At 59.4% G+C, this 111782-nt stretch carries 111 protein-coding genes and 1 pseudogene (1 of these 112 running past the window's edge); 62 read left to right on the plus strand and 50 right to left on the minus strand.

What is annotated here, in order from left to right; translation table 11 throughout:
- The first annotated feature begins 252 nt into the window (after positions 1-252).
- Positions 253-612: a DUF6124 family protein gene (locus L6D81_RS04860; RefSeq protein ID WP_236178113.1), complete on the plus strand. Its 360-nt coding sequence runs from the start codon at positions 253-255 to the stop codon at positions 610-612.
- Between the two features lie 73 nt (positions 613-685).
- Here the strand turns inward: L6D81_RS04860 and L6D81_RS04865 are convergent, their stop codons facing one another.
- Positions 686-1402, minus strand: coding sequence for an SIMPL domain-containing protein (locus L6D81_RS04865; protein WP_236178114.1), 717 nt, complete (start codon positions 1400-1402; stop codon positions 686-688).
- A gap of 271 nt (positions 1403-1673) precedes the next feature.
- On the opposite strand from L6D81_RS04865, the gene L6D81_RS04870 reads away from it, so the two are divergent.
- The 4 genes from L6D81_RS04870 to L6D81_RS04885 all read left to right on the plus strand — a co-directional run bounded on the left by L6D81_RS04870 (position 1674) and on the right by L6D81_RS04885 (position 6193).
- Positions 1674-2936, plus strand: coding sequence for an ATP-binding protein (locus L6D81_RS04870; protein WP_007953651.1), 1263 nt, complete (start codon positions 1674-1676; stop codon positions 2934-2936).
- The gene (locus L6D81_RS04875; protein WP_003221630.1) at positions 2929-3489 is read left to right on the plus strand and encodes a response regulator transcription factor; all 561 of its coding nucleotides are present in this window, start codon (positions 2929-2931) and stop codon (positions 3487-3489) included. Before L6D81_RS04870 ends, L6D81_RS04875 begins: the two co-directional genes overlap by 8 nt.
- A 96-nt stretch (positions 3490-3585) precedes the next feature.
- Positions 3586-5313 (plus strand): ABC transporter ATP-binding protein/permease, encoded by a 1728-nt coding sequence (locus L6D81_RS04880; protein WP_236178115.1) that lies wholly within the window; start codon positions 3586-3588, stop codon positions 5311-5313.
- 130 nt (positions 5314-5443) lie between these two features.
- The gene (locus tag L6D81_RS04885) at positions 5444-6193 is read left to right on the plus strand and encodes a FadR/GntR family transcriptional regulator (RefSeq protein WP_236178116.1); all 750 of its coding nucleotides are present in this window, start codon (positions 5444-5446) and stop codon (positions 6191-6193) included.
- 3 nt (positions 6194-6196) lie between these two features.
- Here L6D81_RS04885 and L6D81_RS04890 read toward each other — a convergent pair whose 3' ends face one another.
- The 5 genes from L6D81_RS04890 to L6D81_RS04910 form a co-directional block, all read right to left on the minus strand.
- Entirely contained in the window at positions 6197-6418 is a 222-nt protein-coding gene (locus tag L6D81_RS04890) for a hypothetical protein (protein ID WP_236178117.1), read from the minus strand.
- 90 nt (positions 6419-6508) lie between these two features.
- Complete coding sequence (locus tag L6D81_RS04895) at positions 6509-6862, minus strand: hypothetical protein (RefSeq protein ID WP_236178118.1); 354 nt, start codon at positions 6860-6862, stop codon at positions 6509-6511.
- Between the two features lie 195 nt (positions 6863-7057).
- Positions 7058-7432 carry a hypothetical protein gene (locus L6D81_RS04900; protein WP_236178119.1) on the minus strand — a complete coding sequence of 125 codons (375 nt, stop codon included), beginning with the start codon at positions 7430-7432 and terminating at the stop codon, positions 7058-7060.
- 102 nt (positions 7433-7534) lie between these two features.
- Positions 7535-7726 carry a hypothetical protein gene (locus tag L6D81_RS04905; protein ID WP_236178120.1) on the minus strand — a complete coding sequence of 64 codons (192 nt, stop codon included), beginning with the start codon at positions 7724-7726 and terminating at the stop codon, positions 7535-7537.
- Positions 7727-7737: 11 nt separating this feature from the next.
- The gene (locus L6D81_RS04910; protein ID WP_236178121.1) at positions 7738-9036 is read right to left on the minus strand and encodes a phospholipase; all 1299 of its coding nucleotides are present in this window, start codon (positions 9034-9036) and stop codon (positions 7738-7740) included.
- Between the two features lie 234 nt (positions 9037-9270).
- Between L6D81_RS04910 and kdgD the strand changes: the two genes are divergently transcribed.
- The 5 genes from kdgD to L6D81_RS04935 all read left to right on the plus strand — a co-directional run bounded on the left by kdgD (position 9271) and on the right by L6D81_RS04935 (position 15841).
- On the plus strand, positions 9271-10182 hold the full coding sequence (gene kdgD / locus L6D81_RS04915) for a 5-dehydro-4-deoxyglucarate dehydratase (RefSeq protein ID WP_011332448.1): 912 nt from the start codon (positions 9271-9273) through the stop codon (positions 10180-10182).
- 61 nt (positions 10183-10243) lie between these two features.
- Positions 10244-11683 (plus strand): aldehyde dehydrogenase family protein, encoded by a 1440-nt coding sequence (locus tag L6D81_RS04920; protein ID WP_236178122.1) that lies wholly within the window; start codon positions 10244-10246, stop codon positions 11681-11683.
- 98 nt (positions 11684-11781) lie between these two features.
- Positions 11782-13146 carry an MFS transporter gene (locus L6D81_RS04925; RefSeq protein WP_236178123.1) on the plus strand — a complete coding sequence of 455 codons (1365 nt, stop codon included), beginning with the start codon at positions 11782-11784 and terminating at the stop codon, positions 13144-13146.
- 11 nt (positions 13147-13157) lie between these two features.
- Positions 13158-14711, plus strand: a complete 1554-nt coding sequence (gene garD / locus L6D81_RS04930; protein ID WP_236178124.1) for a galactarate dehydratase — start codon at positions 13158-13160, stop codon at positions 14709-14711.
- A 188-nt stretch (positions 14712-14899) separates the two neighbouring features.
- The gene (locus L6D81_RS04935) at positions 14900-15841 is read left to right on the plus strand and encodes an AEC family transporter (RefSeq protein WP_236178125.1); all 942 of its coding nucleotides are present in this window, start codon (positions 14900-14902) and stop codon (positions 15839-15841) included.
- A gap of 9 nt (positions 15842-15850) precedes the next feature.
- On the opposite strand, the gene L6D81_RS04940 is transcribed toward L6D81_RS04935, so the two are convergent.
- The 6 genes from L6D81_RS04940 to gatC form a co-directional block, all read right to left on the minus strand.
- Complete coding sequence (locus tag L6D81_RS04940; protein WP_150595055.1) at positions 15851-16231, minus strand: carboxymuconolactone decarboxylase family protein; 381 nt, start codon at positions 16229-16231, stop codon at positions 15851-15853.
- Positions 16228-17289: a calcium/sodium antiporter gene (locus L6D81_RS04945; RefSeq protein ID WP_236178126.1), complete on the minus strand. Its 1062-nt coding sequence runs from the start codon at positions 17287-17289 to the stop codon at positions 16228-16230. The genes L6D81_RS04940 and L6D81_RS04945 overlap by 4 nt, the downstream gene beginning before the upstream one ends.
- A gap of 46 nt (positions 17290-17335) precedes the next feature.
- A complete protein-coding gene (locus tag L6D81_RS04950; RefSeq protein ID WP_236178127.1) occupies positions 17336-17710 on the minus strand; it encodes a septal ring lytic transglycosylase RlpA family protein in 375 nt (124 codons plus the stop codon).
- Positions 17711-17855: 145 nt separating this feature from the next.
- Entirely contained in the window at positions 17856-19301 is a 1446-nt protein-coding gene (gatB, locus tag L6D81_RS04955) for an Asp-tRNA(Asn)/Glu-tRNA(Gln) amidotransferase subunit GatB (RefSeq protein WP_114881417.1), read from the minus strand.
- A 10-nt stretch (positions 19302-19311) separates the two neighbouring features.
- Entirely contained in the window at positions 19312-20763 is a 1452-nt protein-coding gene (gatA, locus tag L6D81_RS04960; protein ID WP_236178128.1) for an Asp-tRNA(Asn)/Glu-tRNA(Gln) amidotransferase subunit GatA, read from the minus strand.
- A 16-nt stretch (positions 20764-20779) separates the two neighbouring features.
- Positions 20780-21067, minus strand: coding sequence for an Asp-tRNA(Asn)/Glu-tRNA(Gln) amidotransferase subunit GatC (gatC, locus tag L6D81_RS04965; RefSeq protein WP_236178129.1), 288 nt, complete (start codon positions 21065-21067; stop codon positions 20780-20782).
- A gap of 211 nt (positions 21068-21278) precedes the next feature.
- On the opposite strand from gatC, the gene mreB reads away from it, so the two are divergent.
- From mreB to tldD, 8 genes are all read left to right on the plus strand, one after another.
- Positions 21279-22316, plus strand: a complete 1038-nt coding sequence (gene mreB, locus L6D81_RS04970) for a rod shape-determining protein MreB (protein WP_002555108.1) — start codon at positions 21279-21281, stop codon at positions 22314-22316.
- 140 nt (positions 22317-22456) lie between these two features.
- A complete protein-coding gene (gene mreC / locus L6D81_RS04975; RefSeq protein ID WP_276574196.1) occupies positions 22457-23581 on the plus strand; it encodes a rod shape-determining protein MreC in 1125 nt (374 codons plus the stop codon).
- Positions 23581-24072 carry a rod shape-determining protein MreD gene (mreD, locus tag L6D81_RS04980; protein WP_236178131.1) on the plus strand — a complete coding sequence of 164 codons (492 nt, stop codon included), beginning with the start codon at positions 23581-23583 and terminating at the stop codon, positions 24070-24072. Before mreC ends, mreD begins: the two co-directional genes overlap by 1 nt.
- Before the next feature lie 63 nt (positions 24073-24135).
- Complete coding sequence (locus tag L6D81_RS04985; RefSeq protein ID WP_236178132.1) at positions 24136-24732, plus strand: Maf family protein; 597 nt, start codon at positions 24136-24138, stop codon at positions 24730-24732.
- Between the two features lie 57 nt (positions 24733-24789).
- Positions 24790-26247, plus strand: coding sequence for a ribonuclease G (gene rng, locus L6D81_RS04990; RefSeq protein ID WP_065260839.1), 1458 nt, complete (start codon positions 24790-24792; stop codon positions 26245-26247).
- Between the two features lie 75 nt (positions 26248-26322).
- On the plus strand, positions 26323-30126 hold the full coding sequence (locus L6D81_RS04995; protein WP_236178133.1) for a YhdP family protein: 3804 nt from the start codon (positions 26323-26325) through the stop codon (positions 30124-30126).
- Positions 30127-30184: 58 nt separating this feature from the next.
- The gene (locus tag L6D81_RS05000; RefSeq protein WP_236178134.1) at positions 30185-31045 is read left to right on the plus strand and encodes a carbon-nitrogen hydrolase family protein; all 861 of its coding nucleotides are present in this window, start codon (positions 30185-30187) and stop codon (positions 31043-31045) included.
- A gap of 5 nt (positions 31046-31050) precedes the next feature.
- The gene (gene tldD, locus L6D81_RS05005; RefSeq protein WP_007953601.1) at positions 31051-32493 is read left to right on the plus strand and encodes a metalloprotease TldD; all 1443 of its coding nucleotides are present in this window, start codon (positions 31051-31053) and stop codon (positions 32491-32493) included.
- Positions 32494-32544: 51 nt separating this feature from the next.
- On the opposite strand, the gene yjgA is transcribed toward tldD, so the two are convergent.
- Positions 32545-33069, minus strand: a complete 525-nt coding sequence (yjgA, locus tag L6D81_RS05010; RefSeq protein ID WP_115076552.1) for a ribosome biogenesis factor YjgA — start codon at positions 33067-33069, stop codon at positions 32545-32547.
- 108 nt (positions 33070-33177) lie between these two features.
- Between yjgA and pmbA the strand changes: the two genes are divergently transcribed.
- The 6 genes from pmbA (at position 33178) to L6D81_RS05040 (ending at position 38454) form a co-directional block, all read left to right on the plus strand.
- On the plus strand, positions 33178-34524 hold the full coding sequence (pmbA, locus tag L6D81_RS05015; protein ID WP_373874288.1) for a metalloprotease PmbA: 1347 nt from the start codon (positions 33178-33180) through the stop codon (positions 34522-34524).
- Between the two features lie 160 nt (positions 34525-34684).
- Positions 34685-35092 carry a FagA protein gene (locus L6D81_RS05020; RefSeq protein WP_236178136.1) on the plus strand — a complete coding sequence of 136 codons (408 nt, stop codon included), beginning with the start codon at positions 34685-34687 and terminating at the stop codon, positions 35090-35092.
- Entirely contained in the window at positions 35073-36449 is a 1377-nt protein-coding gene (locus tag L6D81_RS05025; protein ID WP_236178137.1) for a class II fumarate hydratase, read from the plus strand. Before L6D81_RS05020 ends, L6D81_RS05025 begins: the two co-directional genes overlap by 20 nt.
- A 27-nt stretch (positions 36450-36476) precedes the next feature.
- Positions 36477-36917: a hypothetical protein gene (locus L6D81_RS05030; RefSeq protein WP_236178138.1), complete on the plus strand. Its 441-nt coding sequence runs from the start codon at positions 36477-36479 to the stop codon at positions 36915-36917.
- Position 36918: 1 nt separating this feature from the next.
- A complete protein-coding gene (locus L6D81_RS05035) occupies positions 36919-37530 on the plus strand; it encodes a superoxide dismutase (protein WP_236178419.1) in 612 nt (203 codons plus the stop codon).
- A gap of 30 nt (positions 37531-37560) precedes the next feature.
- A complete protein-coding gene (locus L6D81_RS05040; RefSeq protein ID WP_236178139.1) occupies positions 37561-38454 on the plus strand; it encodes a ZIP family metal transporter in 894 nt (297 codons plus the stop codon).
- Between the two features lie 38 nt (positions 38455-38492).
- On the opposite strand, the gene L6D81_RS05045 is transcribed toward L6D81_RS05040, so the two are convergent.
- The 10 genes from L6D81_RS05045 to L6D81_RS05090 form a co-directional block, all read right to left on the minus strand.
- Positions 38493-38768: an HPr family phosphocarrier protein gene (locus L6D81_RS05045; RefSeq protein WP_236178140.1), complete on the minus strand. Its 276-nt coding sequence runs from the start codon at positions 38766-38768 to the stop codon at positions 38493-38495.
- A 15-nt stretch (positions 38769-38783) separates the two neighbouring features.
- A complete protein-coding gene (gene rapZ / locus L6D81_RS05050; protein WP_236178141.1) occupies positions 38784-39641 on the minus strand; it encodes an RNase adapter RapZ in 858 nt (285 codons plus the stop codon).
- 2 nt (positions 39642-39643) lie between these two features.
- The gene (ptsN, locus tag L6D81_RS05055) at positions 39644-40108 is read right to left on the minus strand and encodes a PTS IIA-like nitrogen regulatory protein PtsN (RefSeq protein WP_236178142.1); all 465 of its coding nucleotides are present in this window, start codon (positions 40106-40108) and stop codon (positions 39644-39646) included.
- An 11-nt stretch (positions 40109-40119) separates the two neighbouring features.
- Positions 40120-40428, minus strand: a complete 309-nt coding sequence (gene hpf / locus L6D81_RS05060; RefSeq protein ID WP_011332471.1) for a ribosome hibernation-promoting factor, HPF/YfiA family — start codon at positions 40426-40428, stop codon at positions 40120-40122.
- A 73-nt stretch (positions 40429-40501) separates the two neighbouring features.
- Positions 40502-41995 (minus strand): RNA polymerase factor sigma-54, encoded by a 1494-nt coding sequence (locus tag L6D81_RS05065; RefSeq protein ID WP_011332472.1) that lies wholly within the window; start codon positions 41993-41995, stop codon positions 40502-40504.
- A gap of 186 nt (positions 41996-42181) precedes the next feature.
- Positions 42182-42907, minus strand: coding sequence for an LPS export ABC transporter ATP-binding protein (lptB, locus tag L6D81_RS05070; RefSeq protein WP_007953572.1), 726 nt, complete (start codon positions 42905-42907; stop codon positions 42182-42184).
- Entirely contained in the window at positions 42907-43452 is a 546-nt protein-coding gene (gene lptA / locus L6D81_RS05075) for a lipopolysaccharide transport periplasmic protein LptA (protein WP_115076561.1), read from the minus strand. Before lptA ends, lptB begins: the two co-directional genes overlap by 1 nt.
- Complete coding sequence (gene lptC / locus L6D81_RS05080) at positions 43439-44011, minus strand: LPS export ABC transporter periplasmic protein LptC (protein ID WP_236178143.1); 573 nt, start codon at positions 44009-44011, stop codon at positions 43439-43441. Before lptC ends, lptA begins: the two co-directional genes overlap by 14 nt.
- A gap of 8 nt (positions 44012-44019) precedes the next feature.
- On the minus strand, positions 44020-44544 hold the full coding sequence (locus L6D81_RS05085) for a KdsC family phosphatase (RefSeq protein WP_236178144.1): 525 nt from the start codon (positions 44542-44544) through the stop codon (positions 44020-44022).
- On the minus strand, positions 44545-45519 hold the full coding sequence (locus L6D81_RS05090; protein ID WP_236178145.1) for a KpsF/GutQ family sugar-phosphate isomerase: 975 nt from the start codon (positions 45517-45519) through the stop codon (positions 44545-44547).
- 275 nt (positions 45520-45794) lie between these two features.
- Between L6D81_RS05090 and L6D81_RS05095 the strand changes: the two genes are divergently transcribed.
- The 10 genes from L6D81_RS05095 (at position 45795) to hisC (ending at position 53746) form a co-directional block, all read left to right on the plus strand.
- On the plus strand, positions 45795-46607 hold the full coding sequence (locus L6D81_RS05095) for an ATP-binding cassette domain-containing protein (RefSeq protein WP_236178146.1): 813 nt from the start codon (positions 45795-45797) through the stop codon (positions 46605-46607).
- Positions 46607-47404 carry a lipid asymmetry maintenance ABC transporter permease subunit MlaE gene (gene mlaE, locus L6D81_RS05100; RefSeq protein ID WP_007953561.1) on the plus strand — a complete coding sequence of 266 codons (798 nt, stop codon included), beginning with the start codon at positions 46607-46609 and terminating at the stop codon, positions 47402-47404. Before L6D81_RS05095 ends, mlaE begins: the two co-directional genes overlap by 1 nt.
- Complete coding sequence (mlaD, locus tag L6D81_RS05105) at positions 47404-47871, plus strand: outer membrane lipid asymmetry maintenance protein MlaD (RefSeq protein WP_007953559.1); 468 nt, start codon at positions 47404-47406, stop codon at positions 47869-47871. The genes mlaE and mlaD overlap by 1 nt, the downstream gene beginning before the upstream one ends.
- A gap of 11 nt (positions 47872-47882) precedes the next feature.
- Entirely contained in the window at positions 47883-48533 is a 651-nt protein-coding gene (locus tag L6D81_RS05110) for an MlaC/ttg2D family ABC transporter substrate-binding protein (RefSeq protein WP_236178147.1), read from the plus strand.
- Complete coding sequence (locus L6D81_RS05115) at positions 48530-48835, plus strand: STAS domain-containing protein (protein ID WP_039769302.1); 306 nt, start codon at positions 48530-48532, stop codon at positions 48833-48835. Before L6D81_RS05110 ends, L6D81_RS05115 begins: the two co-directional genes overlap by 4 nt.
- A gap of 115 nt (positions 48836-48950) precedes the next feature.
- Positions 48951-49190, plus strand: coding sequence for a BolA family protein (locus L6D81_RS05120; RefSeq protein WP_039769303.1), 240 nt, complete (start codon positions 48951-48953; stop codon positions 49188-49190).
- 22 nt (positions 49191-49212) lie between these two features.
- A complete protein-coding gene (murA, locus tag L6D81_RS05125; protein WP_236178148.1) occupies positions 49213-50478 on the plus strand; it encodes a UDP-N-acetylglucosamine 1-carboxyvinyltransferase in 1266 nt (421 codons plus the stop codon).
- Positions 50479-50605: 127 nt separating this feature from the next.
- The gene (gene hisG, locus L6D81_RS05130; protein WP_007953554.1) at positions 50606-51241 is read left to right on the plus strand and encodes an ATP phosphoribosyltransferase; all 636 of its coding nucleotides are present in this window, start codon (positions 50606-50608) and stop codon (positions 51239-51241) included.
- 124 nt (positions 51242-51365) lie between these two features.
- Entirely contained in the window at positions 51366-52691 is a 1326-nt protein-coding gene (gene hisD, locus L6D81_RS05135; RefSeq protein ID WP_007953552.1) for a histidinol dehydrogenase, read from the plus strand.
- A 2-nt stretch (positions 52692-52693) separates the two neighbouring features.
- A complete protein-coding gene (gene hisC / locus L6D81_RS05140) occupies positions 52694-53746 on the plus strand; it encodes a histidinol-phosphate transaminase (protein ID WP_236178149.1) in 1053 nt (350 codons plus the stop codon).
- A 179-nt stretch (positions 53747-53925) separates the two neighbouring features.
- Here hisC and L6D81_RS05145 read toward each other — a convergent pair whose 3' ends face one another.
- Together L6D81_RS05145 and algW are read right to left on the minus strand one after the other, a co-directional pair.
- Complete coding sequence (locus L6D81_RS05145) at positions 53926-54336, minus strand: hypothetical protein (protein ID WP_236178150.1); 411 nt, start codon at positions 54334-54336, stop codon at positions 53926-53928.
- Between the two features lie 410 nt (positions 54337-54746).
- Positions 54747-55901: a Do family serine endopeptidase AlgW gene (gene algW / locus L6D81_RS05150; protein WP_236178151.1), complete on the minus strand. Its 1155-nt coding sequence runs from the start codon at positions 55899-55901 to the stop codon at positions 54747-54749.
- Positions 55902-56004: 103 nt separating this feature from the next.
- Here algW and L6D81_RS05155 point away from each other — a divergent pair, with 103 nt between their 5' ends.
- The 3 genes from L6D81_RS05155 (at position 56005) to cysN (ending at position 59724) form a co-directional block, all read left to right on the plus strand.
- Positions 56005-56763: a Nif3-like dinuclear metal center hexameric protein gene (locus L6D81_RS05155; RefSeq protein WP_011332485.1), complete on the plus strand. Its 759-nt coding sequence runs from the start codon at positions 56005-56007 to the stop codon at positions 56761-56763.
- A gap of 135 nt (positions 56764-56898) precedes the next feature.
- On the plus strand, positions 56899-57816 hold the full coding sequence (gene cysD / locus L6D81_RS05160) for a sulfate adenylyltransferase subunit CysD (protein ID WP_007953546.1): 918 nt from the start codon (positions 56899-56901) through the stop codon (positions 57814-57816).
- Positions 57817-57825: 9 nt separating this feature from the next.
- Entirely contained in the window at positions 57826-59724 is a 1899-nt protein-coding gene (gene cysN, locus L6D81_RS05165) for a sulfate adenylyltransferase subunit CysN (RefSeq protein ID WP_236178152.1), read from the plus strand.
- A 101-nt stretch (positions 59725-59825) separates the two neighbouring features.
- Here cysN and L6D81_RS05170 read toward each other — a convergent pair whose 3' ends face one another.
- From L6D81_RS05170 to L6D81_RS05180, 3 genes are read right to left on the minus strand one after another with little or no spacing between them, the layout of a single operon-like run.
- Positions 59826-60731, minus strand: coding sequence for an acyltransferase (locus L6D81_RS05170; protein ID WP_236178153.1), 906 nt, complete (start codon positions 60729-60731; stop codon positions 59826-59828).
- 4 nt (positions 60732-60735) lie between these two features.
- Positions 60736-62835, minus strand: a complete 2100-nt coding sequence (gene pta / locus L6D81_RS05175; RefSeq protein WP_236178154.1) for a phosphate acetyltransferase — start codon at positions 62833-62835, stop codon at positions 60736-60738.
- A gap of 60 nt (positions 62836-62895) precedes the next feature.
- Entirely contained in the window at positions 62896-63234 is a 339-nt protein-coding gene (locus L6D81_RS05180) for a DUF3565 domain-containing protein (RefSeq protein WP_236178155.1), read from the minus strand.
- Here L6D81_RS05180 and L6D81_RS05185 point away from each other — a divergent pair.
- From L6D81_RS05185 to L6D81_RS05195, 3 genes are all read left to right on the plus strand, one after another.
- Positions 63203-63688, plus strand: a complete 486-nt coding sequence (locus tag L6D81_RS05185; protein ID WP_007959084.1) for an FKBP-type peptidyl-prolyl cis-trans isomerase — start codon at positions 63203-63205, stop codon at positions 63686-63688. The two genes, L6D81_RS05180 and L6D81_RS05185, sit on opposite strands and share 32 nt — an antisense overlap.
- A 122-nt stretch (positions 63689-63810) precedes the next feature.
- A complete protein-coding gene (locus L6D81_RS05190; protein WP_007959082.1) occupies positions 63811-64293 on the plus strand; it encodes a glutathione peroxidase in 483 nt (160 codons plus the stop codon).
- A gap of 157 nt (positions 64294-64450) precedes the next feature.
- The gene (locus tag L6D81_RS05195; RefSeq protein WP_236178156.1) at positions 64451-65554 is read left to right on the plus strand and encodes an NADH:flavin oxidoreductase; all 1104 of its coding nucleotides are present in this window, start codon (positions 64451-64453) and stop codon (positions 65552-65554) included.
- Here L6D81_RS05195 and L6D81_RS05200 read toward each other — a convergent pair.
- The 6 genes from L6D81_RS05200 to L6D81_RS05225 form a co-directional block, all read right to left on the minus strand.
- Positions 65523-66743 carry a glycosyltransferase family 4 protein gene (locus L6D81_RS05200; RefSeq protein WP_236178157.1) on the minus strand — a complete coding sequence of 407 codons (1221 nt, stop codon included), beginning with the start codon at positions 66741-66743 and terminating at the stop codon, positions 65523-65525. The genes L6D81_RS05195 and L6D81_RS05200 overlap by 32 nt on opposite strands.
- Before the next feature lie 42 nt (positions 66744-66785).
- On the minus strand, positions 66786-67538 hold the full coding sequence (gene cysZ / locus L6D81_RS05205) for a sulfate transporter CysZ (RefSeq protein ID WP_011332493.1): 753 nt from the start codon (positions 67536-67538) through the stop codon (positions 66786-66788).
- Positions 67539-67969: 431 nt separating this feature from the next.
- Complete coding sequence (locus L6D81_RS05210; RefSeq protein ID WP_236178158.1) at positions 67970-69016, minus strand: fimbrial protein; 1047 nt, start codon at positions 69014-69016, stop codon at positions 67970-67972.
- Between the two features lie 101 nt (positions 69017-69117).
- Positions 69118-71568 carry a fimbria/pilus outer membrane usher protein gene (locus L6D81_RS05215; RefSeq protein ID WP_236178159.1) on the minus strand — a complete coding sequence of 817 codons (2451 nt, stop codon included), beginning with the start codon at positions 71566-71568 and terminating at the stop codon, positions 69118-69120.
- A gap of 165 nt (positions 71569-71733) precedes the next feature.
- Complete coding sequence (locus L6D81_RS05220; RefSeq protein WP_236178160.1) at positions 71734-72486, minus strand: fimbrial biogenesis chaperone; 753 nt, start codon at positions 72484-72486, stop codon at positions 71734-71736.
- Between the two features lie 67 nt (positions 72487-72553).
- Entirely contained in the window at positions 72554-73144 is a 591-nt protein-coding gene (locus L6D81_RS05225) for a fimbrial protein (RefSeq protein ID WP_236178161.1), read from the minus strand.
- 615 nt (positions 73145-73759) lie between these two features.
- On the opposite strand from L6D81_RS05225, the gene L6D81_RS05230 reads away from it, so the two are divergent.
- The 4 genes from L6D81_RS05230 (at position 73760) to trxB (ending at position 80466) form a co-directional block, all read left to right on the plus strand.
- Positions 73760-74473: a response regulator transcription factor gene (locus L6D81_RS05230; protein ID WP_236178162.1), complete on the plus strand. Its 714-nt coding sequence runs from the start codon at positions 73760-73762 to the stop codon at positions 74471-74473.
- Positions 74474-74477: 4 nt separating this feature from the next.
- Positions 74478-78107 carry a transporter substrate-binding domain-containing protein gene (locus tag L6D81_RS05235; protein ID WP_236178163.1) on the plus strand — a complete coding sequence of 1210 codons (3630 nt, stop codon included), beginning with the start codon at positions 74478-74480 and terminating at the stop codon, positions 78105-78107.
- 288 nt (positions 78108-78395) lie between these two features.
- Positions 78396-79244 carry an EAL domain-containing protein gene (locus L6D81_RS05240; RefSeq protein WP_236178164.1) on the plus strand — a complete coding sequence of 283 codons (849 nt, stop codon included), beginning with the start codon at positions 78396-78398 and terminating at the stop codon, positions 79242-79244.
- 259 nt (positions 79245-79503) lie between these two features.
- Complete coding sequence (gene trxB, locus L6D81_RS05245) at positions 79504-80466, plus strand: thioredoxin-disulfide reductase (protein ID WP_039769336.1); 963 nt, start codon at positions 79504-79506, stop codon at positions 80464-80466.
- A 63-nt stretch (positions 80467-80529) separates the two neighbouring features.
- On the opposite strand, the gene L6D81_RS05250 is transcribed toward trxB, so the two are convergent.
- From L6D81_RS05250 to L6D81_RS05275, 6 genes are all read right to left on the minus strand, one after another.
- Entirely contained in the window at positions 80530-80868 is a 339-nt protein-coding gene (locus L6D81_RS05250) for a HopJ type III effector protein (RefSeq protein WP_236178165.1), read from the minus strand.
- Positions 80861-81157 carry a DUF1244 domain-containing protein gene (locus L6D81_RS05255; RefSeq protein WP_236178166.1) on the minus strand — a complete coding sequence of 99 codons (297 nt, stop codon included), beginning with the start codon at positions 81155-81157 and terminating at the stop codon, positions 80861-80863. The genes L6D81_RS05250 and L6D81_RS05255 overlap by 8 nt, the downstream gene beginning before the upstream one ends.
- A gap of 68 nt (positions 81158-81225) precedes the next feature.
- A complete protein-coding gene (gene folX / locus L6D81_RS05260; RefSeq protein ID WP_236178167.1) occupies positions 81226-81597 on the minus strand; it encodes a dihydroneopterin triphosphate 2'-epimerase in 372 nt (123 codons plus the stop codon).
- Positions 81598-82158 (minus strand): GTP cyclohydrolase I FolE, encoded by a 561-nt coding sequence (gene folE / locus L6D81_RS05265; protein WP_236178168.1) that lies wholly within the window; start codon positions 82156-82158, stop codon positions 81598-81600.
- Between the two features lie 22 nt (positions 82159-82180).
- Complete coding sequence (gene folM / locus L6D81_RS05270; protein WP_236178169.1) at positions 82181-82891, minus strand: dihydromonapterin reductase; 711 nt, start codon at positions 82889-82891, stop codon at positions 82181-82183.
- Positions 82892-82947: 56 nt separating this feature from the next.
- The gene (locus L6D81_RS05275; RefSeq protein WP_236178170.1) at positions 82948-83517 is read right to left on the minus strand and encodes an antibiotic biosynthesis monooxygenase; all 570 of its coding nucleotides are present in this window, start codon (positions 83515-83517) and stop codon (positions 82948-82950) included.
- A gap of 210 nt (positions 83518-83727) precedes the next feature.
- On the opposite strand from L6D81_RS05275, the gene L6D81_RS05280 reads away from it, so the two are divergent.
- Positions 83728-84687, plus strand: coding sequence for a MerR family transcriptional regulator (locus tag L6D81_RS05280; RefSeq protein WP_236178171.1), 960 nt, complete (start codon positions 83728-83730; stop codon positions 84685-84687).
- Positions 84688-84690: 3 nt separating this feature from the next.
- Here the strand turns inward: L6D81_RS05280 and L6D81_RS05285 are convergent, their stop codons facing one another.
- Positions 84691-85296 (minus strand): hypothetical protein, encoded by a 606-nt coding sequence (locus tag L6D81_RS05285; protein ID WP_007957217.1) that lies wholly within the window; start codon positions 85294-85296, stop codon positions 84691-84693.
- A gap of 54 nt (positions 85297-85350) precedes the next feature.
- Positions 85351-85827 (minus strand): PAS domain-containing protein, encoded by a 477-nt coding sequence (locus L6D81_RS05290; protein ID WP_236178172.1) that lies wholly within the window; start codon positions 85825-85827, stop codon positions 85351-85353.
- A gap of 152 nt (positions 85828-85979) precedes the next feature.
- Between L6D81_RS05290 and L6D81_RS05295 the strand changes: the two genes are divergently transcribed.
- Positions 85980-86435, plus strand: a complete 456-nt coding sequence (locus tag L6D81_RS05295; RefSeq protein ID WP_236178173.1) for a flavodoxin — start codon at positions 85980-85982, stop codon at positions 86433-86435.
- Here the strand turns inward: L6D81_RS05295 and L6D81_RS05300 are convergent.
- On the minus strand, positions 86425-87312 hold the full coding sequence (locus L6D81_RS05300) for a LysR family transcriptional regulator (protein WP_236178174.1): 888 nt from the start codon (positions 87310-87312) through the stop codon (positions 86425-86427). The two genes, L6D81_RS05295 and L6D81_RS05300, sit on opposite strands and share 11 nt — an antisense overlap.
- A 95-nt stretch (positions 87313-87407) precedes the next feature.
- On the opposite strand from L6D81_RS05300, the gene L6D81_RS05305 reads away from it, so the two are divergent.
- The 8 genes from L6D81_RS05305 to L6D81_RS05340 all read left to right on the plus strand — a co-directional run bounded on the left by L6D81_RS05305 (position 87408) and on the right by L6D81_RS05340 (position 97767).
- Entirely contained in the window at positions 87408-87794 is a 387-nt protein-coding gene (locus L6D81_RS05305; RefSeq protein WP_236178175.1) for a CidA/LrgA family protein, read from the plus strand.
- On the plus strand, positions 87784-88470 hold the full coding sequence (locus L6D81_RS05310; protein WP_007957226.1) for an LrgB family protein: 687 nt from the start codon (positions 87784-87786) through the stop codon (positions 88468-88470). The genes L6D81_RS05305 and L6D81_RS05310 overlap by 11 nt, the downstream gene beginning before the upstream one ends.
- Before the next feature lie 132 nt (positions 88471-88602).
- Entirely contained in the window at positions 88603-89385 is a 783-nt protein-coding gene (locus L6D81_RS05315) for a class II aldolase/adducin family protein (RefSeq protein WP_236178176.1), read from the plus strand.
- Positions 89385-90287: an alpha/beta fold hydrolase gene (locus L6D81_RS05320; RefSeq protein WP_236178177.1), complete on the plus strand. Its 903-nt coding sequence runs from the start codon at positions 89385-89387 to the stop codon at positions 90285-90287. The genes L6D81_RS05315 and L6D81_RS05320 overlap by 1 nt, the downstream gene beginning before the upstream one ends.
- A gap of 152 nt (positions 90288-90439) precedes the next feature.
- Positions 90440-91351, plus strand: coding sequence for an SDR family oxidoreductase (locus tag L6D81_RS05325; protein WP_236178178.1), 912 nt, complete (start codon positions 90440-90442; stop codon positions 91349-91351).
- Between the two features lie 545 nt (positions 91352-91896).
- Positions 91897-93690 (plus strand): DUF1302 domain-containing protein, encoded by a 1794-nt coding sequence (locus L6D81_RS05330; RefSeq protein ID WP_236178179.1) that lies wholly within the window; start codon positions 91897-91899, stop codon positions 93688-93690.
- A 23-nt stretch (positions 93691-93713) separates the two neighbouring features.
- Complete coding sequence (locus L6D81_RS05335; RefSeq protein ID WP_236178180.1) at positions 93714-95081, plus strand: DUF1329 domain-containing protein; 1368 nt, start codon at positions 93714-93716, stop codon at positions 95079-95081.
- 139 nt (positions 95082-95220) lie between these two features.
- Entirely contained in the window at positions 95221-97767 is a 2547-nt protein-coding gene (locus L6D81_RS05340; RefSeq protein ID WP_236178181.1) for a LuxR C-terminal-related transcriptional regulator, read from the plus strand.
- Positions 97768-97771: 4 nt separating this feature from the next.
- Here the strand turns inward: L6D81_RS05340 and L6D81_RS05345 are convergent, their stop codons facing one another.
- Positions 97772-98554, minus strand: a complete 783-nt coding sequence (locus tag L6D81_RS05345; protein WP_236178182.1) for an IclR family transcriptional regulator — start codon at positions 98552-98554, stop codon at positions 97772-97774.
- A gap of 163 nt (positions 98555-98717) precedes the next feature.
- On the opposite strand from L6D81_RS05345, the gene hmgA reads away from it, so the two are divergent.
- The 4 genes from hmgA (at position 98718) to L6D81_RS05365 (ending at position 103451) form a co-directional block, all read left to right on the plus strand.
- Positions 98718-100013 carry a homogentisate 1,2-dioxygenase gene (gene hmgA, locus L6D81_RS05350; RefSeq protein WP_236178183.1) on the plus strand — a complete coding sequence of 432 codons (1296 nt, stop codon included), beginning with the start codon at positions 98718-98720 and terminating at the stop codon, positions 100011-100013.
- A gap of 3 nt (positions 100014-100016) precedes the next feature.
- Positions 100017-101321 carry a fumarylacetoacetase gene (gene fahA / locus L6D81_RS05355; RefSeq protein ID WP_236178184.1) on the plus strand — a complete coding sequence of 435 codons (1305 nt, stop codon included), beginning with the start codon at positions 100017-100019 and terminating at the stop codon, positions 101319-101321.
- A gap of 12 nt (positions 101322-101333) precedes the next feature.
- Entirely contained in the window at positions 101334-101972 is a 639-nt protein-coding gene (maiA, locus tag L6D81_RS05360; protein ID WP_236178185.1) for a maleylacetoacetate isomerase, read from the plus strand.
- A gap of 81 nt (positions 101973-102053) precedes the next feature.
- Positions 102054-103451, plus strand: a complete 1398-nt coding sequence (locus tag L6D81_RS05365; protein WP_236178186.1) for an MFS transporter — start codon at positions 102054-102056, stop codon at positions 103449-103451.
- Here the strand turns inward: L6D81_RS05365 and L6D81_RS05370 are convergent.
- Entirely contained in the window at positions 103375-104178 is an 804-nt protein-coding gene (locus L6D81_RS05370; RefSeq protein WP_039769388.1) for a SirB1 family protein, read from the minus strand. The two genes, L6D81_RS05365 and L6D81_RS05370, sit on opposite strands and share 77 nt — an antisense overlap.
- A gap of 184 nt (positions 104179-104362) precedes the next feature.
- On the opposite strand from L6D81_RS05370, the gene L6D81_RS05375 reads away from it, so the two are divergent.
- On the plus strand, positions 104363-105382 hold the full coding sequence (locus L6D81_RS05375; RefSeq protein ID WP_011332519.1) for a Glu/Leu/Phe/Val dehydrogenase family protein: 1020 nt from the start codon (positions 104363-104365) through the stop codon (positions 105380-105382).
- Positions 105383-105535: 153 nt separating this feature from the next.
- Here the strand turns inward: L6D81_RS05375 and L6D81_RS05380 are convergent.
- A pseudogene (locus tag L6D81_RS05380) lies at positions 105536-105793 on the minus strand (YebG family protein); the annotation flags it as partial.
- 293 nt (positions 105794-106086) lie between these two features.
- Between L6D81_RS05380 and L6D81_RS05385 the strand changes: the two are divergent.
- Positions 106087-106587: a phosphate-starvation-inducible protein PsiE gene (locus L6D81_RS05385; RefSeq protein ID WP_007957255.1), complete on the plus strand. Its 501-nt coding sequence runs from the start codon at positions 106087-106089 to the stop codon at positions 106585-106587.
- Here L6D81_RS05385 and L6D81_RS05390 read toward each other — a convergent pair.
- The 3 genes from L6D81_RS05390 to L6D81_RS05400 all read right to left on the minus strand — a co-directional run bounded on the left by L6D81_RS05390 (position 106584) and on the right by L6D81_RS05400 (position 109843).
- Complete coding sequence (locus L6D81_RS05390) at positions 106584-106901, minus strand: DUF3509 domain-containing protein (protein ID WP_236178187.1); 318 nt, start codon at positions 106899-106901, stop codon at positions 106584-106586. The genes L6D81_RS05385 and L6D81_RS05390 overlap by 4 nt on opposite strands.
- Before the next feature lie 200 nt (positions 106902-107101).
- A complete protein-coding gene (locus tag L6D81_RS05395; RefSeq protein WP_236178188.1) occupies positions 107102-108403 on the minus strand; it encodes an HAAAP family serine/threonine permease in 1302 nt (433 codons plus the stop codon).
- Between the two features lie 63 nt (positions 108404-108466).
- On the minus strand, positions 108467-109843 hold the full coding sequence (locus tag L6D81_RS05400) for an L-serine ammonia-lyase (RefSeq protein WP_236178189.1): 1377 nt from the start codon (positions 109841-109843) through the stop codon (positions 108467-108469).
- Positions 109844-109978: 135 nt separating this feature from the next.
- Here L6D81_RS05400 and L6D81_RS05405 point away from each other — a divergent pair, with 135 nt between their 5' ends.
- The gene (locus L6D81_RS05405; protein WP_011332523.1) at positions 109979-110926 is read left to right on the plus strand and encodes a LysR substrate-binding domain-containing protein; all 948 of its coding nucleotides are present in this window, start codon (positions 109979-109981) and stop codon (positions 110924-110926) included.
- Positions 110927-111126: 200 nt separating this feature from the next.
- Positions 111127-111531, plus strand: coding sequence for an HPF/RaiA family ribosome-associated protein (locus L6D81_RS05410; RefSeq protein WP_236178190.1), 405 nt, complete (start codon positions 111127-111129; stop codon positions 111529-111531).
- Positions 111532-111601: 70 nt separating this feature from the next.
- Here the strand turns inward: L6D81_RS05410 and fecA are convergent, their stop codons facing one another.
- On the minus strand, positions 111602-111782 hold the final stretch of the coding sequence (gene fecA, locus L6D81_RS05415; protein ID WP_236178191.1) for a TonB-dependent Fe(3+) dicitrate receptor FecA. It continues 2153 nt past the right edge of the window; only the last 181 of its 2334 coding nucleotides appear in the window; its start codon lies beyond the right edge, outside the window; it ends in the stop codon at positions 111602-111604.

Below are 111782 nucleotides of genomic sequence, written 5' to 3' on the forward strand. Positions count from 1 at the left end.
TGGAAAAGTGCGATGAATCAATTTGCGATTCTGTACGGAGATCGATTTATCAGGCCAACCTGGTAAAAGCACGGCCTGCCTGACGGCAGGCCGTTACCGGCCCGCACACAAAATATCTGACAGTCCCGTGTGCGGGCAGACTTCGGTCTGGCCGGAATCTCCTTGCCCGGTTTCTCACCCCGCACATAGCTGCCACCTCTTCGCCGCGTGAGAACGGCATTGGGTGGCTTCAAGTCAGCAAGGAGTTTATCAATGAACAAGGTTGTCCCCGACCCACCCCTCGAATCACCCACACCCCTCGAAGAAGCCATGCGCGCCGAAGACCTCGCCCGCAACCGCGAAGCCATCAAACGCGCCCTCGACTATTACCTGTGCCCCAACCCTTCCAAACCGCGCCCGAGCACGATGTATATGGTCACGCCCAACGTCGACACCGAAAGCCTGCTGGCCAACGCCTGCGAATCCCTGGCGTCGGCCAGTACCATCGCGAGCAATTTCGCCAACGAACTCAGCGGCCCGCAGCGCAGTACGGCGCTCGGTATCCAGCAGATCATCATGCTGGCCGAGCTTGCAGTGAACCGCGCGCTGGATCGGGTTGATCCGCAAACCTGATAACCCAAATCCCAGGCACAAAAAAACCGGCGATCATCACTGCTCGCCGGTTTTTCATTCAGCCGTCACTCAATCACTGCATCAACACTTCAATCGAGCCGTCAGCGGTCAGGCTGACCTGGCTGGTGCCGGCTTCGACTTCAGGCGTGACCGGTGCGGCGTCCATGCCGGCAGCTTTCATCATCATCGGGGCGCGCATGTAGGGTTGCGGGAAGCCGTTGCTGTTGAGGTTCAGGTTGACGATTTTGTAGCCCTTGCCGCCCAGGGCGTCGGTAGCCAGTTGGGCGCGGGCCTTGAAGGCGGTGACGGCTTCTTTGAGCAGTTGGTCTTCGCTGGCCTTGCGGGTCGGGTCGGCGATGGCGAAGTCCATGCCGCCCATTTTCAGGTCGGTCAGCAACTCGCCGGTGAGTTTGGACAGGGCGGCGAAGTCGGCGCTTTCCAGGCGCAGTTCGGCGCGTTCGCGCCAGCCGGTGATTTTCTGGCCTTTGGTGTCGTAGATCGGGTAGCTGTTGCGGCTGCCCTGGCGCAGGGTGATGTCTTTGACCTGCTTGGCCTGGGCGAGGGCCTTGTTCATGGTGGTGCTGACGTCGGCGGCGAGTTTGGCAGGGTCAGTGTTTTGTTCTTCGGTGTAGAGGGTCACGATCATCAGGTCGCGGGCCACTTCCTGGCTGACTTCGGCGCGCAGGGAAATCTGGTTGTAGTGCAACTCATCGGCGGCCAGGGCCGGAAGGCTGGCGATGCTGCCGACGGTCAGGGCGAGAAGGGCGGCGCTGCGGCGAAATGTGTGCATGAAAGCTCCTTGATGAGGGCGCAGGTGATGGTTCGGGGGCCTGCGTGAAACCATCAGACTCTAGCTTTTATGATCCGGTTCGCCCAGTTACAACTTCTATACAGATGACAAAGTCAGCGACGAGCTTCAAGTCGCAAGCTTTTGCTCGTAGCTTGAAGCTCGCAACTTGCAACTGCTTTTGGGTGTGGTCGTTTGCCGCACTTTCGCCTCTGGAGCCCGCGCCTTGGTTATACTCCGTGCGATCCGCCTGGAGCGCTCATCAGGAGAGCTCATGCTCGCCCCCGTACAATTGACTTCCGCGACTCGCCAGAACCTCTGGCGGCTGACTTTCATCCGCACCCTGGTGCTTGCCGCGCAGGCCGGCTCCGTGGGCCTGGCCTACTGGCTGGAATTGTTGCCGTTGCCGTGGGTGCAGCTGGTAATGACCCTCGGCTGTTCGATTCTGCTGTGTGTGTTCACCGCCGTGCGCCTGCGCACTTCGTGGCCGGTGACCGAGCTCGAATACGCGTTGCAACTGGCCTGCGATCTGGTTATCCACAGTGCCTTGCTGTATTTCTCCGGTGGCTCGACCAACCCGTTCGTTTCGTATTACCTGGTGCCGCTGACCATCGCTGCGGTGACGCTGCCATGGCGGTATTCGGTGGTGCTGTCGGGCATTGCGCTAGCCTTGTATACGCTGATGCTGACGCATTTCTACCCGCTGGAAACCCTGCCGGTCGCCCGGGAGAACCTGCAGATCTACGGCATGTGGCTGAGCTTCGCGCTGGCAGCGGCGGTGATTACCTTCTTCGCCGCGCGCATGGCTGAAGAGCTGCGTCGGCAGGAAGAGTTGCGCGCGATCCGCCGTGAAGAAGGCCTGCGCGATCAGCAATTGCTCGCCGTGGCGACTCAGGCCGCCGGTGCCGCCCATGAACTGGGCACGCCGCTGGCGACCATGAGCGTGTTGCTCAACGAAATGCAGCAGGATCATCACGACCCGATGCTTCAGGAAGACCTGAAGGTGCTGAAGGATCAGGTGAAACTCTGCAAGGAGACCCTGCAACAACTGGTGCGTGCCGCCGAAGCCAATCGCCGGATGGCGGTGGAAATGCAGGACGTCACCGAGTGGCTCGACGAAGCACTCAACCGCTGGCACCTGATGCGCCCCGAGGCCAGTTATCGCTTCCAGCGTCTGGGCCAGGGCCCGTTGCCGCGTGTGGCACCGCCGCCGGATCTGACCCAGGCACTGTTGAATCTGTTGAACAACGCCGCCGACGCCTGCCCGGAAAACCTTCAGGTGACCCTGGACTGGACCGCTGAAGACCTGACCATCAGCATCCGCGATCATGGCGCCGGTGTGCCGCTGGCCATCGCCGAGCAGATCGGCAAACCGTTTTTTACCACCAAGGGCAAAGGTTTCGGCCTGGGCCTGTTTTTGAGCAAGGCCAGCGTGACACGCGCCGGCGGCTCAGTGAAACTCTATAGTCATGAGGAAGGCGGCACGCTCACCGAGCTGCGCCTGCCCCACGGCGCCCGAGGAGAGCAACATGAGTGACGAAATCCAAGTCGAAGGCGAAGAACTGCCGCATTTGCTGCTGGTCGATGACGACGCGACCTTCACCCGGGTGATGGCCCGCGCCATGGCCCGTCGTGGTTTCCGCGTCAGCACCGCCGGCTCCGCCGAGGAAGGCCTGACCATTGCCCAGGCCGATCTGCCGGACTATGCCGCGCTGGACCTGAAAATGGACGGCGACTCCGGTCTGGTGCTGCTGCCGAAGCTGCTGGAACTGGACCCGGAAATGCGCGTGGTGATCCTCACCGGTTACTCGAGCATTGCCACCGCGGTCGAAGCGATCAAGCGCGGCGCCTGCAATTACCTGTGCAAACCGGCTGACGCCGATGACGTGCTGGCAGCGCTGCTGTCCGAGCACGCCGACCTCGACAGCCTGGTGCCGGAAAACCCGATGTCGGTGGATCGCCTGCAGTGGGAGCACATCCAGCGCGTGCTGACCGAACACGAAGGCAACATCTCCGCCACTGCCCGCGCCCTGGGCATGCACCGCCGCACCCTGCAGCGCAAACTGCAGAAACGCCCGGTTCGTCGCTGAACCTGCGCTGAACGACCATCGCCAGCCCTCGCGATAAAACGCGCCGATCATCTATGATCGGTGCGTGTCTGTTCTTTTCTTTATCGAGCCTTTTCCATGAATCAGAACGCTGAATATTCCGCGGTCAACGATACTGTGCGCGGGCAGTTTTTTCGCAAGGTGTGGGCCATGACCACGCCTTATTGGCGCAGCGAAGAGAAGGGCAAGGCCTGGACGTTGCTGATCGCCGTGATCGCGCTGACGCTGTTCAGCGTGGCGATCTCGGTGTGGATCAACAGTTGGTACAAGGATTTCTATAACGCCCTGCAGAAGAAGGACGAGGCGGCGTTCTGGCAGTTGATCCTGTATTTCTGCGGCATCGCGGCGGTGGCGATCCTCGGCGCGGTGTATCGCTTGTACCTGACGCAGATGCTGACCATCCGCTGGCGGGCATGGCTCACCGAGAACCATTTCAAGCGCTGGCTCGGGCACAAGAACTACTACCAGCTGGAGCAGGGCGGCTACACCGACAACCCTGACCAGCGGATTTCCGAAGACCTCAATACCTTCACCAGCAACACCTTGAGTCTGGCCCTGGGCTTGATCCGCACGGTGGTCAGCCTGGTATCGTTCTCGATCATTCTGTGGGGCGTGTCCGGCAGCATCGAAGTCTTCGGCATCGAGATTCCCGGCTACATGTTCTGGTGTGCGCTGCTGTATGCGGCGGTCGGCAGCTGGCTGACGCACCTGATCGGTCGACGCCTGATCGGCCTGAACAACCAGCAGCAACGCTTTGAAGCCGACCTGCGTTTCTCGATGGTGCGGGTGCGGGAGAACGCCGAGAGCATTGCGTTGTACAACGGCGAGCCGAACGAGAATCGTCGTCTGAGCAACCGCTTCGGGCTGGTCTGGCATAACTTCTGGGACATCATGCGCGTGTCCAAGCGCCTGACGTTCTTCACCTCGGGTTACGGCCAGATCGCAGTCATCTTCCCGTTCATCGTCGCGGCCCCGCGTTACCTGACCGGCAAGATCGAGCTGGGTGAGCTGATGCAGATTAACTCGGCATTCGGCAACGTGCAGGAGAACTTCAGCTGGTTCATCAACGCCTATGCGGAACTCGCGGCGTGGCGCGCCACCTGTGATCGTCTGCTGAGCTTCCGCCAGGCGATGACCGACAACGAAGAGCGTGCCCCCGCCATTGATGTGCAGAATCAGGGCGACGAACTGAAGGTTCATAACCTCGGCCTCGATCTGGCCGACGGTCGTCATCTGCTGACCAGCGCCGACATGACCGTGGAGCAGGGCGAACGGGTGATGCTCAGCGGTCGTTCCGGCAGTGGTAAATCCACGCTGCTGCGGGCGATGGGCCATTTGTGGCCGGCCGGGCACGGCAGCATTCGCTTGCCGGCTTCGCGTTATCTGTTCCTGCCGCAAAAGCCGTATCTGCCGATCGGCACCCTGCGGGACGCCTTGAGTTATCCACAACCGGGCGACACCTACGCGTCTGAGCGTTATGCACAAGTGCTGGAGACCTGCCGCTTGCCGCATCTGGTGGCTCGACTGGACGAGGCCAATCACTGGCAGCGCATGTTGTCGCCGGGTGAACAACAACGTCTGGCCTTCGCCCGCGCGCTGCTCTATGCACCGCAATGGCTGTACATGGACGAAGCGACGTCGGCGATGGATGAAGAAGACGAAGCCACGCTGTATCAGGCGCTGATCGACCAGTTGCCGGGCCTGAGCATCGTCAGCGTCGGCCATCGCAGCAGTCTCAAGCGCTTCCATCCACGGCATGTGCGCATCGACAGTGGTCACCTGGTTGAGCAGAACGTGACCGCCTGATATATCCACACTTCCCCTGTGGGCGCTGGCTTGCCAGCTCCCCAGGATGTGTGTGGAAACGGAAAGTGATCGTACAACCCGCTTGAGCTATGATGCCCACAAGCCGAATTTTCGAGACAAGATGCAGACCATGGAAAACCTGATCGACACCCCGCGACTCCCTCGCAAGCGCCGTAGCCTGGCTCAGGAACTGGTGACGGTGCTGACCGAGCAGATTCGCGCCGGCCTGCTCAAGCGCGGCGACAAGTTGCCGACCGAGTCGGCGATCATGGAAGCCCATGGCGTCAGCCGCACCGTGGTGCGCGAGGCGATTTCCCGGTTGCAGGCGGCGGGGCAGGTGGAAACTCGTCATGGCATCGGCACCTTCGTGCTCGATACGCCGAGCCCGAGCGGTTTCCGGATCGACCCGGCGACCGTGGTGACTCTGCGTGACGTGTTGGCGATTCTCGAATTGCGTATCAGCCTCGAAGTCGAATCGGCCGGCCTCGCCGCGCAGCGCCGCAGCACCGAACAACTGGCCGCCATGCGCGCTGCGCTCGATGCACTAAACGAAAGCGTGGCCCACGCCAGCGATGCCGTGGCGTCGGACTTTCAGTTCCACCTGCAAATCGCCCTGTCCACCGGCAACCGCTACTTCACCGACATCATGACTCACCTGGGCACCAGCATCATTCCGCGCACGCGGCTGAACTCGGCGCGCCTGGCCCATGACGATCAACAGCACTACATGAATCGCCTGAGCCGCGAGCACGAGGAAATCTACGACGCGATCGCCCGCCAGGATTCCGATGCCGCCCGTGCGGCCATGCGCCTGCATTTGACCAACAGCCGGGAAAGACTGCGCCAGGCACATGAAGAGGCGCAGGCGCAGGAAGGCTGAGGGTTACGGTTTCACTTCGGTAGTGAGGTAATCCACGCGTTCGATGGACTCATCGAAGTTGAGCAGGAATGTTTTCTCCTCGACTCTGAAGCGCTGTCCCGGGAGTCCTTCGTATTCAATGCAGTCCCCCCGATTGACGTGAAGGTCGAACGTCGTTGCATCCTTTATCTCTATCAGGCTCTTTTGGATTCCGGCAGGAAAGTGGAATCGGTGAACAATGTTCATATGACCCCTCATTGGTTCAGTGACTATTGAATGTTCCAGCAGCGACTGCGCCCGGGCCAGGAGGGACGCAGGCGCAGGGGTAATGGCTGCCTAGTGTTCGAGTTGAACTGTCAGCAACGGGGATGACTCAGCGCTACCGTTGTTTCTGGTGACGGTGTAATGCAGATCGGCCTGGGCACCGGGAACAAGTTTTTTCTCAAAGACATCTTTGGGGATGACGAAGATAACGGGGTCTTCCATCTCGACGGTGGTCAGTACATGGGAGTTTGCCCATTCGTTTCCGGTCGAGGTCTGCACGTGCATCGTAATCCTGTCGCCAACAGCGGCTTGAGGGAAAGGCGGCACGACACCGTGAGCGGCTTCTTTCAGTTCGCTAACCTTAAGTACTCCATTCTTGGCTTCGTTGAGCTTCGGCGCCGCCAAGGCTTTGGCTTGTGCAGTCATGATCAAACTCCTTTTCACATCCGTTTGAACCCTTTCAAGAGCGCAGCCATTTTGTTGCGCTGGCGGAGCCGATTCGTTAACTCCTCAGCGATTGAATCCGGGAATGGATGTGCACGGCACCTGTTAGAAATAACAGTCTCGATGAACGGTCGATATCATTTGGAATGGCGTGCCGGGTTACGCGCAATGGCAGGATCAGGACTCGATGTAGAGTTTCAACGGCTCCGAACACGGCTCCAGGCTGGATTCATCGGCAAATTTGTAGCGCAGCTCGACGGTGCTGTTCAGGTACTTTTCCAGCTCGAACTTCGGGATGCTCAGCTCGATTCCGGTCAGGCCGACCATGTCATCGAGTGCGTCATCCCAGACGCCGGTCGGCTCCGACAGGCCCTGCCATTCAGGATCTTCCGGATCATCGCCGAGGATCGGATATACATCCCAGTTCGGCGGGGTGTCCTGGCCATCGGGCACGCGAACGATCAGGTGGTCATCCAGCGTCGACAGCCGCAGGATGATCGAGTCGCTGGCGTGATCGGGGAATTGCGGAAGGTGTGCCGCGGCAAACGTCATGTTTCGCTCTCCTTGAAAGATCTGCCGCGATCCTTCGCGGCAGTCGTCGCACTCTACCCGGCGAATCGGTGAGGCGCGCCGGGGCAATCTTGTCCGGGCATTTCAGCGCTTGGGCAGAATCGAACGATCGACCCTGACCGCGAGTTTGCCGGGGGCGGGCCGGACGTCGAACGTTGCCTGACCCTGAGCATCCACCGACGCCCGGGCGATGGCCACGCCATCGCGCAGCAATTGCAGCGGCGCACCTTTCATTGATTGGCCCGAGGCCAGTTCCAGTTTCAATTTGATGGTCATCGAATCGCTCCTTAATTCGTGTTGCCGGTCGGGTGATAGTCCTTGAGCAGCAGGTAAGTGCTCCAGCCCCACCAGTCGTCGACGGTGGCGGTGTCGTTGAGGTTGTTGACGTCCTTGCGCCGCAGGACCTTATTGCCCTGAAGACGGAACAGTGGCGAGAAATTGTTGGCCGGATCCAGCACGGCGGTCAGGTCCGGCAGTCGTTGCAGGGCGTTGAAGGTGGTCGGCACGTTGCCGCTTGAATAAGCGGCATACACCTCGTCCGCCGAATCCTGTACGGCTTGATTCACCTGATGGCGGTTGTCGATATCCGCGGCATCGAAGTAGCGCTTGTCACCGAACGCCCGCCATTGCTCACCATATCCGTTGCGCACCTTGAGCCCGAACTTGCTGTCTTCGTCGTGCATGAAGCGGGTGATCAGCGAGCCCAGATCGCTTGGCGTCACCGCGGCGGCCATGGCCTTGCGTGGCACCCGCAAGTGTCCGGAGGAAAACAGGTCGGTGAGGTAGTGGTCGGCGAACGCATTCATCGCGTAGGCCCGTTCCAGTTGCCGTTCGTCCTGGCTGGCGTGGGCGGCAGCGGCGGTTTGCAGCGCAACGGTGTGCCCGGCGATGTAGGCCAGTCGGGCCCATTCGCCGAAATGGTCGGCGTTGTTCGCCGCCAGTTTCAGATAGCGGCCGAGCGGGAACAGTGCCGAGACGAAACTGCCGCCGCCGGTGATTTTGTTCCACTCTTCCGACAACGTATCTCCTAAAGCGTCGTAGGCCTCATGAGGTTGCTTGCCGTCCTTGATCGCCTGTTTAACCGCGTCGATCTCCTTTTGCATGATCGCGAGAATCTGTGTCGCTTCGGCCTTTGAAGCCGGGAGCGCGGCGAGGGTGTCGAAGGCTGCCGTGAAGCGCTGAAGGCGATCTGCCGCAGAAGCGCCTTCGTTGATCGGCCGATCAACGACGCCATAGAAATCACCGCCCAGTGCCAGTACCTGGCCGTAGGTCAGCGCCAACCCGTTCGGCAGATGCAGGGGCACGTTTTGCGCCAGTACCGGCTCGGCATTTTCAACGAAACGCAGCAAGGTGTTATCGCCGATAGCCGTGTGTTCCGCACCTTCGAAGCGCAACTGCGGTTTGCCCTTCAAGGCGTGAGCGGGCAGGGGGGCGACGGGGGCGACATCGCTGTGCGAGTCGGCGATATGCAACAGCATATGCGGATTCTCTGCACTGAAAGCGATGCCGCCGGGGGTGAAAAGATCATCGAAACGGGCGATGACCGGTGTGGTTTTTTCAACGCATGTGGTTTGAAGACCGGACATTTCTTTCTCCTTGATATGTCGTCGGCTGGTTTTATTCAGCTGTATGTATATACAGCTAAATCGAGCCTAGTCGAGAAATCTCCTACGTCAAAAAGAAATCCTGTCCGACAAAAAATCCCTCCCAGCGATGAAATGCAGTTGACGGTTATCTTTTAAGTTGTACGATGACCTACAACTTCAGCGAAGGCTGAACGGTCCACTCAAAAAAAACGTTGCTACCAGGGTGTTCGAATAATGAATCCACAAGAACTGAAGTCCATCCTCTCCGCCGGCCTGCTGTCGTTCCCGGTGACCGATTTCAATGCCCAGGGCGATTTCAATCGCGCGGGCTACATCAAACGCCTGGAATGGCTGGCCCCGTACGGTGCTTCAGCCCTGTTCGCCGCCGGTGGCACCGGTGAATTCTTCTCCCTGGCTGCCAGCGAATATTCGGAAATCATCAAGACTGCCGTCGACACCTGCGCCAGCAGCGTGCCGATCCTCGCCGGTGTCGGCGGCTCGACCCGCCAGGCCATCGAATACGCTCAGGAAGCCGAGCGTCTGGGCGCCAAAGGCCTGTTGCTGCTGCCGCACTACCTGACCGAAGCCAGCCAGGACGGCGTTGCCGCCCACGTTGAAGCGGTGTGCAAATCGGTCAACATCGGCGTGGTGGTCTACAACCGCAACGTCTGCCGCCTGACCGCGCCGCTGCTGGAACGTCTGGCCGAGCGCTGCCCGAACCTGATCGGTTACAAGGACGGTCTGGGCGATATCGAGCTGATGGTGTCGATCCGTCGTCGTCTCGGCGATCGCTTCAGCTACCTCGGTGGTCTGCCGACCGCCGAAGTCTATGCCGCTGCCTACAAGGCGCTGGGCGTGCCGGTCTACTCGTCGGCGGTGTTCAACTTCATTCCGAAAACCGCGATGGACTTCTACCACGCCATTGCCCGCGAAGATCACGCCACCGTCGGCAAGATCATCGACGACTTCTTCCTGCCGTACCTGGACATCCGCAACCGCAAGGCCGGTTACGCCGTGAGCATCGTCAAGGCAGGCGCCAAAATCGCCGGCTATGACGCAGGCCCGGTGCGTGCGCCGCTGACCGACCTGACTGGCGAAGAGTACGAAATGCTCGCTGCGCTGATCGACAAGCAAGGTGCGCAGTAACACACCTCTATAAACAAGGCCGCTGAGCAATCAGCGGCCTTTTGCGTCAGGAGAATGATTCGTGACCAAGCGCTATGACAACTACATCAACGGTGAATGGGTCGCCGGCAACGATTACTCGGCGAACATCAACCCGTCCGAACTGAGCGATACCATCGGCGATTACGCCAAGGCTGACCTGGCTCAAGTCCATGCCGCCATCGACGCCGCTCGCGCTGCATTCCCGGCGTGGTCGACTTCGGGCATTCAGGCCCGCCACGATTCGCTGGACAAAGTCGGCACTGAAATCCTCGCCCGCCGCGAAGAACTCGGCACCCTGCTGGCCCGGGAAGAGGGCAAGACCCTGCCGGAAGCCATCGGTGAAGTGACCCGCGCCGGCAACATTTTCAAGTTTTTTGCCGGTGAATGCCTGCGTCTGTCCGGCGACTACGTGCCGTCGGTGCGTCCGGGCGTGAACGTCGAAGTCACCCGCGAAGCCCTGGGTGTGGTCGGCCTGATTACCCCGTGGAACTTCCCGATTGCCATCCCGTCGTGGAAAATCGCCCCGGCACTGGCCTACGGCAACTGCGTAGTGTTGAAGCCAGCAGATCTGGTGCCGGGTTGCGCCTGGGCCCTGGCCGAAATCATCTCCCGCGCGGGCTTCCCGGCCGGCGTGTTCAACCTGGTGATGGGCAGCGGTCGCGTGGTCGGTGAAGCGCTGGTCAACAGCCCGAAAGTCGACGGCATCAGCTTCACCGGCTCCGTCGGCGTGGGTCGGCAGATCGCGGTCAACTGCGTGTCGCGCCAAGCCAAGGTCCAGCTGGAAATGGGCGGCAAGAACCCGCAGATCATTCTCGACGACGCCGACCTCAAGCAGGCGGTCGAGCTGTCGGTACAGAGTGCGTTCTACTCCACCGGCCAGCGTTGCACTGCCTCGAGCCGACTGATCGTCACTGCCGGGATTCACGACAAGTTCGTCGAAGCCATGGCCGAACGCATGAAGTCGATCAAGGTCGGCCACGCGCTGAAGGCCGGCACCGACATCGGTCCGGTGGTTTCGCAAGCGCAGCTTGAGCAGGACATGAAGTACATCGACATCGGTCAGTCCGAAGGTGCGCGTCTGGTCAGCGGCGGTGGTCTGGTGACGTGTGACACCGAGGGCTACTTCCTCGCGCCGACCCTGTTTGCCGACAGCGAAGCCTCGATGCGCATCAGCCGCGAAGAGATCTTCGGCCCGGTGGCCAACATTGTCCGCGTGGCCGATTACGACGCTGCGCTGGCCATGGCCAATGACACCGAATTCGGTCTGTCGGCGGGCATCGCCACCACATCGCTGAAGTACGCCAATCACTTCAAGCGTCATTCCCAGGCCGGGATGGTGATGGTCAACCTGCCGACCGCCGGTGTCGATTACCACGTTCCGTTCGGTGGCCGTAAGGGGTCATCCTATGGCTCACGTGAGCAAGGCCGCTATGCGCAAGAGTTCTACACGGTCGTGAAGACCAGCTACATCGGTTCGTAAGCCGCTGCACCCGCGCAGGGCTATTGCCAAGGCCTTGCGCGGCACAAGACCAAAGAATGTTTTACCCGCATAAAAATAATCAGTGGGAGTACATCTACATGCAATCGTCCAAGCCGACTCACGTCCGCTATTTGATCCTGCTCATGCTGTTTCTGGTGACCACGATCAACTATGCCGACCGTGCCACCATCGCGATCGCCGGTTCCAGTTTGCAAAAAGACCTCGGCATCGACGCGGTCACCCTCGGCTACATCTTCTCTGCTTTCGGTTGGGCCTACGTGGCCGGGCAAATTCCCGGCGGCTGGCTGCTCGATCGTTTCGGCTCGAAAAAAGTCTATGCCCTGAGCATCTTCACCTGGTCGCTGTTCACCGTGCTGCAAGGCTTCGTCGGTGAGTTCGGCATGTCCACGGCCATCGTCGCGCTGTTCATGCTGCGCTTTCTGGTGGGCCTGGCCGAGGCGCCATCGTTCCCCGGCAACGCGCGCATTGTGGCGGCCTGGTTCCCGACCGCCGAACGCGGCACCGCTTCGGCGATCTTCAACTCGGCGCAATACTTCGCCACCGTGTTGTTCGCGCCGCTGATGGGCTGGATCGTGTTCTCCTTTGGTTGGGAGCACGTGTTCATCGTCATGGGGATTCTGGGCATCGTGTTCTCGCTGGTCTGGCTGAAGGTTATCCACAGCCCGCGCCAACACCCGATGGCCAACGAAGCGGAAGTGAAGTTCATCGCCGACAATGGCGGCATGGTCGACATGGACCAGAAACAAGGCAAAAAGGCTGACGGTCCGAAATGGGATTACATCCGCCAGTTGCTGACCAATCGCATGATGCTCGGCGTTTACCTGGGCCAGTACTGCATCAACGGCATCACCTATTTCTTCCTGACCTGGTTCCCGGTGTACCTGGTGCAGGAACGCGGCATGACCATTCTCAAGGCCGGTTTCATTGCCTCGTTGCCGGCGATCTGCGGCTTTATCGGTGGCGTCCTCGGCGGGGTGATTTCCGATTACCTGCTGCGCAAGGGTCACTCGCTGACCTTCGCCCGCAAGGCGCCGATCATTGCCGGCCTGCTGGTTTCGAGCAGCATCGTGGCCTGCAACTATGTCGACGTTGAATGGATGGTGGTCGGCTTCATGGCTCTGGCGTTCTTTGGTAAAGGGGTGGGTGCGCTGGGCTGGGCAGTGGTGTCCGACACTTCGCCGAAACAGATCGCCGGTCTGAGCGGTGGCCTGTTCAACACCTTCGGCAACATCGCCTCGATCACCACCCCGATCGTCATCGGCTACATCATCAGTTCCACCGGCTCGTTCAAATGGGCGCTGGTGTTCGTCGGTGCCAACGCACTCGTGGCGGTGTTCAGCTATCTGGTGATCGTCGGCCCGATCAAACGTGTGGTCCTTAAAGAGCCGCCAACCCAAGGCGGTTCCGAAGCCACCGGCAAATTGTCTCAAGCGCATTCCTGAGGAGCGGCGTCATGCAGTTGATTGAACATTCCGACTCGCCGCGCTACATCCGCCTGCACGAGCGGGACAACGTAGTGGTCGTGGTCAACGACCAGGGCGTTCCGGCCGGCACCGCCTTTGCCGATGGCCTGGTGACGGTGGATTTTGTGCCGCAGAGTCACAAGGTCAGCCTCGTGGATATCCCCGAGGGCGGCACGGTGATTCGCTACGGCCAGATCATCGGTTATGCGTTGCAGCCGATTCCCCGGGGCAGTTGGGTCAAGGAAGATCAACTGCGCATGCCGACCGCGCCACCGCTGGACAGCCTGCCGCTGTCCACCGAAGTGCCGGACGCCCAGGCGCCGCTGGAAGGCTTCACGTTCGAGGGGTATCGCAACGCCGACGGCACCGTCGGCACGCGCAACATTCTCGGGATCACCACCACCGTGCAATGCGTCACCGGGGTGCTGGATCACGCGGTGAAGCGGATCAAGGACGAACTGTTGCCGAAGTATCCGCACGTCGATGACGTGGTGGCACTGACTCACAGTTACGGTTGCGGCGTGGCCATCACGGCCACCGACGCCTACATCCCGATCCGCACCGTGCGCAATCTGGCGCGCAACCCGAACCTCGGCGGCGAGGCGCTGGTCATCGGTCTGGGCTGCGAGAAATTGCAGGCGGGGCAGGTGATGCACGAGGACGATGCCTCGGTGGATCTGAGCGAGCCCTGGCTGTATCGCTTGCAGGACTCCAGTCACGGTTTCACCGAGATGATCGAGCAGATCATGGCACTGGCCGAAGTCCGCCTGAAGAAGCTTAACCAGCGCCGCCGGGAAACTGTGCCGGCGTCCGAGCTGATCCTGGGCATGCAGTGCGGCGGCAGTGATGCGTTTTCCGGCATTACCGCCAACCCCGCGCTGGGTTACGCCTCGGACTTGCTGCTGCGGGCGGGGGCGACGGTGATGTTTTCCGAAGTCACCGAAGTGCGTGATGCGATTTACCTGCTGACCTCCCGCGCCCAGACCAAAACCGTTGCCGAAGAACTGGTGCGCGAGATGGACTGGTACGACCGCTATCTGGCCAAGGGCGAAGCGGATCGCAGCGCCAACACCACGCCGGGCAACAAGAAGGGCGGGTTGTCGAACATTGTCGAGAAGTCGTTGGGCTCGATCGTCAAATCCGGCAGCAGTGCGATCAGTGGTGTGCTCGGCCCTGGGGAACGCTTCAAGCAGAAGGGTTTGATTTTCTGTGCGACGCCGGCCAGTGACTTTGTCTGCGGCACCTTGCAATTGGCGGCGGGGATGAACCTGCATGTGTTCACCACCGGGCGCGGCACGCCTTATGGTCTGGCCATGGCGCCGGTGGTGAAGGTTTCGACCCGTACCGAGTTGGCGCAACGCTGGCCGGATCTGATCGACATCGATGCCGGGCGGATCGCTACCGGGCGCGCGACTATCGAGGAGTTGGGCTGGGAGTTGTTTCACTACTACCTGGATGTGGCGAGCGGCAAGCAGCAGACGTGGGCGGAGAAGCACAAGCTGCATAACGACATTACGTTGTTCAATCCGGCGCCGATTACCTGAGTCTGTTGATCGTTCCCACGCGCTGCGTGGGAACGCCTCCTGTGACGCTCCGCGTCACGATTTTGGACGCGGAGCGTCCCCGGCTGCATTCCCACGCAGACGGTTCGACGCTTCGACGTGGGAACGATCAGGGTGAAAGTGGCTTATCATTAGGCCCCTAACGACGCTCACCTCCAAGGCTCCCCGGCATGCTGGCTATCTTCCTCGAAACCCTGAACATCACCGCGCCGGTATTTGCCATGCTGTTTCTGGGGGTGCTGCTCAAGCGCATCGACTGGATCAACGACAACTTCATCCACACGGCTTCGTCGCTGGTGTTCAACGTCACCATGCCGGCGCTGCTGTTTCTCGGCATTCTGCATGCCGACCTGCACGCCGCGCTGCAGCCGGCGCTGCTGATCTATTTCGCCCTCGCCACGCTGGTCAGTTTTGCCATGGCCTGGGGCTGGGCGATTTTCCGTTGTCCGCGTGAAGATCGCGGCATTTATACCCAGGGTGCGTTTCGCGGCAACAACGGGGTCATCGGCCTGGCACTGGCGGCGAGCATGTATGGCGACTACGGGATTTCCCTCGGGGCGATTCTCGCGGCGCTGGTGATCCTGTTCTACAACACCCTGTCGACCATCGTGCTGGCGGTGTACAGCCCGGTGATCAAGTCCGACCCGTGGAGCATCTGCAAAAGTGTGGTCAGCAATCCATTGATCATCAGCGTGATCGCGGCGGCGCCGTTCGCTTATTTCAAGATCGGTCTGCCGGGCTGGCTGGAAACCTCCGGTCAGTACCTGGCGCAGACCACGCTGCCGCTGGCCCTGATCTGCATCGGCGGCACGCTGTCGCTGGCGGCGCTGCGCAAGAGCGGCAACATGGCGCTCAGTTCGAGTCTGGTGAAGATGATCGGCCTGCCGGTGATCGCCACGCTGGGCGCATGGCTGTGGGGTTTTCGCGGGGCGGAGCTGGGGATTCTGTTTCTGTACTTCGGCAGCCCGACCGCCGCCGCCAGTTTTGTCATGGCCCGTGCGGCGCAGGGCAACCATGAACTGGCAGCGGCGATTATTGTGCTGACCACATTGATGGCGGCGATCACCACCAACATCGGGATTTTCTTTTTGCAGTGGGGCGGGTGGATCTGAGGCCGGCGGTTACTCGGGCTTCTGGTAACTGTCGATCACTTCCTGCGCCGCGCGGAACGCATCGATCGCCGCCGGTACGCCGGCGTACACCGCGCAATGCAGCAGCGCTTCGCGGATCTCTTCAACGGTGCAGCCGTTGTTCAACGCGCCGCGCACGTGGCCTTTCAACTCTTGCGGGCACTTCAATGCGGTCAGCGCGGCGAGGGTGATCAGGCTGCGGGTTTTCAGCGGCAGACCTTCGCGATTCCACACACCGCCCCAGGCATGTTCGTTGACGAAATCCTGCAACGGTTGGGTGAACTCGGTGGCGTTACCCAGTGCGCGGTCGACAAACACGTCGCCCATTACCTGACGGCGGACTTCAACCCCGGATTTCTTCGATTCGGTCATGGCACATCCCTCTTGTGGTGTTGGCGGCGCCAGGCGCGGACGGACGTGAAGAACAGAAACGTCAGCAGCGTCGGCAGCACATAGAACAGCATCAATCGCTCGAGTTTGCCGGCCAGTGGCATGCCGGTGGTGAACGACACCACGTGCAGCCCGTACGCCAGGTACAAGCCAAGCAGCAAAAAGCCTTCAGCCCGGGTCACGCGGTAGCCGGAATAGAACACCGGCAGGCACAGCAACGCGACGCCGAGCATCACCGGCAGGTCGAAATCCAGCGCGTTTGGCGACACCGACAACGGTGTCGGTGCGATCAGCGCGGTGAGGCCCAGCACCCCAAGCAGGTTGAACAGGTTGGCGCCGATCACGTTGCCCACGGCGATGTCCCGTTGACCGCGCAACGCAGCAATGAGCGAGGTGGCGAGTTCCGGCAGCGAAGTGCCGACCGCGACCACCGTCAGGCCGATGACCCGTTCGGAGAACCCCAGGTCAGTGGCGACGACCACGGCGGCGCCCAGCAGCAGGTGCCCGGCAAACACGAGCATGCCCAGGCCACCGACAATCATCAGCAGGCTGGTGAGCCACGGCGCCTGCGGATCGTCGGGTTGACGGGTATGCGGACGGGTCGAGTGCCGCGACTGACGCAGCAGCAGCCCGAGGTAAAGCGCCAGGGCGCCGAGCAGCAGAATACCGTCGAAGCGCCCGAGTTCTTCATTCCACGCCAGTACAAACACCAGCAGGCTGGCGCCGATCATCAACGGGATGTCGAGGCGCACCAATTGCCGCGACACCCGCAGCGGAATGATCAGCGCCGACAGGCCAAGGGTGACGAGAATGTTGAAAATGCTGCTGCCGATCACGCTGCTGACGGCGATGTCGGGCGTGTGCGCCTGCACGGCTTGCAGGCTGACGGCCATTTGCGGGGCACTGCTGCCGAGGGCGACGATGGTCAGGCCGATGATCAGCGGTCGTACATGCAGGCGCGCGGCCAGGCGCACGGCGGCGCGCACCATCAACTCGGCGCCGGCGATCAGCAGGAACAGCCCGCTGAGCAACTCGATCACGCTGATCAGGGGTAAGTCGGTCAGTCCGAAAATGGTGGACGCTCCATCAGTCGTCGAGGGCCTGGACGCGAACCCGGGCGGTTCCACTGCGCAGCATACCGAGCTGTTCGGCCGCTGCCCGTGAAACATCGATCAATCGGCCACGAGTGTGCGGGCCGCGGTCGTTGATGCGGACCACGACGGATTCATCGTTTTTCAGGTTGGTGACCTTCACCCGGGTGCCGAACGGCAACTGGCGGTGGGCGGCGGTCAGGGCATTCTGGTTGAACGCTTCGCCGCTGGCGGTGCGTTTACCGTGGTGTTTGGCTCCGTAATAGGAGGCGACGCCGGTCTGGTCGTAACCGTGCGGGTCGATGGTGTCGGTGCTGGCGCAACCGGCCAGCAAAGAGAGCAGGGCGCAGGCGCCGAGCAGACGTTTCATTCAAAAGCTCCCAAGTGATCGTTCCCACGCACCCGCGTGGAAATGTACCCCGTGACGCTCGGCGTCATACCGCAATGGACGCGGAGCGTCCGAGGCGGCATTCCCACGCAGAGCGTGGGAACGATCCTCAGGCGCGGGGCCATCGTCAGCCTTCGAGCTTGCTTTTCAGCAGTTCGTTCACTTGCTGCGGGTTGGCCTTGCCTTTGGAGGCTTTCATGGCCTGACCGACGAAGAAGCCGAACATCTTGCCGCGCTTGGCTTCGTCTGCCGCACGGTATTGCTCGACCTGCTCGGCGTTGGCCGCGAGCATTTCGTCCAGCACCGCCGAGATTGCGCCGGTGTCGGTCACCTGCTTCAGGCCGCGCTTTTCGATGATCTCGTCTGCGCTGCCTTCGCCGTTGGCCATCGCTTCGAACACCACCTTGGCGATCTTGCCGGAGATGGTGTTGTCCTTGATGCGCAACAGCATGCCGCCCAGTTGCTCGGCCGAAACCGGCGAGTCCTCGATGTCCAGGTTCTGCTTGTTGAGCAGGCTGCCCAACTCGACCATCACCCAGTTCGCCGCCAGTTTGGCGTCGCCGCCGATGCTGGCGACTTTCTCGAAGTAGTCCGCCTGCTCACGGCTGGTGGCCAGCACGTTGGCGTCGTAGGCCGACAGACCGAAGGCACTCTGGAAGCGCTCGCGTTTCTGCGGGGGCAGTTCCGGCAGGGTGGCGCGCACGTCGTTGAGGAACGAATCCTCGATGACCACCGGCAGCAGGTCCGGATCGGGGAAGTAACGGTAGTCGTTGGCTTCCTCCTTGCTGCGCATCGGACGGGTTTCGTCCTTGTTCGGATCGTACAGACGGGTCTGCTGGATCACTTTGCCGCCGTCTTCGATCAGGTCGATCTGACGCTGGATCTCGGAGTTGATCGCCTTCTCGATGAAGCGGAACGAGTTGACGTTCTTGATCTCGCAGCGGGTGCCGAACTCGACCTGACCTTTCGGACGGACCGACACGTTGCAGTCGCAACGCAGCGAGCCTTCGGCCATGTTGCCGTCGCAGATGCCCAGATAACGCACCAGCGCGTGGATCGCCTTGACGTAGGCCACGGCTTCCTTGGCGCTGCGCATGTCAGGTTCGGAAACGATTTCCAGCAGCGGCGTGCCGGCACGGTTCAGGTCGATGCCGGTGGCGCCGCTGAATTCTTCGTGCAGGCTCTTGCCGGCGTCTTCTTCCAGGTGCGCGCGGGTGATGCCGACGCGTTTGACCGTGCCGTCTTCCAGGGCGATGTCCAGGTGGCCCTTGCCGACGATCGGCAACTCCATCTGGCTGATCTGGTAGCCCTTCGGCAGGTCCGGGTAGAAGTAGTTCTTGCGGGCGAACACGTTGTGCTGACCGATCTCGGCGTCAATCGCCAGACCGAACATCACCGCCATGCGCACCGCTTCCTGGTTGAGCACCGGCAGCACGCCGGGCATGCCCAGATCGATCAGGCTGGCCTGGGTGTTCGGCTCGGAGCCGAACTGGGTGGAACTACCGGAAAAGATTTTCGACCGGGTGGTGAGCTGGGTGTGAATCTCCAGCCCGATCACGACTTCCCATTGCATGTGTGTCTCCTCAGAAGCCGGTTGGGGTGCGAGTGTGCCAGTCAGTGTTCAACTGATACTGATGCGCAACGTTGAGCAAACGGCCTTCCTGGAAATACGGAGCGAGCAGTTGCACGCCGACCGGCAGACCGTCGACGAAACCGGCCGGCATCGACAGGCCCGGCAGGCCCGCGAGGTTGGCGGTGATGGTGTAGACGTCTTCCAGGTAGGCAGCGACCGGGTCGCTGTTCTTGGCGCCGAGTTTCCAGGCCGGGTTTGGCGTGGTCGGGCCGAGGATGACGTCAACTTCATTAAATGCCGCCATGAAGTCGTTCTTCACCAGGCGACGGATCTTCTGCGCTTTCAGGTAGTAGGCGTCGTAGTAACCGGCGGACAGTGCGTAGGCACCGACCATGATCCGGCGCTGCACTTCGGCACCGAAGCCTTCGCCACGGGAGCGCTTGTACAGGTCTTCCAGGTTCTTCGGGTCTGCGCAACGGTGGCCGAAGCGCACGCCGTCGAAACGCGACAGGTTCGAGGAGGCTTCTGCCGGGGCGATCACGTAATAAGCAGGGATCGCGTGCTGCATGTTCGGCAGGCTGATTTCCTTGATCACGGCACCGAGCTTCTGCAGCTCTTTAATGCTGTTCTGGATCAGGTCGGCAATGCGCGGGTCGAGACCGGCACCGAAGTATTCCTTCGGCACACCGATGCGCAGGCCTTGCAGCGAGCCGTTCAGACCGGCGGCGTAGTCCGGCACTGGCTCATCGATGCTGGTGGAGTCGTTCGGATCGAAGCCGGCCATGCCTTGCAACAAAATCGCGCAGTCTTCGGCGGTGCGAGCCAGAGGGCCGCCCTGATCGAGGCTGGAGGCGTAAGCGATCATGCCCCAGCGCGACACGCGACCGTAGGTCGGCTTCAGGCCGGTGAGGTTAGTGAACGCAGCCGGCTGACGGATCGAACCGCCGGTGTCGGTGGCCGTAGCGGCTGGCAACAGACGAGCAGCAACAGCGGCAGCCGAACCACCGGACGAACCGCCGGGCACGTGTTCGAGGTTCCACGGGTTTTTCACCGCGCCGTACCAGCTCGATTCGTTGGCCGAACCCATGGCGAATTCGTCCATGTTGGTCTTGCCCAGGGTCACGGTGCCGGCGGCGGCCAGCTTCGACACCACAGTGGCGTCGTACGGGGCCTTGAAGTTGTCGAGCATCTTCGAGCCGCAGCTGGTGCGGATGCCCTGGGTGCAGAACAGGTCCTTGTGGGCGATCGGCGCACCCAGCAAGGCGCCGCTCTCACCCTTGGCCCGGCGCGCGTCGGCGGCTTTCGCCTGCTCGAGGGCCAGTTCTTCGGTGAGGCTGATGAAGCTGTTGAGCTGCGGATCGAGCTGGGTAATGCGCGCCAGCAGGACTTTGGTCAGCTCTTCGGAAGAAAACTTTTTATCGGCGAGACCGCGGGCGATCTCGGCCAGAGTCAATTGATGCATTGCAGGCTCTTTCCCTTTAGTCGATGACTTTCGGAACCAGGTACAGGCCGTTTTCGACCGCTGGTGCGATGGACTGATAAGCCTCGCGGTTATTGCTTTCGGTCACGACGTCGGCGCGCAGGCGCTGACTGGCTTCCAGCGGGTGGGCCAGCGGTTCGATACCGTCGGTATTGACCGCCTGCATTTCGTCGACCAGCCCGAGAATGCTGTTGAGGGCCGAAGTGATGTGTGGAAGATCGGCGTCATCAAGGCCAAGGCTGGCCAGATGAGCGATTTTTTCCACGTCGGAGCGTTCTAGCGCCATCGGGTTTCTCCAGTGGAAAACAGGACGGACGGCGTCCGTGTGTTAGATTGTCGGAACACTACCGCACTTCTACGGTCATAAGGCCGCGATTGTGGGGCTTGGTGCACAGAAAAGCGGCCAATTTAACATATTGGCGCCTTGCCCAAAATCCCTGTCGTTGTTAGAGTTTGCCGCACTTTTTTACCCACGCGTTGCCTAGGGTCCCTTTCCCATGTTCAAGAAACTGCGTGGCATGTTTTCCAGCGATCTTTCCATTGACCTGGGCACTGCCAACACCCTTATTTACGTGCGCGAGCGCGGTATCGTCCTGAATGAGCCATCGGTTGTGGCCATTCGGACACACGGTAACCAGAAAAGTGTCGTCGCTGTCGGCACCGAGGCCAAGCGCATGCTCGGCCGTACGCCGGGCAACATTGCTGCCATTCGTCCGATGAAGGATGGCGTGATCGCCGACTTCAGCGTCTGCGAAAAGATGCTGCAATACTTTATCAACAAGGTTCACGAAAACAGCTTTCTGCAGCCCAGCCCTCGTGTGCTGATCTGCGTTCCATGCAAGTCCACCCAGGTTGAGCGTCGCGCCATCCGTGAATCGGCCCTTGGCGCCGGTGCCCGTGAAGTGTTCCTGATCGAAGAGCCGATGGCGGCTGCGATCGGTGCCGGCCTGCCGGTTGAAGAAGCACGCGGCTCGATGGTCGTGGATATCGGTGGTGGTACTACCGAAATCGCGCTGATCTCCCTGAACGGTGTGGTCTATGCCGAATCCGTACGTGTTGGCGGCGACCGCTTCGACGAAGCGATCATCACCTACGTGCGTCGCAACTACGGCAGCCTGATCGGCGAATCCACCGCCGAGCGCATCAAGCAGGAAATCGGTACGGCCTACCCGGGCGGCGAAGTTCGCGAAGTCGACGTTCGTGGTCGCAACCTGGCCGAAGGTGTTCCTCGCGCATTCACCCTGAACTCCAACGAAGTGCTGGAAGCTCTGCAAGAGTCCCTGGCAACCATCGTTCAGGCCGTGAAAAGCGCGCTGGAGCAATCGCCGCCGGAACTGGCTTCCGACATCGCCGAGCGTGGCCTGGTGCTGACCGGTGGTGGCGCGCTGCTGCGTGACCTCGACAAGCTGCTGGCCCAGGAAACCGGTCTGCCGGTGATCGTTGCCGAAGATCCGCTGACCTGCGTAGCTCGCGGCGGTGGCCGTGCATTGGAAATGATGGACAAGCACACCATGGACCTGCTCTCCAGCGAATAATCGCCGGGTGCAATACGTGGGTGAGCGCACAGGCAGCACTTTGCAGTGCTGCCTGTTGGCGTTTATCTTCTGTCAGTCTTCATCCAGGCCGGTTTGATGCCGTATGAATAAACAGAACATTTGCCTGGGAGGAGCGGCTTATTAAACCGCTTTTCGCCAAGGGCCCCTCACTGGGCGTGCGCTTGCTGGTGCTGGCCGTGCTGTCGGTCGCGCTGATGGTCGTTGATGCGCGTTTCAGTCTGCTTAAACCCGTACGCAGCCAGGCCTCTCTGGTGCTGATGGATGCCTACTGGATTACTGACCTGCCCGGACGGCTGTGGGAAGGTATCGCCAGCCAGTTCGGCAGTCGTACCGAGCTCGTCGCTGAAAATGAAAAACTCAAGTCGGAGAACCTGCTGTTGCAGGGCCGCATGCAGAAGCTTGCCGCCCTCACCGAGCAGAATGTCCGGCTGCGCGAGTTGCTCAATTCCTCCGCGCTGGTCAACGAGAAGGTCGAAGTGGCCGAGCTGATCGGCATGGACCCCAACCCCTTCACCCATCGCATCATCATCAACAAAGGTGAGCGTGATGGCGTGGTGCTCGGTCAGCCGGTGCTCGATGCGCGCGGCTTGATGGGGCAGGTGGTCGAACTGATGCCGTACACCTCCCGCGTATTGTTGCTGACCGACTCGACCCACAGCATCCCCGTACAGGTGAACCGTAACGGTCTGCGGGCGATCGCCAGTGGGACTGGCAACCCGGAGCGCCTTGAGTTGCGCCATGTCGCCGACACTGCCGATATCAAGGAAGGGGACCTGCTGGTCAGCTCCGGTCTCGGACAACGCTTCCCGGCCGGTTACCCGGTGGCGACGGTCAAGGAAGTCATCCACGATTCCGGCCAGCCTTTTGCCATCGTTCGTGCGGTGCCGACCGCCGCATTGAATCGCAGCCGTTACCTGCTGCTGGTATTCAGTGACAACCGCACGGCCGAAGAACGCGCCAACGACGCCGCGCAGGCTCAGGAAAACCTCGATGCCTTTGGTGGCGGCCCGGTGATTCCGGCCACGGTGTCGAAAGTCGTCACCCCGCCTGCCGCAGCAGCAACCCCTGCCACTGCGACACCGTCGTCTGCGCCTGCTGCCAGCACCACGCCGGCCAAACCTGCTGCGAGCAAACCGCCTGCAGCCACACCAGCGGCCAGTAAACCACCGGTGAATCAGCCGGCGGCTCGACCTGCGGCCAAACCGCCTGTCACTGCGCCGGCTACCACCGGGAGGCAAGAATAATGGTCGGGGCTACCGCATCGCGTAACGGCTGGATTATCTGGCTGACGTTTATTGTCGGCATACTGCTCAGCGTATCGCCACTACCCATTTTCATGGAAATCCTGCGCCCGCTGTGGCTGGCCTTGCTCCTGACGTTCTGGGCTTTGTATTTGCCGCACACCGTCGGCATGGTCACGGCCTTCTGCCTGGGATTGGCCGAAGACGTGCTGCAAGGCGATCTGCTCGGTCAGAATGCCTTGATCCTGACCCTGATCACGTTCCTGGTGCTGTCGTTGCAGCAACGCCTGCGAATGTTCCCGATGTGGCAGCAGAGCCTGGTGATCCTGGTGATCTTCGGTCTCGCCCAGCTCGTACAACTCTGGCTCAGCGCTTTGACCGGCAACCGTCAGCCGACCCTTGCGCTGGTCCTGCCGGCACTGGTCAGTGCCTTGCTCTGGCCATGGGTCAGCTTCGCTTTGCGTGGATTGCGCCGGCGCTACAAAATCAACTGATTCGGTCAGGCATGGGCCCCCACCGGTGCCATGAGGCAGGGCACTCAACAGGGAGATGTTTGGATGAAGCCGCTTTACCTTGCCTCAGGATCGCCGCGTCGGCGTGAATTGCTCACGCAGATCGGCATCCCGTTTACCGCCATCAGTGCGGATATTGACGAAACCCCTCTAGCCAATGAATCCCCATCGGCCTATGTCGAGCGTCTGGCGCGCGGCAAGGCCGAAGCCGGGCGGCGTACCGTTGTCCGCGACGTACCGTTTTGCGTACTGGGCGCCGATACCGCCGTGGTGCTGGACGGCAAAATTCTTGGCAAACCGGTGGACGAAGCCGATGCATGCGCCATGCTGATGATGTTGTCCGGCAAGGAGCATGAGGTGCTGACGGCGATTGCGGTGCTTGACGGCGAGCGCTGCGAGTCCCGGGTGGTGCGCAGCCTGGTGCGTTTTCGGTCGATCAGTCGTGAAGAAGCCGCCGCCTACTGGGCCAGCGGCGAGCCTCGGGACAAGGCGGGTGGCTACGGCATTCAGGGGCTCGGCGCGGTGTTCGTCGCGAGTCTCAATGGCAGTTACTCGGCGGTCGTCGGCTTGCCGGTGTGCGAAAGCGCAGAACTGCTCGGCCATTTCGGCATACCCTGTTGGCAAACCCTGAACGCGCATTGAGCGTCGAACGGACAAGATACGGCCATTATCGTGAACATGCCTGAACGAGACCCTGCCATGAGTGAAGAGATTCTGATCAACATCACGCCGATGGAATCGCGCGTGGCGGTGGTCGAAAACGGTGTGCTGCAAGAAGTGCACGTCGAGCGTACGCAAAAACGCGGGATCGTCGGCAACATCTATAAAGGCAAGGTGGTGCGGGTTCTTCCCGGCATGCAGGCAGCATTCGTCGACATCGGCCTGGATCGTGCGGCCTTCATTCATGCCTCGGAAATTTCCCTGCGCGAAGGCCCGGCGGTGGAAAGCATCAGCGCTCTGGTGCACGAAGGCCAGAGCCTGGTGGTACAAGTCACCAAGGATCCGATCGGTTCCAAAGGTGCGCGGCTGACCACGCAGCTTTCGATCCCGTCGCGCTATCTGGTGTACATGCCGCGCACGGCCCACGTCGGCATTTCCCTGAAGATCGAAGACGAAGCCGAGCGTGAACGCCTCAAGCAGGTGGTCAGCGATTGCGTGGCCAAAGAAGGCATCAAGGAGGCCGGCGGCTTCATTCTGCGTACCGCCGCCGAAGGTGCAGGGGCCGATGAGATCCTGATGGACATCCGCTACCTGCGCCGTCTGTGGGATCAGATCAACGAACAGATCAAGACCATCGGCGCACCGAGCGTGATCTACGAAGACCTCGGCCTGGCGCTGCGCACCCTGCGCGATCTGGTCAGCCCGAAGATCGAGAAGATCCGCATCGACTCCCGGGAAACCTTCCAGAAAACCACGCAGTTCGTCGCCGAACTGATGCCGGAAATCGCCGATCGTCTGGAGCACTACCCGGGCGAACGACCAATCTTCGACCTGTACGGCGTCGAAGACGAAATCCAGAAAGCCCTGGAACGCAAGGTGCCGCTGAAGTCCGGCGGTTATCTGGTGGTCGACCCGGCGGAAGCCATGACCACCATCGATGTGAATACCGGGGCGTTCGTCGGTCACCGCAACCTTGAGGAAACCATCTTCAAGACCAACCTCGAAGCCGCGACCGCGATTGCCCGGCAGATGCGCCTGCGTAATCTGGGTGGGATCATCATCATCGATTTCATCGACATGGAAGACGAAGAACACCAGCGTCAGGTGCTGCGTACCCTGGAAAAACAACTCGAGCGCGATCACGCCAAGACCAACATCATCGGCATCACCGAGTTGGGCCTGGTGCAGATGACGCGCAAGCGCACCCGCGAAAGCCTCGAGCAAGTGTTGTGCGAACCGTGCAGCAGCTGTCAGGGCCGGGGCAAGCTGAAAACCCCGGAAACCATTTGCTACGAGATTTTCCGCGAGATCCTGCGTGAAGCCCGGGCCTATCAGGCCGAGGGTTACCGGGTGCTGGCGAACCAGAAAGTGGTGGATCGCCTGCTTGATGAAGAGTCCGGTAACGTTGCCGAACTTGAAGGTTTTATCGGGCGCACCATACGCTTTCAGGTGGAAACCATGTATTCCCAGGAACAATATGACGTGGTGCTGCTCTGAACCCCTGCATCACCCTTTTCCTGAAACGGCTGGCCTCAGCTTTTTGCAGTATTTTTGCCATGGGAGCCAACTGACATGGAACGTCTGACACGCATTTTGGCCGCACTGACCCGCTGGGGTCTGGGCCTGTGCGCGTTGGTTCTGGTATTGATGGCGTTGTACGTCAGTCTTGGCCGGGAACTCACGCCACTGGTGGCCGAATACCGCGCCGATATCGAAGACAAGGCCAGTGCCGCCCTGGGCATGCCGCTGCAGATTGGCGAGCTGGAAGGCAACTGGCGCGGATTTGCCCCGATCCTGCTGGCTCACGACGTGATGGTCGGCAGCGGCGCCAACGCCTTGCGCCTGGATCGGGTGCGTGCCGTGCCGGATCTGTGGGCCAGCCTGATGGCCCGCGAAGTGCGCATCGCTCATCTTGAACTCAACGGTCTGAAGATCAGCCTCAAGGAAGGCGAAGACGGAAAGTGGGCGCTGGAAGGCTTGCCGGTGCAGCAGGATCAGCCCATGGATCCCGAGCAACTGTTCAACCGCCTGCACATGATTCAGCAACTGTCCGTGCTCGACAGTCAGGTGACGTTGCAGCCGCGGGAGCAGGCGCCGCTGACCCTCACGTATGTCGGCCTCAATCTAAAGACCGGTACCAGCCGCCAACGCCTCGATGCGCGCCTGACCCTGCCCGACGGTCAGCCTGTGGCGCTGAGCCTGCGCACACGACTTCGTCCGAATCAGTGGCAGAACAGCGAGTTGGAAGGTTATGTCAGTCTGCCGCAGAGCGACTGGTCAAAATGGCTGCCCGAGCGCCTGACCCAACAATGGAATTTCTCCGAGATCAAGGCCGGTGGCGAGCTGTGGGTCAACTGGCGCGAGGGGGCTTTGCAGAGTGCTGCGATCCGTCTCAACGCGCCGCAACTGACTGGCGCCTACGCTGAACGCAAGCCCATTCAGATCAACAATCTGGCGCTCAACGGCTACTTCCAGCGCGGTCCCGAAGGGGCCACTGTCACGCTTGATTCGCTGGCGATGAATGTCGGCGAAACCCGTTGGGAATCACATGTCCAGATCAAACAGACTGCCGCTACCGACAAGGCCGAAGAACTCTGGCATCTGCAGGCCGACCGTCTCGACCTGACGCCGATCACGCCCCTGCTCAATGCCCTCGGCCCGTTGCCCCAAGGCTTCGCTACCGTGGTCGAGCGCCTGAAAGTGACCGGCGGCCTGCGTAACGTGCTGCTGGATTTCCGGCCGAACGCCACCGACGACAGCAAATTCAGCTTCGCCGCCAACCTCGATCAGGTCGGTTTCGACGCCTATCACGGTGCGCCGGCGGCACGGAATGTCAGCGGCAGCCTTACCGGCAATCTCGGCGGCGGCGAGCTGCGCATGGACAGCAAGGATTTCGTCCTGCACCTCGATCCGATTTTCGCCAAGCCATGGCAATACATTCAGGCCAACGCCCGGTTGACCTGGAAACTCGATAAAGAAGGTTTCACCCTGATCGCGCCGTACCTGAAGGTGCTCGGTGAGGAGGGCAAGATTGCCGGCGATTTCCTGATCCGCCTGCATTTCGATCACAGCCAGGAAGACTACATGGACCTGCGGGTCGGCCTGGTGGAGGGCGACGGTCGCTACACCGCCAAGTACCTGCCGCAAGTCCTGAGCCCGGCCCTCGACGAGTGGCTGCGCACGGCGATTCTCAAGGGTGCGGTGGATCAGGGATTCTTCCAGTATCAGGGTTCACTGAACAAGAACGCCGGGGAAGCGGATCGCAGTATCAGTCTGTTCTTCAAGGTGCACGACGCCGAGCTGGCGTTCCAGCCGGGCTGGCCGCACGTGAGCAAGGTCAACGGTGACGTGTTCATCGAAGACAGCGGCGTGCGGATTCTGGCCAGCAAGGGCCAGTTGCTTGGCACCCAGGTCAGCGACGTTTTCGTCAATATTCCCCACGTGCCGAGCGGCGAGCACAGCCATATGTTCCTCGATGGCACCTTCGCCGGCGGGCTGGGCGATGGTCTGAAGATTCTTCAGGAGGCACCCATCGGCACCGCCGACACCTTTGCCGGTTGGGAAGGCGAGGGCGATCTGCAAGGCAAGCTCAAACTCGATGTGCCGTTGGCCAAGGGCGATCAGCCGAAAATCCTCGTCGACTTCAAGACCGCCAATGCGCGATTGAAGCTGGCGGAACCGAAGCTGGAATTGAGCCAGCTCAAGGGCGATTTCCGCTTCGACAGCGCCAAGGGCCTGAGCGGGCAGAACATCAGTGCCAGGGCCTTCGACAAGCCGGTGACCGCGCAGATCTTCGCCGACGGCGGTCCGGGCCAACTCAGGACCCGGGTAGCAGCGTCAGGCCAGGTCGAGGTCAGGAAACTGACCGACTGGCTGGGCGTGACTCAACCGTTGCCGGTCTCCGGGACGATTCCTTATCAGCTGCAAGTGAATCTGGACGGTGCCGACAGCCAATTGATGGTCAGCTCCAGTCTGAAGGGGGTGGCGGTGGATCTCCCGGCGCCTTTCGGCATGGCCGCCGATGTCGGGCGTGACACGGTGTTCCGCATGACCCTGCAAGGGCAGGAGCGGCGTTACTGGGTCAATTACGATCAACTGGCCAATTTCACTTTCGCTGCGCCACCGAGCAGTTTCGCCGATGGTCGTGGCGAGTTGTTCCTCGGCGCTGGCGAAGCCGTGTTGCCGGGCAACAAAGGCCTGCGGGTGCGCGGCGTGTTGTCGGAGCTGGACGTCAAACCCTGGCAGGACCTGCTGGACAAATACGCCGGCCAGGATCCGGGCGGCGATGCCAAACAGTTGCTCAGCAGCGCGGATTTCAAGATCGGCAAACTCACGGCCTTCGGCACCACGCTGGATCAGGCGGCCGTGCAGGTGAATCGCAAGTCCGCTGCCTGGGCGTTGGCCCTCGACAGTCAGCAGGCCAAAGGCACAGCCGGCATCCCCGACGCCAAGGGCGCGCCAATCGCGGTGAATTTGCAATATGTGCGGTTGCCGGCGCCGGACCCGACGGTGCAGGCCGACGAGAATGCGCCGGATCCACTGGCCTCGGTCGATCCAGGCAAGATTCCGGCGCTGGATATCACCATCAATCAATTGTTCCAGGGCCAGGATCTGGTCGGTGGCTGGTCGCTCAAGATTCGGCCGACCGCCAAGGGCATCGCCCTGAAAAACCTCGATCTGGGCCTCAAGGGCATCCTCTTGCAGGGCAGCGGGGGATGGGAAGGTACGCCCGGTGCCACGACCAGTTGGTACAAGGGGCGGATCGGCGGCAAGAACCTCGCCGATGTCCTCAAGGGCTGGGGCTTTGCGCCGAGCGTGACCAGCGAAGAATTCCACATGGATGTCGACGGCCGCTGGCCTGGCTCGCCGGCGTGGCTGGCGACCAAGCGCTTCTCCGGCACACTCGATGCGTCCCTTAACAAAGGCCAGTTCGTCGAAGTCGAGGGTGGCGCCCAGGCGTTGCGAGTGTTCGGTCTGCTCAACTTCAACTCGATTGGCCGCCGACTGCGCCTCGACTTCTCCGACCTGTTCGGCAAGGGCTTGAGCTATGACCGGGTCAAGGGATTGCTGGTGGCGACCAATGGCGTTTACGTGACGAAAGAGCCGATCAGGTTGACCGGGCCCTCGAGCAACCTGGAACTGGACGGCACGCTGGATCTGGTGGGCGATCAGGTCGATGCCAAGTTGCTCGTGACTCTGCCGGTGACCAATAACCTGCCGATCGCCGCGCTGATTGTCGGCGCGCCGGCGGTCGGCGGCGCCTTGTTCCTGATCGACAAGCTGATCGGCGATCGCGTGGCACGCTTCGCCAGCGTCAAATACACCGTCAAGGGCCCGTGGAAAGAGCCGAAAATCACCTTTGACAAGCCTTTTTGAACAGCCAGCCCCTGAACCGATGGAGTAGCATGGCCGCATACCTCTTGCGGAGTGCGCCATGTCTTTAGCGGTGATTCAAATGGTCAGCCAGAGCGATGTGCTGGCCAATCTGCGCGATGCCCGACGGTTGCTCGAACAGGCGGCCAACGCGGGTGCGAAGCTGGCGGTGCTGCCGGAAAACTTCGCCGCCATGGGCCGTCGCGACATCGCCGATATCGGCCGCGCCGAAGCGCTTGGCGAAGGCCCGATCCTGCCGTGGTTGAAACAGACCGCCCGTGACCTCAGGTTATGGATTGTCGCCGGCACTTTGCCGTTGCCGCCGGTGGGGCAGCCCGAGGCCAAGTCCCATGCCTGCTCGCTGCTGGTGAACGATCAGGGTGAAATCGTTGCACGCTATGACAAGTTGCACCTGTTCGATGTCGATGTGGCGGACAATCGCGGCCGTTACCGAGAATCCGATGACTATGCTTATGGCAGTGGCGTGGTGGTTGCGGACACGCCGGTCGGGCGATTGGGTCTGACGGTGTGCTACGACCTGCGTTTCCCGGAGCTGTACAGCGAATTGCGTGCTGCCGGGGCTGAACTGATTACCGCACCGTCGGCCTTCACCGCCGTGACGGGGGCGGCGCACTGGGATGTATTGATCCGCGCTCGGGCCATTGAAACCCAGTGCTATGTACTGGCAGCCGCTCAGGGCGGGACACATCCGGGGCCGCGGGAAACCTTTGGCCATGGGGCGATTGTCGACCCTTGGGGGCGGATTCTGGCGCAGCAGGAACAGGGCGAAGCCGTGTTGCTGGCCGAGCGCGACAGCAACGAACAGGCGTCCATCCGGGCGCGAATGCCGGTGACGGGTCATCGGCGGTTTTTTTCGCAGGGCGCACAGCGACCTGCTTCAGAACACGAATTTAAGGCGTAAAACCTATGAGCGAGTTGTTGTCCTCAGTCAGTGATCACCTGTTGGCGCCTGGCGGCGTGACGATCGAGAGCCTGCAAGGCGTGCTCGGTGATCTGGCGGGTCCAGGCATCGATGCGGCCGACCTGTATTTCCAGGGGCAGATTTCCGAGTCCTGGTCGCTGGAAGACGGCATCGTCAAGGAAGGCAGTTTCAACCTCGACCAAGGTGTCGGCGTGCGGGCACAGTCCGGTGAGAAAACCGGTTTCGCCTACAGCAACGCGATCACCCTCGAAGCCCTCGGCGCGGCGGCTCGTGCGGCCCGTTCGATTTCCCGCGCCGGGCAGAACGGCACGGTACAGGCGTTCAGCACGCAGGACGTCGCCCAGCTGTATGCGCCGGACAATCCGCTGGAAGTCCTGAGCCGCGCTGAAAAAGTCGAACTGCTCAAGCGCATCGATGTGGCGACCCGCGCCCTCGACCCGCGTATCCAGCAGGTCAGCGTGAGCATGGCCGGGGTATGGGAGCGGATTCTGGTGGCCTCGACCGACGGCGGCCTGGCGGCCGACGTGCGTCCGCTGGTGCGTTTCAACGTCAGCGTGATCGTCGAGCAGAACGGCCGTCGCGAACGCGGTGGCCATGGCGGCGGCGGGCGTACCGACTACCGTTATTTCCTCGCCGAAGACCGCGCCATGGGCTATGCCCGTGAGGCGCTGCGTCAGGCGCTGGTGAACCTGGAAGCGATTCCGGCACCGGCCGGGACATTGCCGGTGGTTCTGGGTTCGGGCTGGTCCGGCGTGTTGCTGCATGAAGCGGTCGGTCACGGTCTGGAAGGCGATTTCAACCGCAAGGGCAGTTCGGCCTACAGCGGTCGCATGGGCGAAATGGTTGCCTCGAAACTCTGCACCATCGTCGATGACGGCACCCTGAGCGGTCGTCGCGGTTCCCTGAGCGTCGACGACGAAGGCACCCCGACCGAGTGCACCACGCTGATCGAAAACGGTGTGCTCAAAGGTTATATGCAGGACAAGCTCAATGCGCGGCTGATGGGCGTGGCCCGCACCGGTAACGGTCGCCGTGAGTCCTACGCGCACTTGCCGATGCCACGGATGACCAACACCTACATGCTCGGTGGCCAGAGCGATCCGGCGGAAATCATCGCGTCGGTGAAGAAGGGCATCTACTGCGCCAACCTTGGCGGCGGTCAGGTCGACATCACCAGCGGCAAGTTCGTGTTCTCCACCAGCGAGGCTTACCTGATCGAGGACGGCAAGATCACTGCACCGGTCAAAGGCGCAACGTTGATCGGCAACGGTCCGGAAGCGATGAGCCGGGTGTCGATGGTCGGTAACGATCTGGCGCTGGACAGCGGTGTGGGCACGTGTGGCAAGGACGGACAGTCGGTGCCGGTGGGTGTCGGTCAGCCGACCCTGAAAATCGATGCGATCACCGTGGGTGGCACGGGCGCATAAGAAGGGATGGAGCTTCGGGTGGCGCGCAGTGCGGCCACCCGGTGGCGAATATCAGCGCAGACCGCGTTGAGTCTCGTCCAGCTCACGGATGTATTTGAAGATCTTGCGGCTCGAGGCAGGAGGTTTGTTATGCGCAACCTCGTGCTGGGCCTGACGGATCAGGGAACGCAGTTGCTGGCGGTCGGCGTCCGGGTAATCGACGACGAATTTCTCCAGCACGGCATCGTCACCGGCGATCAGGCGGTCACGCCAGCGTTCGAGGTTGTGGAAACGCTCGTTGTACTGACGGGTAGAGGCATCGAGTTGATCGAGCAAGGTGAGAATCGCGTCAGTGTCCTGATCGCGCATCAGTTTGCCGATGAACTGCAAATGCCGTTTACGCGCGATGTTCGCGGTGTGCTTGGGCGCATCGGCCAGGGCCCGGCGCAAAGCGTCGGTCAACGGCAGTTTTGCCTGCAAGTCGGGCTTGAGCGTTGTAAGGCGCTCGCCAAGGTCAACCAGAGCATGCAGCTCGCGTTTGACCTGGGATTTGCTTTTTTCTCCCGTATCGAGGGAGTCGTCGTAAGAATCAACCATGGTGGCAGTCCGCAAAGAAACGCCGCCATGATAACCAGTCGGGGGCCGCTTGTCCGGCCCGGTCGCTCGAAGGCCCCAGCCGAAAGCAGAATTTGAGTGGAGATGAGCATGAGTGCAGTTGAAAGCGTCGGCCCACAGGCATTGCCGGCACTGCAGGAACAGGTCGAGCAGATCATCGCCGAAGCCAAGCGCCAGGGTGCCAGTGCCTGCGAAGTGGCGGTGTCGCTGGAGCAGGGCCTGTCGACGTCGGTGCGGCAGCGTGAAGTCGAAACGGTCGAATTCAACCGCGATCAGGGCTTTGGCATCACCTTGTATGTCGGCCAGCGCAAGGGCTCGGCCAGCACCTCCGCCACCGGTCCGGATGCCATTCGCGAGACTGTCGCTGCGGCGCTGGCGATTGCCAGGCACACTTCGGAGGACGAAGCCTCGGGGCTGGCCGATGCCGCGCTGATGGCCAGGGATCTACAGGATTTCGACCTGTTCCACGAATGGGGCATCACGCCGGAGCAGGCCATCGAGAAGGCGTTGCTCTGTGAAGCTGCCGCGTTCGACGCCGATGCGCGCATCAAGAATGCCGATGGCACCACGTTGAGCACTCATCAGGGCTGCCGCGTGTACGGAAACAGCCATGGTTTCATCGGCGGTTATGCTTCGACCCGACACAGCCTGAGCTGCGTGATGATCGCCGAGGCCGATGGCCAGATGCAGCGTGATTACTGGTACGACGTGAACCGCCAGGGCAGTTTGCTGGCGGATCCGGTAAGCATTGGCCAGCGTGCGGCACAGCGGGCGGCGAGCCGTCTGGGCGCGCGTCCGGTGCCGACCTGCGAAGTGCCTGTATTGTTTTCGGCGGAACTGGCGGGTGGGTTGTTCGGCAGCTTCCTGTCGGCGATTTCCGGCGGCAGTCTGTATCGCAAATCGTCGTTCCTCGAAGGCACTTTGGGGCAGAAGCTGTTCCCGGAATGGCTGACCATCGACGAGCGTCCACACCTGATGCGCGCCATGGGCAGTGCGTCGTATGACGGCGACGGTCTGGCGACCTATGCCAAACCGTTCGTCGAAAAGGGTGAGTTGGTTTCGTACATCCTCGGCACCTATTCCGGGCGCAAACTGGGCATGCCGAGTACCGCCAACGCAGGCGGCGTGCATAACCTGTTCGTCACTCATGGCGATGAAGATCAGGCTGCCTTGCTGCGACGAATGGGGCGCGGGTTGCTGGTCACCGAGCTGATGGGCCATGGTCTGAACATGGTGACCGGTGATTACTCGCGCGGTGCGGCGGGTTTCTGGGTCGAGAACGGGGAGATCCAGTTCGCGGTGCAGGAAGTGACCATCGCCGGCAACATGCGTGACATGTTCAAGCAGATTGTCGCGGTGGGTAACGATCTGGAGCTGCGCAGCAACATTCGCACCGGTTCGGTGTTGATCGAGAAGATGACTGTCGCGGGCAGCTAAGCCCAGGCCGGTACACAGAAGGCGCGTCACCCGATTGGGTGGCGCGCCTTTTTTATGCCTGAAAATCTTTTGGGCTGATCAGGGCAGCTGAAAAGCCGTGCTTGTTTTGGTTCTCATTATCATCTAATAATAAATCTCATTATCGGATGAGCCCAGGATCATGAGTTCTGCCTTGCACGAGCAGCCGTACCTTGAAAGCTGGCGCTGGATGAGTCGCCAGATCCGTTGCGCGATGGATCCTGACGAACCGCGACTGATCGAACACTACCTGGCCGAAGGTCGTTATCTGGCCTGCTGCACGGCGACCTCACCCTGGATGATCGCTGAAACCTCTTTCCGTCTGCTGCTCGACACGGCCACCGACATCGCGTTGCCGTGGCATTGGCGCAGCCTCTGTCTCGATCAAGCCTGGCGCCCGCTGCGTGAAATGGAGCGCCTGTCATTGTGCAAATGCCGGCTAAAGCGCTGGCAGAGCTACACCTGGCAGCTCGCCACCTGCGAATTGCAACCCTCGATTCCTCTCATAGAACTGGTGCAAGGATTTTCAGATGACCAAGACACGTATTGAGCGCGACAGCATGGGCGAACTGCAGGTGCCGGTGGACGCTCTCTACGGCGCGCAAACCCAGCGCGCAGTGGATAACTTCCCCATCAGCGGCAAGCCGATGCCGACCCAGTTCATCCGCGCCCTGATTCTGGCCAAAGCGGCCGCCGCGCGCGCCAACGTTGAACTCAACCAGATCAGCGCCGCCCAAGGCAAAGCCATCAGCGATGCCGCTCAAGGGTTGCTGGAAGGCGACTTCATGCGGCATTTCCCGGTGGACATCTTCCAGACCGGTTCCGGCACCAGCTCCAACATGAACGCCAACGAAGTGATCGCCACCCTGGCCAGCCGCTTGCTCGACGAACCGGTCAATGCCAATGATCACGTCAACTGCGGGCAGAGCAGCAACGACATCATTCCGACGACTATCCACGTCAGCGCCGCATTGGCCCTGCACGAACAACTGCTGCCGGCGCTGTTGCACCTGGTGCAGGTGATCGAGCGCAAGGCCGAGCAGGTCCATCACCACGTCAAGACCGGTCGCACGCACCTGATGGACGCCATGCCGGTGCGCATGAGCCAGGCGCTGAACGGTTGGGCGCAGCAGTTCAAGGCCAATATCGGTCACCTGCAGGATTTGCTGCCAAGCCTGCAATCCCTGGCCCAGGGTGGCACGGCAGTCGGTACCGGGATCAATGCGCATCCGGAATTTGCTGTGCGTTTCAGCCGCCAGCTCAGCCAGTTGACCAATGTCCAGTTCACGCCTGGCAAGAATCTGTTCGCCCTGATCGGCTCGCAGGACACCGCCGTGGCGGTGTCGGGCCAGCTCAAAGCCACTGCCGTGTCGCTGATGAAAATCGCCAACGATTTGCGCTGGATGAACTCCGGCCCGCTCGCCGGCCTCGGGGAAATTGAACTGGAAGGTCTGCAACCGGGCTCGTCGATCATGCCGGGGAAGGTCAATCCGGTGATTCCGGAAGCCACCGCCATGGTCGCTGCGCAAGTGATCGGCAATGACTCGGTGATCACCATCGCCGGGCAGTCAGGCAATTTCGAACTGAACGTGATGCTGCCGATCATTGCCCAGAACCTGTTGAGCAGCATCGAGTTGCTGGCCAACTCCAGCCGTTTGCTGGGTGACAAGGCCATCGCCACCTTCAAGGTCAACGACTCGCGCCTCAAGGAAGCGCTGTCGCGCAACCCGATTCTGGTGACCGCGCTCAACCCGATCATCGGTTACCAGAAAGCGGCCGAGATCGCCAAGCAGGCCTACAAACAGGGGCGCCCGGTGATCGACGTCGCGCTGGAACACACCGACCTGTCGCGCAGTCAGCTGGAAACGTTGCTCAATCCCGAAAAACTCACTGCCGGCGGCGTATAAGCACCGCAACCGCTTTGGAGGTTCACCATGGAGCACTGGAAACGCACGATCGAACGGGCCAATCGCTGCTTCATCCTGGGCGAGCTGATCGATGCCCGCGAGGCCTACCTGCAAGCCCTGGCTTTAGCGCAGGTGTTGTTCGAGCGCTGGGCCGATGCCGACGAAGCGGTGGCGGCTTGCGTCATCTCCCATCACAACCTGGCGGATCTGCATCTGCAGCTGAATCAGCCGGAGGAGAGCGCCGAGTACCTGTGCGCGATCCATCAACGGTTGTTGCAGACCATGCAGGACGAGCGCCTGCGCCCGGCCCTGCGTGAAGCGGCGCTGCGCCAGAGCAGCAAGACCTACGTCGAGCTGCTCAATTTCATCAGCGAGCACGGCGAATACCCGCGTACCCAGCGTTTGCTGCATCCGGACACCGGTAATGCTCGCCGCGCGCCTGCCCCACATCACCATGGAGTCCATTGAAATGGCTTTTACCCTGCCAGCCTTGCCTTACGCCTACGACGCACTGGAGCCGCACATCGATGCGCAAACCATGGAGATCCACTACACCAAGCATCACCAGACCTACATCAATAATCTGAACGCTGCGGTCGAGGGCACTGAGTTCGCGGAGTGGCCGGTGGAAAAACTGGTCGCCAGCGTCCGGCAACTGCCGGAAAAACTCCGGGCGGCGGTGATCAACCAGGGTGGTGGTCATGCCAACCATTCGTTGTTCTGGGAAGTCATGGTGCCTAACGGCGGTGGCAAGCCGGACGGTGCGCTGGCCAAGGCAATTGATGAGCAACTGGGTGGCCTCGACAGTTTCAAGGAGGCCTTCACCAAAGCTGCGCTGACCCGCTTCGGCAGTGGCTGGGCGTGGCTCAGCGTGACGCCGGACAAGAAACTGGTGGTAGAAAGCAGCGGCAATCAGGACAGCCCGCTGATGAACGGCAACACGCCGATTCTCGGTCTGGATGTGTGGGAGCACGCCTACTACTTGCGTTATCAGAACCGTCGGCCGGAATACATCAGCGCTTTCTACAACGTGATCAACTGGCCACAAGTCGCTGCGCGCTATCAGGCTGCGCTGGTTTAAGTCTTCTATAAAAACAATACAAGGCTGACTATGGGCACTGAGACACTGGCGATCGGAAGTGGGCGCATGTTTCGTTACGCAATCGGATCGCTGCTGCTGTTGGCGGGTATGACTTTGCTGGTCGCCCACGCACTGGAATGGCTGAACCTGGAGCCGAGGTTGTCGCGGGCATTGCAGGGCGGGGCGATTTGCGCCCTTGGCACCGCGCTCGGCGCGGTTCCGGTGCTGGTGATCCGCAACATGCCTCAGGCACTGGGGGATACGCTGTTGGGTTTTGGCGCCGGCGTGATGCTGGCAGCGACCGCCTTTTCGCTGATCGTGCCGGGAATCTCCGCCGCCGAAAGCCTGGGGCTGAGCCCATGGGGCGCCAGTGGCCTGATCTGTTTTGGCATCCTGCTGGGGGCATTCGGCCTGTATCTGGTTGATCGTCGAGTGTCGGGCGCCTCGCCGGAAATGCTCATCGGCACTGTCGAGCATCCGGTGATTCCGCCGCGGATCTGGCTGTTCGTGTTCGCCATCATTGCCCACAACATCCCGGAAGGCATGGCGGTCGGTGTCTCGGCTGGCGGTGGAATGCCTGACGCAGACAGTCTGGCGATGGGGATTGCCTTGCAGGATGTACCGGAAGGGCTGGTGATTGCGCTGGTACTGGCCGGTGCCGGGATGTCGCGGGACAAGGCGTTTTTGATTGGCGCAGCGTCAGGTCTGGTCGAACCGGTGTTCGCGCTGCTTTGCGCGTGGCTGGTCAGCCTTGCCGAATTGTTACTGCCCTTGGGGCTGGCGTTGGCGGCGGGCGCCATGCTGCTGGTGGTGACTCACGAGGTCATTCCGGAGTCGCGACGCAATGGTCACGAGAAGCTGGCAAGCCTGGGATTGTTGATTGGCTTCTGCCTGATGATGGTGATGGATACGGCATTGGGCTGAAACGCAGGAGGGAGCTTGCTCCCTCGCTTCAAGCGTTTTCAACCACCTTCATCGAAGTAGTTATTGATCAACGCAACCAGCGCATCCATGGCTTCCTGTTCCTGGTGGCCTTCGGTGCTCAGGTGGATTTTGGTGCCCTTACCCGCAGCAAGCATCATCATCGCCATGATGCTTTTACCGTCAACCGTGGTGTCCGGGGTGCGGCCGACTCTGATCGCGCAATCGGGAAACTGGCCCGCCACGCCGACGAATTTTGCCGATGCGCGGGCATGCAGGCCCAGCTTGTTGATGATTTCTATTTCCCGAGCAGGCATCGCGGTGTGAATCCTTTAGCTGAGGTCGCGGTGGCGAACCTGGACGTTCTTCAGGGTCTTCTGCAGCGCCTGGCCAAGACGTTCGGTCAGGTAAACGGAACGGTGATGCCCGCCGGTGCAGCCGATGGCAATGGTGACGTAAGCGCGGTTGCTCGCGGCAAAGCGCGGCAACCATTTGTGCAGGTACGTGTAAATATCCTGATACATCTCCTCGACCTCAGGCTGCGCCGCCAGATACTCGGCGACCGGCTGATCGAGACCGGATTGCGCGCGCAGTTCCGGTTTCCAGTATGGGTTCGGCAGGCAGCGTACATCGAACACCAGATCCGCATCCACCGGCATGCCGCGTTTGAAACCGAACGACTCGACCAGAAACGCGGTGCCAGGTTCCGGCTGATTCAGCAGGCGCAACTTGATCGTGTCGCGTAGCTGGTACAGGTTGAGATGGGTGGTATTGATCTTCAGGTCGGCGAGATCGGCAATGGGGCCGAGCAGGGTGCTTTCATCCTGAATGGCCTCTGCCAGAGAACGATTGGCGTTGCTCAGTGGGTGGCGGCGGCGAGTTTCAGAGAAACGCTTGAGCAGGGTTTCTTCGTCGGCATCCAGGTACAGGACATCGCATTGAATATGCTTGGCGCGTGCGTCTTCAAGCAATTCCGGAAAACGGGTCAGATGGCTCGGCAGATTGCGTGCATCGATCGATACTGCCACCAGTGGCTGCGCCAGCTCGGTATGAATCAGGGCCCGTTCGGCCAGTTCCGGCAGTAGACCGGCCGGCAGATTATCGATGCAGTAGTAGCCGTTGTCCTCAAGGACATCCAGGGCGGTACTTTTACCCGAGCCGGAACGGCCACTGACAATGATCAAGCGCATGGTTACGGCCTGTTCTGTTCTTCCAGTACAACCTGGTACAAGGCTTCGTTGCTTGGCGCGCTGCGCAGTCTTTCGCGCACGTCCTTGCGGTCGAGCATGCTGGCGATCTGGCGTAACAGCTCCAGGTGCGCATCGGTGGCGGCTTCCGGCACCAGCAGGACGAACAGCAGGTCCACGGGCGCGCCGTCGATGGCGTCGAAATCGATGGGGGCATCAAGGTGCATCAGCGCACTGATCGGCGCTTCACAGCCCTTGAGGCGGCAGTGGGGGATGGCGATGCCGTTGCCAAAACCGGTAGAACCCAGTTTTTCACGGGCAATCAATGCCTCGAAGACATCTTGCATCTCCAGATCCGGGACTTCCCGGGCGATCAGGTTGGCAATTTGTTCGAGGGCTTTCTTTTTACTGCCGCCCGGCACGTTCACCAGGGAACGGCCGGGGGTCAGGATACTTTCAAGTCGGATCATGGGGGTGGGGGTTATCGACCGGTAGCGCCCTGAAGTAGGCTCTGGGTCTTTTCCTTATGCTTTTTGAGTTGTTTATCGAGCTTGTCGGTCAGCGCGTCGATCGCAGCGTACATATCGGTATGTTCCGCGTTGGCGACGACCTCATTGCCGGGAATATGCAGCGTGGCTTCGATTTTCTGCTTCAGCTTTTCGACACACATCGTGACTTGCACGTTGGTGATCTTGTCGAAATGCCCTTCGAGCTTCTTGAGCTTGAGCTCGATGTACTCGCGCAGAGGCTGGGTCACTTCCAGTTGGTGTCCACTGATGTTGACTTGCATACAGCTTCTCCTTCGTTGCCAGTGCATAAAGCGGCAGGCCGAAGAGCCTGCCACTGGAACGCTGTAACGTGGCTTACATCAACCGCTTGCGTTCGCTCGAAGGCGCGATCCCGAGGGATTCGCGGTACTTGGCGACGGTGCGGCGAGCCACCTGAATGCCTTGTGCCTCCAGTAAACCAGCGATCTTGCTGTCACTCAACGGCTTTTTCTGATTTTCCGCGGCTACCAGTTTCTTGATGATCGCGCGGATCGCCGTGGACGAGCATTCGCCGCCTTCGGAGGTGCTCACATGGCTGGAGAAAAAGTATTTCAGTTCATATATGCCCCGAGGGGTATGCATGAATTTTTGCGTAGTCACGCGGGAAATCGTCGACTCGTGCATGCCCACCGCTTCTGCGATGTCATGCAGGACCAGGGGCTTCATCGCTTCGTCGCCGTACTCCAGAAAACCGCGCTGATGCTCGACGATTTGGGTGGCCACTTTCATCAGGGTTTCGTTGCGGCTTTGCAGGCTCTTGATGAACCAGCGGGCTTCCTGCAACTGATTGCGCATGAAGGTGTTATCGGCGCTGGTGTCGGCGCGGCGCACGAAACCGGCGTACTGGGCGTTGACCCGCAGGCGGGGCACCGACTCCTGGTTCAGCTCCACCAGCCAGCGTTCGTTGTCCTTGCGCACGATCACGTCAGGCACCACGTATTCGGCTTCGGTCGACTCGATCTGCGAACCGGGGCGCGGGTTGAGGCTCTGCACCAGTTCGATGACCTGGCGAAGTTCGTCTTCCTTGAGTTTCATGCGACGCATCAGCTGGCTGTAGTCGCGGCTGCCGAGCAGATCGATGTAATCGGTAACCAGGCGCTTGGCTTCGGCCAGCCAAGGGGTCTTGGCCGACAGTTGGCGCAATTGCAGCAGCAGGCATTCGCCCAGGTTGCGTGCGCCGATGCCAGCCGGTTCGAACTGCTGGATACGGTGCAGGACCGCTTCGATTTCGTCCAGTTCGATATCGAGCTCCGGATCGAAGGCGTCAAGGATCTCTTCGAGGGTCTCGTCGAGGTAGCCTTGATTGTTGATGCAATCGATCAGGGTCACGGCGATCAGGCGATCGGTGTCGGACATCGGTGCCAGGTTCAACTGCCACAGCAGATGGCTTTGCAGACTCTCACCGGCGGAAGTGCGGGTGGTGAAGTCCCACTCGTCATCGTCGCTGCTTGGCAGGCTGCTGGCGCTGGTCTGGTAGACGTCTTCCCAGGCGGTGTCGACTGGCAGTTCGTTGGGGATTCGCTCGTTCCATTCGCCGTCTTCGAGGTTATCGACTGTCGGCGCGGTCTCCTGGTAGGAGGGTTCCTGGATCTCGGTGTTGGGCTTCTGTTCGGCGTTGTCGGCCATGGGATCGGAGTTGTCGAAGTCGTCGCCGTCTTCCTGGCGTTCGAGCATCGGATTGGATTCCAGAGCCTCCTGGATTTCCTGTTGCAGATCCAGGGTCGACAATTGGAGCAGGCGGATGGCCTGTTGCAGCTGCGGTGTCATCGTCAGCTGCTGGCCCATTCTCAAGACTAGCGATGGTTTCATGGCAGGGGCTTAACACCTTATTCGCCGGCGCTATGCGCCATCCACTACAGGGCGCCGAGGCGCCAAACTTAAGCAAATTATATGCCTGAAACTGTCGTGTTTGCCTAGAGCGCTGTAACAATAAAAGCGTATAAAAAGGCGCTTCAACGTTACAGCACCCGGACGGCTGGTCGAATGCCGTCGTGCTTACAGGCGGAACTCGTGACCCAGATACACTTCCTTCACCAGATCGTTGGCGAGGATGGTCGCGGAGTCGCCTTCGGCGATCAACTGACCGTCGTTGACGATGTAGGCGGTTTCGCAGATATCCAGCGTCTCGCGGACGTTGTGGTCGGTGATCAGTACACCAATACCCTTGGCCTTGAGGTGGTGGATGATCTGCTTGATGTCGCCGACCGAGATCGGGTCGACACCGGCGAACGGTTCGTCGAGCAGGATGAATTTCGGTGCCGTGGCCAGTGCGCGGGCGATTTCCACTCGGCGGCGCTCACCACCGGAAAGGCTCATGCCGAGGTTGTCGCGGATGTGGCTGATGTGGAATTCCTGCAGCAGGCTTTCCAGCTCCTTGCGACGACCGGCCTTGTCGAGCTCCTGACGAGTCTCGAGAATGGCCATGATGTTGTCGGCTACCGACAGTTTGCGGAAGATCGACGCTTCTTGCGGTAGATAGCCGATACCGGCCTTGGCACGACCGTGCATTGGCTGGTGACTGACGTCCAGGTCGTCGATCAGTACGCGACCCTGATCGGCCTGAACCAGGCCGACGATCATGTAGAAACACGTGGTCTTGCCGGCGCCGTTCGGGCCGAGCAGGCCGACGATCTGACCGCTGTCGATCGACAGGCTGACGTCGCGCACGACCTGGCGGCTTTTATAGGCCTTGGCCAGGTGCTGAGCTTTCAGAGTTGCCATTACTGGGTTTTCTCGTCGGTTTTCTTCTTCGGCTGGATCACCATGTCGATGCGCGGACGCGCCTCGGTGACCTTGCTGCCGGTAGCGCGACCGGCGCTGGCCAGTTTTTTCACCGTGTCATAGACGATCTTCTCGCCCTGAGTGGTGTTGTTGTCCTTGTCGACGACTTTTGCCTTGTCGATCAGCACAACGCGGTTCTGCTGTGCGTGGTACTGAATGGTCACGCCCCAGCCCTGAACAGGCTTGGTGTCGCCGGCAGTCTGCAGCTGTTCGAAGTAGGCGAGGTTGCCCACCGAAGTCACAACGTCGATGTCGCCGTTGGGCGCACGGGTCATGGTCACGGTGTTGCCTTTGACGATCATCGAACCCTGGGTGATGATCACGTCGCCTTTATAGGTGGCAACGCCGTTCTTGTCGTCCAGCTGGGCATCGTCGGCCTGAATGCGGATTGGCTGCTCTTGATCGTTCGGCAGAGCCCAGGCGCTCACGCTTCCCAGTGCTGCGCCCAGACTGAGCAAAATAGGGAGGGTTTTAACGAGCCTCATACTGTCCTCTTACGTTCGATAGCAGGTGTATCCTGCTTTCCTTCAAATACGCTTTCATTCCTACGCCAGTCGATACACCGCCAGCGCCGTCGATTCTAACGGGTTGCTGGGTCTGCGCATATTGCTGCTGCGGGAACACCGTCATGCGAGTGGAGGTGATCAGGGTGTCGCGGTTCTTTTCGTCGGTGCGCTTGATGCGTACCGAGTCGATCAGTTCGACCTCGGTGCCGCCGGAGTTCACTTCGCCGCGTTCACTCGTCACGTGCCATGGGAAGTCGGTGCCACGAAACATGTTCAGGTCGGGTTTGGTGACCAGTGTAATGTCGGTCGCCTTGACGTGCTCAGCCTTGTCGGACGTCATTTCGTACTGCACTTTGCCGTCTTCGAGGTACTGGATCGTGTGGGTATTGGTCGCATACCAGTCGATCGGGCTTTCCTCTGCCGAAACCGGCGGTTTGTCGAGGAAGCGTTCCGGGCTGATGTTCCAGTAGCCGACCGCACCAAAAATCGCTGCGATGCAACCGAACAGCAGGATGTTGCGAAACTTTTTGCTAAACATGATTGGACTCACAGGTACGCGTTGTTGGCGGCGTCGAGACTGCCTTGAGCGCGCAGGATCAGTTCGCAGAATTCGCGGGCGGCACCTTCGCCGCCACGGGCGAGGGTGATGCCGTGAGCGTGTTCGCGCACGAAAGCTGCGGCATTGGCCACGGCCATGCCCAGCCCCACGCGACGGATCACGGGCAGGTCGGGCAGGTCGTCACCGAGATATGCCACTTGTTCATAGCTTAGGCCCAGTTGTTCCAGAAGACCGTCGAGAACCACCAGTTTGTCTTCGCGTCCCTGAAACAGATGAGGGATGCCCAGGTTCTTGGCTCGACGCTCGACCACCGGGGTCTTGCGACCGCTGATGATGGCAGTCTGTACGCCCGCGTTCATCAGCATCTTGATGCCCTGGCCATCGAGCGTATTGAAAGTCTTGAACTCGCTGCCGTCTTCAAGGAAGTACAGGCGCCCATCGGTGAGGACGCCATCGACGTCGAAGACCGCCAGTTTGATGGCTTTGCCGCGTTGCAGCAGATCGGTGCTCATTTACATCACTCCTGCGCGCAGCAGGTCGGAGAGGTTGAAGGCGCCGATCGGGCGATCCTCTTCATCCACGACAACCAGCGCGTTGATTCGGTGGTCTTCCATGATTTTCAGGGCTTCGGCGGCAAGCATCTCGGCGCGTGCGGTCTTGCCGTGCACCGTCATCACCTGGTCGATGGTGGCGCTGTGGATATCAATGCTGCGGTCCAGGGTGCGACGCAGGTCGCCGTCGGTGAAAATCCCGGCCAGTTTGCCATCGGCTTCCAGAATGACGGTCATGCCCAGGCCTTTGCGGGTCATTTCCATCAGCGCGTCCTTGAGCAGGGTGCCGCGCTTCACCTGCGGCAGTTCCTGTCCGGCGTGCATGACGTTTTCCACTTTCAGCAGCAGGCGTCGGCCCAGCGCGCCGCCCGGGTGGGAAAAGGCGAAATCTTCGGCAGTGAAGCCGCGCGCCTCCAGCAGTGCCACGGCCAGGGCGTCGCCCATGACCAGCGCGGCGGTGGTCGAGGAGGTCGGTGCCAGGTTCAGCGGGCAGGCTTCGTGCTCGACGTGAACGTTGAGATTGACCTCGGCGGCCTTGGCCAATGGCGATTGCGGGTTGCCGGTGACGCTGATCAGCTGGATGCCCAGGCGCTTGATCAGTGGCAGCAGGGTGACGATTTCGTTGGTGGAGCCGGAGTTCGACAGGGCCAGAATCACGTCGTCACGGGTAATCATGCCCATGTCGCCGTGGCTGGCCTCGGCCGGGTGCACGAAAAACGCCGGGGTGCCGGTGCTGGCCAGGGTCGCGGCAATCTTGTTGCCGATGTGCCCGGACTTGCCCATGCCGACTACGACAACACGGCCCTTGCTGGCCAGAATCATCTCGCAAGCGCGTACGAAATCGGCGTCGATATGGGGCAACAAGCCTTGTACGGCTTCCACTTCGAGGCGGATGGTGCGTTGTGCCGATTGAATCAGGTCGCTGGTTTGGCTCATGTCAGAAATCGTATAGCCCGATGAAAAGGCGGCGATTATAGCGGTTATGTTGAAAAGCCTCACGCAAGTTCGTCGTGCTTTGTCATTCCTCGTTACCAAAACTCTGTAAATAAGGCTTCGGCCCCTTCGGTACGCAGAATCCGGGCCGGCGCAGGCCTTGGGCGCTTGCCCTTTGCAGTGATATAGTTCGCCGCCAGTTCGGCCTGCCCGGGATGTAGGGGTTTTCTCAAGAAAGCCAGGCGTCCGAGTGAGAGGCTGCATCGCAAGGAGTTTAGATGAGTGCCGATAACGCCTACGCGGTCGAGCTGAAGGGAGTCTCCTTCAAGCGCGGTGCGCGGAGCATTTTCAATAACATCGATATCCGCATCCCGCGTGGCAAGGTCACCGGCATCATGGGGCCTTCCGGGTGTGGCAAGACCACACTGTTGCGCCTGATGGGGGCCCAGTTGCGGCCATCCAAAGGCGAAGTCTGGGTCAACGGCCAGAATCTGCCGAAGCTGTCGCGCAGCGATCTGTTCGATGCGCGCAAGCACATGGGCGTGCTGTTTCAGAGCGGTGCACTGTTCACCGATCTCGATGTATTCGAGAACGTCGCCTTCCCGCTGCGCGTTCATACCGACCTGCCGGACGAGATGATCCGCGACATCGTGCTGCTCAAGTTGCAGGCAGTAGGCCTGCGCGGTGCGATCGAGCTGATGCCTGACGAGCTGTCCGGCGGCATGAAACGTCGTGTCGCGCTGGCGCGGGCCATTGCTCTCGACCCGCAGATCCTTATGTACGACGAACCGTTCGTCGGCCAGGATCCGATCGCCATGGGCGTGCTGGTTCGCCTGATTCGTCTGCTCAACGATGCCCTGGGTATCACCAGCATCGTGGTGTCCCACGACCTCGCCGAAACGGCGAGTATCGCCGACTACATCTATGTGGTCGGTGATGGCCAGGTATTGGGGCAGGGCACGCCGGATGAACTGATGAACTCGGACGATCCGCGAATCCGCCAGTTCATGACCGGTGAACCCGATGGCCCGGTGCCGTATCACTTTCCAGCGCCGGATTTGCGCGCAGATCTTCTGGGGAAGCGCCGCTGATGCGCAGAATTACATTAATGGAGCGTGTGCGTCGTTTCGGCCTCGCCGGAATCGACAGCGTCGCAGTGTTCGGGCGTTCGACCCTGTTTCTGTTTCATGCCCTGCTCGGGCGTGGCGGCATCGGCGGCGGTTTTGGCCTGCTGGTCAAGCAGCTGCATTCCGTCGGCGTGATGTCGCTGGTGATCATCGTGGTGTCCGGGATTTTCATCGGCATGGTGCTGGCGCTGCAGGGCTTCAACATCCTGTCGAGTTACGGCTCGGAGCAGGCTGTCGGCCAGATGGTCGCGCTGACCCTGCTGCGTGAGCTGGGGCCGGTGGTGACCGCGCTGTTGTTTGCCGGTCGTGCCGGTTCGGCGCTGACGGCGGAAATCGGCAACATGAAATCCACCGAACAGCTGTCCAGCCTGGAGATGATCGGGGTCGACCCGCTCAAGTACATCATCGCACCACGCCTGTGGGCCGGTTTCATTTCCCTGCCGGTGCTGGCGATGATCTTCAGCGTGGTCGGCATCTGGGGCGGTTCGTGGGTCGCCGTCGACTGGCTGGGCGTCTACGAAGGTTCCTACTGGTCGAACATGCAGAACAGCGTGAGCTTCGGTGACGATGTGCTCAACGGCATCATCAAAAGTGCAGTATTCGCTTTTGTCGTCACCTGGATCGCCGTATTTCAAGGCTATGACTGCGAACCCACTTCCGAGGGAATCAGCCGTGCCACCACCAAGACCGTGGTTTACGCCTCGCTGGCAGTCCTCGGCCTGGACTTTATTCTGACCGCTTTGATGTTTGGAGATTTCTGATGCAAAACCGCACCCTGGAAATCGGTGTCGGCCTGTTCCTGCTGGCAGGGATCCTGGCTTTGTTGCTGCTTGCCCTGCGGGTCAGTGGCCTGTCTCCGACTTCGACCACTGATACCTACAAGCTTTATGCCTATTTCGACAATATTGCCGGTTTGACGGTCAGAGCCAAAGTGACGATGGCGGGTGTGACCATCGGTAAGGTCACGGCGATCGATCTGGATCGCGACAGTTTCACCGGCCGGGTGACCCTGCAAGTGGATAAAAGCGTCGACAATCTGCCGACCGACTCCACAGCATCTATCCTGACTGCGGGGTTGCTGGGCGAGAAATACATCGGTATCAGCGTGGGCGGGGAAGACACCCGGCTCAAGGATGGTGGAACCATCCACGACACGCAGTCGTCTCTGGTACTGGAAGACCTGATCGGTAAATTCCTGCTCAATACCGTTAGCAAAGACGCCAAATGAGGAGCTTTTGAATGATCTCTACCTTGCGACGTGGCCTGTTGGTGTTGCTTGCGGCGCTGCCGCTGGTGGCTAACGCCGTGGCGGCACAATCGGCGCACGATCTGGTTCAGGACACGACAAACCGGATGCTCGCCGATCTGTCGGCCAATAAAGAGAAGTACAAGCAGGATCCGCAGGATTTCTATACGGCGCTGAACACCATCGTCGGCCCAGTAGTCGATGCCGAAGGTATTTCCAAGAGCATCATGACGGTCAAATATTCGCGCAAGGCAACGCCGGCGCAGATGAAGACCTTCGAGGAAAACTTCAAGCGCGGCCTGTTCCAGTTCTATGGCAACGCGCTGCTTGAATACAATAACCAGGGCATCACCGTCGATGCACCCAAGGATGAGTCGGGCGACCGCACCAGTGTCGGCATGACCGTCAAGGGCAACAACGGCGCGATCTATCCGGTGTCGTACACCCTGGAGAAGATCAGCGGCGAGTGGAAACTGCGCAACGTGATCATCAACGGCATCAACATTGGCAAGCTGTTCCGTGACCAGTTCGCCGACGCGATGCAGCGCAATGGCAACGATCTGGACAAGACCATCAACGGCTGGGCCGGGGAAGTCGCCAAGGCCAAGCAGTCGGCCGACCAGAACGAGAAGCCTGCCCAATGACCGAATCGGCCATTCGTCTGGACGAAGCCAGTGAGCTGCAGCTCAGCGGTGTGCTGGATTACCGCACCGGCCCTGATCTGCGCGAGCAGGGCAGGGCGCTGATCAAGTCGTGCACTGCCCCGGCATTGGTGATCGATTGCTCGGCGGTGGAGAAGTCCAGCAGTGTCGGTCTGTCGCTGCTGCTGTGCTTCATTCGCGATGCCAAGGCCGCCGGCAAGGCGGTCAGCATTCGCGGGATGCCTGAAGACATGCGCGAAATTGCTCAGGTCAGCGAACTGACCGAGCTGTTGGCGCAACCCTGAACCCGCATCGATAGAGAAGCCCCCCGTCAGAGTCCTGCGCAGCGGGGTTCGCAGGCGCGGGGCTTTTTTGTATGATGTCCGACCCGTGCGCACAGGGCGCCGATTGAGGTTGAGCATGCAGGCCGTAGAAGTGAAGAGCTTCCTTGAAGGAAAGCTGCCAGGAACGCTGGTGGAAGTTGAAGGCGAAGGCTGCAACTTTCAGCTGAACGTGATTAGTGATGAACTGGCGGCGTTGAGCCCGGTCAAGCGTCAGCAAAGCATCTATGCCCATTTGAACCCTTGGATCGCCGATGGCAGCATCCATGCGGTCACTATGAAATTTTTCAGCAGCGCGGCCTGGGCCGAGCGCACCTGAGCCCTAGGGCGTCGAGATTCTTATGGATAAATTGATTATTACCGGTGGCGCTCGTCTTGATGGCGAGATCCGCATCTCCGGGGCGAAGAACTCCGCCCTGCCGATCCTGGCCGCCACTCTGCTGTGCGATGGCCCGGTTACCGTTGGCAACCTGCCGCACCTGCACGACATCACCACCATGATCGAGCTGTTCGGTCGCATGGGTATCGAGCCTGTGATCGACGAGAAGCTCAGCGTCGAAATCGACCCGCGCACGATCAAGACCCTGATCGCTCCGTACGAGCTGGTGAAAACCATGCGTGCTTCGATCCTGGTGCTGGGCCCGATGGTTGCGCGTTTCGGTGAGGCCGAAGTCGCACTGCCTGGCGGTTGCGCCATCGGTTCGCGTCCGGTCGACCTGCACATCCGTGGCCTTGAAGCCATGGGTGCGGTCATCGACGTCGAAGGCGGCTACATCAAGGCCAAGGCGCCTGAAGGTGGCCTGCGCGGTGCGCATTTCTTCTTCGATACCGTCAGCGTGACCGGTACCGAGAACATCATGATGGCCGCCGCTCTGGCCAAGGGCCGCAGCGTGTTGCAGAACGCCGCCCGTGAACCTGAAGTGGTCGACCTGGCGAACTTCCTCAACGCCATGGGCGCCAAGGTATCCGGTGCCGGCACCGACACCATTACCATCGACGGCGTCGAGCGTCTGGGTTCGACCTTCTACAAAGTCATGCCTGACCGTATCGAAACCGGCACCTACCTGGTGGCCGCTGCGGTCACCGGTGGCCGCGTGAAGGTCAAGGACACCGATCCGACCATCCTCGAAGCCGTTCTGGAAAAACTTCGCGAAGCCGGCGCAGAAATCACCTGCGGTGAAGACTGGATCGAGCTGAACATGCACGGCAAGCGCCCGAAAGCGGTCAACGTGCGCACTGCGCCGTACCCGGCGTTCCCGACCGACATGCAGGCGCAGTTCATCTCGCTGAACGCCATTGCCGAAGGCACCGGCGCCGTGATCGAGACGATCTTCGAAAACCGTTTCATGCACGTGTACGAACTGCACCGCATGGGCGCCAAGATCCAGGTCGAGGGCAACACGGCCATCGTGACCGGTACTGACATCCTCAAGGGCGCGCCAGTCATGGCTACCGACCTGCGGGCTTCGGCCAGCCTGGTGATCTCGGCCCTGATGGCTGAAGGCGATACCCTGATCGACCGCATCTACCACATTGACCGTGGTTACGAGTGCATCGAGGAAAAACTGCAGATGCTGGGCGCCAAGATCCGTCGCGTTCCGGGCTAATCGCTGCATCTGGACACAGGGACGTGTCCGTTGAATTCGTTTTGATCGGGGGTGGCAACGCCCTCGATGTATGTCCGGCGCCGATTGCGACCGGACATGAGTACCTTGATAAGGACTGACGTTTCCCATGTTGACCATCGCACTGTCCAAGGGCCGCATCCTTGACGACACCCTGCCGCTTCTCGCCGAAGCGGGCATCGTGCCGACCGAGAATCCGGACAAGAGCCGCAAGCTGATCATCCCCACGACCCAGGAAGACGTTCGCCTGTTGATCGTGCGGGCCACCGACGTGCCGACCTATGTCGAGCATGGCGCGGCCGACCTCGGCGTTGCCGGTAAAGACGTGCTGATGGAATACACGGGGCAAGGCCTGTACGAGCCGCTGGATCTGCAGATTGCCCAGTGCAAGTTAATGACCGCCGGCAAGGTCGGTGCGGTCGAGCCCAAGGGCCGCCTGCGCGTCGCCACCAAATTCGTCAATGTCGCCAAGCGTTACTACGCCGAGCAGGGCCGTCAGGTCGACATCATCAAGCTGTACGGCTCGATGGAGCTGGCACCGCTGATCGGTCTGGCCGACAAGATCATCGACGTGGTCGACACCGGCAACACCCTGCGCGCCAACGGCCTGGAACCCCAGGAACTGATCGCCACAATCAGCTCGCGTCTGGTGGTCAACAAGGCTTCGATGAAAATGCAACACGCCCGAATCCAGGCGTTGATCGACACCTTGCGCAAGGCAGTGGAGTCTCGACACCGCGGCTGATTTACCTGCGCGACGTCAAGTTGCGCCGTCTATCCGCCTCATAGCCAGAATCTCAGGTGCCCAAGCGGATCGAATGGTAGTTTCGGGCGCCTGAGTTTTTTGCCATTCCTATGAGGCTCTCGCTATGACCGCACCGACTGCAATTCGCCGACTCAACGCTGCTGACCCGGATTTCGCGCATCATCTGGATCATCTGCTGAGCTGGGAAAGTGTGTCTGACGACTCGGTCAATCAGCGGGTGCTGGACATCATCAAGGCGGTGCGCGAGCGCGGTGACGCGGCGCTGGTCGAGTTCACCCAGAAATTTGACGGCCTCGAAGTTGCCTCGATGGCGGACCTGATCCTGCCGCGCGAGCGCCTGGAACTGGCCCTGACCCGTATCACCGTGCCACAACGCGAAGCGCTGGAAAAAGCCGCCGCCCGGGTGCGCAGCTATCACGAAAAACAGAAGCAGGACTCCTGGAGCTACACCGAAGCCGATGGCACGGTGCTGGGCCAGAAAGTCACGCCACTGGATCGCGCCGGTCTGTACGTGCCGGGCGGCAAGGCGTCGTACCCGTCGTCGGTATTGATGAACGCGATTCCGGCCAAGGTCGCCGGCGTGACCGAAGTGGTCATGGTGGTGCCGACCCCGCGCGGTGAAGTCAACGAGCTGGTGCTGGCGGCGGCGTGCATCGCCGGCGTCGACCGGGTATTCACCATCGGTGGCGCACAAGCTGTTGCCGCGTTGGCCTATGGCACCGAAAGCGTGCCGCAGGTGGACAAGGTCGTCGGCCCGGGCAACATCTATGTTGCCACCGCCAAGCGTCACGTGTTCGGTCAGGTCGGTATCGACATGATCGCCGGTCCGTCGGAAATCCTCGTGGTGTGCGACGGCCAGACCGATCCGGACTGGATCGCCATGGACCTGTTCTCCCAGGCCGAGCACGACGAAGACGCCCAGGCCATCCTGGTCAGCCCGGACGCCGAGTTCCTCGACAAGGTCGCCGCGAGCATCGATAAACTGCTGCCGACCATGGATCGCGCAACCATCATCGAAACCTCGATCAACGGTCGTGGAGCCCTGATCCACGTGCGCGACATGGCCCAGGCCATCGAAGTCGCCAACCGCATCGCCCCGGAACACCTTGAACTGTCGGTCGCCGACCCGCAGGCCTGGCTGCCGCAGATCCGCCATGCCGGTGCGATCTTCATGGGTCGCCACACCTCCGAAGCGCTGGGCGACTACTGCGCAGGTCCGAACCACGTGTTGCCGACCTCCGGCACCGCGCGTTTCTCCTCGCCGCTGGGCGTGTATGACTTCCAGAAACGTTCGTCGATCATCTTCTGCTCCGAGGCCGGTGCTTCGGAGCTGGGCAAGACGGCCTCGATCCTGGCCCGTGGCGAATCGCTGAGCGCCCACGCGCGCAGCGCCGAATACCGCATCAAAGACGAAGTGAAGGGGAACTGAACATGAGTAAATTCTGGAGCCCGTTCGTCAAGGATCTGGTGCCTTATGTACCGGGCGAGCAGCCAAAACTGACCCGTCTGGTCAAGCTCAACACCAACGAAAACCCGTACGGCCCGTCGCCAAAAGCCCTGGCTGCAATGCAGGCTGAACTGAATGACAACCTGCGTCTGTACCCGGACCCGAACAGCGATCTGCTGAAAAACGCCGTCGCCAAGTACTACGGCGTGCAGAGCAATCAAGTGTTCCTGGGCAACGGTTCGGACGAAGTGCTGGCGCACATCTTCCACGGCCTGCTGCAACACGATCAGCCGATCCTGTTTCCGGATATCAGCTACAGCTTCTATCCGGTCTACTGCGGCCTTTACGGCATCGATTTCGACGCGGTGCCGCTGGATGCACAGTTCCGGATCAACCCGGCCGACTACGCCAAGCCGAATGGCGGGATCATCTTCCCCAACCCGAATGCGCCGACCGGCTGCCTGCTGGCGCTGGAAGCGGTCGAGCAGATTCTCAAGGCCAGCCCGGATTCGGTGGTGGTGGTCGACGAGGCCTACATCGACTTTGGCGGTGAAACCGCGATCAGCCTGGTGAGCCGTTATCCGAACCTGCTGGTGACCCAGACCCTGTCCAAGTCCCGTTCGCTCGCGGGCCTGCGGGTCGGTCTGGCAGTCGGGCATCCGGACCTGATCGAGGCGCTGGAGCGGATCAAGAACAGCTTCAACTCCTACCCGATCGATCGCATGGCCAATGTCGGCGCGGCCGCGGCGTTCGAGGATCGCGAGTACTTCGACAAGACCTGCGCGCTGGTCGTCGAGAGCCGCGAATGGGTGGTTGCGCAGTTGCAGGCCAGGGGCTTTGAAGTGCTGCCGTCAGCGGCGAACTTCATCTTCGCCCGGCATCCGCAACACGATGCGGCGGGGCTGGCGGCCAAACTGCGTGAACAGGGCGTGATCGTGCGCCACTTCAAGCAGGAGCGGATTGCCCAGTTCCTGCGGATCTCGATCGGCACGCCGGAGCAGAATCAGGCGTTGATCGATGGGTTAGGCGATCTTTGATCCAATAGAGCGAACCTGCCCGCAAAGAACGATGACGCGATATAGCAGTAATGTCGCGTCATCGTTCTTCGAGGAAAACGGCTTCTCTGCAACATTGGATGTAATTGCTCGTGATGCCTGTTCACCCGGAGTATTGATGAGCTGGATGCCATGCGCCTTTTGAGCATGGGACAGTCTGGTTATTCGGTCTCATGGAATTTGAACAGGCCAAACATCTCAGTACCATCGGTTGCCAAACAATCGAACGCCCCATCTATGTGGTTTAATTTGTCTTGAGAATCAACCTTGATAATCAAAGTTCCGCTTTTGCTATAGTATTGGGTGCTATCAAGTCTTACTGATATATATGGCGGAGCACCGTCAACGAATTTCATCTTTAAAAGGGTGTCGGGAGGCGCAAGGAACTCCACTTCCACAAGGTCTTTTCCACTCCAGGCTCTGATGGTGGGGAATTCTGCTTGCACATCCCGCTCAACAATATTCGCCTTGAACTCCCTGCCGCCAAAGTTTAGATAAAAAGTCCCTTTGCCCGTCGATTTTTTAACTGATGGATTTATATTTTCTTTTGTACCCTTTTTAAAATTTTCCATGTTTCAACTCCGTGTCAAAATTTAGAAGCGTCAAATGACAGAAACGATGTTATGACCTGCGTGGTATCTTGGCTACTGATAGAAATGATAGTTTTTTATGCTTTTTTCCCCAGCTTTAATTCGCTCGGTAATCAAAGTGTTATCAGTTGTACTCATTTATGATGCACCTGGTTATCCTGACCTGATCGAATTGCGGGGGCGAATCAACAACAGTTGTATGTTCAGGTGAAAGTCGGTGCAGTGGCGTTCGAGGGGAACGAGTCCTTCGACAAGGCCTGCGCAGGGAGGTATCGAGATTCGCGGATGGGGAGGTAGTTGCGGGGCAAAGGGTTTGAGGTGCTGCTTTCAGTGGCGATTCTGACTTGGCTGTTTGATTTGTGGGAGCGAATTCGCCCCCACAGTTTTTGTGCTTACTGTTCTTCTTTCACTGGCGCTGGCGGCGGACGCAGACCGATCTCGGCCGTCAGCTTCAACTCCTTGCCATTGCGCATCACCTGAATCGTAACCTTGTCGGTCGGCTTGATCCGCGCCACCTGGTTCATCGACTTGCGGCCATCGCCCGCCGGTTCGCCGTCGATGCTGAGGATCACGTCACCCAGTTGCAGGCCGGCCTTCTGCGCCGGGCCATCGCGGAAAATCCCTGCCACCACGATCCCCGGACGCCCGGACAGGCCAAACGACTCGGCCAGTTCCTGAGTCAGCGGTTGCACTTCAATGCCCAGCCAGCCGCGAATCACCTGACCGTGCTCGATGATCGACTTCATCACTTCCATCGCCAGTTTCACCGGGATCGCAAAACCGATGCCTTGCGAGCCGCCGGACTTGGAGAAGATCGCGGTATTGATGCCGGTGAGGTTGCCGTTGGCGTCGACCAGCGCACCGCCGGAGTTGCCCGGGTTGATCGCCGCGTCGGTCTGGATAAAGTCTTCGTAGTTGTTCAGGCCCAGCTGGTTGCGGCCGGTGGCGCTGATGATGCCCATGGTCACGGTCTGGCCGACGCCGAACGGGTTGCCGATGGCCAGTGCGACGTCGCCGATGCGGATGTTGTCGGAACGGCCGACGGTGATCGCCGGCAGGTTCTTCAGATCGATCTTCAGCACCGCAAGGTCGGTTTCCGGGTCGCTGCCGATCACCCGCGCCAGGGTTTCACGGCCGTCCTTGAGCGCCACGACGATCTGGTCGGCACCGCTGGTGACGTGGTTGTTGGTCAGGATGTAGCCTTCCGGGCTCATGAGCACGCCGGAGCCGAGGCTCGATTCCATGCGCTTCTGCTTCGGCGAATTGTCACCGAAGAAACGTCGGAACTGCGGATCCTCGAACAACGGATGCGCCGGTTTGGCGATGACCTTGGTGGTGTACAGGTTCACCACCGACGGCGCGGCGATGGTCACCGCGTCGGCATAGGACACCGGCCCCTGCTGCACGCTGGTGGTCTGCGGGGCCTGTTGCAGGTTGACATCGAGGCTCGGAAGCCCGACCCACTGCGGGTAACGCTGAATAATCAACAGAGCGATAAGCACGCCGGCCAACAGCGGCCAGCCGAAAAAACGCAGCGCCTTGAGCATTAAGCACGTCCTGGAAAAGTTGCAGGCGGGGTCAGACCGCCCATAATGTCGCGCATTATACGAGGCCGCGCGCGCCTCTGAACGGGATATTTAGGAGTCTTTCATGGCCGTCGCCCTGAGCACCCTGGTCGAAGAAGCCGACCGTTACCTTGGCAGTGCGAAAATTGCCGATTATTGCCCCAATGGCCTGCAGGTCGAGGGGCGTCCGCAGGTGATGCGCATCGTCAGCGGCGTCACCGCCAGTCAGGCATTGCTGGATGCCGCTGTCGAGGCCGAAGCCGATCTGGTGCTGGTGCATCACGGTTATTTCTGGAAGGGCGAAAACCCATGCATCACCGGCATGAAGCAGCGCCGACTGAAGACATTGCTCAAGCACGACATCAGCCTGCTCGGCTATCACCTGCCGCTGGATCTGCATCCGGACGTCGGCAATAACGTGCAGTTGGCCCGTCAGCTGGACATCACCGTCGAGGGACCGCTGGATCCGGACAATCTGAAGATCGTCGGTCTGGTCGGTTCACTGAGCGAGCCGATGACCCCGCGCGACTTTGCCCGCAAAGTGCAGGAAGTCATGGGCCGCGAGCCGCTGCTGGTCGAAGGCAGCGCGATGATCCGTCGGGTCGGCTGGTGCACCGGTGGCGGTCAGGGCTATATCGATAATGCGATCGCCGCCGGCGTCGATCTGTTTCTCAGTGGTGAAGCCTCCGAGCAGACGTTCCACAGCGCCCGGGAAAACGATATCAGCTTCATCGCCGCCGGCCACCACGCCACCGAACGCTATGGCGTGCAGGCGCTGGGCGATTACCTGGCGAAACGTTTTGCGTTGGAGCATATCTTCATCGACTGCCCGAATCCGATCTGAGCGCCCGAACGGGCAGGCATATTCATATGCCCTTTCGATCTAGTTGGCGTCCTGATTAGAAGAGGTCGCTGTGCTAGGATTCCTCGCTCGAACACGGCCCGCTGGCCGTTCATAAGAAAGCTTTCGTGAGTAGCCATGGTCGACAAACTGACGCATCTGAAACAGCTGGAGGCGGAAAGCATCCACATCATCCGCGAGGTGGCCGCCGAGTTCGACAACCCGGTGATGCTGTACTCCATCGGTAAAGACTCCGCCGTGATGCTGCATCTGGCACGCAAGGCGTTCTTCCCGGGCAAACTGCCGTTTCCGGTGATGCACGTCGACACCCGCTGGAAATTCCAGGAGATGTACAAGTTCCGCGACAAGATGGTCGAAGAGCTTGGCCTGGACCTGATCACCCACGTCAACCCGGATGGCGTTGCGCAGGGCATCAACCCGTTCACCCACGGCAGCGCCAAGCACACCGACATCATGAAGACCGAAGGCCTGAAGCAGGCACTCGACAAGCATGGTTTCGACGCGGCCTTCGGCGGCGCCCGTCGCGATGAAGAGAAGTCCCGCGCCAAGGAGCGCGTCTACTCGTTCCGCGACAGCAAACACCGCTGGGACCCGAAGAACCAGCGCCCCGAGCTGTGGAACGTCTACAACGGCAAGGTCAACAAGGGCGAATCCATTCGTGTGTTCCCGTTGTCGAACTGGACCGAGCTGGACATCTGGCAGTACATCTACCTCGAAGGCATCCCGATCGTGCCGCTGTACTTCGCCGCCGAACGCGAAGTGATCGAGAAGAACGGCACGCTGATCATGATCGACGACGAGCGTATCCTCGAGCACCTGTCCGACGAGGACAAGGCGCGCATCGTCAAAAAGAAAGTGCGTTTCCGTACCCTTGGCTGCTACCCGTTGACGGGCGCGGTGGAGTCCGAGGCCGAAAGCCTGACGGACATCATTCAGGAAATGCTCCTGACGCGAACTTCCGAGCGCCAGGGCCGGGTCATCGACCACGATGGCGCCGGCTCGATGGAAGACAAGAAACGTCAAGGCTATTTCTAAGGGGCTGTCATGTCGCACGCATCTGATTTGATCAGCGAGGACATCCTCGCCTACCTGGGCCAGCACGAACGTAAAGAGCTGCTGCGCTTTTTGACCTGCGGTAACGTCGATGACGGCAAGAGCACCCTGATCGGGCGCCTGCTGCACGACTCGAAGATGATCTACGAGGATCACCTCGAAGCCATCACCCGCGATTCGAAGAAAGTCGGCACCACCGGTGACGACATCGACCTGGCGTTGCTGGTCGACGGCCTGCAGGCCGAGCGCGAGCAGGGCATCACCATTGATGTCGCCTACCGCTATTTCTCCACCGCCAAGCGCAAATTCATCATCGCCGACACCCCCGGCCATGAGCAGTACACCCGCAACATGGCCACCGGCGCCTCCACTTGTGACCTGGCGATCATTCTGGTCGACGCCCGTTACGGCGTGCAGACCCAGACCCGCCGCCACAGCTTCATTGCATCCCTGCTGGGCATCAAGCACATCGTCGTCGCCATCAACAAGATGGACCTCAAGGGCTTCGATCAGGGCGTGTTCGAGTCGATCAAGGCCGACTACCTGAAGTTCGCCGAAGGCTTGAAGATGAAGCCGACCAGCATGCACTTCGTGCCGATGTCCGCTCTGAAGGGCGACAACGTGGTGAACAAGTCCGAGCGCTCGCCGTGGTACACCGGCCAGTCGCTGATGGAAATCCTCGAGACCGTGGAAGTGGCGGGCGACCGCAACTTCACCGATCTGCGTTTCCCGGTGCAGTACGTCAACCGTCCGAACCTGAACTTCCGCGGTTTCGCCGGCACTCTCGCCAGCGGCATCGTCAAGAAGGGCGACGAAGTCGTGGTGCTGCCGTCTGGCAAGAGCAGCCGCGTGAAATCCATCGTCACCTTCGAAGGTGAGCTGGAGCATGCAGGCCCGGGCCAGGCCGTGACGCTGACCATGGAAGACGAAATCGACATCTCCCGTGGCGACCTGCTGGTCCATGCCGACAACGTTCCGCCAGTGACCGACAGCTTCGAAGCGATGCTGGTGTGGATGGCTGAAGAGCCGATGCTGCCGGGCAAGAAATACGACATCAAGCGCGCCACCAGTTACGTGCCGGGCTCCATCGCCAGCATCGTCAACAAGGTCGACGTCAACACCCTCGAAGAAGGCCCGGCGAGCGCGTTGCAGCTCAACGAAATCGGCAAGGTGAAGATCGCGCTCGACGCGCCGATCGCCCTCGACGGTTACGACAGCAACCGCACCACGGGTGCCTTCATCGTCATCGACCGTTTGACCAACGGCACCGTCGGCGCCGGCATGATCGTCGCCCAGCCCGTGACCCATGGCGCTGCCACGCACCACGGCAAACTGGCCCATGTAGCGACCGAAGAACGCGCTCAGCGTTTCGGTCAGCAACCGGCCACCGTGCTGTTCAGCGGCCTGTCCGGCGCGGGCAAGAGCACCTTGGCGTACGCGGTCGAGCGCAAGCTGTTCGACCTCGGTCGTGCGGTGTTTGTACTCGACGGCCAGAATCTGCGTCACGACCTCAACAAAGGTCTGCCGCATGATCGCGCCGGTCGCACCGAGAACTGGCGCCGTGCCGCACACGTTGCACGTCAGTTCAACGAAGCCGGTCTGCTGACGCTTGCGGCGTTCGTGGCGCCGAGTGCCGAAGGCCGTGAACAGGCTAAGGATCTGATCGGCAAGGAGCGTCTGCTGACGGTCTATGTCCAGGCGTCGCCGACCGTGTGCGCCGAGCGTGATCCGCAAGGTTTGTATGCGGCGGGTGGCGACAACATTCCGGGCGAATCCTTCCCGTATGACGTGCCGCTGGATGCCGATCTGGTGATCGACACCCAGTCGCTGTCGCTGGATGAAAGCGTCAAGCAAGTGCTGGATCTGCTGCGCAAGCGTGGCGCGATCTAAGCGCTGAGCAGAAGTGAAAAAACCGCCGATGAGAGATCATCGGCGGTTTTTTTTTGCTGTGATCGTTCCCACGCAGAGCGCGGAAACGATCAAGCAGGGGATTAGCGGCGATCCGGATACTCGCGGTGCATCTGCGCAAGCAGCGCATCCTTGTCCTGCCACAACTGATTGATCCAGCCCTGGAATTGCAGGCGGTACTCGCCGTCCTGGTCGTAGTTCTTGCCGATGAACTGCGGCGGGATCTTCAGTTCTTCAAAGTGCACCACCACGTCCCGCACATTGCCGCACAGCAGATCCCAGAAACCCGGACGTCCGCCGGGGTAGTGGATGGTCACGTTGACGATCGATTCCAGTTGTTCACCCATCGCATCCAGCACGAACGCAATGCCGCCGGCCTTGGGCTTGAGCAGGTATTTGAACGGTGACTGCTGCTGCGCGTGCTTGCCTGCGGTAAAGCGTGTGCCTTCGACGAAGTTGAAGATGCCCACCGGATTGTCGCGGAATTTCGCGCAGGTCTTGCGGGTGGTTTCCAGGTCTTTGCCTTTCTTTTCCGGGTGTTTTTCCAGATAGGCCTTCGAATAGCGTTTCATGAACGGGAAGCCCAGTGTCCACCACGCCAGACCGATGACCGGGACCCAGATCAGTTCCTGCTTGAGGAAGAATTTCAGCGGCTGGATGCGTCGGTTGAGCACGTACTGCAGCACCAGAATGTCGACCCAGCTCTGGTGGTTGCTGGTGATCAGGTACGAGTGTTGATAGTCCAGACCTTGCAGACCGCTGAGGTGCCAGCGGGTGCGGCGCACCAGGTTCATCCAGCCCTTGTTGTTGCTGATCCAGGCTTCGTGGGTGTGGCTCATCAGCCAGCGCGAGGCGCGGCGCGCGAGGTCGAACGGCAGCACTTTGATCAGCGCCACAAGAAACAGGAACGAGCACAGCAGGATCGTGTTCAGCGCCAGCAGCAGCGCGGCGATTACGCCGCGCAGGGTGGCAGGGAGAAAAGCCAGCATCGGGTCAGATATCCAGAGGTCGGTTGGCAGCCTGAATCGCAGTCAGGGCGATGGTGTAGACGATGTCGTCGACCTGCGCGCCGCGCGGCAGATCGTTTACCGGTTTGCGCAGGCCTTGCAGCATCGGGCCGAGGCTGACGCAATCGGCGCTGCGCTGCACGGCCTTGTGGGTGGTGTTGCCGGTGTTCAGGTCGGGGAACACGAACACCGTGGCGCGACCGGCCACCTGGCTGTTCGGCGCCAGTTGCCGGGCCACGGTTTCGTTGGCGGCGGCGTCGTACTGCAACGGCCCGTCGATCAGCAGCGAGTGCTGTTGTTCATGGGCGAGCAAAGTCGCTTCGCGGACTTTTTCGACTTCCTCGCCGGTGGCGGATTCACCGCTGGAGTAGCTGATCATCGCCACTCGTGGCGTGATGCCGAACGCGGCGGCCGAGTCGGCGCTTTGCAGGGCGATCTCTGCCAGTTCGGCGGCGCTTGGATGCGGGTTCATCACGCAGTCGCCGTAGACCAGCACTTCTTCCGGGAACAGCATGAAGAACACCGACGACACCAGCGTGCAGCCCGGCGCGGTCTTGATCAGTTGCAAGGCCGGGCGGATGGTGTTGGCGGTGGTGTTGATGACGCCGGAGACCAGACCGTCGACTTCATCGAGCGCCAGCATCATGGTGCCGATCACCACGGTGTCTTCCAGTTGCTGCTCGGCCATCGGCGCGTTGAGGCTTTTGCTCTTGCGCAGAGCGACCATAGGCTCGACGTAGCGCTCGCGAATCAGGTCCGGATCGAGGATTTCCAGCCCCGGCGGCAGCGCGATGCCCTGGGCCCGGGCGACGGCTTCGACATCTGCCGGTTTGGCCAGCAACACGCAACGGGCAATCCCGCGCTCCTGACAGATCGCCGCCGCCTGCACGGTGAACGGCTCGCTGCCTTCGGGAAGGACGATGCGTTTGTTGGCGGCCTGGGCGCGTTGAATCAATTGGTAGCGGAAGACCGCTGGCGACAGGCGCATTTCCCGTGGTGTGCCACAGCGCTGGTGCAACCACTTGGCATCCAGATGGCTGGCGACGAAATCGGTGATGATCTCCGCGCGCTCGCGATCATCGACGGGGATTTCCTTGTTCAGACCGTTGAGCAGGTTGGCCGTGTCGTAGGAACCGGTGCTCACCGACAAGACCGGCAAACCTGCCTGCAGTGCACCGCGGCACAGGTCCATGATGCGTGGATCGGGCAGGGTGTCGCTGGTCAGCAGCAGGCCGGCCAACGGTACGCCGTTGATAGCCGCGAGGCTGACCGCGAGGATGATGTCGTCGCGATCGCCGGGGGTTACCACCAGCACGCCGGGCTTGAGCAGATCCACGGTGTTGCGCATGGTGCGCGCGCAAATGATGGTCTTGCTCATGCGCCGGGTTTCGTAGTCGCCGGCGTTGAGCACCTGGGCGCCCATCAGGTCGGCGACGTCGCGGGTGCGCGGGGCGTTGAGTTCCGGCTGGAACGGAATGCAGCCGAGCAGACGGAAGTCCCCCGTGCGCAGCAATGGCGAGTGTTCTTTCAGACGTGCGGCGAAGGCGTCCATGCTTTCGTCGGTCTTGACCTTGTTGAGGATCACGCCGAGGACTTTCGGGTCTTTCGGCCCGCCGAACAGTTGCGCCTGCAACTCGACGCGGCCGGACAGTTCGGTCAGCACTTCGTTTTCCGGGGCCGAGACCAGAATCACCTCGGCATCGAGGCTCTTGGCCAGGTGCAGGTTGACCCGCGCTGCGTAGCTGGCGCTGCGGGTCGGCACCATGCCTTCGACGACCAGCACGTCTTTGCCGATGGCGGCCTGCTGGTAGAGGGTGATGATTTCTTCGAGCAACTCGTCGAGCTGACCGTCGCCGAGCATCCGCTCGACGTGGGCCAGGCCCAGTGGCTGCGGCGGCTTCAGGCCGTGGGTGCGGGCCACCAGTTCGGTGGAGCGCTCCGGGCCGGTGTCGCCCGGATGCGGTTGGGCAATCGGTTTGAAGAAGCCGACTTTCAGCCCGGCCCGCTCCAGCGTACGCACCAGCCCGAGGCTGATGGAGGTCAGACCCACACCAAAGTCGGTGGGCGCGATAAAAAAAGTTTGCATGCGGATTCTCTAAGGGTGCATGGCAATGGCGATCGTCTCTGTGTGCCGATCTGCCGCAATTCAGTCGCCAAGGTTATCGCTAACCGAGCCTTGTGCGCACCAACCGCAAGCAAAGGGTTGGCCTATTTTTTCAATACGTTGCGCGGCGTCCAGCACCCACGCCCGGGACTGCCAGGGCGGGAGGTGGCGCAGGTGCTGGGTGTGGCCGCAGGACAACTCGACGACCCAGTGGCCATCCTCGTCCTGATGGAATCCGGTGACGGTCACGGGCGCCAATCGATCCCGTCTGTCCGGGTTGTGTTCGCTTTCGGGCAAATCCTTGTTTAGACTTGTCCGTTCTTCATTCTTATGCAAAAGGTCTCGCCCCATGCTGATCGCCGCCAATAAGGCTGTCTCCATCGACTATACCCTGACCAACGACGCTGGTGAGGTCATCGACAGCTCCGCCGGCGGCGCTCCGCTGGTCTACCTGCATGGCGCAGGCAACATCATTCCGGGTCTGGAAAAAGCCCTGGAAGGTAAGGAAGTCGGCAACGAGCTGGACGTTTCCGTCGAGCCGGAAGATGCCTACGGCGAATACGCCGCTGAACTGGTCAGCACCCTGAGCCGCAGCATGTTCGAAGGCGTTGACGAGCTGGAAGTCGGCATGCAGTTCCACGCTTCCGCGCCGGACGGCCAGATGCAGATCGTCACCATTCGTGACCTGGACGGCGACGACGTCACCGTCGACGGCAACCACCCGCTGGCCGGTCAGCGCCTGAACTTCAAAGTGAAGGTCGTTGCCATCCGTGACGCCAGCCAGGAAGAAATCGCTCATGGTCACGTCCATGGCGAAGGTGGCCATCACCACTGATTTTCTGCGCTAAGCTCAGAGAACTGGAGAGGCGCCCGAGGGCGCCTTTTTAGTCCGCGGCTGTCCTTGGTGGTCTCGCCAAGTGGCTGTTTCGAGTAGAACACGGGAATCTGGAGTTCGTCATGAGTGCTTTTCACGACCTTAAGTTGACAGCCCTGGATGGTCAGGAGCTACCGCTGGCACCCTTCAAGGGGCAAGTCGTGCTGGTGGTCAACGTCGCCTCCAAATGCGGCTTGACCCCACAGTACGCGGCGCTGGAAAACCTTTATCAGCAATACAAAGGCAAAGGCTTCAGTGTGCTGGGCCTGCCGTGCAACCAGTTTGCCGGTCAGGAACCGGGCAGTGAGCAGGAGATCCAGGAATTCTGCAGCCTCAACTATGGCGTGAGTTTTCCGTTGTCGAAAAAGCTCGAAGTCAACGGGCACGACCGGCATCAGCTGTACCGTCTGCTGGCGGGCGAGGGCGCGGAGTTTCCCGGTGACATCACCTGGAATTTCGAGAAATTCCTGCTCGGCAAGGACGGTCGGGTACTGGCCCGCTTCTCGCCGCGCACGGCGCCGGATGATCCTTCGGTGATTACGGCGATTGAAAAAGCCCTGAGTTGAAATACAAAAATCGCAGCCATTGAGCTGCGATTTTTTTCGCCTGCCTTTTGACCCTTAATCATTCAGATCAATAGTGCTATCGGCTGGTTGAAACCGCGCATATTATCGCCGTCATATGAGTTACATGCCTGGCAATCATTTTTCCGTGGAGCCTCCCATGCCTGTACAAGCCCTGTTCAAACCGTTCCAGCTCGGTGCCCTCGAACTGCCGACCCGCGTGGTCATGGCGCCCATGACCCGCTCGTTTTCCCCGGGCGGCGTACCCAATTCCAAAGTGATTGAATACTACCGTCGTCGCGCGGCGGCCGGTGTCGGCCTGATCATCACCGAAGGCACTACCGTCGGCCACCTGGCTTCCAACGGTTACCCGAACGTGCCGCACTTCTATGGTGAAGCTGCGCTGGCTGGCTGGAAAAAAGTGGTGGACGCGGTGCATGCCGAAGGCGGCAAGATCGTTCCGCAACTGTGGCACGTCGGCAATGTGCGCCGTCTGGGCACCGAGCCGGACGCGAGCGTGCCGGGTTACGGCCCGTCGGAAAAACTCAAGGACGGTCAGGTCGTGGTGCACGGCATGACCCAACAGGACATCCAGGATGTGATCGCTGCGTTTGCCCAGGCGGCCAAAGATGCCCAGCGCATCGGCATGGACGGCGTGGAAATCCACGGGGCCCACGGTTACCTGATCGACCAGTTCTTCTGGGAAGGCAGCAACCAGCGCACCGACGAATACGGTGGCAGCCTGGCCAACCGTTCACGTTTCGCCATCGAGCTGATTCAGGCCGTACGCGCAGCTGTTGGCGAAGGCTTCCCGATCATCTTCCGCTTCTCGCAGTGGAAACAGCAGGACTATACCGCGCGTCTGGTGCAAACCGCCGAAGCGCTGGGCGAGTTCCTCAAGCCGCTGTCCGACGCCGGCGTGGACATTTTCCACTGCTCGACGCGGCGTTTCTGGGAGCCGGAATTCGACGGTTCCGACCTGAACCTGGCCGGCTGGACACGCAAGCTGACCGGCAAACCGACGATCACCGTCGGCAGCGTCGGCCTCGATGGCGAGTTCCTGCAGTTCATGGTCAACACCGACAAGGTCGCGCAACCGGCCAGCCTGGAAAAACTGCTGGAGCGTCTGAACAACGACGAGTTCGATCTGGTGGCGGTGGGGCGTGCGCTGCTGGTCGATCCGGACTGGGCGCAGAAAGTGCGCGAAGGCCGCGAGCAGGACATTCTGCCGTTCAGCCGTGAGGCGTTGATGACGCTGGTTTGATTGCAGTGGGAGGCTTGTCGCGCAGGTCGCGGCAAGCCCCCAGCAAATGGTTTTCAAACTGCTCGACGATAGCTGCCCAACCCTGACGGCTGGCGTGTTGGCGTGCGTTCAGGCGTACGCAGCGCAACCTCTCATCCTCTTCCAGCAGCCATGCCGCTGCCTCGCAGAACGCCTCTTCATCCCCGGGCATCGCCAGTACGCCGTTGTAGCCATGGCGAATATGCTGGGCCGCAGCAGCCTGGTCGTAAGCCACCACCCCAAGGCCTGAAGCAAGCGCTTCGAGCACGACGTTGCCGAAGGTTTCGGTCAGGCTCGGAAATAGAAATACATCCCCCGACGCATAGTGCGCCGCCAGCGCCTCGCCCCGTTGCGAGCCGCAGAAAATCGCCTCGGGCAGTTCCTTTTCCAGTGCCATTCGTTGCGGCCCGTCACCGACCACGATCAGCTTCAGGTTGCGCTGTGGATAAGTGCCGGCGAGCTTTTCGAAACAGCGCTTGAGCAGGCCGAGGTTTTTCTCCGGCGCCAGGCGTCCTACGTGAATGACGGCAATGTCCTGCTCGCCAATACCCCATTGCTCACGCAAGGCATTCAGGCGTTTGGCCGGGTGAAACAGTTGACTGTCGACCCCTCGCGACAGCTGCGCCAGGCGTTCGAAGTGCCGACGCTCCAGCTCCAGGCGCTGGCTGACGCTCGGCACCAGGGTCAGGGCCGAACGATTGTGAAACCAGCGCAGATAATGAGTAAGCAAGCGCGTCAGCAAACCCAGTCCGTACTGGTGGGTGTATTGCTGAAAATTGGTATGAAAGCCGCTGACCACGGCAATACCGAGCCGCCGTGCCGCGCGCAATGCTGACAGCCCGAGCGGACCTTCGGTGGCGATATAGAGAACGTCCGGGCGCTGGCGCGTCCAGCGTCGCAGCAGTTTGTGCATCGACGACTGGCCCCATTGCAAGCCCGGGTAACCCGGCAACGGCCAGCCGCGGCACAGCAGTAAAGCGTCATCTTCACTGCGCTGCGGATCCTCGGCCTGACGCGGTCGCACCAGTTCCACTCGATGCCCGCGAGCGCGTAAACCGTCGCACAAGCGGCCAAGGGTATTGGCCACGCCGTTGATTTCCGGTGGGAAGGTTTCGCTGATGAGGGTGATACGTAGAGCTGTCGTCATGACCTCAGTGTCGGCTGAGGCCATGTCGTGGTTGTGACGTTCGGATGATGGATTTGTGACGCGGCCTCAGCGCTGCGTCACCAGATTCTCGGCCCCGCGCTCGCGTACCCAGAACAGCGTCGCACCGGCCACGGCGGCCGGCATCATCAGGATGTTGACCACCGGAATCAGCAGCACCAGATAGACGATGCCGCCAAAACTCATGCTCTGCCAGCGCTTCTGACGCAGCCAGGCGAGCATTTCGTTCCAGCCGAGTTTGTGGTTGTCCGCCGGGTAGTCGATGTACTGGATCGCCATCATCCACACCCCGAACAGCAGCCACAGCGGCGCGGCGACGATGTTCACCACCGGGATGAACGAGAGGATGAACAGGCCGATCGCCCGGGGCAGGAAGTAACCGAGCTTGCGCATTTCCCGGGCCAGGGTGCGCGGGATCATCGCGATCAGTTCGCCCCAGCTGAAGGCCGGGAAGTCGTCGGTGCCGCGCACCACGACTTCGACTTTTTCCGCGAGGAAACCGTTGAAGGGGGCAGCGATCACGTTGGCCAGCATGGTGAAGGTGAAGAACACCATCAATGCCACCAGTACCACGAACAGTGGCCAGAGGATGTAACTGAGAAAGCTCAACCATTCGGGCAGCGACGGCATCAGCGTGTCGACCCACAGGCTGAACTGGTGGCCGGCCAGATAAATCAATCCGACGAACAGCACCAGGTTGATGGCCAGCGGCAGCAGCACGAACAGGCGCAGGCCCGGGCTCAAGACCAGTTTGAGGCCTTCGCGCAGGTATTGCGGGCCGGACAGAACAGGGGCGGGCATAAGGTGCTCCGAGCAAGGGAAAACGCGCCGACCTTACCGACTTTGCAGAACCTGTGAAAGCGCGGCGGCGGGATCGACATTCACTGTAACAAAGATCTGAGTGGGTAAATCGGTTGCATCAACTGGATGAGCAATGCCTCTGAATACTAAGTCAAGACAGTGACTGGTCAACTCTGACTATGCTTCTAACGTTTGCCAGAGATCGCTCCATGACGTTAAAGCGCCAGTGGTTACGGCAGGGGAGCTCCAGTCAGATTCATCGTTTGCTTTCAAGGTTAAAGAACATAAAAAGTACTTCTGGTAGGTCGTTATTCCGAACTTTATCCATAATGTTCAACTTGTGTTGAAGAGGTTTGCATGAGCTGAATAAACAGGGTGAACGAAGTTGCGGATTTACGTTGTGGTCGAGTGTTGAATGGCGCAGTTGTCGCTTATAAGTATTGAATTAAAAACGTAACCTCGGTGTTTGCTGTTCCAGCTTTAAGCTCTTTGTTTGGGAGCTTGACATAGGATGCGTTCAGCGGGATGCTGAATGTGTCTCCATTTTTTGACCCTGTAAATTGATGATAACTATCAAGCTTCAAAGGGACGCCTTCCGAATCTTTTACCTGAAGAGCGATCCCTTTGGCTGTTGAGCTATTGTTAAGAGATACAATACCTTGCTCAGTGTTGATAGCTTCGGTTGTGGCTTTTAATGAATATTTTACGTTTTTTATTGAGTTTGGGCATTTTGTCAGGTTCAAGTTGAAAGAAATGTTTTTCGTGCCGTTACTGGTGCTTTGAAGTTCCGATAGATTGTAGTCCTTCATATCTACGTTGATGTTGTTGGTTTCGCAAGTTGTAGTGCTGATGTTAATAGGGTTACTTAATACTATTTCTGCCACCTTAAAACCATCTGTCGAAGCCCAAGTCCCCAATAGACCAGCTGGAACAGTGAAAGCGTCAGTCGCGTTACCACCTCTTTTGTATATGGAAAGCGTGAATCGGTTAGAAAAATCGAAAACGGAATCCAAAGTGTTGAAATTAAAATTATTCTCCGTAGAGTTGATAGTTGGAAAATAGTGATAGTTCTCAAATTTAAGTTTCCAGTAAAAATTTGGGTGGTTTATGAAAGTAAATTCTGTTCCCGACGACGGTTGGCTACTTATCGAAGGATTAACCTTGATGCCGGATTTTTGCATGGTCTTACAGGCAACGGAAATTTGTCGATAGTAACTAGAAAATGTGGATTTATAAATTTCAGTGTCCCCACTATCAGCCGGTACCTCAACGCTATTTCCGTTGTACGTAAAAGTTCGCATCTGTTTAAAAGTGTCTTTTTCGGTAAAGTAGCAGTTTTCTGCTTTTGCTTGATCCAGTCCGCAAATCAGAAGGAGGAAAATAAAAGTACTTATCCTAAAAGCAATCAGAAAAATGATTCTAGAAGTGTTGGGGTTTTTTAATATGTTGAGTGACATATTTCTGTATGTGTTTTTCATCAATTTATTTTCTTCTGTAATAGTCGCTGGTTGGCTTCTTTAAACCCGTCTGATGTGTGTTGAATTGTTTGGAATGAAGCCATATGGGTTTTGGTTTATGATTAACTTTGGCAAGAAAGCTCTAATCGTTCATAATTTACTTTGGTTTCTTTTTTCGGAAGCGTATAAGGTGCGATACATTGTTTTCCCTGCCACTTTATTACTATATTTCCTTTGGTCTTGATAACAAAGGCCAGTGCTTTGCCAGTTGGATCGGACATCGCGAGCTTTTTGCCATGATCGTCTTCTAATATCGCACCGAAAGGAATTATCTCGCCGTTGATATCATAAAGTTTAAATTGTACACGCCGTCCTTTTTTGCTTTCAAAGATTGCTTTGACAATTGCACCTCGTCTCGGGATCAGTTGTTGTGTTGCGTTATCCAGTTCAATATCGCCACCCAGATTACGCGTGTCGAGAGTTATCCAGTTAACACGATAAGGTTGCGCATTAGGTATGACTGCATATCCGTTAGATCCTGTTTTTACACTTGAATAACTACTAACCGGTAGGTCGGATGTTCCGGTTGCTTCAACTAACGCAAACGTTTCGCCAACGGTCTGCCCCAAGTTGATTCCACCAGCGTGAGCTACAACAGATCCTGATAAATTTAGACTTTGCGAGCTGTAGTTATTGCCACGACTATAGCCCAGCCCCATGTCTCCAATTGATGTCCGCGTATCTAGACTGAAGGAGTTCGAGTGGCTACCTTCGGAATCCCTTCCACTCTGAACGGAGTAAAAGGTATCGCTGTCTTCGGTGAAGAAGCCATTTATACCGGCTTGCGTTGTGCTGCCGGATTTCTGATGGCTGCTGGAAATATACGTTCGCGGAGCGCGTGGACTGGACCCTAGTGGAAAGGAAATCGAAACGCTAAATTGAGTGTCATTCGTTTTTCCACCGAGTACCCCAATTTCTTCAGTTTTACTGAGGTTAATATTGTAATTCAGGTCTTGCCAGTTATTGCTGTATCCGGCAGAAACGCTGCGTGAGCTACCGCGATCCCAGTAGCGCTGATCAGACGCGTTTAAATACAAAGATCCTAGTTCCCGCTCACCTCCAAGTGTTTGGTTAATTGTCAGATCGGTTCTTATCTTGGAGTTTCCGTTACGCGTTGTAGCATCTTTACTGATGTCCTCTACGTGATCTGTGAGCGTTCGGTACCCTTCGGTCGAGTACCTGTAAGCGGCTAGAGTCAGGCTAGTATCAGTACCTGTGAAAGTCTTGGCGTAGAGCGCGCGCACGCTGGCCCCATGGGTCGATTTTCCATTGGCTTTACTGGATGACTCAGTTATATCGATCGACATCGCACCAATGGATGTATTTTTGGAAGCGCCTATAGCAACAGCTTGAAAACCATCGCTGGTCTGTAAGCCGGCAATTCCTGTCAAGTCACTTGTGAGGCCGTAGGCGAAATTACTACTTATGAAACTGGGTTTCTCATAACCTTTTATTTTATTATTGAATTTTCCGCCCGATACGCTGTACTTCACTTGGCCTTCACGGACCATAGTCGGAAGCGTGGAAAAGGCTTGTCGTGTTACTTTTCGACGACCATCGGCTTCGATGACAGTGATTTCCAGGTCGCCGTTGGATCCCGATGGATAAATATCACCAATCTCAAACGGACCGGGCGACACGTTAGTCGTATATAGGATGTAATTATTCTGGCGAACTTCGATCTTCGCATTCGTTTCAGCGACACCACGAATAATCGGCGCATAGCCACGCTCGCTATCGGCACGCATTCCGTCATCGGACGCAAGCTTCAAGCCCCGGTATCGCACGCTGTCAAATAGCCCGGATTCGGAGAATATTTCACCCACGCTAAACTGACCTTTAAGTGCGGTTAAATCATGCTGCACAAAGGTTCGGTTAGTTACGAAGCGATTCGCTTGGCCCGTGGATGTACTGAAGTTAGATTCGTTACGTAGACGCCATGCACCAAAGTTTATGCCGTTACGCAGGCCCAGATTATTTGTTTTTTGTGTTCCGGTATTTGTATGGTTACGAGCAGTGCTAAATTGGTAATTCACAAACCCTGCAGTGACCCCCTCGTCCCACAGTTCAGAGTCGACATAACCGCGCATGCCGCGTGCAATTGCGATTTGGGGGACACTTACATTCAATCGTAGACGATTAGAATCGAAGCTGACTCTTGCATGGTCGATAATCGTTGGAAGATCGTAATGGTCTGCAGGATTTTTTTCGTCAATTAAGCCCTGGTCGTAAAGTTTCTGCATGTTTATACCCAGCTGTTTCAGTAACTCCAAAGCTATTTTTGGCTCTACCTTGTCATTCACTGGGTTGGTTATAAAATCAACGTCGCGCGTACCAACACGTGTTCCATTGCTGAAAATATCCAGGCGATACCGGCCAGGTAATACGTTGTTAACATTTAATATTGGTTGCAAGTCTACAGCTGAAGTTCCGTGCATGAATTGAGTGTTAAAAGATTCCTCAAAAAACACGCTGTTAGATTCGGCACCATAGCTTATGCCGTAAATGGCCATGTTAATCGCCAAGCACAAAGGGCGTATACGTCGCGCTTTTGAAAATGTTTTGTAATTGGTAGCGTTGATGTTTGATTTTGAAAAAAACATTTGAATGCCTTATGTGTAATCGCTAAAGATCAACCAGATATTTAGCGAGTAACTTATGGCGTGTTGGGGGGGAAGTTACTTTTTGACTGGTGTCTTGTTGCGTTTGGTGTGATTCTCTAATTCGTCTAGTTGCGCTTCAAAATCCTGTTGCGCCCCGTAGTCATTAATGACCAAGAATGTTAAGCGGCTTGCACTGCCTATAACCGTTTTCTTCAGTGGAAAAGACCTGGTTTCACCCGGTTTAATCATCGTTGAATCAGTTACCAGTTCAGTCAGATCGCCTGACGCTAATTTTAGATCTGCGAGTGAAACGTGGTAGTTGCTCTTGTTTGTCACAATTAATGTTTGTTTTTCAGATGAATTTCTCAAACTCCAATAAAGCTGTTCGGGGGCTTTTGCTGCATCACCGGATAACCCTTCGGGGCGAAAAAAAACTTTAATGCGCTGGCGGATAGCCAATTGCAAAGTATTGATTTCAGTGGATGTTGTATGAGGGATCTCCTGAACGTTCAACCACATTACGGACTCTTTATCAGAAGGCATGCCTCTACCCTCATAGATAATTCTTAATAATTGCTGCTGTTTTGAGCTGATGCGTACCAATGGTGGTGTGACTGCGAAGGGAAGATTGTCACTATTGTTGTTACCCGCATCGAGCCACGATTGTATCAATATGCTCTGATCGCCGTTTCTTACCGTGATGTTTGCTTCCTTCTTTGTGCCATCAAATATAACTCTTGTTGAACTCAGTGAAATGCTGGCGGACGCAAAAGGTGTTATAAGAGTAGCTACTACTCCCAGGAAAATTAAAAGACTACGGCCTGGCATACAAAAGATTACCTGTGAATATGTTTAAATATAGAGCGAGGTTGGATTGCCTCGCTCTATATTTTAGTTATTCGTATTCGAGTACGAATGGAAGAGAGGCGTTGCCGGTACCCGCGCTAGCCGCGGCGATGTCACCGGTCACCACGTAAGCGGCGGAGAACGACAGAGTTCCGTCCCCACCTTTATCAGGATCGCCGGTCAGGCCTGTTTCAATCTTGGCAGTAGCATCGGAGCTCAGGTCAATCAGTTGGCCATTGTTATCAAGCAACGCAATACCCACACCTTTTGCAGCGTCCGCACCTTGCAGCTTCAGTACTTTTTTGCCGTCAACGAGTCCGGATCCACCGTTAGCGGATGGTTTAAATAGCATCGAAACTTTGGTGCCGGCGTTGCAGTTGACCTTCAGGTTGAAATCATTGGCAGCCATACGACCAGCAGTCGGTGCTGACTCTGTTCCCATGTCTTTAATTGACACGTTGCCCATGTCAACTGTGATCATTTTGTCTTTCCCTGTCGCGCCATCAACCGAACAAGCGTCGTTGTTGATCACACCGGTAAAACTGATCTGGCCACTGCCACCCTTGGTAGTGGCTGCCATAACGCCGCTAGAAGCAGCAACCAGTGACAAAGTTAGTGCAGCTAAAACGAATTTATTCATGAGTTATAAACCTAGCTAAGTGTTGAATTGCATACGGCACTGAGGCACGAAGCTAAGTGTATTGATTCGAAATTTTATATCACTAAGAATTGTCTCAAAGTGGTTAGAGCGAGTACTTGCAGGCTTGTTGCGCCAGATGGGTGAGCTACCCAAGTAGTTTTTGTTTGTTTGGTAACTCTATTTCTACCGATATTTATGCAGAGATGATCAATAGCTTGCCCTTCTAGCTAAACTGGAGCAGCTATTTTTTGAATGATCAAGTTGTGAATCAACGGGATTACGATAACTTTGTCTTAAAGGCTTTGAGATGGGGGGCGCAAGGGCTTCGTCGCGAGAGACATTCAGAATATGGCAAGCCCTATATATAGCGTGTTTCTGTGAAGGGTTTGAATCTGTCCTTTCTCGTGGGGCGGCATGAGGAATTTTGGCGCTGGAGCGTGATTCGCAGTTCGGCTGGCTTTTGGGACAAAGCCCTATTTCAAAAATGGATTAGAATGTCCATGATCGCCTGAAGGGTAGATAAGACATGTCTGAAAACTGAAATTGGATGTGTGAGCCTCCTCAGCGGTTGGCGGATGTTGATTCCCGTGTGCTTTCTCATGTTTGGAGCTAGTCATGCACTGGTCAGTAGTAAAACCATTACGCCTTGCTATCCTGGATGACCACTCGCTCATACGCCTCGCGATGAAGTCCCGCCTCACGCGTGAGGCGGATTTCAGTATTTTGGGAGTTTACAGTAGCAGTGCGCAGCTACTCGCGGGATTGCGCGCAACTGAGTTCGATCTACTGATTCTCGATTACAAATTGCACGAAGATGAGTTTGACGGATTAAACCTGATCAGATTGTTGCGCCAACGTTACCCAGAAATGCGAATCCTGGTTTCCTCCTCTGAAGAAAGGCCGGCAGTCGTGAAAATGGTACTCGACGCTGGGGTAGGCGGTTTTTTCGGGAAATCTCAGGCTGTTGACGATTTGATCACCGGCATTCGTTGTGTTGCGTCTGAAAAATTGTATTTAGGGCCGGGCATGGCCTTTGAGCTCGACTCGAAGCAAGAAATACGCAACGAACAGGCGATTGCAACTGATAGCCAGCAGTCGCCCAGTCATGACCTATTGAGCAGTCCGCTGCTTTCCTTGAAAGAGAAGGAGGTTTTACGCTGCTGCCTTGAGGGATTGGGCGTTACGCAGATAGCACTTAAGTTTTCTCGTAGCCGTAAAACCATCAGCGGGCAAAAAAGAACTGCTCTTAAAAAACTTGGCATACGTAACGATGCAGAGTTGTTCAAGCTGCAGCACTCTTTGAAAGATAATAAAATGCAGGAAAATTAGGTGTATGCCCAATCTATTCCTCAGGCTTTTGCTGGCAAGCATCATTTCATTATCCCTGTCAGCAAGTTTATTGGCTGCTGATTACCGTTCTCTGCAATTGTCTGCAAGGGTAGATTGCAATCAGTTGCAGCTTGAACTTTCTAATGACGATTGGAGTTGGCTGCGCCAGAAACGAGTTTTAGTGCTCGGAGCGGCTTTGCCGGATTTTCCCCCATACGTTATGACTGCAAGTGGAACTCGTTATGAGGGTATCGTCGCAGACATGGTTTGCGTAATCGGTCAGGCGTTACATGTTGAAGTTAATGTCAAAGCATTTCCTACGCGATCGGCCGCTATAAATGCCCTGAAGAGTGGTGAGATTGATATTTTGGGTAGTTCCAACAGTTTTGAAGTTTCTGACGGGAACGCTATCCTGAGTAAACCATACGTTAAAGATGTCCCTGCTATTTTTATGCGAAGTGATGATCGTCGCTCTTTCTCGGCCGATTTGTCCGGTCTGCGAGTAGCGGTCGCTGATGATTATTTAACCTCTAGCCAGCTTCGTGCGTTGTACCCAAATGCAGAATTTGTATTGTTTCCTTCAAATGAGCTTGGTCTGGCCGCGTTAGCATTCAATAAGGTTGATTTATATTTGGGAGACACAGTTTCGAGTAACTATCTCATAAATATCATTTATTTTAATTACGTGCGTCTTCATTCATTTGTCAATATCCAAACTGGCGGCTTCAGCTTCGCACTGCGCAAAGACGATCAACAGTTAAAGCGCCTGATTGATTTCACTATTGAATCTATGGGACAGTCCAGGGCTAGCGAAATTACCAAACGCTGGTCCGGGGGCGGTGGTGCCCTGGGTCCTGAAAAAATTGATCTTTCCGATACTGAAGTACGTTGGCTCCAACAGCACCCTGTCGTGCGATTTTTGGTTAACGATGATCAAGCGCCCTTTGCATTTTTTGACCGTAAAGGTAATTTGGGGGGGATTGGTGCAGATTTGCTTGAGCTTATTCAACGACGTACTGGATTACAATTCGAGGTTGAACGAACTGACAGTTTCTCCAGTTTGAGTAGCAGCTTGCTTGACGGGAGTGCTGATATTTCATTGTTGATGCCCACAATATCGCGTGAAGTCGGTATGCGTTTCACTCACCCTTTTCTCGCTACGCCGTTTGTGATAGTTACTGCAAAAAATCCAAGTGCGGCTTCAACTTTGCAAGAGCTGCGTGGCAAGCGTGTTGCGGTTGCGGAAAGTTCTGCCGAGGGTGAGTTGCTCCAAGATTACCCCGATATTCGTATCATCCAGAGCGCAACGATTCTGGATGCACTTGCTGATGTAAAGGAGGGGCGAGCGGATGCGATGATTACTACGCTGCATAATGCGCGCTATTATATCGCTCATATTTATAAGGATACTTTGCGCATCTCCAATATTGTAGGAGGTGATGTAGGTTTTCTGGCTTTCGCGGCCCGACGTTCTGATACGGAACTGATCAGTATTTTGAACAAGGCATTACTCAGTATACCGCCCGATGAACTGGATGTAATACTCAACCGCTGGCGCCCGATCGCTGCGTTCTCTGCACTGTCTTGGCGTGATTACAAGACTCTGATCTTTCAAATCAGTGCAGGCGCGTTTCTGATAATTTTAGGTTCACTTGTCTGGAATTTTTATATCCGACGGCAAATTCATGAGCGCAAAAGGGCTGAGCGTTTGCTCAGCGAACAGTTAAAATTTATGGGGTCCCTGATAAATGGAACTCCTCATCCGATTTACGTTCGTGACCGAGAGGGTCGGTTACTGATGTGTAATAACAACTATCTCGAAACCTTCGGGTTGAGTGAAAAGGACGTCATCGGAAAGACCGTGTTCGAAAGTGGCAAACGAAATCGCCAGGAAGCGCTGCAATTTCATGATGACTATTTGCGAGTCATGCAGCAAAACATACCCTATGAAGTAGATCGCACGCTCCATGTCGGTGGTAAACGGTTGGCTATCTACCACTGGATTCAGCCCTATCACGACACGGAAGGTGAAGTGAAAGGAGTGATTTGTGGCTGGATCGACATCAGTGAGCGTCGTGAGCTGATCGAGGAGTTACGCTCGGCAAAGGAGTTTGCAGATGAAGCAAGCCGCGCGAAAACGACATTTCTAGCGACGATGAGTCACGAAATTCGCACCCCGATGAGCGCGGTAATCGGAATGCTAGAGTTGACGCTCAAGCGTGCTGAACAGGGGCATTTTGATCAGTCTATGGTCGAGGTGGCCTACGACTCGGCGAAATCCTTGCTCGTACTTATCGGAGACATCCTTGATGTTGCTCGCATCGAGTCTGGTCATGTCAGTCTTTCGCCCTCGCGCGCGAATCTCAGGGAACTGGTTGAGTCCGTTGCACGTGTGTTTGACGGTTTAGCCAGGCAGAAAGGGCTCGAGCTAAGGTTGGATATCGACGCCAGTCTCGGATGTGATGTATTAGTGGATTCAGTGCGCTTTCGGCAAATACTGTCGAACTTGGTAGGAAATGCAATTAAGTTTACGGATTTTGGTCATGTCAATATTTCCCTATTTGGGTATCAGCTCGCCGACTATCGCCTTCAGATAAGACTTAAAGTTGAAGACACTGGGATCGGTATTTCTGAGTCGGATTTACGTAAGCTCTTTCGGCCGTTCGCTCAAGTTGATCAGGGACCTTCTAGAGGCGGAACGGGGTTGGGACTGGTTATTTCTCGCTCTTTGTGCGAATTGATGGGGGGGCAAATTAACGTTACAAGCGTTTTGGGCAGAGGTACTTGTGTTGAGGTCTCGCTGTATTTGACTATGCTCAACTCCGTGAGCGATAAACCGGTAAAAACTTCCATAATCCACGATAAGCCTCTTCCAGTGCTACGTATTCTGGTTGTTGATGATCAACCTGCCAATCGATTGTTGACAAGTCAGCAGTTGAAGTTTTTCGGTCAGACGGTTGTTGGAGCTGCTGACGGGGCTGAGGCACTTTCATTATGGCGAGCTGAGCAGTTTGATATCGTTATTACGGATTGCAATATGCCGGTCATGGATGGTTATGTATTGACTCGCAGGATTCGCCAGTATGAGCAGGAACGTGGATCTGCTCGCTGTTGTATATTAGGGCTAACTGCAAACGCGCAGCCAGAGGAAAAAAATAAGTGCCGAGAGGCAGGTATGGATGATTGTTTATTTAAACCAATTTCTCTCGAAACATTATTTGTGATTTTATCCGATTGGGAAAATACTGTTCAACCAAAGCACTTTGATGTTGATTGTTTAGAGGTGAGCAACACATCAGAATCGATACGGGCTCGACTTTATGAACTCACAGGTGGCGATGTTGTGGTGATGAAGGAGCTCGTTTGTGAAGCATTATCAAGCTGTGAAAGGGATCTTGTGGAATTGCGTGCATTGATTTCGGAGTGCGACCCCCGACGACTCGGAAGTTTAGCTCATCGCATAGCAGGCGCGGCGAAAATTGTGGAGGGGGTGGAAGTTATCGAACGTAGTATTGATTTGGAGAAAGAGTGTGAGGCTCCTGTTATTGATAAGGTTCGAATGAAGTTCTATGCGATGAAACTTGAGCATGCTCAGGTGGAGTTGATAAAAATGATTAAAACAGTTGAATTTTAGCTGAATTCGCCCGAATCCAGTTTTTTGACACGCAAGCCTACGCAGTAGCGCTGGTTGCGAGCAGAGAGGCCGACTCTCGATTATTCGGCAACGATTGTCCGAGTCTGGTTTAAATCGACTCCAACTTTAATGCTCGAAACCCCTGCGGATTGAGCAACCGCTGTAGTCAATCTGCATCTTTTTTCAGCAAACTTAGAGGGGGGAGGTGGTCAATTTTGAGAATTTTCTTAAAGGACGCGCTCGGTCGTTCGCATACCCTTAGCGGACGATTCGAATCAGGTTTTACTCATGTTTACCGCACTTAATTTACATAGACCTGCTCGCGCTGGAAAGCTTGAGGTTGCGCAGCCGAAGATAGAGGACATCAACGCACGGGAAATTTTAAGAGGCTTGCTTCAAGGGGAGTTTCAAGCATATGTGCAACCAAAGTTCGATCTGACCAGTAATACCGTTCATTCGATGGAGGTCCTTGCTCGTTGGCAACACCCCGAATTTGGGCTGTTGTGTCCGGCAGTGTTTATCCCGACAATGGTACGCGAGCGCCTGCTCGATGATTTGGTATGTGAACTCCTTGAGCAGGGGCTCGCTGGTCAGATCAAGCAACATAATCACGGTCGAAAATTAGGCGTAGCTTTTAATCTAAGTCTTCTGCAACTGACCAGAACAGCATTAGTTGAGCGCTTGCTGGTTCGTCTGCTCAAACACTCTTTGCCGTTATCGTCGGTGACGTTTGAAATTACTGAAGACGGCCCCGCGATCGCGAGCGATATTTGTGTGCAAAACGTCATCCGTCTTCGCCAGCTCGGCGTGCGCTTGTCACTCGACGACTACGGGACGGGCCACTCTACCTTGTTTCGCCTGTGCCAATTGCCGTTCGATGAAATCAAGCTGGCTGGCGAATTCACTCGTCACGTTCTCAAGTCTTCACAGCACCGCAGTATTGCGCGTTCGACTACCTTGTTGGCCAGGGAGTTGGGCATGAGCCTGATTGTCGAAGGTATCGAAACAGAGGAACAGCGTTGCTGTCTTGCGCAAATGGGGGTGAGGATCGGCCAGGGTTACCTCTGCGCGCCGCCCATGCCTGTTGACGCGCTGGGTGAATGGTTTACGTTGCGGGAAAATGGATTCGCCGCGTGACGGGAAGGTTCAGAGGGTTGCGGTCGTCCTGCTTGGGAAACACATCCATCTCGTCAGTGTCTCGGCATAGAGACCACCTATGAGCTGGATTGTTAAACCGTATTTCCTTAATCTTGCCCCCCTCGATACGCTGCACCCAACTTTTTACAGGACTGTCGAGCTCACGCCTTCCCCAAGGTTATCCACAGTCCTTTTTTATTCTCGCCGGCAGTCCGGCGTCCGCGCCTGATGTATCGGCCGGTCAACAGGAGACAGGTTCATGTCTGAAGTCCGTCATTCGCGAGTGATCATCCTCGGTTCCGGCCCTGCCGGTTACAGCGCTGCTGTCTACGCTGCCCGTGCCAACCTCAAGCCGCTGCTGATCACCGGCATGCAGGCCGGCGGTCAACTGACCACCACCACCGAAGTCGACAACTGGCCGGGCGACGTCCACGGTCTGACCGGCCCGGTACTGATGGAGCGCATGCGCGAGCACGCCGAGCGGTTTGAAACCGAGATCGTGTTCGATCACATCAACGCCGTGGACTTCGCTTCCAAGCCATACAGCCTGACCGGCGACAGCGGCACCTACACCTGCGACGCGCTGATCATCGCCACCGGCGCCAGCGCTCGTTACCTGGGCCTGCCGTCGGAAGAAGCGTTCATGGGCAAAGGCGTTTCGGCCTGCGCGACCTGCGACGGTTTCTTCTATCGCAACAAACCAGTGGCCGTGGTCGGTGGCGGTAACACCGCTGTCGAAGAAGCGCTGTACCTGGCCAACATCGCCAGTAAGGTCACCCTGATCCACCGTCGCGAAACCTTCCGCGCCGAGAAGATCCTGATCGACAAGCTCAACGCCCGTGTGGCCGAAGGCAAGATCGAGCTGAAACTGAACGCAACCCTGGACGAAGTGCTGGGCGACAACATGGGCGTGACCGGTGCCCGTCTGAAGAACAACGACGGCAGCTTCGACGAAATCAAGGTCGACGGCGTGTTCATCGCCATCGGCCACACCCCGAACACCTCGCTGTTCGAAGGTCAGCTGGAATTGAAAGACGGCTACCTGGTGGTTCAGGGCGGCCGTGAAGGCAACGCCACCGCGACCAGCGTCGAAGGCATCTTCGCTGCCGGTGACGTGGCCGACCACGTTTACCGTCAGGCCATCACCTCGGCCGGCGCCGGTTGCATGGCGGCACTGGACACCGAGCGTTACCTGGACGGTCTGCAGAACGCTTCGTTCTAAGATCGCAGAAACGAAAAAACCGGCCAATTGGCCGGTTTTTTTATGCCTGCGATTCGCTCGGAATCAGCGGCGTGTCAGCGGTTGCGCTTCGAACTTCACGCCCGCCAGACCGTGCTGGATCAGCGCACGGATATTGCCGTGATCGCTGCCCTCGGGCGTTGCCACGACCGAGCGGTAGTGCTCGCCAAACGCCAGCAGCACTTCTTCATCGCTCAGGCCTTCCAGCAGCGCCAGACCGAGAGTCTTGCACGAACCTTCATTCTGCCCAGCCGCGTTTTCCACGCCGCCGTTGTTGAATGCCTGAGGCTGGTAGTCGTAACCGGCGGCGATGAAGGACAAGGTGTCGGCAAAAACGTGTTCGCCGCTCTTGAGGCTGGCGCGCAGGGTGTTCAGATCAGTCATGGGGTTTTCCTTTGGCGAACGCCGCTTGTTGTTCGGCGCTGGCTTCTTGCTGATATTGGGCTTTCCAGTCGGCGTACGGCATGCCGTAAACCACTTCGCGGGCGTCGTCGAGGCTGACCTCGATCTGGCGCTCGTCGGCCTCGGCCTTGTACCACTTGGACAGGCAGTTGCGGCAGAACCCGGCAAGGTTCATCAGGTCGATGTTCTGCACGTCCTTGCGGCTGTCCAGGTGGGCGACCAGTCGGCGGAAGGCGGCGGCTTCGAGTTCGAGGCGTTGTTGCTCGGTCATGATGGGCTCTGTGCAGTCAAATCGTGGCGCGGATGATAAAAGTCTGACGCCCGGAGCGCCAGACACGTTCAGCGGCTGGCGGCGATGGTGATCGACACCGACTCGGCAAATCGCAGGGCATGCGGCTTGTCGACTTCGACTTCGGCGTACAGCACCGATTCGTTGGCCATCACCAGATCCAGCAGCTCCTGGGTGAGGCGTTCGAGCAGCGCGAAACGGTTGCCTTCCACATGCGCAATGATCGCCTTGGTGATGGTGCGGTAGTTCAGCGCGTGATCGATGTCGTTGTCTCGCACCGCTTCCTGCGCGGCGTACAGGATGGTCAGGTTGATCAGCACATCCTGCTTGTTGAGGATTTCGTCCTCGTTGATCCCGATAAAGGTGCGCAGGCGCAGATCCTTGACCCGGATGCGCGCCATTCCCGGTTGAAGTTGTGGCATTTACTTGCTCCGTCCAATCAATTGCAGGAACTCCTGGCGGGTGTTGCTCGACTCGCGGAAGGCGCCGAGCATGACCGAGGTGTTCATGGTCGAATTCTGTTTCTCGACACCGCGCATCATCATGCACATGTGCCGGGCTTCGATGACCACCGCGACACCGGCGGCATCGGTGACTTGCCGGACCGCCTCGGCGATCTGGCGGGTGAGGTTTTCCTGGATCTGCAGGCGGCGGGCGAACATGTCCACCAGTCGCGCGATCTTCGACAGCCCCAGCACCTTGCCCGTCGGAATATAAGCCACATGGGCCTTGCCGATGAAGGGCAGCAGGTGATGTTCGCACAACGAATAGAGTTCGATGTCGGCGACGATGATCATCTCGTCGCTGTCGGAGGCAAACAGCGCGCCATTGACGATCTCCTCGACGCTCTGTTCGTAGCCGTGACACAGATACTGCATGGCCTTGGCCGCCCGCACCGGCGTGTCGAGCAGCCCTTCGCGGTTAGGGTTTTCACCGAGACCGATCAGGATCTCGCGGTAATTCTCGGGCAGGGAACGGGTCATGGAGCATCCTCGCGGGGGCGTATTACTTGACGTGCCGCCCGCCGTTGACGGTCAGGGTCGTGCCGGTGACATACGGGTTGTCGAGCAGATAGCGCAGGCTCTGATAAATCACTTCGCTGCCGGGTTCGATGCCCAGTGCGGACTTGGCCAGCGCCTTGGCGCGGTACGCCGCGTCGTCGTCGGGATTGAACAATAGCAGGGCTGGCGCGATGCCGTTGACCTTGATTGACGGCGCATAGCGCGCAGCGAAGGACAACGTGAGACTGTCGAGCCCGGCCTTGCTGGCGCAATAGCCGATGTGTTTGCTGCTGCCCTTGCGCGTGACGTCATCGCTGATGTGGACAATGTCGGCAGGGCTCGAACGTTGCAGCAGTTCGGCGCAATGCAGGTTGATCAGGTAGGGCGCCAGCATGTGAATGTTGAACATGCGACTGAAGGCTTGGGCTTCGCCGTCGTCGTTTTCCGCCAGCCACTCCGAGGCGTTGTGCACGATGGCGCGCAGGCTGTCGGTGTGGGTCTTCAGTTCGGTGATGAATGCGAGGATCGACGCTTCGCTGGAAAAGTCCGCGTGCAAGCCGATGGCGCCCAGATCCCGAAGCACCTTCACGCCCGGCCGTTCGCTGCGATAGGTGAAGATCACCCGATGGCCGTCTTCCAGCAAACGCTGCGCACAATGCAGACCGACCCGCTGGCCGGCGCCGGTGATGAGGATGGGAGCTGTGGAAGCAGTCATGTACGGCTCGCGTCGAAGTCAGAGCAAAAACTATAACAGCGACGCGAGCGACGGCTTCAGCGATTTTGCGTGGACGGGGCGCTGGGCAACGGGCGCGCAGGCGCCGGGTTGAGCCAGCCGGCCAGCAGGCGGGTCGACAGCGGAATGAAGAAGTAGACCATCAACGGGGTCAGGCACAGCGTGCTGACGAAGATCTTCGGCAACAGGCTCATTTCCGCAAGCAGCGGAGCCAGGACGAAATTGAACAGCAGCGACACCGGGAAGAATGCCAGCCAGATCGCCACGGCCTGTTTCCAGCGCGGCGGGCGATGCCCGGCGGCACCGAACCAGCCTTCGATCCCGCTGACCCGATGTTCGGTCGGGTGGGCAAACAGATCGCTGCCACGGGCCAGCCACGCAGTGCGCGATGCCGAGTGCTCCCATGCGTGCAGGGTCTGTTCGTCGACGAAGCGGAAAATGATCTGGAATTCATCGTCGCCGGGAGGCGGAGCCAGTACGCCGGAGCCGAGGTAACCGGGGAAGTCGGTGGCCAGTTGCTCGCCTTCTCGCAGCCAGGCGATCAGATCCTGATAACGACCATTGGCGACACGACGCGCGACCATCAGCGTGACGGGGGAAGTAGACATTGTGTATCTCCGTATTGCATGTGCGTCGTTCCGGGTAAGAACTTCGCCTGACGCAGCGCGGGGTAGAGGGCTGCGTCTTTTGACAAGCAAGGATTATTCCTTGTTTTCGTGACGAACCCGAGACTTTCGTTCCATTTGATCGCTTGAACCCTCATGGTGCATCAGGAGTAGAATGGATCCAACTTTGCCAACAAGGACGTGTCCGCACCAATGCCTGTGATCACAGACGTTCGCCCTGCTTCGCAGGAATCTGTTGCGCTGGAGCGCGAGGATCTTTTCCCTATCCGCGAAGTGGCGCGTTTGACCGGTGTGAACCCGGTGACGTTGCGCGCATGGGAGCGACGATACGGGTTGATCCAGCCGATGCGCACCGAAAGTGGGCATCGTTTGTATTCGATGACCGATATCGAGCGCGTTCGCAGCATCGTCGACTGGATCGATCGGGGTGTGGCGGTGAGCAAGGTCGGCAAGATCCTGGCCAAGACCGAACCAGCGAAGGTGCTGGCCCACTTCATTCCGGATGATCTGGTGCAGGCGGACTATCTCCAGTGGCAAGAACAGGTCAGGCAGGCAGTCAGCTCATTCGACGATCAGTTGCTCGATCGGGTCTACGGGCAGATTTTCTCCTCCTATGCCTTGCCCGTGGTGTTTCAGGACATCCTGATGCCGCTGTGGCTGCAAATGCTGCAGCGTCAGGATGCGTTCGGGCAAACCAGTGAGTGGCTGTTCTTCGACGGATTCCTGAGGGCCAAGGTGCTGCAGCGGATTGTCGTGCTGCGGGGCGTGCAGCCGCGCAAGGTGATCATCAGTGCACTGGCCGGTCAGTGCCGCGAGCTTGAGTTGTTGGTCGCGGCGCTGTTTCTCAGCGGCAATGACGAGGGTGTCAGGGTGTTGACCACCGGTCAGCCGTTCGACGAACTGACGCTGGTGTGCGAGAGGGTCAAACCCCAGGCCCTGGTGCTGTTTTCCAATCACGCCCCGACCCCCGAGCTGCCGCGACGGCTGAATCGTCTGGCGTTGAGTCTTGATTGTCAGTTGATGCTGGCGGGCGATACGGCCGATCTGGCGCAGGACAGCCTGGCCGGATCATCGGTCGGCTGTCTGGGCAATGAAGGGACGACCATGCGCCAGCGCATGAATCAGTTTCTGGCGGGGACGCTGGACACCTGAGTATCAGGTGTGCAGGGCTGGGTGAGTCAGGCGATGTTGTTGCAGGATGAACTGGCGCAGACGCTCGGTCTCGTCGGCATCACTCTGGCTTAACTCGTAGGCATAAAAGCCGCTTTCGGTTTCCCGCTCGAACGTGCCGCGCAGGGAAATCCGCTCGTAGCCCGAGGGGCTGAACCACAAGGCAAAATGCTTCGGCGGTTTGGTCTTGTTGCGCACTTCCAGCAGCACACCCTTGTGCGACACCTCGTGCACCCACAACGTACCCGGCTGGCCCTTGGCATTTTCCAGTGCCACCGGTTCTTCCAGGGTCAGACGCCATGGGCGCACCATCGGCCCGTCTTCATAAATGCTCGGTACACCCAGGCGCAGGTGCAGGGCGTGGAATTCGTCTTCCACCAGATGCAGCGGGAACGTCATCTGCTGATTTTCGAAGTTGGCCTGGATGGTGACTTGCTCATGGGCCGCCAGACGCGTGAGCAGATCACGGATCTGCGAACCACCATTGACCAGCAGGCTCGACGTCGCATCTCGCACGTTGAGTTGCGGGTTGTGTTGCATGGTCTGGATGAAATCCAGCTCATCCTGAGTGAGGAGGGCGTCGCGCTGCATGGCTAACTCGAAATGAATAATTACAAAGTCATTGGTGATTGTAGTTAATGACAATTAGTTCGTTGTTTTGTTTGCGCCGTTCGTCGCTTTCAAAGCAGCGACTTCGGCTTCGAGTGCCGCCACCTGGGCTTCCAGCTGCACAACCCGTTGCTGCGCCTTGACCTGAACGGTGACGTCCTTTTGCACGCCGACGAAGTAGGTCTGCCCGTCGTCGGCATTTTTTACCGTCGACAGGGACAGTTCGTTCCAGAACGGGGTGCCGTCCTTGCGATAGTTGCGCAGGATTTCGCGGCAGGAACCACCGTTTTTCAGAGCCTCGCGAATCAGACCCAGGCTGGCCTGGTCGCGATCACCGGCCTGCAGGAAGCGACAGTCCTGATAGAGAATTTCTTCGCGGGTGTAGCCGGTCAGTTTTTCGAAAGCCGGATTCACGTAGATCAGGATGTTGTCCTGATCGCCTTCCTTCTCAGCTACCACAATCCCGTCGTTTGACGCGTTGATCACCATTTGCAGCAGGCTGGCATTGATCATCTTTGAATCCTTTCAAGGTTGTCAGTGGCGGGCATTGTAGAAGAACGCCCAGCGCTGTCTACTGGCCATCGGCGCTGATCGAGAGCCAATCGCAACAGGGCGTCGCTGGCTGTTACTATCGCCGCTCTTTTTTCAGTTTCAGGATCAGATTGATGAAAGTCGCCATCCTCTCCGGCTCGGTGTACGGCACGGCCGAAGAAGTCGCTCGCCACGCTCGGAACCTGTTGAACGCCGCCGGTTTTGAAACCTTCTACAACTCCCGCGCCAGTCTTGCCGATCTCCAGGCCTTCGGCCCTGACGCCTTGCTGGGCGTGACCTCGACCACCGGCATGGGCGAGCTGCCGGACAACCTGCAACCGTTGTATTCAGCCATCCGCGATCAACTGCCGGCGGCCTGGCGTGGTTTGCCTGGCGCCGTGATCGCCTTGGGTGACGCCAGCTACGGCGACACTTTTTGCGGTGGCGGCGAGCAACTGCGCGAATTGTTCGGCGAGCTGGGCGTGCGCGAAGTGCAGGACATGCTGCGTATCGACGCCAGCGAAAGCGTCACCCCGGAAACCGACGCCGAGCCTTGGCTGGAACAGTTGATCGCCACGCTCAAGGGCTGATCCCGCGCTCGCGCAACAGCGCCAGCCAGGCCTGGGCAGCCTTCGACAGGTAGGCGCCGTGGCGCCAGATGAAGGCGATGTCCCAGCGCAAGTAGTCCGGCGCATTCAGGGTCAGGCGCACCACGCCTGGCCGCACCAGACCGCGTGCCACCACGCTGGGCAGCAACACCACCCCTTGCCCGGCGGCGACCAGCGCCGCGAGAAAGTCCGCCTGCCCGCTGCGTCCGCCTTCCTTCGGCGTGAAGCCCATCTGCTGGCAGGCCTGGAGCAAGCGGTCGTTGAGCACGAAACTGCGCTGATACAGAAGGAACGGCGTATCGGCCAATTCCTCCAGACCGATTTCACCTTTTGCCGCCAGTGGGTGATCCACCGGTAGCAGCGCATCCAGCGGTTCATCGCAGAACGGCTGGAAGTCGAATTGCGGATCTTTCGGCAGCAGACTGCCGCCCAACTCCAGCTCCCCACTGAGCACCGCCTGTTCGATGTTACGGCTGCCACCCTCAAGCAACTGCACGCTGATGTTCGGGTAGCGCCGTCGGTATTCGGCGAACAGCCCGGCAAACAAGGCATCGCTGCCCAGCAAGGGCAATCCGAGACGTAACTCGCCGCGTGCCAATTGGCTGAGGTCATCGAGTTCGCTGAGCAATTCATTGCGTAACCGCAGCATGCCTTCGGCCCGCTGCAGCACCACGCTGCCGGCGGCGGTCAGGCGTATCTGCGAGCCCAGCCGTTCGAGCAACGGTGTGCCGAGGCTCTGTTCGAGCTGGGCGATCTGCTTGCTCACGGCGGACTGACTGATGTGCAGGGTTTTCGCCGCTTGGGTGAAACCGCCCTGATGCATGACTTCGACGAAGCTTTTGAGTTGTTTGAATTCCATGGCTTGATTCCAGATTGGAATGGCTTTGAGTCTAACAATTCGCTTCGGAGATGGTAGCCGGGTTCGTAAGATAGGCACCTGAAAGGAGCCCACCGATGAAAGCCTCGACCCTTAAATACCTCTCTCGACTGCTGGCCGAACTGGCCGTGCTGCTCGCGCTTTACCTGCTCGGCTGCCAGATCGCAGCGTGGCTGGCCTGGCCGATTCCCGGCGGCGTGATCGGCATGGCGCTGTTGCTGCTGGGTTTTGCGTTCGGCTGGGTCAAACCGGCGGCGCTGCAAATGGGCGCCGGCCTGTTGATGGCCGAGATGCTGCTGTTCTTCATTCCGGCACTGATGAGCCTGCTGGATTACGGCACATTGCTGCGTGATGACGGCTGGCGGATCTTGTTGGTGATCGCGGCCAGCACATTGATGGTGATGCTGGTGACCGCTTTTACTGTGGAACTGGCCGTGCGCCTGAGGCGGTCCCATGAAGCTTGAGCTGATGCCGATGTTCTGGCTGGCGTTCACGTTGCTGGCTTATCTGTTCAGTCGCTGGCTGTATCGCCGGACCGGGCGCTACGTGCTGTCGCCACTGATCCTGGTCCCCGCATTGCTGCTGGCGCTGGCCGTGCCGCTGCACACCGCTTACGCCGAATATTCGAGCAACACCCACTGGCTGATGCTGGTGCTTGGCCCGGTCACCGTGGCGTTTGCGGTGCCGATCTGGCAACAGCGGCGATTGCTGGTGCGGCATTGGTCGGCATTGCTGCTGGGCATGCTGGCCGGCAGTGCGGCGTCGATCGCCACGTCGTTCGGCCTGGCGAAGGCGCTGGCGCTGGACAGTTCGGTGACACTGTCGCTGGTACCGCGCTCGATCACCACGCCGTTCGCCATGCCGCTGGCGCAGGACCTGGGCGGTGTGCCGGAGCTGACAGCGGTGTTCGTGATGTTCACCGGTGTGTTCGGCGCGATGCTCGGCGGTGTGCTGCTTAAATGGCTGCCGTTGCGCAGCGCCCTGGCGCGCGGTGCATTGTTTGGCGTCGGTGCGCACGGGGCCGGGGTCAGTCGGGCCCATGAAGTGGGCGGGGAAGAGGGCTCGGTGGCGGGGTTGGTGATGGTGCTGACCGGGCTGCTCAATCTGTTCGCCGCGCCTTTGTTGGCGTCGTTGCTTTGACATGGATCCAGGCTGCTTGCGTCGCTGACTCGTTCAGTCATCAAGCTGGCTGCCAATGCAACTACGCGACCGTCCGGGGCTGACTAGACTGCTGACACACGCAAAAACAATAAGAACGCAGAGGTGCATACAGTGAGCGTAGCCCCCGTCCCTTCGTCCGTGAACGTCAAAGATCAGGTCAGTGCCGCGGAATGGCAGACCCGGGTCGATCTGGCCGCCTGTTATCGTCTGGTCGCGCTGCATGGCTGGGACGATCTGATCTTCACCCACATTTCCGCCAAGGTGCCCGACACCGAAGATTTCCTGATCAACCCGTTCGGCCTGATGTTTCATGAGATCACGGCCTCGAGCCTGGTGAAGGTTGACCAGGCCGGCAACAAACTCATGGACAGCCCTTACGAGATCAATCCCGCCGGTTATACGATCCACAGCGCCGTGCATGAAGTGCGGCACGACGTGGCCTGCGTGCTGCACACCCACACCGCTTCGGGTGTTGCGGTGTCGGCGCAGAAGCAGGGCGTGTTGCCGATCAGTCAGCAATCCTTGTTCGTGCTGTCGAGCCTGGCCTTTCACGCCTATGAAGGTGTGGCGCTCAACCATGAAGAGAAAGCGCGGTTGCAGGCGGATCTGGGCGACAGCCATTTCCTGATGCTGCACAACCATGGCCTGCTGACCTGCGGCGGCACCATCGCCGACACGTTTCTGATGATGTTCACCTTCCAGCGCGCCTGCGACATCCAGGTCATGGCGCAGACCGGCGGTGCCGAACTGATCGCCATCGAACCGCAGATTCTGGCAGGCGCCAAGGCGATGATTGCCGGCGTCACCAAAAGTGCTCAAGGCATGGGGGGCGCGCTGGCCTGGCCGGCGCTGCTGCGCAAACTTGATAAACAAGACCCGGGGTACAGACTCTAATGCCTCTCGCCGAGATTCCTCTGAGTGTCTGGCGCAAACGCAGCCAGACGTTTGTCTTCCGGGGTCAGCCGATCCGTTACTGGACGGCCGGGCAGGGCGATCCGCTGCTGCTGATCCATGGCTTTCCGACGGCCAGTTGGGACTGGCATTACCTGTGGCAACCGCTGTCCCAGCGCTACCGGGTGATTGCCTGCGACATGCTCGGCTTCGGCGACTCGGCCAAACCGCTGAGTCATTCCTACAGCCTGCTGGAGCAGGCCGATCTGCAACAGGCGTTGTTGGCGCAGCTGCAGGTCGAACAACCGGTGCACATTCTGGCCCACGACTACGGCGACAGTGTCGCCCAGGAACTGCTGGCCCGGCATTACGACGATCAGATCGACGTTGCCAGTTGCGTGTTCCTCAACGGTGGCCTGTTCCCGGAAACCCATCGACCGCTGCTGGCGCAAAAGCTGCTGCTCAGTCCTTTGGGCTGGATGATCGGCCGGGCCTTTACTCGCGATGCGCTGGTGAAAAGTTTCCGTCAGATTTTCGGCCCGGACACCCGGCCCAGCGAAAGTGAGATGGATGATTTCTGGAGCCTGATCGAATGCAATCGCGGGCAACGCGTCATGCACAAGCTGATTCATTACATTCCCGAACGCCGGGTTCAGCGTGATCGCTGGGTTGCGGCGATGCAGCGTGGCGAGGTGCCGTTGCGGGTGATCGATGGCGAAGTCGATCCGATTTCCGGTGCGCACATGGTCGCGCGTTATCGCGAGTTGATCCCTGACGCGGACACCGTGCTGTTGCCGGGCATCGGTCATTACCCGCAAATAGAAGCGCCGGCGCAGGTGCTCAAGCACTACCTCGAGTTTCGCGATCACTTCGTGTTGCCGCCGCGCAAAGTGGCGTGTTCCTGATTTGGTGCCCGAGGCGCCTGGCGCCTCGGCAGGTTTTCATCATCCCCCAGCCTTATCGCGCACCATTCAGCCCCAGCCGTGTTCGTTGTGACCGCACGCTCTGTGCCTGAGACTCAAGGACACTGTCCCTCAGGCCTGCTGGAGTTGCCCCGATGAATGAGTCTGTGCGTTTCGAAGATAAAGTCGTGATCGTCACCGGAGCCGGTGGTGGCCTGGGACGCGCTCACGCTTTGCTGTTCGCCAAACAGGGCGCCAAAGTGCTGGTCAACGACCTCGGCGGCTCGACTCAGGGCGAAGGCGCCAACGCTTCGGCCGCCGACCGCGTGGTGGCGGAAATTCGCGAGGCCGGCGGCATCGCCGAAGCCAACCATGACTCGGTCACCGACGGCGACAAACTGGTGCAGAACGCGCTTGATGCGTTCGGCCGTGTCGATGTAGTGGTCAATAACGCGGGGATCCTGCGCGACAAGACTTTCCACAAAATGGAGGATGCCGACTGGGATCTGGTCTATCGCGTCCACGTCGAAGGCGCCTACAAGGTGACCCGTGCTGCGTGGCCGCACCTGCGCGAGCAAAACTACGGGCGAGTGATTTTCACCGCGTCGACCTCGGGCATCTACGGCAACTTCGGCCAGTCCAATTACGGTATGGCCAAACTGGGTCTCTACGGCCTGACTCGCACCCTGGCCATCGAAGGTCGCAAGAACAACATCCTGGTCAACGCCATCGCCCCCACCGGCGGCACGCGCATGACCGAAGGCCTGATCCCGCCACAAGTGTTCGAACAACTCAAACCGGAACTGGTCAGCCCGCTGGTGGTGTACCTGGCCAGCGAACAATGCCAGGAAACTTCAGGCTTGTTCGAAGTCGGCGGCGGCTGGATGGGCAAGGTGCGCTGGGAGCGCAGCCTGGGCGCCGGGTTCGATCCTCGCGTCGGATTTTCCCCGGAAGACGTCGCGGCGCACTGGCAGCAGATCTGTGATTTCGAAGGCGCGGCGCACCCGAAGGACAACATCGAAGCGCTGAAGGAAATGATGGGGAATCTGCAGAAGTATTCGCTCTGATCCCTTGGGTCATCCGGCAGGACTTTCCCCGTCCTGCTTTCCCCTTTGAGTGCTCGCCTCCAGCGCCTGCGCCGCTGACTTGCAACAAAAACCTTCGCCCATAAAAAAGGCCGCTGCAAACGCAGCGGCCAAGGTAAGACGTTGGATCAAGGAGCTACAAATCAACGTCAGTGAACACCGGGGGCGATGGATCGAAAAACGCTTCGCACCATCAGAAATCGGTTGCCGGCGACTCGGTCGCGGACTTTGTGCTTTCTCGCGGTCTGCCGTGAAAGCCCGCTCAGAATAAGGGCTGATGCCTCAGGGAAAAATAGCGATTCCAGACATGCACTGTTACGGGGCGCGTAACAGTGCCGCGCACCGGGCAGGTCATTATCCGTTACGTTGATAGTGGTCCATCCAGCCTGTTCATGGCGGGCGCAAAGCCTCGTCGCAGGTGGGCATTCATCCTTTCGAGCGACAGCGTGAATACCTCCTTGGTGCGCTTATCCTCACCGTGGCGCGGCAGTAGGGTGGGGCCTTCTGTCACTCACCGGGGAAGACGCATGACAAAAACAACAATGCGCGCCATCTTCACGCCGCAGGCGCTTGCCGCTGCGGTGGCTTTGGGTTGCTGTGCCCAGGCGCACGCGGTCGCTTTCAATATCGGGGAAATCGAAGGCACGTTCGACTCGTCGCTGTCGGTCGGTGCGAGCTGGGGCATGCGCGATGCCGACAAGTCGCTGGTCGGTACGGTCAACGGCGGGACCGGTCAGTCTTCCACCGGCGATGACGGGCGTTTGAACTTCAAGAAGGGCGAGACTTTTTCCAAGATCTTCAAAGGCATCCACGACCTTGAACTGAAGTACGGCGACACCGGTGTGTTCGTGCGCGGCAAGTACTGGTACGACTTCGAACTCAAGGACGAAGACCGCGAGTTCAAACCGATCAGTGACAAGGGCCGCAAGGAGGGCGCGAAGTCTTCCGGGGCGCAGATTCTCGATGCGTTCGTCTATCACAACTATTCCATCGCCGATCTGCCGGGCACCGTGCGCGCCGGCAAGCAGGTGGTGAGCTGGGGCGAAAGCACCTTCATCGGCAACTCGATCAACAGCATCAACCCGATCGACGTTTCGGCGTTTCGTCGGCCTGGTGCGGAGATCAAGGAAGGGCTGATTCCGGTGAACATGCTGTTCGCCTCTCAGGGACTCACCGATCAACTGACGGTCGAGGGCTTCTATCAACTGGAATGGGATCAGACCGTCCTCGACAACTGCGGGACCTTTTTCGGTGTCGACGTGGCGGCGGACGGCTGCAACAACGGCTACACCGTCGGCAACCCGGCTATCGCCCCGTTGGCCCCGCTGGCGGCAGCCTTTGGCCAGCCGATCCAGGTGACCCGTGAAGGCGTGGTCGTGCCCCGTGGCGGCGACCGCGATGCGCGGGATTCCGGGCAGTGGGGCACGGCGTTGCGCTGGCTCGGCGATGACACCGAGTACGGTCTCTATTTCATGAATTACCACAGCCGCACACCGACCGTTGGCACCAGCACCGCCGGCCTTTCGACCCTCGCGGCGCTGCCGGGCATGGTCGGGATCGCAAACGGTCTGGCACCCGGCAGCGGATCGGGTCTGGCACAAAGCGTGATGCTCGGGCGCGGTCAGTACTACCTCGAGTACCCGGAAGACATCCGCCTGTACGGTGCAAGCTTCTCCACCACGCTGCCGACCGGCACCGCCTGGACCGGCGAGATCAGCTATCGGCCCAATGCGCCGGTGCAGGTCAACACCAACGACTTGACTCTGGCCTTGCTCAATCCGATTGCCGGCGGTGCCGCCTCGCCGCTGGTCACCTCCCCGGGTGCCGACAACAAGGGCTACCGGCGCAAGGAAGTGACGCAGATCCAGAGCACGCTGACGCACTTTGTCGATCAGGTCTGGGGGGCGCAGCGCCTGACCCTGGTCGGCGAAGCGGCGGTGGTGCGAGTCGGCGGCCTGGAGTCGCGCAACAAGCTGCGTTACGGCCGCGACTCGGTCTACGGCCAGTATGGTTTCGGCGGTGACACCGACGGTTTCGTCACGTCCACCTCCTGGGGCTATCGTGCCCGGGCGATCCTCGATTACGCCAACGTGATTGGCGGGATCAACCTCAAACCCAACCTGTCCTGGTCCCACGACGTCGCCGGCTATGGCCCCAACGGTCTGTTCAACGAAGGCGCCAAGGCTGTCAGCGTCGGAGTCGATGCCGACTACCGCAACACCTATACCGCGAGCCTGAGTTACACCGATTTTTTCGGCGGTGACTACAACACCCTCGAAGACCGTGACTTCGTGGCCCTGAGCTTCGGTGTGAACTTCTGATCTGCCCGAGAAGGATGAATGCAATGCGCAAGATGATTCTGCAATGCGGTGTCCTGGCCTTGAGCCTGTTGGCCGCCAATGTGATCGCGGCGGTGTCGCCGGAAGAAGCCAACAAGCTCGGCACCAGCCTGACGCCGCTGGGGGCCGAGAAGGCCGGCAATGCCGATGGATCGATTCCGGCCTGGACCGGCGGTATCCCGAAAAACGCCGGCGCGGTCGACAGCAAGGGCTTTCTGGCTGACCCGTTCGCCAGCGAAAAACCGCTGTTCACCATCACCGCTGCCAACGTCGACAAGTACAAGGACAAGCTGTCCGACGGCCAGGTGGCGATGTTCAAGCGTTACCCCGAAACCTACAGGATCCCGGTCTACCCGACCCATCGCACCGTGGCCGTACCGCCGGAAATCTACGAGTCGGCCAAGCGCAGTGCGCTCAATGTCACCAGCATCAACGATGGCAACGGCCTGGCCAACTTCACCGGCAACCGTTACTACGCATTCCCCATTCCCAAGAATGGCGTCGAGGTGCTGTGGAACCACATCACCCGTTATCACGGCGGCAATCTGCGGCGGATCATCACTCAAGTGACCCCGCAGACCAACGGCAGCTACACGCCGATCCGTTTCGAAGAAGAGATCGCCGTTCCGCAGTTGATGAAGGAGCTCGATCCGGAAAAAGCCGCCAACGTCCTGACGTTCTTCAAGCAGTCGGTCACTGCCCCGGCGCGTCTGGCCGGTAACGTGCTGCTGGTGCACGAGACCCTCGATCAGGTGAAGGAGCCGCGCCTGGCGTGGATCTACAACGCCGGCCAGCGCCGGGTGCGCCGTGCGCCGCAAGTGGCCTATGACGGGCCGGGCACTGCGGCCGACGGCCTGCGCACCTCGGACAACTTCGACATGTTCTCCGGCGCCCCGGACCGCTACGACTGGAAGCTGATCGGCAAGAAGGAAATGTACATTCCCTACAACAGCTACAAGCTCGATTCGCCGAGCCTCAAGTACGACGACATCGTCAAGGCCGGGCACATCAACCAGGACCTGACGCGGTATGAGCTGCATCGGGTCTGGGAAGTGGTTGGCACGGTGAAACCGAACGAGCGACACATCTACGCCAAACGCCACATGTACATCGACGAGGACAGCTGGCAAGTGGCGCTGGCCGATCACTACGACGGTCGCGGACAGCTGTGGCGAGTGGCTGAGGGACACGCTCAGTACTACTACGATCACCAGACCCAGGCCTACACCCTCGAAGCGCTCTACGACATCATCGCCGGCCGGTACATTGCCTTGGGGATGAAGAACGAAGAGAAGCACAGCTTCGAATTCGGCTTTGAAGCCAAAGCCGCCGATTACACCCCGTCGGCCCTGCGTTCGGAAGGCGTACGGTAAAGGTTGCAATACACGGGCAGGCAAAAAGGCGACCGCACGGTCGCCTTTTTTATGGGCGCCAATCAGCGTACTGAATACTCGTCAACAAGCGGCGGCGACAGGGCTAGGGTGAGCGTACAACGATAAAAAGGCGCAGCCGATGACCGCCATGACCTACGCTGCGGATCGTCCGGGATTCTTGCCCCGACTCTCCGCTCATCATCTTCCACGCTCACGTCTGACTGCATCGCTGCTCGAGTCTTCGGCACGGGTCCGGCTGATCTGCGCACCGGCCGGCAGTGGCAAAAGCACGCTGTTCACCGAGTGCCAGTTGCAGGCGCCCGCCGAATGTACGGTGTGCTGGCTGCCGCTGGCAGGCCTGTCGATCAGTGTCCCGGCATTTTGCGAGCGGCTGGCGCAGGCACTCGGGCTGGCAGCTGCGGATGAGTCGTCGCTGCTGCATTGGCTGGCGCGTCGGTCCTCGCCGGTGTGGGTGTTTCTCGACGATTACTGCCGTGTTGAAGACCCCGCGCTGGACGCGCTGCTCGACCGCATGCTGGCGCTCGCCAGTCCCGCCGTCACCTGGTGGATCGGTACGCGTCGGCGCCCGCAATGCAACTGGCCGCGCCTGTTGCTCGATGACGCCTTGTACGAGTGTGAAAGCGCGGCGCTGGCGTTGAGTCGCGGCGAGATCGCGCAACTGTTGCGTCACCTGCCATCCGTCCAGGCCGACCAGGTGGCCGCTCGGATACATCAGCGCAGCGGCGGCTGGTGTGCCGGGGTGCGGATGCTGTTGATGCAAAAGTGTGACTGGTCGCAAAAGACTTTGCCGCAGCAACGCATGGACACCCTGCTGGACTACCTGCAACACGAACTGTTCAGTGGTTTGAGCCCGGAGCTGGCCGAGGCCTGGCGAGTGCTGGCGCATCTGCCGCGGTTCAACGCCAGTCTGTGCGATCACCTGTTCGGTGTCGGCGAAGGGGCGCAGTGGATGCGCACCCTGCAAACACTCGGGTGTTTTATCGAGCCCTGGCAAGGGTCGCCGGACTGGTTGCAGGTGTGCGCTGCGCTGTCGCGTTTGATGCGTGATGAACCCTGGTCGGCTGGACGTTCCTGGCATCGCCGGGCCTGTCAGTGGTTTGCCGCCGGACAGCATTGGAAATGCGCCTTCGAACAGGCGTTGCTGGCTGAAGAGTACGAGGTCGCGGTGAGCCTGCTGCAGCACTTCAGTTTCGAGCATCTGTTCGAGGAGCAGACGGTCGTGCTGTTGTTGCGTCTCTACGAGCAACGCGGCGAGGAACTGCTGCTGGGTTCGGCGCAACTGGTCGGGCTGGTCACAGCGGCGCTGCTGTTCGCCGGACGATTTGCCCAGGCGGCGGACTGCATCGGGCAACTGGCGCGTTTTTTACCGCCCCGGTCGGCGGAACAGCAACGGCAACTGATCGCCCGCTGGCAGGCGCAGCAAGGCTGGCTGTTGCATCTGCAAGGGCGGATGGAGGAGGCGCGCGAACATTTCGAGCAAGCCTTGAACGATCTGTCGCCGCAGGCGTGGACCGCGCGTCTGCTGTGCCTGTCGGGCCGCACTCAGCAGGCGTTGCTGTGCGGTGACCTGGAGCTGGCTCATTCGATCAATCGTGAAGCGCTGTGCCTGGCCCGGGCGGAGGGTTCGTTGCTGTTCGAGGCGTTGCTGGAACTGGATCACGCCCAGTTGCTGGAGCAGCGAGGCGCATCGGCTCGCGCCGAAGAATTGCTGGTCAATCTGTGCGACATGCTCGGTGCGTCTGTCGAGCGACCGACGCCGTTGCTGGGGCGTATTGCCCTGCGTCGTGGGCGGCTGGCATTGAGCATGGGGCAGCAAGACCGGGCGGCCGAGTTGTTTCAACAAGGGCTCGACGATTGCCTGCGCAGCTTTGACAAGCGAGTGCTTTATGGCTTCCTGGGCCAGGCCCAACTGGCGGCCGATCAAGGTGATTATCCACAGGCGTTCATGCGTCTGCGTGATGCTGAGCGGCTCATGCAACAGCGGCAGATTCCGGACACGGTTTATCGCGGCGTGCTGTTGCAGGTCAGCAGTGAATTCTGGCTGCAACAAGGACGGCCCGAACTGGCTCGCGAAGCATTGAGTCGAGTGCTCAGGCACTATCGTGGCCCGCGCTCACGGCAGGCCCCGCCGGCAACGCTGGAACTGATTCCGCGCATCGAGTGTTTGCTGATTCTGGCCGAGATCCGATTGGGTCAGGCACGGCAGCCGATGGCGCATCTGCAGATTTTGCTTGAGCACGCTCATGCTAACCGGATGGTCGTGCTTGAAGCCGAATTGCTGTTGGCAATGAGCGAGGTGGCCTGGACGCTCAATGATCTGGAGTCTGCCCGGGGCTACTTCGACAACGGGCGAACGTTGGCCAGGCATTTCAATTTGCAGCGTTTGTCGATGAAGTTTGATCAGAAGGCGCTGAACCTATGGCCCGGTTCAACGCTTGCCGCTTCACTCGCAGATGACGGGGATAACGAAGGCTCACTGAGTTTGAGAGAGTCGCAGGTGCTTGGATTGATCGCGTCGGGGAGCTCCAACCAGCAAATTGCGGACACGTTGTTCATCTCGTTGCACACGGTCAAAACGCATGTCCGGCGCATTCACGCAAAACTGGGTGTCGAGCGCAGGACTCACGCCGTAGCGCGGGCGAGAATGCTCGGTTTATGCCGATGAACACTCACGCTGACTGATACCCCATCCGCCAGCTCACGGCCCGCGTCGCAGCCAATAACCGCTGCGCCGCCGGGCCGTTTTCGTCGGCGTGAAACAGCGAGGTCGGGCCGACGATGGTCAACACCGCCGCGACCTGCCCGAGGGCGTTGAACACCGGTGCCGACAGGGCATCGACGCCCGGCATCAGCAAGCCGTGAACATGATGCAGACCGCGTTCGCGGATCTGTTCGCACAATGCTGCATAAGCTGTTTCGTCTGCCAGCGGATGGCCGCCGCTGGCGATTTCCTGCTCGCGCAATTCGTCGGTTTCCCGGTGCGGCAGGTAAGCGCCGAACACCAGGCCGGTGGAGGAACTGAGCAGTGGCAATACCGAGCCCAGTTGCGTCACCACCGTCACCGCACGCACCGCCGGTTCGATGTGCACCACGGTCGCGCCCTGATTGCCCCACACCGCCAGGAAACAGGTTTCGTTGAGTTCGTCGCGCAGTTCGGCCAGGGGCAGGGCGGCGATTTTCAGCACGTCCATACTGTTGAGTGCGGCCAGGCCCACGCGCAGCGCTTCGCGGCCGAGGCCGTAGTGGTTGGTGGCGGTGTTCTGTTCGGCGAAACCACTGGCGATCAACGCCTGCAGATAACGGTGAACCTTGCTCGCGGGCATCTGCACATGTTCGGCCAGACGCGACAGTGAAGTGGACGGCGACAACTCGGCCAGGGCCTTGAGGATGTCGGTGCCCACTTCGGCGGAGCGGACTTTCTGTTTGCCATTGCTGTCGCTGGTTTTTTCCATGGTGTTGCCGTGTCCCGGAACGAATGGGCGTCTTTATAGCTTGACGCTGGTGAGTGAGCAAATTACGTTATGCGTAATCGCATTACGATAAAAATAACCCCGGCGTGCCAAGACCTCCGATCCAGAGTCTCCGGCCATGCCGACGCCCTGTTCAGGAGGCTCCATGAACCTCGATTCAGCCCTGGCTTACCAGTCCGGTTTCGGCAACGAATTCAGCTCCGAAGCGTTGCCCGGCGCACTGCCCGTCGGTCAGAACTCCCCGCAGAAAGCCCCGTACGGTCTGTACACCGAACTGTTCTCCGGCACTGCGTTCACCATGACCCGCAGCGAAGCGCGGCGTACCTGGATGTACCGGATCCAGCCGTCGGCCAATCACCCGGCATTCGTCAAACTGGAGCGGCAACTGGCGGGCGGCCCGTTGGGTGAAGTGACCCCCAATCGCCTGCGCTGGAACCCGCTGGACCTCCCGACCGAGCCGACCGATTTCATCGACGGCCTGGTGAGCATGGCGGCCAACTCCGCTGCCGAAAAACCGGCCGGGATCAGCATCTACCACTATTGCGCCAACCGGTCGATGGAGCGTGTTTTCTTCAACGCCGACGGCGAGTTGCTGCTGGTGCCGCAACTGGGGCGCCTGCGCATCGCCACCGAACTGGGTGTGCTGGAAGTGGCGCCGCTGGAAATCGCCGTGCTGCCGCGGGGTCTGAAATTCCGCGTCGAACTGCTTGATCCGCAAGCACGCGGTTATGTCGCCGAAAACCATGGCGCGCCACTGCGCCTGCCGGACCTTGGACCAATCGGCAGCAATGGCCTGGCCAATCCGCGGGACTTCCTGACCCCGGTCGCCGCTTACGAAAACCTGCAGCAACCGACCACCCTGGTGCAGAAATTCCTCGGCCAGTTGTGGGGCACCGAACTCAATCACTCGCCGCTGAACGTGGTCGCCTGGCACGGCAACAATGTGCCGTACAAATATGACCTGCGCCGATTCAACACCATCGGCACCGTCAGTTTCGATCACCCGGACCCGTCGATCTTCACCGTGCTGACGTCGCCGACCAGCGTCCACGGTCTGGCCAACCTCGACTTCGTGATCTTCCCGCCGCGCTGGATGGTGGCCGAGAACACCTTCCGTCCGCCGTGGTTCCACCGCAACCTGATGAACGAATTCATGGGCCTGATCCAGGGCGAATACGACGCCAAGGCCGAAGGTTTCCTGCCTGGCGGCGCGTCCCTGCACAGCTGTATGAGCGCTCACGGCCCGGACGGCGAGACCTGCACCAAAGCCATCAACGCGGACCTCAAGCCGGCGAAGATCGACAACACCATGGCCTTCATGTTCGAGACCAGCCAGGTGCTGCGCCCCAGCCGCTTCGCCCTCGACTGTCCGCAACTGCAATCCACTTACGACGCCTGCTGGGCCACGCTGCCCGCCACGTTCGACCCGACCCGGAGATAACCCATGACTCAGACTTCCATCACCCGCAGTTGGGTCGCCTCGGCCAACGGTCACGCGGATTTCCCGTTGCAGAACCTGCCGCTGGGCGTGTTCAGCAACAACGGTTCGGCACCGCGCGCCGGCGTGGCGATTGGCGAACACATCTTCGATCTGCAAGTGGCGCTGGAGGCCGGGCTGTTCGACGGCGCCGCGCGCAGTGCGGTCGAAGCCATGCACGGCGGTCAGTTGAACGCCTTCTTCGAGCTCGGCCGCGACGCCCGCGTTGCCCTGCGCGAACGCCTGCTGGAACTGTTCAGCGAAGGCAGCACCCATCGCGGCAACATTGAAGCCCAGGGCGCAAAACTGCTGCCACTGGCCGCTGATTGCCAACTGCACCTGCCGGCGCGCATCAGTGATTACACCGACTTCTACGTCGGCATCGAGCACGCGCAGAACGTCGGCAAACTGTTCCGCCCGGACAACCCGCTGCTGCCAAACTACAAACACGTGCCGATCGGCTACCACGGTCGCGCGTCGACCGTGCGCGCCTCCGGTGCCGACGTGCGCCGCCCGAAAGGCCAGACGTTGCCGGCCGGGGCGACCGAGCCGACCTTCGGCCCGTGCGCGCGTCTGGACTACGAGCTGGAACTGGGGATCTGGATCGGTCAGGGCAACGAGATGGGCGAGCCGATTGCCATTGGTGACGCCGCTGAACACATCGCCGGTTTCTGCCTGCTCAACGACTGGTCGGCCCGTGATATCCAGGCCTGGGAATACCAGCCGCTCGGCCCGTTCCTGTCCAAGAGTTTCATCACCAGCGTCTCGCCGTGGGTGGTGACTGCCGAAGCGCTGGCGCCATTCCGCACCGCGCAACCGGCGCGCCCGCAAGGCGATCCGCAGCCGCTGCCGTACCTGCTCGACAAACGCGATCAGGATGGCGGAGCCTTCGACATCGAGCTGGAAGTGCTGCTGCTCACCGAGAAAATGCGCGAGCAGAACCTGCCGGCCCATCGCCTGACCCTGAGCAATACCCGCTACATGTACTGGACGGTCGCGCAAATGGTCGCGCACCACAGCGTCAACGGTTGCCAGTTGCAGGCCGGTGACCTGTTCGGTTCGGGCACCTTGTCCGGCCCTGAAAGCGGTCAGTTCGGCAGCCTGCTGGAAATCACCGAGGGCGGCAAAAAGCCGATCGAACTGGCGTCCGGCGAAGTGCGCAAATTCCTTGAAGACGGCGACGAAATCATCCTGCGCGCCCGCTGTGCCCGCGAAGGTTTTGCTTCGATCGGCTTCGGCGAATGCCGTGGCACCGTGCTGGCGGCACGCTGACAGGAGCGGCGCATGGATCTCTACACCTATTACCGTTCCACCTCGTCGTACCGGGTGCGGATCGCGCTGGCACTCAAGGGCCTCGATTACCAGGCGTTGCCGGTCAACCTGATCGCGCCGCCCGGTGGCGAGCATCGGCAACCGGCGTACCTGGCGATCAATCCCCAGGGCCGGGTGCCGGCGCTGCGCACTGACGACGGCAAGTTGCTGATTCAGTCGCCGGCGATCATCGAGTATCTGGAGGAGCGTTATCCACAGGTGCCGTTGCTGCCCGAAGACCTCGTTGCCCGCGCCCGGGTGCGTGGCGTGGCGGCGGTGATTGGCTGCGACGTGCATCCGCTGCACAACGTCAGTGTGCTCAATCGCCTGCGCGGTCTGGGGCATGATGAGCCGCAGGTCAACGAGTGGATCGGCCACTGGATCAGTCAGGGGCTGGCGACGGTGGAGCAGTTGATCGGCGACAGCGGCTTCTGTTTCGGCGAATGGCCGTGCGTGGCGGACGTGTACCTGATTCCACAACTGTACGCGGCCGAGCGTTTTAACGTTTCGCTTGAGGCGTATCCAAGGATTCGTCGAGTGGCCGCACTGGCCACGGAACATCCGGCCTTCATCGCGGCGCATCCGGCGAATCAGCCGGACACGCCGAAGTAGCATTGGATGGCTCCCGTGCGGCGCACGGGAGCCATTCCGGTTACCCGCAAAAAATCATAAAAACAAAACAGGTACCTTGCGATGCACAACCAGATTGCCAGCTTTCGGGCGGCACTCGACGCCCGTCCTGTGTCCCGCTTTCAGTGGTTGCTCCTGATGCTTCTCGCCTTGCTGCTGGTCACCGACGGCTATGACGCCCAGGTGCTCGGTTACGTGGTGCCGGCACTGGCGCAGGACTGGGGCCTGGAAAAATCCGCGTTCGGCCCGGTGTTCAGCGCCAACCTGCTGGGGCTCACCCTCGGCTCCCTTGCTGTTACGCCGCTGGCCGATCGCTTCGGCGTACGGCGGATTCTGCTCGCCTGCGTGCTGATCTATGCCAGCCTCACGGTGCTGATGGTGTTCGCCGATTCCCTCAATACCCTGATGATCGCGCGCTTCATCTGCGGCATCGGCATGGGCGGTGCGATGCCCAGCGCCATGGCGTTGATGTCGGAATATTCGCCGCCACGCCTGCGCACGCTGATGGTGACGCTGGCGGCCTGCGGTTTTTCCTTCGGCGGGGCGGCGGGTGGTTTTGTCGCGGCCGGTTTTATCGACCGGTTCGGCTGGCAAGCGGTGTTTCTCGCCGGTGGTGTCACGCCGCTGCTGTTGTTTCCGTTTCTCTGGTGGATGCTGCCGGAATCCTTGCCACGGCTGCTGCGTGACGCTCCACCGTATGCGCGCCTGCGCAAGGTCACCGCGCGGATGCTGCCGGACTGGCAACCGCCCGCCGCATCGGTCGAGCAGAACGAGCGTGAGCAGGGCAGCAAACTGACGGTGGTGGAGTTGTTCCGCAATGGTTACGCCCGCCCGACCTTGCTGATCTGGGCCACGTTCTTCGTCAGCCTGATCCTGCTGTATTTCATGATCAGCTGGCTGCCGTCGCTGCTGCTGGAAAGTGGCCTGAAACTCAACGAAGCGAACCTGGTGACGTCGATGTTCCTGTTCGCCGGCACGCTGGGGGCGATCTGCATGGCGTGGTTCGCCGACCGGTTGAAAAGCAAGGTGCGCCTGTTGTCCGGCGTGCTGGCCGGCGCGGCGCTGTGCACGATCCTGCTGGGCCTGAATCACGACAACCCGCGTTATCTGGTGGCTTGTGTGTTCGCGGCGGGGTTCTGCATCATCGGCGGGCAACTGACGCTCAATGCGTTTGCCAGCAATTTCTATCCGGCCCACGTACGCGCCACCGGCACTGGTTGGGCGTTGGGCGTCGGGCGGTTCGGGTCGATTCTCGGGCCGTTGTTCGGCAGCCTGTTGCTGGCGATGCACATTCCGGTGGAGCAGATTTTCTTTTTCTGCGCGATCCCGGCGGTGATTGCGGCGTTGCTGATCATTCAGGTGCGTTCGCCAGCCACTGCCCTGTTCAGTGGACGACTGAGTTCGGCGGCAGATGCCCCAGCCGTTCCGTCAGTCGAAGTCGCTGAATCGGGTCGTCACTGAGTAATAGTGCGTGCTCCAGATCGAAACGCTCGGCGTTCGGGCAATCGAGGCGCTGGTACAGACTGGCCCGCGCCAGGTAGTCGGCGGCGCTGGCGTTGCCCAGTTCGAGCACGCGCTCGGCATCGATCAGTGCCGCAATAAAGTCGTCGTGGGTCAGGTGCAACTGACGCAGGTTGCGTGACAGACGCTGAAGCATCTGCACCGGCTCGGCAGTCAGCAGGTGATCGGCGCTGAGTTTCATCTGGTGGCCGTACTGGCGATGCAGCAGTTCGCGGCAGTCGTTCGGATACAGGCGCCGTCCACCGCACGGATCGAGCAGGTGATCGGCCCCGGGAACCTTGAGCAGGAAATGCCCGGGGAAGTTGACGCCCACCAGTGGAATCTCCAGGCCCCGGGCCAGTTCCAGAGCGATCAGTGCCAGCGCCAGCGGCTGGCCACGTTTGGTCTGCATGACTTTGTGCACCATCGCGGCCTGCGGGCGCAGCGGTATGAAATCATCCTGGGCAAAACCCAGATCGGTCATGCGCCGCAGCAGCGGTTGCGCCAGTTCGCTGACCGGCAGCAACGGCAAGCCATAGCTGACCCGCTGTTGCAGCTCCTTGAAGTCCTGCAACAGCGCTTCGGGATCGGCTTGTTTGTCGTGTTCGGCGGCCATCCACAACGCGGCTTCGAACAGCGCGGGCGGTGAACGGTGCAGACATTCGAAGAAACGTTGGCGCGGGCTCATCTCAATCTCCGGGGCATGCCTCGTTTTAGCCCCGTCTTTGCCATTCGTCCAGTGCCGGGCCGCTCTGCCATCGGGTTATGCCACAACCCTCTGACGGGTGACGGTGCTTATTCCGGCGCGCTTCAGCAATTTTCAGGCGCAAGCCTATACTGGCGTCTACCAGAAGTGATTCGGGAGCCTGCCGATGTTCGCTCTCATGCAAAGCACTCGCCTGGAATCGCTGCACCTTAGCGTTGATCCGGTGTCCGGATTGAAGGCGGTCATTGCCATTCATAACAGTCGCCTTGGGCCCGCCCTGGGCGGGTGTCGTTATCTTGCCTACCCGAACGACGAATCCGCAGTCGAGGACGCCATACGCCTGGCTCAGGGCATGAGCTACAAGGCTGCGCTGGCCGGCCTCGCCCAGGGCGGCGGGGTGGCCGTGATCGTGCGGCCGGCCCATGTGGAAAACCGCGCCGCATTGTTCGAGGCTTTCGGGCGTTGCATCGATCAGTTGGACGGTCGCTACATCACCGCCATCGACAGTGGCACCTCTGTGGCGGATATGGATTGCATCGCCCAGCAGACCCAGCATGTCACCAGCACCACTTCGGCCGGCGACCCCGCGCCGCATGCGGCGATGGGGGTGTTCACCGGGATTCGCGCCACGGCCATGGCGCGGTTGGGCAGCGACAACCTCGAAGGCTTGCGCGTGGCGATTCAGGGACTGGGCAATGTCGGTTACGCCCTGGCTGAACAGTTGCACGCCGCCGGTGCCGAACTGCTGGTCAGCGACATCGACCACGGCAAGGTGCAACTGGCGATGGAGCAGCTCAACGCCCACCCGATTGCCAACGACGCCTTGCTCAGCACGCCGTGCGACATCCTCGCGCCGTGCGGTCTCGGCGGGGTGCTCAACAGCCACACGGTCACCCAGTTGCGGTGCTCGGCGGTGGCGGGCTCGGCCAACAATCAGCTGACGCACCTGGATGTCGCCGATCAACTGGAACGGCGCGGCATCCTGTATGCGCCGGATTACGTGATCAATGCCGGCGGGTTGATCTACGTTTCCCTCAAGCACCGTGGCGAAGAGCTGACCACCATCACAGCGCACCTGTCGAAGATCAGTTCGCGATTGACCGAAGTCTTCGCCCATGCCCAGGCGGAAAAGCGTTCACCGGCACGGGTGGCGGACGAGTTGGCCGAGAAAGTGTTGTACCGCTGAGATTTGCCCGGACATGAAAAAGCCCCTGAGTCTTTCAACTCAGGGGCTATTCAATTCAAGTGTCGCTTATTTCGCAGCCTTCGCCACTTTGGCGGGTTTGGCTGGCGCTTCTGCCGGTTCAGCCGCGTCTGCCGTTTCGGTTGCCACAACCGGTGCAGTTGGTGCGTTGATCAGCTCCGACAGGGCATCAGGCTGGCTCTTGAACGCCCGGGCGAACACATCGCGGTTCTTTGCCATGAAGATCCCGACTTCTTCCACTTGCTGCTCGCTCAACGAAGGAACGGCTTTTTCCAGCACTTCGGCCAACAGTTCGGCCAGTTCGAGCATTTTGTCATGACGGTCAGCTTCGGCTTTATCCATGAACAAGCGCTCCAGATCTCGGCTGCTGCGGTATACCACTTCGACGGCCATTCACCACCTCACATGCCTTCACATTAAGTTGTCTTTGCGACTACTGTATCGATATACAGCGAAAAGGATAAGCGAATCCCTGCGCTTTGGGTAGTGGCATTTCAATGTAGACCGGATTCGTATTTTGTCAGCCCGACGCCTGCGCACAGGTGCGACCAAACGCCACGGCGCGGGTTTCGCGGCAGCTCGCCATGATGGCGTGGCCTCTTTTCTGCATGCATCTGCGTACGTGCGCAATAACCGTCACGTCCAACGCGCAACATCCGCTCGAACCGGGCTAAGGAACCTTCATCGTGAAAATCAACTGGGCCGAGAAACTGCGGCAAAACGTGCATCAACTGGCCGAGTCCCTGGGCAACCTGTTCGTCGAGACTTTCCACTACCTGGCGCTGTTCGCCATTGGTGCGGTGACCGCCTGGGCGGCGGTGATGGAATTTCTCGGGATGCTCGAGGAAGGGCACATCAAGATCGATGACATTCTGTTGCTGTTCATCTATCTGGAACTGGGGGCGATGGTCGGGATTTATTTCAAGACCAACCACATGCCGGTGCGCTTCCTGATCTACGTGGCGATTACGGCACTGACGCGGCTGCTGATCTCCAACGTTTCGCACCACAATCCGCCGGACATGGGCATCATTTACCTGTGCGGCGGAATTCTGCTGCTGGCGTTCTCGATCCTGGTGGTGCGTTACGCCTCGTCGCAATTCCCTTCGGTGAAAATCGAGAACCCGCACCGCAAGATCGGCACGGGTTCCAGTGAACATCCGGAAGTGGAGAAGGGCGAACTCTAAAGGCCGGCAGATGATCCGGGCAGGTGTTTGACCTGACGCGGTGGCGGAGTGATTCCGTCGCCGCGGGTCATGGCATCGAGGATCGCCATGGCGCTGTGGCCCTGCTCGATGGCGATGCCGAACTGAATGCTTTGCACCAGGCGTTTGAGGCGCTTGGGATCATTGCGCTGTTCGGCGCTGATCATCCGTTTGGCGACGATCCGCCCGCTGTTGGAGAGGGTCAGCATGATGCTGCCGTCGAGCCCCTGAATGCTCAGATTGATCTGATAGTCCGGCGCGAAAGCATCGGTAATGATCTGAAAAGGATTGTCCATGATGCGTCACCGCCTGATTGAACGTGCAGTTGTTGACCGGCCTTGATCGGGTTGGTTCGCCAAACCTGACCATCGGCCTTTCCGTGGTCCTGTCTTCTTCAGCGATGTAGCAAGGGACATGCCGGGAATATTGTCGAACAATGAAACCGGCCAAAAAAGAAGGCGAGCCCGTGGTTCGCCTTCTTCATTGGCGGCCCGTTTCAGGGCAGAACCGAGTAGATGATCGCTGACAGTGCAATCAGGCCGATCAGCACCACGAACACGTTGGACGCCTGGCCCGAATACTGGCGCAAAGCTGGCACGCGGCGGATCGCGTACATCGGCATCAGGAACAGCAGGCAGGCAATCACCGGCCCGCCGAGGGTTTCGATCATGCCGAGGATGCTCGGGTTGAACGTTGCCACGGCCCAGCAGCTGAGGATCATGAACAGCGCGGTCGCACGGTTCAGCCAGCTCGCCGACATCACCCGACCACGGCTGCGCAGGCTTTTGACGATCATGCCCTGGAAGCCTTCGCTGGCACCGATGTAGTGGCCGAGGAAGGACTTGGTGATCGCCACCAGTGCAATCAGCGGCGCAGCGTAAGCAATGACCGGGGTCTGGAAGTGGTTGGCCAGGTACGACAGGATCGAGATGTTCTGCGCCTTGGCCGCTGCCAGGTCCGCCGGCGACAGCGCCAGCACGCAGCTGAAGCAGAAGAACATCACGGTCACCACCATCATGCCGTGGGCCATGGCAAGGATGCCGCTGCTCTTGCGTTCGGCCTGTTCGCCGTAGCGTTGTTTCTGCTCGACGGCGAACGCGGAGATGATCGGCGAATGGTTGAACGAGAACACCATCACCGGAATCGCCAGCCACAGGGTCTTGAGGAACACCGACATTTCCATCGGTTCTTGAGCACTGGCGAAGAACGCGCCGTTCCAGTTCGGAATCAGGCTGATGCCGAGCAGCAACAGCGCGGCCACGAACGGATACACCAGCACGCTCATGGCTTTGACGATCACGCTCTGACCGCAACGGACGATGGCCATCAGACCGAGGATCAGCGCCAGCGACAGCACCGCGCGCGGCGGCGGGGCGATGTGCAACTGGTGTTCGAGGAAGCTGCTCAGGGTGTTGGTCAGCGCCACGCTGTACACCAGCAGGATCGGGAAGATCGCGAAGAAGTAGAGCAGCGTGATCAGCTTGCCGGCGCCGATGCCGAAGTGTTCTTCCACCACTTCGGTGATGTCACCGCAGCGGCCCGACAGCACGAAGCGGGTCAGGCCCCGGTGCGCGAAGAAGGTCATCGGGAAGGCCAGCAACGCCAGGATCAGCAACGGCCAGAAGCCGCCGACACCGGCGTTGATTGGCAGGAACAAGGTGCCGGCGCCGATGGCGGTGCCATACAGGCCGAGCATCCAGGTGGTGTCGAATTTGCTCCAGCCCTTGTGGGCGGTTTCGTTGTTGCGTGTGCGATCTGCAGCAGGATTTTCGGCAGCAGGTGTACGTACATCGGTCATCGTTTTTGCCTCGTTATTATTCTTGCTCGGGCTCACGTGTTACGGGCGGTCAGGGAGCGCTCCTCAGCACTCCACCCAGCTCACGGCCAGGCCGCCCCGTGAAGTCTCTTTGTATTTGTCATGCATGTCGGCGCCGGTATCGCGCATGGTGCGGATCACCCGGTCGAGGGAAATGAAGTGTTTGCCGTCGCCGCGCAGGGCCATTTGCGTGGCGTTGATCGCCTTCACCGCAGCGATGGCGTTGCGCTCGATGCACGGCACTTGCACGAGGCCGCCGACCGGGTCGCAGGTCAGGCCGAGGTTGTGTTCCAGGCCGATTTCGGCGGCGTTTTCCAGTTGCTCAGGCGTGGCGCCGAGCACATCGGCCAGACCCGCAGCGGCCATCGCACAGGCCGAACCGACCTCGCCCTGGCAGCCGACTTCGGCGCCGGAAATCGAAGCGTTTTTCTTGCACAGGATGCCGACCGCTGCCGCGCCCAGAAAGAACGCGACCACGTCATCGTCCGACGCGTCCGGATTGAATTTCATGTAGTAGTGCAGGACGGCCGGGATGATCCCGGCAGCGCCGTTGGTCGGCGCGGTCACCATGCGCCCGCCGGCGGCGTTTTCTTCGTTGACGGCGAGGGCGAACAGGTTGACCCACTCCATCGCCGACAGGGTCGAGCTGATGACGTTCGGCTTGCCGATTTCCAGCAGGCTGCGGTGCAATTTCGCCGCACGACGGGGAACATTCAGACCGCCGGGCAGGATGCCTTCGTGACGCAGGCCCTGCTCGACGCACTCGCGCATCACCGACCAGATGTGCAACAGGCCCTGACGGATCTCGGCGTCGCTGCGCCAGGCCCGTTCGTTGGCCATCATCAGTTCGGACACCCGCAGGTTGTGCTGCTTGCACAGCGCCAGCAGTTCGACGGCGCTGGAGAATTCGTAGGGCAACGCGACGTCGCCGGCCGGCGCTGCACCGGATTCGGCTTCGGCCGCTTCGATGATGAAACCGCCGCCGACCGAGTAGTACGTCTGCTCGAACAATGGGCCGGATGCACCGAAGGCTGTCAGCGACATGGCGTTGGGGTGGTAGGGCAAGCTCTCGTCCAGCAGCAGGAGATCGTACTGCCAGTTGAAGGCAATCGAACGTTTGCCGGCCAGAGAGAGCTGGCCGGTCTCGCGCAGTTGCTGGATGCGTGGCTCGATGGTCGACGGATCGATGCTGTCCGGCCATTCACCCATCAGCCCCATGACCGTTGCGCGGTCAGTGGCATGGCCGACGCCGGTGGCCGAAAGCGAGCCGTACAAACGGATTTCCACCCGCTGCACATCGTTCAGCAAATGCTGATCGATCAGGGCTCGGGCGAAGGTCGCGGCGGCGCGCATCGGGCCTACCGTGTGGGAGCTGGAGGGACCGATGCCGACTTTGAATAGATCGAAAACACTGATAGCCATGCTAAACCCTTACAAGCAATGGAGTAGGAATCGCTGCCATTTTTTGTAGGACAAGCGCAATGTCGGCGATACTGCCTACCTCGCTTCAACGTGACTAACGAAACTTCCTAAGTAAGCCTTTAGCAGGACTAAACCATGAGCCGTCAATTGCATGCCCAGACTTACGTCTGGCTGCAGGTGTTTTCCTGTGCCGCGCGGCACCTGTCATTCACCCGCTGTGCCGAGGAACTGCACATCACGCCGGGAGCGGTGAGTCAGCAAATCCGACAGTTGGAAGAGCGGCTGGGTTTTCGCCTGTTTCACCGCCGTGCGCGGGGCGTGGAGTTGAGTGCGGAGGGGCAGCGACTGGCGATCACGGTCAACGAGGCTTACGGCAGCATCGACGCGGAATTGCGTCGCCTGGATGCGGGGATGATCAGCGGGATTCTGCGGGTTCGTTCGATTCCGTCGTTCCTCAGCAAGTGGCTGACCCCGCGCCTGCCACGCCTGCAACAGCGTTACCCGGACATCCAGTTGCGGCTGGTGGCCGAGGACAGCAGCGTGCCGTTGCATGAAGGGGATTTCGACCTGGCCATCGACCTGAACGACGGCAGTTATCCGGGACTGTTATCCACAGCCTTGCTTGACGAGCAGATTTTCCCGGTGTGCGCGCCGGGCCTGTTGCGTGGACGGCCGCCGCTGCACGGGCCGGCGGATCTGGTGCATTTTCCGCTGCTGCACGACATCACCGCCTGGCGCGGCAGCTATGAATATGCGGAGTGGGAGTTTTATCTCAATGCCATCGGTTTCGAGGGCGCGGATGTGCGGCGCGGGCACACGTTCAATCGCAACCACCTGACCATCGAAGCGGCGATTGCCGGCATGGGCGTGGCGATTGCCCGGCGCACGTTGCTCAACGACGAGCTGGAGCGGGGGACGCTGATCGTGCCGTTCGGGATTTCGGTGCCCAATCACAAGCGTTATGTCTTGCTCTATGCGCCGGGGGCGCTGAGCCATCCGGGCGTGCGGGCGGTGCATGACTGGCTGGTGGAAGAGGCGGGGATCTTTCGCAGCTTGCACCCGTTGGGTGATGGCCAATTGTGAGCAGGTTTTTCGGAGTGGCGGGGCGACCCAACTCCCGACCTTACCAGCGCCTTACTCGGTTGTCCGGCTTTTTTTGCGAATGAATATTTATCTTTTTTAAGGGGTTGAAATGTTCGTCCGGCGGGCCGATTGTTGTAATCAAGGGGTCACGAAATCCTGTTCCAGGCCTCTTGCGAGCTAGCTGAAATAAGGGATGAACTATGCAAATCCAAGTCAACAGCGACAACCATATTCAAAGCAGCAAACGACTGGAGGAGTGGGTACGCACCACCATTGAGAGCACGCTCGACCGTTATGAGGAAGACCTGACCCGTGTCGAAGTCCATCTGAGCGACGAGAACGGTGACAAACCAGGTCCTCATGATTTGCGCTGCCAGCTGGAAGCGCGGCCAAAAGGCCATCAACCGATTTCCGTCACCCACAAAGCCGATTCGCTGGAGCAGGCGATCGATGGCGCCGCCGAGAAACTGGAGCACGCGCTGGAGCATCTGTTTGGCAAACTGCGCGGCAAACCGCGAGCCGCTGTGGTGCCATTCAGCAAAGCCAGCGACAAACTGTTGGCGGAAGAGTTTGACGAGAACGAACAGGCAGCGATCAACAGTTGATGCGCTGATTTTCCAAGCCACCCAATGAGAAAGGGCCTGCAAGTGCAGGCCCTTTCTGTTTTCAGCAGAGTCAGAAAGCCACTGAAGTCTGCACATACACCGTGCGCGGTTCACCCACATACTTGCCCTTGTTGTTGTCATCGAACGAGCGGGTGAAGTACTGGGTATTGAAGATGTTCTTTACCCCCACCGCCACGTTCAGATCCGACAGTTGCGGGCCGAAATCATAACCGGCGCGGCTGCTGAACAGC

It is taken from the genome of Pseudomonas sputi (genome assembly GCF_021603585.1).
Classification (GTDB): domain Bacteria; phylum Pseudomonadota; class Gammaproteobacteria; order Pseudomonadales; family Pseudomonadaceae; genus Aquipseudomonas; species Aquipseudomonas sputi.

Bases quoted from the DNA above. Each gene is read 5' to 3' on its own strand.
- L6D81_RS05390 (WP_236178187.1), bottom strand. From the start codon at position 106,901: ATGGACAATCCTTTTCAGATCATTACCGATGCTTTCGCGCCGGACTAT.
- L6D81_RS05285 (WP_007957217.1), bottom strand. From the start codon at position 85,296: ATGCAGCGCGACGCCCTCCTCACTCAGGATGAGCTGGATTTCATCCAG.
- ptsN (WP_236178142.1), bottom strand. From the start codon at position 40,108: ATGATCCGACTTGAAAGTATCCTGACCCCCGGCCGTTCCCTGGTGAAC.
- L6D81_RS05200 (WP_236178157.1), bottom strand. From the start codon at position 66,743: ATGGCCTCAGCCGACACTGAGGTCATGACGACAGCTCTACGTATCACC.
- hisD (WP_007953552.1), top strand. From the start codon at position 51,366: ATGACCGCACCGACTGCAATTCGCCGACTCAACGCTGCTGACCCGGAT.
- rng (WP_065260839.1), top strand. From the start codon at position 24,790: ATGAGTGAAGAGATTCTGATCAACATCACGCCGATGGAATCGCGCGTG.
- L6D81_RS05185 (WP_007959084.1), top strand. From the start codon at position 63,203: ATGCTGATCGCCGCCAATAAGGCTGTCTCCATCGACTATACCCTGACC.
- L6D81_RS05295 (WP_236178173.1), top strand. From the start codon at position 85,980: ATGAAAGTCGCCATCCTCTCCGGCTCGGTGTACGGCACGGCCGAAGAA.
- L6D81_RS05240 (WP_236178164.1), top strand. From the start codon at position 78,396: ATGTTTACCGCACTTAATTTACATAGACCTGCTCGCGCTGGAAAGCTT.
- L6D81_RS04935 (WP_236178125.1), top strand. From the start codon at position 14,900: ATGCTGGCTATCTTCCTCGAAACCCTGAACATCACCGCGCCGGTATTT.
- L6D81_RS05345 (WP_236178182.1), bottom strand. From the start codon at position 98,554: ATGGAAAAAACCAGCGACAGCAATGGCAAACAGAAAGTCCGCTCCGCC.
- L6D81_RS05375 (WP_011332519.1), top strand. From the start codon at position 104,363: ATGTTCGCTCTCATGCAAAGCACTCGCCTGGAATCGCTGCACCTTAGC.
- mreD (WP_236178131.1), top strand. From the start codon at position 23,581: ATGGTCGGGGCTACCGCATCGCGTAACGGCTGGATTATCTGGCTGACG.
- L6D81_RS05300 (WP_236178174.1), bottom strand. From the start codon at position 87,312: ATGGAATTCAAACAACTCAAAAGCTTCGTCGAAGTCATGCATCAGGGC.
- L6D81_RS05335 (WP_236178180.1), top strand. From the start codon at position 93,714: ATGCGCAAGATGATTCTGCAATGCGGTGTCCTGGCCTTGAGCCTGTTG.
- L6D81_RS04940 (WP_150595055.1), bottom strand. From the start codon at position 16,231: ATGACCGAATCGAAGAAATCCGGGGTTGAAGTCCGCCGTCAGGTAATG.
- L6D81_RS05000 (WP_236178134.1), top strand. From the start codon at position 30,185: ATGTCTTTAGCGGTGATTCAAATGGTCAGCCAGAGCGATGTGCTGGCC.
- murA (WP_236178148.1), top strand. From the start codon at position 49,213: ATGGATAAATTGATTATTACCGGTGGCGCTCGTCTTGATGGCGAGATC.
- yjgA (WP_115076552.1), bottom strand. From the start codon at position 33,069: ATGGTTGATTCTTACGACGACTCCCTCGATACGGGAGAAAAAAGCAAA.
- L6D81_RS05235 (WP_236178163.1), top strand. From the start codon at position 74,478: ATGCCCAATCTATTCCTCAGGCTTTTGCTGGCAAGCATCATTTCATTA.
- L6D81_RS05085 (WP_236178144.1), bottom strand. From the start codon at position 44,544: ATGAGCACCGATCTGCTGCAACGCGGCAAAGCCATCAAACTGGCGGTC.
- L6D81_RS04890 (WP_236178117.1), bottom strand. From the start codon at position 6,418: ATGAACATTGTTCACCGATTCCACTTTCCTGCCGGAATCCAAAAGAGC.
- mreB (WP_002555108.1), top strand. From the start codon at position 21,279: ATGTTCAAGAAACTGCGTGGCATGTTTTCCAGCGATCTTTCCATTGAC.
- hpf (WP_011332471.1), bottom strand. From the start codon at position 40,428: ATGCAAGTCAACATCAGTGGACACCAACTGGAAGTGACCCAGCCTCTG.
- L6D81_RS05040 (WP_236178139.1), top strand. From the start codon at position 37,561: ATGGGCACTGAGACACTGGCGATCGGAAGTGGGCGCATGTTTCGTTAC.
- L6D81_RS05395 (WP_236178188.1), bottom strand. From the start codon at position 108,403: ATGACCGATGTACGTACACCTGCTGCCGAAAATCCTGCTGCAGATCGC.
- rapZ (WP_236178141.1), bottom strand. From the start codon at position 39,641: ATGCGCTTGATCATTGTCAGTGGCCGTTCCGGCTCGGGTAAAAGTACC.
- L6D81_RS04860 (WP_236178113.1), top strand. From the start codon at position 253: ATGAACAAGGTTGTCCCCGACCCACCCCTCGAATCACCCACACCCCTC.
- pta (WP_236178154.1), bottom strand. From the start codon at position 62,835: ATGCAAACTTTTTTTATCGCGCCCACCGACTTTGGTGTGGGTCTGACC.
- L6D81_RS05180 (WP_236178155.1), bottom strand. From the start codon at position 63,234: ATGGAGACAGCCTTATTGGCGGCGATCAGCATGGGGCGAGACCTTTTG.
- L6D81_RS04870 (WP_007953651.1), top strand. From the start codon at position 1,674: ATGCTCGCCCCCGTACAATTGACTTCCGCGACTCGCCAGAACCTCTGG.
- L6D81_RS05065 (WP_011332472.1), bottom strand. From the start codon at position 41,995: ATGAAACCATCGCTAGTCTTGAGAATGGGCCAGCAGCTGACGATGACA.
- L6D81_RS05095 (WP_236178146.1), top strand. From the start codon at position 45,795: ATGAGTGCCGATAACGCCTACGCGGTCGAGCTGAAGGGAGTCTCCTTC.
- fahA (WP_236178184.1), top strand. From the start codon at position 100,017: ATGACTCAGACTTCCATCACCCGCAGTTGGGTCGCCTCGGCCAACGGT.
- L6D81_RS04950 (WP_236178127.1), bottom strand. From the start codon at position 17,710: ATGAAACGTCTGCTCGGCGCCTGCGCCCTGCTCTCTTTGCTGGCCGGT.
- L6D81_RS05210 (WP_236178158.1), bottom strand. From the start codon at position 69,016: ATGAAAAACACATACAGAAATATGTCACTCAACATATTAAAAAACCCC.
- cysD (WP_007953546.1), top strand. From the start codon at position 56,899: ATGGTCGACAAACTGACGCATCTGAAACAGCTGGAGGCGGAAAGCATC.
- L6D81_RS05045 (WP_236178140.1), bottom strand. From the start codon at position 38,768: ATGCCTGCTCGGGAAATAGAAATCATCAACAAGCTGGGCCTGCATGCC.
- hisC (WP_236178149.1), top strand. From the start codon at position 52,694: ATGAGTAAATTCTGGAGCCCGTTCGTCAAGGATCTGGTGCCTTATGTA.
- L6D81_RS05115 (WP_039769302.1), top strand. From the start codon at position 48,530: ATGACCGAATCGGCCATTCGTCTGGACGAAGCCAGTGAGCTGCAGCTC.
- L6D81_RS05195 (WP_236178156.1), top strand. From the start codon at position 64,451: ATGCCTGTACAAGCCCTGTTCAAACCGTTCCAGCTCGGTGCCCTCGAA.
- L6D81_RS05400 (WP_236178189.1), bottom strand. From the start codon at position 109,843: ATGGCTATCAGTGTTTTCGATCTATTCAAAGTCGGCATCGGTCCCTCC.
- hisG (WP_007953554.1), top strand. From the start codon at position 50,606: ATGTTGACCATCGCACTGTCCAAGGGCCGCATCCTTGACGACACCCTG.
- gatB (WP_114881417.1), bottom strand. From the start codon at position 19,301: ATGCAATGGGAAGTCGTGATCGGGCTGGAGATTCACACCCAGCTCACC.
- L6D81_RS05275 (WP_236178170.1), bottom strand. From the start codon at position 83,517: ATGTCTACTTCCCCCGTCACGCTGATGGTCGCGCGTCGTGTCGCCAAT.
- algW (WP_236178151.1), bottom strand. From the start codon at position 55,901: ATGCTCAAGGCGCTGCGTTTTTTCGGCTGGCCGCTGTTGGCCGGCGTG.
- mlaE (WP_007953561.1), top strand. From the start codon at position 46,607: ATGCGCAGAATTACATTAATGGAGCGTGTGCGTCGTTTCGGCCTCGCC.
- garD (WP_236178124.1), top strand. From the start codon at position 13,158: ATGCAGTTGATTGAACATTCCGACTCGCCGCGCTACATCCGCCTGCAC.
- L6D81_RS05120 (WP_039769303.1), top strand. From the start codon at position 48,951: ATGCAGGCCGTAGAAGTGAAGAGCTTCCTTGAAGGAAAGCTGCCAGGA.
- L6D81_RS05255 (WP_236178166.1), bottom strand. From the start codon at position 81,157: ATGACCGAGCAACAACGCCTCGAACTCGAAGCCGCCGCCTTCCGCCGA.
- L6D81_RS05330 (WP_236178179.1), top strand. From the start codon at position 91,897: ATGACAAAAACAACAATGCGCGCCATCTTCACGCCGCAGGCGCTTGCC.
- lptC (WP_236178143.1), bottom strand. From the start codon at position 44,011: ATGTTTAGCAAAAAGTTTCGCAACATCCTGCTGTTCGGTTGCATCGCA.
- L6D81_RS04875 (WP_003221630.1), top strand. From the start codon at position 2,929: ATGAGTGACGAAATCCAAGTCGAAGGCGAAGAACTGCCGCATTTGCTG.
- folM (WP_236178169.1), bottom strand. From the start codon at position 82,891: ATGACTGCTTCCACAGCTCCCATCCTCATCACCGGCGCCGGCCAGCGG.
- folE (WP_236178168.1), bottom strand. From the start codon at position 82,158: ATGACCCGTTCCCTGCCCGAGAATTACCGCGAGATCCTGATCGGTCTC.
- L6D81_RS05280 (WP_236178171.1), top strand. From the start codon at position 83,728: ATGCCTGTGATCACAGACGTTCGCCCTGCTTCGCAGGAATCTGTTGCG.
- L6D81_RS04885 (WP_236178116.1), top strand. From the start codon at position 5,444: ATGGAAAACCTGATCGACACCCCGCGACTCCCTCGCAAGCGCCGTAGC.
- L6D81_RS04910 (WP_236178121.1), bottom strand. From the start codon at position 9,036: ATGTCCGGTCTTCAAACCACATGCGTTGAAAAAACCACACCGGTCATC.
- L6D81_RS04900 (WP_236178119.1), bottom strand. From the start codon at position 7,432: ATGACGTTTGCCGCGGCACACCTTCCGCAATTCCCCGATCACGCCAGC.
- L6D81_RS04880 (WP_236178115.1), top strand. From the start codon at position 3,586: ATGAATCAGAACGCTGAATATTCCGCGGTCAACGATACTGTGCGCGGG.
- L6D81_RS05035 (WP_236178419.1), top strand. From the start codon at position 36,919: ATGGCTTTTACCCTGCCAGCCTTGCCTTACGCCTACGACGCACTGGAG.
- L6D81_RS05320 (WP_236178177.1), top strand. From the start codon at position 89,385: ATGCCTCTCGCCGAGATTCCTCTGAGTGTCTGGCGCAAACGCAGCCAG.
- L6D81_RS05155 (WP_011332485.1), top strand. From the start codon at position 56,005: ATGGCCGTCGCCCTGAGCACCCTGGTCGAAGAAGCCGACCGTTACCTT.
- L6D81_RS05170 (WP_236178153.1), bottom strand. From the start codon at position 60,731: ATGCTGGCTTTTCTCCCTGCCACCCTGCGCGGCGTAATCGCCGCGCTG.
- L6D81_RS05025 (WP_236178137.1), top strand. From the start codon at position 35,073: ATGACCAAGACACGTATTGAGCGCGACAGCATGGGCGAACTGCAGGTG.
- tldD (WP_007953601.1), top strand. From the start codon at position 31,051: ATGAGCGAGTTGTTGTCCTCAGTCAGTGATCACCTGTTGGCGCCTGGC.
- L6D81_RS05290 (WP_236178172.1), bottom strand. From the start codon at position 85,827: ATGATCAATGCCAGCCTGCTGCAAATGGTGATCAACGCGTCAAACGAC.
- L6D81_RS05310 (WP_007957226.1), top strand. From the start codon at position 87,784: ATGAAGCTTGAGCTGATGCCGATGTTCTGGCTGGCGTTCACGTTGCTG.
- L6D81_RS05405 (WP_011332523.1), top strand. From the start codon at position 109,979: ATGAGCCGTCAATTGCATGCCCAGACTTACGTCTGGCTGCAGGTGTTT.
- L6D81_RS05325 (WP_236178178.1), top strand. From the start codon at position 90,440: ATGAATGAGTCTGTGCGTTTCGAAGATAAAGTCGTGATCGTCACCGGA.
- lptA (WP_115076561.1), bottom strand. From the start codon at position 43,452: ATGAGGCTCGTTAAAACCCTCCCTATTTTGCTCAGTCTGGGCGCAGCA.
- L6D81_RS04925 (WP_236178123.1), top strand. From the start codon at position 11,782: ATGCAATCGTCCAAGCCGACTCACGTCCGCTATTTGATCCTGCTCATG.
- L6D81_RS04905 (WP_236178120.1), bottom strand. From the start codon at position 7,726: ATGACCATCAAATTGAAACTGGAACTGGCCTCGGGCCAATCAATGAAA.
- gatC (WP_236178129.1), bottom strand. From the start codon at position 21,067: ATGGCGCTAGAACGCTCCGACGTGGAAAAAATCGCTCATCTGGCCAGC.
- L6D81_RS05230 (WP_236178162.1), top strand. From the start codon at position 73,760: ATGCACTGGTCAGTAGTAAAACCATTACGCCTTGCTATCCTGGATGAC.
- L6D81_RS05370 (WP_039769388.1), bottom strand. From the start codon at position 104,178: ATGAGCCCGCGCCAACGTTTCTTCGAATGTCTGCACCGTTCACCGCCC.
- L6D81_RS05215 (WP_236178159.1), bottom strand. From the start codon at position 71,568: ATGGCCATTTACGGCATAAGCTATGGTGCCGAATCTAACAGCGTGTTT.
- mlaD (WP_007953559.1), top strand. From the start codon at position 47,404: ATGCAAAACCGCACCCTGGAAATCGGTGTCGGCCTGTTCCTGCTGGCA.
- L6D81_RS04895 (WP_236178118.1), bottom strand. From the start codon at position 6,862: ATGACTGCACAAGCCAAAGCCTTGGCGGCGCCGAAGCTCAACGAAGCC.
- cysZ (WP_011332493.1), bottom strand. From the start codon at position 67,538: ATGCCCGCCCCTGTTCTGTCCGGCCCGCAATACCTGCGCGAAGGCCTC.
- pmbA (WP_373874288.1), top strand. From the start codon at position 33,178: ATGAGTGCAGTTGAAAGCGTCGGCCCACAGGCATTGCCGGCACTGCAG.
- maiA (WP_236178185.1), top strand. From the start codon at position 101,334: ATGGATCTCTACACCTATTACCGTTCCACCTCGTCGTACCGGGTGCGG.
- L6D81_RS05305 (WP_236178175.1), top strand. From the start codon at position 87,408: ATGAAAGCCTCGACCCTTAAATACCTCTCTCGACTGCTGGCCGAACTG.
- L6D81_RS05020 (WP_236178136.1), top strand. From the start codon at position 34,685: ATGAGTTCTGCCTTGCACGAGCAGCCGTACCTTGAAAGCTGGCGCTGG.
- L6D81_RS05090 (WP_236178145.1), bottom strand. From the start codon at position 45,519: ATGAGCCAAACCAGCGACCTGATTCAATCGGCACAACGCACCATCCGC.
- L6D81_RS05220 (WP_236178160.1), bottom strand. From the start codon at position 72,486: ATGCCAGGCCGTAGTCTTTTAATTTTCCTGGGAGTAGTAGCTACTCTT.
- L6D81_RS05190 (WP_007959082.1), top strand. From the start codon at position 63,811: ATGAGTGCTTTTCACGACCTTAAGTTGACAGCCCTGGATGGTCAGGAG.
- L6D81_RS05250 (WP_236178165.1), bottom strand. From the start codon at position 80,868: ATGACTGATCTGAACACCCTGCGCGCCAGCCTCAAGAGCGGCGAACAC.
- L6D81_RS05340 (WP_236178181.1), top strand. From the start codon at position 95,221: ATGACCGCCATGACCTACGCTGCGGATCGTCCGGGATTCTTGCCCCGA.
- kdgD (WP_011332448.1), top strand. From the start codon at position 9,271: ATGAATCCACAAGAACTGAAGTCCATCCTCTCCGCCGGCCTGCTGTCG.
- L6D81_RS05225 (WP_236178161.1), bottom strand. From the start codon at position 73,144: ATGAATAAATTCGTTTTAGCTGCACTAACTTTGTCACTGGTTGCTGCT.
- folX (WP_236178167.1), bottom strand. From the start codon at position 81,597: ATGCCACAACTTCAACCGGGAATGGCGCGCATCCGGGTCAAGGATCTG.
- L6D81_RS04995 (WP_236178133.1), top strand. From the start codon at position 26,323: ATGGAACGTCTGACACGCATTTTGGCCGCACTGACCCGCTGGGGTCTG.
- L6D81_RS04985 (WP_236178132.1), top strand. From the start codon at position 24,136: ATGAAGCCGCTTTACCTTGCCTCAGGATCGCCGCGTCGGCGTGAATTG.
- L6D81_RS04865 (WP_236178114.1), bottom strand. From the start codon at position 1,402: ATGCACACATTTCGCCGCAGCGCCGCCCTTCTCGCCCTGACCGTCGGC.
- cysN (WP_236178152.1), top strand. From the start codon at position 57,826: ATGTCGCACGCATCTGATTTGATCAGCGAGGACATCCTCGCCTACCTG.
- lptB (WP_007953572.1), bottom strand. From the start codon at position 42,907: ATGGCAACTCTGAAAGCTCAGCACCTGGCCAAGGCCTATAAAAGCCGC.
- L6D81_RS05110 (WP_236178147.1), top strand. From the start codon at position 47,883: ATGATCTCTACCTTGCGACGTGGCCTGTTGGTGTTGCTTGCGGCGCTG.
- L6D81_RS05030 (WP_236178138.1), top strand. From the start codon at position 36,477: ATGGAGCACTGGAAACGCACGATCGAACGGGCCAATCGCTGCTTCATC.
- L6D81_RS05365 (WP_236178186.1), top strand. From the start codon at position 102,054: ATGCACAACCAGATTGCCAGCTTTCGGGCGGCACTCGACGCCCGTCCT.
- L6D81_RS05145 (WP_236178150.1), bottom strand. From the start codon at position 54,336: ATGGAAAATTTTAAAAAGGGTACAAAAGAAAATATAAATCCATCAGTT.
- gatA (WP_236178128.1), bottom strand. From the start codon at position 20,763: ATGCATCAATTGACTCTGGCCGAGATCGCCCGCGGTCTCGCCGATAAA.
- L6D81_RS05410 (WP_236178190.1), top strand. From the start codon at position 111,127: ATGCAAATCCAAGTCAACAGCGACAACCATATTCAAAGCAGCAAACGA.
- trxB (WP_039769336.1), top strand. From the start codon at position 79,504: ATGTCTGAAGTCCGTCATTCGCGAGTGATCATCCTCGGTTCCGGCCCT.
- hmgA (WP_236178183.1), top strand. From the start codon at position 98,718: ATGAACCTCGATTCAGCCCTGGCTTACCAGTCCGGTTTCGGCAACGAA.